Origin of the sequence: Actinacidiphila paucisporea, assembly GCF_900142575.1 — a bacterium.
Taxonomy (GTDB): Bacteria; Actinomycetota; Actinomycetes; order Streptomycetales; family Streptomycetaceae; genus Actinacidiphila; species Actinacidiphila paucisporea.
Genome location: NZ_FRBI01000001.1, coordinates 344,900 through 459,312, shown reverse-complemented (window position 1 = coordinate 459,312; position 114,413 = coordinate 344,900). Strand labels below are relative to the sequence as shown.

Genomic DNA, 114,413 nt, shown 5'->3' with positions numbered 1-114,413 from the left:
GCTGCTTCATCTGGCCCTTGGTGATCTGGTTGCGGAAGTCCGCGAAGGTGCCGGTCGGGGCGCCGACGCAGGCCTTGTTGTCACCCAGGACCTGGTTGATGCTGTTGCAGACCGCGTCGACCCAGTCCTTGTGCGGCGAGTCGGCGTTGTAGCCGAGCGTCATGTGACCGCCGGGCAGGCCGCCGCCGTCCTGGATCAGCTGCTTCGCCTTGACCGGGTCGTACTTGACCGCGTCGCCGGCGAGGGTGGCGCTGTAGCCGCCGGCCGCGCCCAGCACCGGGGAGGTGAGGTCGGTGGCCGGGGTGCGGGTGCCCTGGAAGATCTTGTCGGTGATCGTCTTGCGGTCGATCGCCATCGAGATGCCCTGGCGCACCTTCTCCATGCCCGGCTTGCTCCACGCCGGGTCGTACATCGGGAAGGAGAAGGTCTGGATGATGCCGGCCGGCTGGTTCAGGTAACGGCCGTTGAGGTCGCTCTTGACGTGCGGCAGGTCGGCCGGCGGAACGGTGTCCAGGACGTCCAGCTGACCGGACTGCAGGTCGGCGTACGCGGTGTCGTCGCTGGTGTAGACCTTGAGCAGCACGCCCTTGTTCTTCGGCTTGCTCGGGCCCGTGTAGTTCGGGTTCGGGACCAGCTTCATGCTGGTGCCCTTGGTGTACGACGCGATCATGTACGGGCCGTCGCCGATCGGCTTGGCCAGGTACGCCGCGTGGTTGTCGAAGAACTCCTTGGGCAGCGGCGCGAAGGCCTTGTAGCCCAGGCGGTCCGGCCACGTGGAGAACTTCTGGGCCAGCTTGACCGTGAAGGTGTGGTCGTCCACGACCTTCAGACCGGACATGGTCTTCGAGGTCGGCTTGGCGCCCGGGTCGTCCGACGGGTGGACGGCCTTGTAGCCGTCGATGTCGGCGAAGAAGTAGGCGTTCAGCTGCTTGTTGGTAACCAGGGCACCGTAGTTCCAGGCGTCCACGAAGGAGCTGGAGGTGACCGGGGTGCCGTCCGAGAACTTCAGGTCCGGCTTGATCTTGATGGTGAAGTTCTGCTGGTCGGTCGTGGTGATCGAGTCAGCGGCCTCAAGGTTGGCCTTACCTGTCTTCGGGTCGTACTCCTTGAGGTTCATGAAGATCATGTCAAGGACCTTGCCGCCCTGCACCTCATTGGTGTTGGCGGGCTCGAGCGGGTTCTGGGGGTCCCCCCACCACGCTCGGACGATCCCGTCGCTCGATCCACTGCTGGCCTTGGCCTTGTCCTTGCTGCCCGAGTCGTCGCTCGAACTGCAGGCGGTCGCTGCGAGGGCGATCACGGCCGCACCTACGACCCACTTGGCGCTCTTGGCACCGCGCATGGGTTTGCCTCCTCAGGAGTCACTGTCGATACGTGAAAGGAAGGCCGGACGCTCACTGACACCCCTGACAGCGACTACGGCCTTCCTGTGCTCGTGAGTCGGCGCTCCCCATCAGCGCGTGACCCATTGACCCGAGCTTCAACTTCGTCCCACTATCGGGCACGTTTGAAGTCGGATCGACACAGGGACGGTCTCGCTTTGGTCACATCGACAGCGATCTTGTTCCAGAATCCGGACATTATGGAACGTAGACAGACACCGGCGAAATGGGCAGTGTGACCTATCTAACGGAGGTTGGTGTCCGAAAAGCGGACACCGAAAGGCCACGCGAAAGGGGCCCAGGCAGGCCTGGACCCCTCACCGTTCAGTTGGCGGTCAGCGAGCGTCAGCGCTTGGCGCGGGACGCGGCACGGCCCCGCTCCTTCTGGTCGAGGACCACCTTACGGATCCTGACCGTCTCCGGGGTGACTTCGATGCATTCATCGTCCCTGCAGAATTCCAAGGACTGTTCAAGGGAGAGCTTGCGCGGCGGCACCACGTTCTCGGTGTTGTCCGCGGACGCGGCGCGCATGTTGGTGAGCTTCTTCTCCTTGGTGATGTTCACGTCCATGTCGTCGGAACGCGAGTTCTCACCGATGATCATGCCCTCGTAGACCTCGGTGGTCGGCTCGACGAAGATCACGCCGCGCTCCTGGAGGTTGATCATCGCGAACGGCGTGACGACGCCGGAGCGGTCGGCGACGAGCGAGCCGTTGTTGCGGGTGCGCAGCTCGCCGAACCACGGCTCGTGGCCCTCGAAGAGGGAGTGCGCGATGCCGGTGCCGCGCGTCTGGGTCAGGAACTCGGTGCGGAAGCCGATCAGACCGCGGGACGGCACGATCCACTCCATCCGGATCCAGCCGGACCCGTGGTTGGTCATCGTCTCCATCCGGGCCTTGCGTGCCGCCATCAGCTGCGTGATGGCGCCCAGGTGCTCCTCGGGGGAGTCGATCGTCAGCCGCTCGATCGGCTCGTGGAGCTTGCCGTTGATCTCCTTGGTGACCACCTCGGGCTTGCCGACGGTCAGCTCGAAGCCCTCCCGGCGCATCGTCTCCACCAGGATGGCCAGCGCCAGCTCACCGCGGCCCTGCACCTCCCAGGTGTCGGGGCGCTCGGTCGGCAGCACCCGCAGGCTGACGTTGCCGATCAGCTCCCGGTCGAGGCGGTCCTTGACCTGGCGGGCGGTGACCTTGTGGCCCTTGCCGCCCTTGCCGACCAGCGGCGAGGTGTTCGTACCGATGGTCATCGAGATGGCCGGCTCGTCCACCGTGATCAGCGGCAGCGCGATCGGGTTCTCCGGGTCGGCCAGCGTCTCGCCGATCATGATCTCCGGGATGCCGGCGACCGCGCAGATGTCGCCCGGGCCCGCGCTCTCCGCGGGCTTGCGGGTCAGCGCCTCGGTCATCATCAGCTCGGTGATGCGGACGCTGGAGACGCTGCCGTCGCGCTTGATCCAGGCGACGGTCTGCCCCTTCTTCAGGTGGCCCTGCTCGACCCGCAGCAGCGCGATACGGCCGAGGAAGTTGTCCGCGTCCAGGTTGGTGACGTGCGCCTGGAGCGGGGCCTCCTCGTCGTAGGTCGGCGCCGGGACGGTGGACAGGATGGTGGAGAAGAACGGCTCCAGGCTGTCGCTGTCGGCCGGCACCGTGCCGTTGTCCGGCTTGGTCAGCGACGCGACACCGTCACGGGCGCAGGCGTAGACGATCGGGAACTCGATCTGGTCCTCGTCCGCGTCCAGGTCGAGGAAGAGGTCGTAGGTCTCGTTGACCACCTCGTCGATCCGCGAGTCGGGGCGGTCGGTCTTGTTGATGCACAGGATCACCGGCAGCCGGGCCGTGAGCGCCTTGCGCAGGACGAAGCGGGTCTGCGGCAGCGGGCCCTCGGAGGCGTCCACCAGCAGCACCACCGCGTCCACCATGGACAGGCCGCGCTCGACCTCACCGCCGAAGTCGGCGTGGCCGGGGGTGTCGATGATGTTGATGGTGACCGGGTCCCCGCCGTCCTTCGGGTGGTACTTCACGGCGGTGTTCTTCGCGAGAATGGTGATGCCCTTCTCGCGCTCCAGGTCGTTGGAGTCCATCATCCGGTCGTCCAGATGCTGGTGCGCGGCGAAGGCCCCGGCCTGCTTGAGCATGGCGTCGACGAGGGTCGTCTTGCCGTGGTCGACATGGGCGACAATGGCGACGTTACGAATATCGTGGCGCGTGGACATGCGGCGGCGCTTCTCCCGGAATCGTGGATGGCGTCGCGTTCCTCTTCGACGCGCTCGCCCGTGCCGGGCAGAAGTCACGCCGCGGCCGTTCCCCATGGTACGTGCCAGCACCCCCGGCCGCGCCCGAGCGAAGCGGCCGGGGGCCCCGCGGGGCCCCGCGGACCCCGGCGACGGCGGGGCCGGGGGGGTGGGACGATCTCTGCGTGTCCACGTCACCGGCCCTCCCGCAGGGCGAAACAGTGCCGCCGCTACCGGACGGCGTAGCCCGCGATCCCGCCGACTCCCCCGGCACGGCGCACACCGCCGGGCGGCGGGCGCTGCCGAACCTGCTGGTGGTCATGGCCACCGCGGCCCTCGGACTACTCAGCGCGGCCGGCGCGCTGCCCTTCACCGCCGCGGACCTCATGCGCTTCGCGCTCGGCATGGTCGTCGGCCTGAACATCTTCTTCCTGGGCTACCGGCTGCTCGGCCGGTTCTCCGGCCTCGCGGAGGTCTGGACGTCGATCGGCGTCGGCCGCCGGCTCGGCGGCACCGTGCGCCGCGGGCGGCTGCTCACCTTCCGGCTGCTGCCGCTGATCGTCGTCAACACCTGCCAGGTCGTCGTCGACCGGCCGGGGCTGCGCCGCCGCATGTGGTGGGGCACCGCGCTGACGCTGCTCGCCGAGGCGCTGTCCGGCGCCGCGCTGATCGCCGCCGGCGGGTCCGCCGCGGCGATCGGCTGGGGCGTCGCCGCGCTGACCGTGATGCTGGTGACGGTCCAGCCGGGCCGGGTCACCTCACCGGCCTGGCGGCTGCTGCGGCTGCCCTTCGGGCGGGAGGACCAGCGGCTGGCCGAATGGGTGCACGACCCGGCGAGCCTGGCCGCGGCCAGGGCGGCGACCGCCGGCCGGATCGACCTGGCGAGGGCCGCGCTCGACGCGGCCGAGCCGTCGGGCTCGGCGCGGCGGCAGGCGATGACCGCCGTCGTCGCCCTCGCGGAGGGCCGCTGCGATGACGCCGCCCGGACGGCTGCCGCCCTGCGGGAGCGGTCGGTGTCGCCGGAGCTGCGCAGGGGGGCGCTCCAGCTGTACGCCTCCGCGCTCGCCGACGGGATCGCGGCGGGGCACTGGAGTCGGGCCGACGCGCTGCCCGCGTTCTCCGCGGCGCTGGCCGCCCTGCGGGCGGAGTCGCCGGCCGCCGCCCTGCGCGGCACCGACCTGGCCGCGATGGAGGCGCTCTTCGGCGCCCGGCCGCGGGAGGCGGAGAAGCTGGCGTCGCTGGCGGTGGCCATGGCCCCGGACAACCTGAGCAGGGCCAGGGCCCTGCTCACCCTGGCCGCGGCCCACACCGTCGCCGGCCGCCCGGCCCTCGCCGGCCCGCTGCGTGCCGAGGCCGCCGCCCTGTCCCCGTCATTGCGCACCGTGCGCTGAGTCGCAGGGGGCGGCCCGGGGGGCGTTACTTGCGGAAGCCCATGTCCTCGTAGCGCGGGGTCTGGAAGCCGAAGGCCCCGGCGTTGGCGACGGTCGTCCGCAGGGCGACCACGGCCGGGCGCTGGTAGAGGGGGATCGAGCCGGCCGCGGCCCAGATGCGGGAGTCGGCCTGGGCGGTCAGGTCGCGGGCCGCGGAGGCGTTCAGCTCGCTGCCCGCGCGGTCGAGCAGCTGGTCGATCTGGTCGGTGCCGACCCGGGTGTAGTTCTGCGCGACGGTCAGCGAGCCGTCGGGGGCCGGCACGGGCTTGGCGTAGATAGGGGTCTCGTCCGTGGCGGGGTAGGCGCTGCCCGGCCAGGAGTAGAGCGCCAGGTCGAAGTCGCCGGCGGCGATGTGGTCCTGGAAGTAGCTCGCGCCGTCGACCTTGGTGATCTCGGTGCGGACGCCGATCGCGGACAGCATCCTGGCGATCCGCCCGCCGACGTCGTTCAGCGTCGGGGAGTCCGCGGGGAGCACGAACCGCAGGCTGAGCTGCTTGCCGCTCTTGGTGACCGCCCTGCTGGGCTCGACCACGGTCAGCGCGCCCGAGGCCGCGCTGCGGCCGGGTCCCGCCGCCTGGTCGCCGGCCTTGGCGGTGGACTGCTTCCAGCCCGCGTCGGCGAGCAGCGCCTGCGCCTGCTGGAGGCTGGCGGCGCCCAGCGCGGAGCTGTGGTCGGCGTAGCCGTCCTGCGAGGGCAGCACCAGGTGGTTGCCGAGGGGGACGGCGGGCAGGCCGAGCGGCTTGAGCACGGCGGTCGCGATGGCCTTGCGGTCGATCGCGCGGGCCACCGCGTGCCGTACCCGCTCGTCGGCCAGCGGCCCGGCGCTGCCGTTCAGCGCGAGCTGCGCGTAGGCGGCGTCCGGTGCCTTGCGCACCGCCAGGCCCCTGGTCCTCTTGACCGCTGCCAGCGCGCCCGGGTCGATGCCGGCCAGGTCGAGGGTGCCGGCGGCCAGCGCGGAGGTCCGCTTGGCCCGCGGCACCGCGGTCAGCACCAGCTGGTCGAGCTTGGCGGGCTGCCCCCACCAGGAGGGGTTGCGGACCAGGGTGACCGTGCCCGCCCTGGTGTCGACGCCCTTGACCGCGAAGGGCCCCGCGACGACGGGCAGCGCGGTGCGGGCGCCGTCGTTGAAGGCGTCGGGGCTGCCGGTGACGGACTTGGGGTAGAGCGGGCTGAACAGCGAGCGCCAGTCGGCGTAGGGCGTGCTGAAGGTGACCTCGACGTGCTGGGCGTCGGCGCCCTGCGCGACCGAGGCGATCCGGTCGTAGCCGGCGTTGCGCGAGGTCCAGAAGGCGGAGTTCCGGCCGCTGAGCGCGTTCCACTGGGCGGCGAAGTCGGCGGCGCCGACCGCCCGGCCGTCGCTCCATCTGGCCTTCGGGTTCAGCTGGTAGGTGACGACCTGGCGGGGCTCGCGGCCGGTGACGTCGGCCTTCTTCAGGTAGTCGGTGTCGGCGTGCGGCTTGCCGTGGGCGTCGAGGCGGAACATCGCCGGCAGGGTCGCGCCGGCGACGGTGGCGGTGTCGGCGTCCGCGTCGGCCTGGAAGGCGTTGAGGGTGCGCGGCACGTCGTCGGTGGCCCAGCGCAGGGTGCCGCCGTCGCGTACGCCCGCCCTGGCGACGGTGGCCACGTCGGTGCCCGCGGTGCCGGCGGCGTGGGTGCCGCCGCCGCCCGACGAGCAGGCGGTGAGGGTCAGCGTGGCGCCCGCGGTGAGCGCCGCGGTGAGCGCCAGGGCGGTACGCACCGCGCGCGCCCGCGGCGCCGGGGTGACAGCGGTCGGGTCCGCACTGCGGTTCATGTCGCTCCTCCGCGGCCCAGGCGGCCGGCCGGAGGCTCGGCGTACGCCGGGGACATACTTCATCTGGTCGGATGGGCCGTTTTACAGGTGTTCCGGTTAATCGCACCCTCACTCCAGACGACGCCACCGGCGGCGCGGCCCCGACCCGCCGACGCGCCCGGCGCACTCCACCCGTCCGGCCCACAGCCCTGCCGCGCCCGGCCGCGGCAGCGGTATTCCGTGCAGCCGTCTTCACAAGGCGCGGTGTGACGCGCGACACTCGCATCCGCAGCACCGCCCCGTACTGCATTCATCACGGCGGCAGATGGTGAGGACTTCACGTGTCCCTGCACGACGACCTGACGTCGGTCCAGCGCCGGCTCGACGACCTGATGCGCTGCGTGGCGCGGCTGGACGAGCACAGCGGCGACACCCTCGACATGCGCCGGGTGCGCAGCGCCGCGGCCCACCTGCGGGAGAGCCTCGCGCTGCTGCAGGACTCGGCGCCGGCCGCCGCGGGGACGCGGCAGGTCGAGATGGTCACCATCCCGGACGCGCCCTACGACCGCGGGCTGTGGGCGGACGCCGAGGACGAGGGGCTCGGCTCGCCGCACCGGCACGCGCCGTAGCCGCGCGCCCGTCGTACGCAGCGGCGTGCGACGGCCCGGTCGCGCGCCCCCGGTCCTTTCCCGTACGGAGTCCTCCTTGGCCACCGGAACCACCCCCACCACCCCCGCCGCCCGCGGTGTACTCGCACCCGGGCGGGCCGCGATCTCCGCCCCGCACCTGCGGACCGACCGGTGGTGGCTCTCACCGCTGGTCACCGCGACAGCCCTGACGATCTTCATCATCTACGCCACCTGGCGGGCCTTCGCGAACGGCGACTACTACTCGGCGCCCTACGTGTCGCCGCTGTACTCGCCCTGCCTGGCCTCGAACTGCACCGACATGAACGGCGGCGCCGACTGGCACCTGTTCGGCGCCTGGTGGGGCCTGTCCCCCGCGCTGCTGGTGCTGGTCTTCCCGCTGGGCTTCCGGCTGACCTGCTACTACTACCGCAAGGCCTACTACCGCGGCTTCTGGGCCTCGCCGCCGGCCTGCGCGGTCGCCGAGCCGCACGCGAAGTACACCGGCGAGACCCGGCTGCCGCTGATCCTGCAGAACGTCCACCGGTACTTCTTCTACCTGGCCCTCCCGGTGGCCGGCATCCTGACCTACGACGTGGTGCTCGCCTTCCGCGACGAGCACGGCGCCTGGGGCCACGCGGGGCTCGGCACCCTGGTCATGCTGGTGAACATCGCGCTGATCTGGGCGTACACCCTGTCCTGCCACTCCTGCCGGCACATCATCGGCGGCAAGCTCCGGCACTTCTCCGCCCACCCGGTGCGCTACCGGCTGTGGGGCTGGGTCGGCGCGCTCAACGGCCGCCACATGCTGCTCGCCTGGTCCTCGCTGATCAGCGTCGGGGTCGCCGACCTCTATGTGTACCTGGTGGCCAGCGGCGTATTCGACGATCCGAGGTTCTTCTGAGATGACACAAGTCGAACGGCACGCGTACGACGTGGTCGTGGTCGGCGCGGGCGGCGCGGGGCTGCGGGCCGCGATCGAGGCGCGGGAGCGGGGCATGCGCACCGCCGTGATCTGCAAGTCCCTCTTCGGCAAGGCCCACACGGTGATGGCCGAGGGAGGCATCGCGGCCAGCATGGGCAACGTCAACTCCCACGACAACTGGCAGGTGCACTTCCGCGACACCATGCGCGGCGGGAAGTTCCTCAACCAGTGGCGGATGGCCGAGCTGCACGCCAAGGAGGCCCCCGACCGGGTGTGGGAGCTGGAGACCTGGGGCGCCCTGTTCGACCGCACCGCGGACGGCCGGATCTCGCAGCGCAACTTCGGCGGCCACGAATACCCGCGGCTCGCGCACGTCGGCGACCGCACCGGCCTGGAGCTGATCCGCACCCTCCAGCAGAAGATCGTCTCGCTCCAGCAGGAGGACTTCGCCGAGACCGGCGACTACGAGGCCAAGCTGAAGGTCTTCCAGGAGTGCACCGTCACCCGGGTGCTGAAGGACGACGGCAAGGTCGCCGGGGTCTTCGGGTACGTCCGCGAGTCGGGCCGGCTGTTCGTGATCGACGCGCCCGCGGTGGTGCTGGCCACCGGCGGCATCGGCAAGTCCTTCAAGGTCACGTCGAACTCGTGGGAGTACACCGGCGACGGGCACGCGCTGGCGCTGCTGGCCGGGGCGCCGCTGATCAACATGGAGTTCATCCAGTTCCACCCCACCGGCATGGTCTGGCCGCCGTCGGTCAAGGGCATCCTGGTCACCGAGTCGGTGCGCGGCGACGGCGGGGTACTGCGCAACAGCGACGGCGAGCGGTTCATGTTCGGCTACGTCCCCGACGTCTTCAAGGAGAAGTACGCGCAGAGCGAGGAGGAGGCCGACGGCTGGTACACCGACCCGGACAACCACCGCCGCCCGCCCGAGCTGCTGCCCCGCGACGAGGTGGCCCGCGCGATCAACTCCGAGGTCAAGGCCGGCCGCGGCACCCCGCACGGCGGGGTCTACCTGGACGTCTCGACCCGGTTGCCCGCCGAGGAGATCAAGCGCCGGCTGCCGTCGATGCACCACCAGTTCAAGGAGCTGGCCGACGTCGACATCACCGCCGAGGCGATGGAGGTCGGCCCGACCTGCCATTACATGATGGGCGGCGTCGACGTGGAGCCGGACACCGCGGCGGCCCGCGGGGTGCCGGGGCTCTTCGCGGCCGGCGAGGTGGCCGGCGGCATGCACGGCTCCAACCGGCTCGGCGGCAACTCCCTTTCCGACCTGCTGGTCTTCGGCCGCAGGGCGGGGCTCTTCGCGGCCGAGTACGCCGCCGGGCTCGGCGAGCGGCGGCCCGCGGCGCCCGAGGCGCAGATCGACGAGGCCGCGGCGGAGGCGCTGCGGCCCTTCGGGGCGGCCGCGGACGGCGACGAGCCGGCGGAGAACCCGTACACCCTGCACCAGGAGCTGCAGCAGGTGATGAACGACCTGGTCGGCATCATCAGGCGCGGTCCGGAGATGGAGCAGGCGCTGGAGCGGCTCGACGCGCTGCGCGCCAGGTCGCGGCGGGCGGGGGTGGAGGGTCACCGGCAGTTCAACCCGGGCTGGCACCTGGCCATCGACCTGCGGAACATGCTGCTGGTCAGCGAGTGCGTGGCCCGGGCGGCGCTGGAGCGTACCGAGAGCCGCGGCGGCCACACCCGCGACGACCACCCGGGGATGGACCGCGGCTGGCGCAAGGTCAACCTGGTGTGCGAGCTGGCGGGCGAGGACCCGGGCGGCGAGGGGGAGCAGGCGCGGGTGGGGCTGCGGCAGCGCCCGATGGACCCGATCCGGGCCGATCTGCTGGCCCTCTTCGAGCGGGAAGAGCTGCTGAAATACCTGACGGACGAGGAGCTTGACCGGTGACCCACACAGCGCACTTCAAGGTCTGGCGGGGCGACACCGACGGCGGTGACCTGCGGGACTACGAGGTCGAGGTGAACGACGGCGAGGTCGTCCTCGACATCATCCACCGGTTGCAGGCCACCCAGGCCGCCGACCTCGCGGTCCGCTGGAACTGCAAGGCCGGCAAGTGCGGGTCGTGCAGCGCCGAGGTCAACGGGCGGCCGCGGCTGATGTGCATGACCCGCATGTCGGTCTTCGCGCCGGACGAGACGGTCACCGTCACCCCGCTGCGGGCCTTCCCGGTGATCCGCGACCTGGTCACGGACGTGTCCTTCAACTACGACAAGGCCCGGCAGGTCCCGGCCTTCGTCCCGCCGAAGGGCGTGCCGGCCGGCGAGTACCGCATGCAGCAGGTCGATGTGGAGCGCTCGCAGGAGTTCCGCAAGTGCATCGAGTGCTTCCTGTGCCAGGACACCTGCCATGTGGTCCGCGACCACGAGGAGAACAAGGCGGCCTTCGCCGGGCCGCGCTTCCTGATGCGGATCGCCGAGCTGGACATGCACCCGCTGGACGCCGCCGCCGACCAGGGCCTGGTAAGGGCCGCGTCCGCGCAGGAGGACCACGGGCTCGGCTACTGCAACATCACCAAGTGCTGCAGCGAGGTGTGCCCCGAGCACATCAAGATCACCGACAACGCGCTGATCCCGCTGAAGGAGCGGGCCATCGACCGCAAGTACGACCCGCTGGTGTGGCTGGGCAGCAAGATCAGGCGCCGCCAGGGGTAGGCCGGACCGTACGGCGGTACGCCCCGGGGGCCGCCACCCCCGGGGCGTACCGCCGTACCCGCCGGCCCCCGCGCTCCTCGCCGTACGAACCGGGCGCCGCGCCGTACGACCCGGCGCCGCGTATAAGTCGCGTACCGCACATCGCACACATAGCCTCCGATAACAGCCACGCGGTGGAGACGTGGCGCGGGCGAAGGGCGCGGGCGCATGAGGCGGCGAGTCCCACGGTGGTGCGCGGCGCTGGGCGCGCTCGGGCTCGCGCTGCTGCTCCCGCACCCGGGCCAGGCCAGCGCCGACGACCCGATCGCCCTGTCGCGCACCGGCCGGATCACCGACAGGGTCGACGCGCTCCAGGGCCGCACCTCCCAGGTCGCCACCGCCCTCGACCGGCTCCACGACACCCGCCACCTGCAGCTCTTCGTCGTGTACGTCAACGGCTTCTCCGGCCGCGGCCCGCAGGACTGGGCCAATGCCACGGCGACCAGGAACGGGCTCGGCCGGCAGGACATCCTGCTGGCCGTCGACACCCACGACCGGCGGTACGCGGTCTCCGCCGACCAGGACTCCGGCCTGACCCAGGCCCAGCTCGACCAGGTCGGCTCCACCGCCGTCGAACCCGCGCTGCGGCAGAACGACTGGGCCGGCGCGGCCGTCGGCGCCGCCAACGGCTACGACGCGGTCCTCGCCGGCCGCGCGGTCACCGCGCCCGCCATCACCCCGGGCACCGCGGACCCCGGCGGCGAACCCGCTGCCAGGAACGGCGCCGCCGACCTGTGGATCCCGGTCGTCGTGGTGGCCGCGGCCGGCCTGCTCGTCGTCTACGCGATCCGGCGCCGCCGCGGCGCCGCCACGGGCCGCCCCTCGGAAGGCGCCGGCACCGGACCGGCGCCTGGCGGGCGCGGCCGCCGCTACGCCCCGAAGCCGACACCGCTGCCCGAACTGGACGCGCAGGCCGGGCAGCTGCTGGTGGCCACCGACGACGCGGTGCGCACCAGCCGGGAGGACGTCGGCTTCGCGGCCGCCCAGTCGGGCGAGGCGGCGGCGCAGCCCTTCACCGAGGCGGTCGACTACGCCGAGGGCGAGCTGGCCGCGGCCTTCCGGCTGCGGCAGAAGCTGGACGACGCCGTCCCCGACGACGACGTGACCAGGCGGCAGCTGCTGGACGAGATCCTCTCCCGCTGCACCCAGGCCAACCGGCGGCTCGACGCGGAGTCCGAGGCATTCGACCGGCTGCGCGCGATGGAGGCCAACGCCCCGCAGCTCCTGGAGCAGGCCGAGGCCAGGGCCGCCGCCCTGCCGGGCCGGATCGCCGCGGCCGAGGCGGCGCTCAGGCCGCTGGCCGCGGCCTACGCCGACCCGGCCGTCGAGGCGGTCGCCGGGTACCCCGCCGAGGCCCGCGACCGGCTGGACTTCGCCCGCGCGGGCCTGGACCAGGCCCGCGCCGCGATCGGCACCGACCACGGCCGCGCCGCCGTCTTCGTCCGCGCGGCCGAGGGCGCCCTGGACCAGGCCACCACGCTGGCCGACTCGGTCACCCGCCGCGCCGACGAGTTGCACGCCGCCGAGACGGCGCTGCGCGCGGCCCTCACACAGACCGACGCGGACCTGGCGGAGGCCCGGGGGCTGCTGGGCGCGGACGGTACGGGCGGCGACGCGGTTCACGGCGGCGGGGGTTACGCCGGCGACGGGGGTCACGGCGGCGACCACGCCGACCTGCGCGGCCGGATCGCGCGGGCCGAGGCGGTGGTCGCCGCCGTGCGGGCGGAGCCGGCCAGCGGGCGGTCCGACCCGCTCGCGGGGCTGCGGCGGGTGGCGGAGGCGGGGGCGGCCCTGCACGAGGTGCTCGCCGGGGCGCGCGGGCAGGAGGCCGGCGGGCGGCGGGCCCGCGTACTGCTCGACCAGGCGCTGCTGGGGGCCCGCAGCGGGGCCGCGGCGGCCCGTGACGTGATCACCACCCACCGGGGCGCGATCGGCAGCCAGGCCCGTACCCGGCTGGCCGAGGCCGAACGCCGCCTCCGGCAGGCCGAGGACGCCGCCCCCGCCGACGCCTCGGCGGCCCTGGCCGACGCCCAGGACGCCGACCGGCTGGCCCGGGACGCCCAACGGCTGGCCCACGAGGACATCGGCTCCTTCGGGGCGGCCTCCTACGGCGGTCGCCGGGGCGGTCCCGGCATGGGCGGGATGGGCGGCGCGATGCTCGGCGGCATCATCCTCGGCGAGCTGTTCGGCAACGGACGCGGGGACAAGCGGAGTTACGGCAGCCTGGGCGGCACCCGCGGCCTGAAAGGCGACGGCGGCTTCGGCGGCGCGGGCCCCGGCAGCTTCGGCGGGACCCAGACCCGCGGCCGCATGGGGGGCGGCGGGCGCTTCTAGGGCCTGTCCGGATCTTCTACCGCGAGCGCGCGCGTTGCCGGGAGCCTTAGGCGAGGCTCCGGGGCAGAACGGGGCGCGCGACCCCGAAGCGGCCGCGGGCAGGCGACGCACGCCAAGGGGCAGTCCCCTCAAGGGCAGGGGACCGGCCACCCGTAGACGCCCCGTCAAGGGCGGGGAACCCGGCGGCTGTTGGTCAGAACATGCTGAGCAGCTCGTCCACCGTCGGGGTCGCGACGTGGGACTGCCGCCCGGGCAGGGCGAGTTCGAACCACACCGTCTTGCCGCGGTGCGTGCGCCTGCTGCCCCAGCTCTCGCTGAGCATCGTGACCAGTTGCAGCCCGCGGCCGCCCTCGTCGGTGTCGCGGGCACGGCGGCGGCGCGGCTGGACCAGGGCACTGTCCCACACCTCGCACACCAGCGTGCGGTCCAGCAGCAGGCGCAGCCTGATGTCGCCGTAGCCGTGCCGCAGCGCGTTGGTGACCAGCTCGCTGACCAGCAGTTCGGTGGTGTCGACCAGGTCGCCGAGGTCCCAGGCGAGCAGCTGCTCGCGGGCCAGCTCGCGGGCCCTTGCCACCGATGTGGGCTGCGGCTTGAGCGTCCAGTCGCCGACCTGGTCGGCGGGCAGGCCCTGGATACGGGCCATCAGCAGCGCGATGTCGTCCTCGCCGTGCGCGGTGTCCAGGGTGGCGAGCACGTGGTCGCAGATGTCCTCCAGCGGCCGCTCGGGCCCGTCCAGCGACAGCCGGAAGGCGTCGAGGCCCTCGTCCAGCGGCAGGCTGCGCGACTCGACCAGGCCGTCGGTGTAGAGCGCGAGCAGCGCCCCCTCGGGCAGCTCGACCTCGCTCTCCTCGAACGGCTCGCCGCCGACGCCCAGCGGGACTCCCCTGGGCAGTTCGAGCAGCAGCGGCGACTCGCCCGGCTCCACGACGACCGGCGGCAGATGGCCCGCGTTGGCGATGGCGCAGCGGCGGGTGACGGCGTCGTAGACGACGTAGACGCAGGTGGCCAGGTAGACCTCGGTGAGGTCGGACTCCTGCTCCTTCGCCCTACGGGTGCGGCCGGGGGTGGGGGCGCCCAGGCCCCGTACGACCTCGTCCAGGGCGCTGAGCACCTCGCCGGGCTCCAGGTCGAGCATCGCCAGCGTCCGCACGGCGGTGCGCAGTTCGCCCATCGCGACGGCGGCGCGCAGGCCGCGGCCCATGACGTCGCCGACGACCAGGGCGGTGCGGTGTCCGGGCAGTTCGATGACGTCGAACCAGTCGCCGCCGACCTCGGTCTCCATGCTGCCCGGCAGATAGCGGCAGGCGATGTCGAGGCCCGCGGCCTCCGGGTCGTCGGGCGGCAGCAGGCTGCGCTGGAGGATCAGCGCGCGTTCGTGCTCGCGGCGGTAGAGGCGGGCGTTGTCGATGAAGATGGCGGCCCGCGCGGCCAGTTCCTCGGCCAGCATGCGGTCGCGTTCGGTGAAGGGCTCGCTGCCCTTGGCGCGGGAGAACTGCACCAGGCCGAGGACCGTGTCGCGGGCGACCATCGGCACCACGAGGGTGGACTGCACCAGGGCGCCGCCCAGGTCCTGCCCGCCGTCGCCGTCGAGCACCTGCGGCTGCGCGGTGCGCAGCGCGCGGGCGCTGGCCGAGCTGAAGCGGTAGCGGTGGACCGAGCCGACGGAGACCGGGCCTTCGTCGGCCGACACGTCGTCGTCGTCGCCGGCCATCGCGACGGGCGCGTCGGACACGGAGCTGGCGAAGGCGACCCTGCGCAGCTCGCCGCTGCCGTCGGTGGCGCCGGCCAGCTCCTCGGCGCCGGACAGCAGCGCCTGGTAGAGGTCGACGGAGGCCAGGTCGCAAAAGTGCGGGACGGCCACGTCGAGCAGTTCGCGCGCGGTGGTCTCCAGGTCGAGCGAGGTGCCGATGCGCGCGCCCGCCTCGTTGAGCAGCGCCAGGTTGCGCCGGGCGTGCGCGGCCTCGCGCTCGGCGCGCTGGCGCCCGGTGACGTCCATCGCCAGGCCCGCGACGCCGATCGGGCGGCCCGAGGAGCTGTGCAGCCGGTAGAGGGAGATCGACCAGCGGCGCCTGGACGGGTCGCCGGGCACGGTGCCGACCAGGGGCATGTCGAGGACCGCCTCGCCGGTCTCCAGCACCTGGCGCAGGGCGGCGGTCAGCCGATCGGCCTCGACCCGGGACAGGAAGTCCTGCGGGCCGCGCCCGCGGTGCTCGTCGGCCGGGCGGCCGAAGACGGTGGCGAAGCGGTCGTTGACCCGGATCAGCCGCAGCTCGTTGTCGAACAGCACGAAGCCCATCGGCGACTGCCCGAAGACCGCCTGCGAGGCGGCCAGATCGGTCTCGATCTGCCGCAGCGTGGCCACGTCGACGGCGATGCACAGGGCGCCGCGGTCGGCCGGCATGACGTACACCTCGGCCAGGCCCTCGGCGCCCGACGCGTCGTTGTACGGGACGAGTCCGGTCCACTCGCGGCCGTTGAGGATGTCGGTGAGCCGCTCGTGGCCGCGGTCCTGCACATGCGGGGGCGCGAACGCGGCGATGGGGTCGCGGCCGACGGCGTCGGCGGCGGGGACCCCGAAGAATTCGGCGGCCCGTTCACTCCACTGCTCGATACGTCCGTCGGGGCCGAGCGAGAACGAGGCGACTCGTATGTAGTCGTAGATGGAGCCGGGCGGACTGGACTGCCAGACCGCGGTCTGTGCCGCCGCGTCCGGATCGTCTCCTGGCGGAACCGCCCCTGCTGGCATGTCGCTCACTCGCCCGACCCCTCCAGCTCAGCACACATGGACCGGTTGGAGCTGAGTATTCAGCATGCGGACCGTCCAGCACACGGTCTTGTCGATCACAGCATCATCTCGGCTCGTGGGGCACGGGGGCCCTCCCCTGGACACCTCGGTCGCACCTTTCGCTCTCGTCTCTTCGGAATACCCGGCACACGCCCCGCGAACCATTTCGGTGATCACAACGGGGGCGCTGTGGCGGCGGTCACGGGAGGGGTCGCCACACCTGTCACGGGAGTGCCGGTCAGAACCGTCACAGCAGTCCCAGTTCGAACCACACGGTCTTGCCGAGCGGCCCGTCACGGGTCCCCCATCGCCGCGACGCGCCCGCCACGAGCTGCAGCCCGCGGCCGCCCTCGTCCTCCGCGGTGGCGACCCGCTCGCGCGGCGGATCGGGCAGCGGGTCGGACACCTCCACCAGCAGCGACCTGCCGCGCGCCATGCGCACCCCGATGGGGCCGTGCGCATAGCGCAGGGAATTGGTGACCAGCTCGCTGACCAGCAGCACCGTCACGTCGGTCAGCTCCGGCAGGCCCCATTCCGCGAGCGCGTCGCGCACCCTGCGGCGGGCCAGCCGTACGGCGCTGGCCTCGGCGGGGAAGGTCCACGCGATGGTGGCTCCGCTCGGCAATGTACCCAGGCGGGCCATCAGCAGGGCCACGTCGTCGGGCTCGCGCCCGGGTTCCATGGTGGCGAGAACGTCGTCACAGGCGTCCTCCAGCGAGTCCAACGGGCGGCACAGGGTGGAGCGGAGCCGTTCGAGGCCGGTGTTGATGTCATGGCGGCGGGATTCGACCAGGCCGTCGGTGTAGAGCACCAGAACCGTGCCGTCGGGCACGTCCAGCTCGGTCGTCTCGAAGCGGACTCCCCCGACGCCCAGCGGCACTCCGGGCGGCAGGTCGAGCAGCCGCGCGGTGTGCCTGCCCGGCGCGTGGCCGGGTTCGATCAGCACCGGGGGCGGGTGCCCGGCCTGGGCGATGGCGCAGCGGCGGGTCGCGGGGTCGTAGACGGCGTAGACGGCGGTGGCCATCCAGCCGTCCGACTGGCTCTGCGCGAGGTCGTCGCCCAAGTCGCTGATGCGGCGCAGCAGCTCGTCGGGCGCCATGTCCAGGCCGGCGAGAGTGCGCACCGCGGTACGCAGCCGGCCCATGGTGGCCGCCGCGGCCAGACCGTGGCCCATGACGTCGCCGACGACGAAGCCGACCCGGCCGCCGGCCAGCGGCAGCACGTCGAACCAGTCGCCGCCGACCTCGGCGACGCTGCTGCCCGGCACGTAGCGGTAGGCCACGTCGACGCCCGGCGCGGCCGGCGTGGAGCGCGGCAGCAGGGAGCGCTGGAGCATCAGTGCGCCCTCGCGCTCGCGGACGTACAGCCGCGCGTTGTCCAGCGCCGCGCCCGCCCGGTCGGCCAACTCCATGCCCAGCGCCAGGTCCTCCTGGTCGAACGCCTCGCGGCCGGCCGCCCTGCTGGTGATGAGCAGCCCGAGCACCACCCCGTGCGCGCGCAGCGGCAGCACCAGCATCGACTCGACGCCGACGGCGAGGATCGCGCGCACCTTGGGGTCGCCGGGGAAGGTCAGGTTCGCCAGCTCCTCGCGCGAGGCGAGCAGCCGGGGCCGCCCGGTGGCCAGCACCTGCCCGAAGGGCGTCTTGCGGTCGAAGGACATCGCCTGCCCCGGCCTGATCATCCGCACGACGTCGGGGCTCCAGGTGATCGCCCCGACGCCGGTCTGCCGCAGCGGGGTGCTGTCGCTGTACGCGGCCGTGGGCAGCTCGCCGCCGTCGGACAGCTGGGAGTGCAGGACCACGCCCGAGTAGTCGCAGAAGGTCGGCACCAGGGAGGCGGCCAGCTCCTCGGCGTTGCGCCGCACGTCCAGCTGCCCGGCGATCCGCGAGCCCACGTCGTTGAGCAGCGCCAGCCGCCGCCGGCCCCGCTCGGCCTTGGCCGCGGCCTCCACCCGCTCGGTCACGTCGATCACGGTGGCGCTGATCCCCAGCACCCGGCCCGCGCGGTCCGACAGGCGGTGGTAGGACAGCGACCGGTGCCCGCGGCCGCCGGGCGCGGGCGAGACCAGGTCGATCACCGGCCGCCCGGTGACCAGCACGTCCCGCTGGAGCGCGGTCAGCGACTCCGCCGCCCTGACGTCGATCACCTCGGCGACGGTCCGGCCGAGGTGGTCGGCGACGGACACGCCGTTCATCCGGGCCAGGGCGTCGTTGACGCGGATGTAGCGCAGCTCGCGGTCGAAGATCGCCACGCCCAGCGGGGAGGCGTTGAAGAGCGAGTCGAGGGCCGCGAGGTCGTGCTCCAGGGTCCGCAGCCGGCTGGTCTCCACCATGGACGCCAGCACGAAGGGCCGCCCGTCCCCGTCCACCAGCAGCGACGCCCGCGCCTCGACCTGCACGGCGTGCCCGTCGCGGTGCCGCAGCGACAGGATGCCGTCCCAGCGCCCGTCGCGCAGCAGCTCCCCGAGGAGCTGCTCGGCCTGCGCGGCCGACTCCTCGCCGCCGGGGGTCTGGCCGCCCGGCCCGAACAGCCCGCCGACCCGCCGGCCCACGATGTGCTCCCCCGCCCACCCGAGCACCTCCTCCGCGAGTGGGCTCCACAGCAGGACCCGCCCCGAGGTGTCGAGCATGACCACCGCGACCCGCAGCGTGTCCATCAGCGAGCCGGCACCGGTGCCCGCGACGCCGGTGTCCTCACCGAGCTCGACCGGGCCGGGCAGCGGGGCCTGCGGACCCTCCTGGCCGATCCGGGGCGACGGCTCGGCAGGCGGGGTGTCGCCGCTGGCGGTCATGCCTCGCACCCCCGACCGGGTCGGGCCGGATCCACCGGCCACCTACAGGGATTCATCCCCTTTTACCCGATATTCCCTCATGCACCCGCTCCTCGCGTCCCCACCGCCGCCGCCAGGAGGAGGCGGACCGCCGGGGCCGCGGCACGCGTACGCGCCACCGCGAGGATCAGGACCCGTCGCCCAGCCTGGAGGCCACCCAGCGCACCGCGGGGCGGTCCTGGGGCAGCCAGTCGACGGTGTCGACCTCCGCCTGCCGCAGCCAGCGCAGCTCGTCGTGGTCCTGGAGGGGGCGCGGGCTGCCGGCCAGCAGCCGGGCCGTCCACACCTGGAGCACCAGCGTGCCGCCGGCCACCCGCCACTGCCCCGGCACCCTCTCCAGCGGCTCCGCCTCGACGCCCAGCTCCTCGCGCAGCTCGCGCACCAGCGCGCCGGGAGCGGTCTCGCCGGGCTCCAGCTTGCCGCCCGGCAGCTCCCAGCGCCCGGCGAGGGCGGCGGGCGCGGTGCGGCGGGCGGCGAGCAGCCGGCCGTCGGAGAGCAGGGCGGCGCCCACCACCAGCCGGGGAGGCGTCACGCCTGGGCCAGCCGGGGGGCGATGCGCTCGATGACGTAGCGGCGCTCCTCCGCGCCGCCCCGCTCCTGGTCGCGGTCCTGGCCGCAGCCGCCGAGCCGGTCGGCGATGCGCTCGGCCTCGGCCCGGGTGGCGTAGCGGCCGACGCGGTAGCGGTTGGCGCCGTCGTCCTGGCGTATGAGGACCCATACGAGGTCGGACGTCATGAAGTCATGCCCTTTCACTTGCACTGCCCGCGGGTGTGCCGGCAGCGGTCGCGTGCTCGGTGGTGGCCGTCTGCCCGGTGGCGGGGGCCGTGGACCCGATGGCGTCGAGGTGGGCGATGTTCGCGCGGTCCTCGGCGTCGCGGTCCTGCTCGGCGCCGGCCGCGAACCACGCGTCGAGGATCTCGGCGAGCAGCCCGCCGGACAGCGTACGCAGGCTGAGCGCCAGCGCGTTCGCGTCACTCCAGACCCGCGCTCCGCGCGCGGCGTACGCGTCGGCGCACAGGGCCGCGCGGACGCCGGGGACCTTGTTGGCCGCCATCGACGCGCCCGCGCCGGTCCAGCAGCAGACCACGGCCTGATCAGCGGCGCCGTGCGCGACGGCCCGCGCGGCAGCCTCCGCGCTCCAGGCCCAGTCGGCGCGGTCGCCGTCGCGGAGCGCGCCGAAGACCTCCACCGTGTGCCCGCGGCGGCGCAGGTCGTCGACGAGCTGGCGGGCCGGTGGCTCATCCATGTCCGAGGAAACGGCGATGCGCATATGCGCGACCCTACGCCGGAGGTTCACAGCGCGGGTACGCAATGACACGAAGAGGCACTGATCCGGCCAGCCGTTCGACCAGAAGTCGACCGGCCGTCAGCTCACCTGACGGGCAGGTGGTAGACCGCCCGGTATCTCTCCGCGGGGATGACGACGTCGGCGGTCTCCACCGGACGGCCGGAGGCGTAGTACGTGCGCCGGATCTCGATGACCAGGTGGCCGGGCACCCCGCCGAGCGCGGCGGTCTCGGCGGCCAGGCCCGGCCGGGCGCCGACCTCCTCGGCCATATGGTCCACCGTCACGTCGATGGCCGCCATCCTGGCCACCACGCCCTGCCCGCCGACCGGTCCCTCCTCGGGCAGCAGCACAGGCGTGCGCCCGGTGAGCGCCAGCGGCTCCCACGAGGTGGACAGCAGCGTCGGCTCGCCCTCGGTGCGGAAGAGGTAGTGGGTGCGCATCACCCGCTCCCCCGGCTCGATCCGCAGCCGCTCGGCCACGTCCAGCGTCGCCGCGTCCTGCACGCTGCGCGACTCCCAGGTGCCCTTGCTGCCCTCGTCGGCCTGCTCCTGCCGGTAGGGCGTGGACGGCCCCGCCGGACGGTAGCCGCTGCGCACGATCCGCCGGGGCAGCGGGCGCTCGCGGACGTACGTACCGGAGCCCGAGCGGCCCTCCACGAAGCCCTCCGCCATCAGCACCTTGCGCGCTTCGAGCGCGACGGTGTCCGAGACGCCGTATTCCGTGCGGATTCTGGCCTGCGACGGGAGCCGGGCGTGCGGGGGGAGCGTGCCGTCGAGGATCTTGCGGCGCAGATCGTCGGCCACGCGCAGATACGCAGGCTGCTCACCGAATGCCACGGGTTGCCCCTCCCAAGGGGTTGACTGTCCGCGACAGCTTCGCAACCCTGGGTACTCGACCGCAAGCCCACCCCCGAGCGTCACGCTCCGCTCACACCCCGGCCGCGCTCACACTCCGACGTTCGAGCCGCCGGAATCCCCGGAGTCGTCGGACCCGCCGGAGCCGCCGGAATCGCCCGAGCCGCCGGAGTCGCCGGCCTGGCTCCCACCGGTCTTCACCGAGCCGGTCACCCGGCCGCCGGGCGAGCCGAAGAAGCAGACCACCGACCGCTCGCTCTGGGCCCAGTTCTCAGCCGCGGGCAGGTAGAAGTACAGCTTGTCCGTCGACGGCGGCACCTTGCCGTCGAGATACGTGCGGGCGTATTTCACGCAGTTGCTCTGCGCGTCCTCGGTGACGTTGTCCACCCCGGGATACGGGTCGCCGGAGCCGGCCTGGATCTCGTAGACCGCGAAGGCCTCGGCGTCGTGCGCGTCGGCGCAGTCCACGACGTCCACCGTGCGGGAGCGCGTGTCGTTGTCGGTGCCGAAGTCGGACAGCTTCGCGTCGACCGTGTTGAAGCACTGGCCGGCCTTGAGGTCCACGACCTGGGTGTTGCCGTCGTCCAGCACGCCGGCCGCGGCGAGCGCGATGATCGCGGCGAGCCCGAGCGTCCACAGGCTGGAGAGGGTGATGCCGGCGACCGCCATGCCCTTGCCGCGCTCACCGCTCCGCTTGACCTGCTTGAGCCCCACCAGGCCGAAGATCAGGCCGAGGAAGGGTATGCAGGGCAGGATGCCGACGACCAGGGCGGCGATGGACATGCCGTTGGTGGTCCGCTCCCCTTGCGCGTACCAGCCCTGCCGGCCGGGGTAGCCGACGGAGCCGGCCGGCGGCGGATAGCCGTACGCGGGCTGCTGCGGCGCACCGGGGTACGGCGGGCCGTACGGTCCGGGGGCGGCGTAGGGGTTGTCCTGCGGGGGCTGCTGCGGCGGCTGCGTGTACGGGTTCGGCGGCTGCCCGTAGGACGGCTCCGCGTAGGTGGGCTCCGGATACTGCGGCTGTCCGTACGACGGCGGTCCCTGGTAAGGCGGCTGGCCAGGCTGCGGCACACCGTCGGGCGACGGCGGCGGCGGAGGCGGCGGGGGTATGTCCACGCGGGGAGTTTACGGTCCGCGCGAACACCCGCGGAGGCGGGCGGCAAGGCGGTGGCGGAACCGGGTCGCCGGGGTGAACGGCGGAACGGGTTACGCCGTTCCCCTTGACCGCTATTGGTCCAGACCAATACTTTCTGCGCCATGCGTCGAAGAATTCTCGGCCGTATGGCCGCCACGGCCGCCACACTCTCGCTGGTCGCCGTCCTGCCCGCCCTCACCGGCGGCAGCACCGCGCAGGCCCATGGCGGGCAGTCCCCCGCCGAATCCTCCTACAAGAGCGTCGGTTACTTCACCCAGTGGGGCATCTACGCCCGCAACTACCAGGTGAAGAACGTCCAGACCTCGGGCACCGCCGGCAAACTCACCCACCTCAACTACGCGTTCGCCAACATCGGCGCCGACGGCAAGTGCTTCGAGGCGAACGTCGCGGGCGAGGGCGACGCCTGGGCCGACTACCAGCGCCCGGTCGACGCCGCGACCTCCGTCGACGGCACCGCGGACACCGCGGAGCAGCCGCTGGCCGGCAACTTCAACCAGCTGCGCGAACTCAAGGCCAAGAACCCCAAGTTGAAGGTGCTGATCTCGATCGGCGGCTGGGGCTGGTCGACGCACTTCTCCGACGCGGCGCGAACTCCCGCCTCCCGCGCGGCACTCGTCTCCTCCTGCCTGGACATCTTCATCAAGGGCAACCTCCCGCTGCTCGACGGCAAGGGCGGCCCCGGCTCGGCGGCCGGCCTCTTCGACGGCATCGACATCGACTGGGAGTGGCCGGGCTCCTCCGGCGACACCGACACCGTCTACCGGCCCGAGGACAAGCAGGACTTCACCGCGCTGGCGGCGGAGTTCCGCAGGCAGCTGGACGACTACGGGCGGCACACCACCCACCGGCACTACGACCTCAGCGCCTTCCTGCCGGCCGCGCCGGCGAAGATCGACGCCGGGTTCGAGGTGAAGAAGATCTTCAAGTACCTGGACTTCGGCACCGTCCAGGGCTACGACTTCCACGGCCCCTACGAGTCCGGCACCAACCAGCAGTCCGCGCTGCGCGCGCCGCGCAACTCGCCGGTGCCGAACGACTTCAGCGACACCCAGGCGGTCGGCGACTGGCTGCACCGCGGCGCCCCGGCCTGCCGGCTCGTCCTCGGCGTGCCCTTCTACGGCCAGGGCTGGACCGGTGTCCCCGACGGCGGCACCGCCGGCCTCTTCCAGCCCTCCACCGGCCCGGCCCCGGCCACCTGGCAGGCCGGCAACGAGGACTACCACGCACTGAAGGCGCTGGCCGCCTCCGGCACGTACACGGTGCACCGCGACACCCGGAACGGCTTCGCCTGGCTCTACGACGGGACGAACTTCTGGACCTACGACGACCCGCAGGTGCTCGCGGCGAAGACGGCCTACATCCGCGATGCCCACCTGGGCGGCGCGATGGTCTGGTCGCTCGACGGTGACACCGCTGACGGCGAGTTGATCTCGGCGCTCCACCGCGGCCTCTCCTGACCGCTCGCACACCGGTGGCCCGGGTCCTGGGGACGTCCCCAGGACCCGGGCCACCGGTCGATCCGGCGCGCACCGGGGGCGCTTACGCGTCGAAGCCCGTCGCCCGCGTCCGCTTCTCCCAGCGGGTGACGTCGTCGCGGACCTGGTCGAGGTGGCCGAGGACCGCGTCGACGCCGTCCTCGCCGAGGGGCAGGCGCAGGGGCGTGGTGTCGGCCTCCAGGGCGGCCAGGATGAGGGCCGCGGCCTTGGCCGGGTCGCCCGGCTGCCTGCCGTCGACGCTCGCGGCCATCGCCCGGGTGCCGCCCACCGTGGCCTCGTAGTCGGGGAGTTCGGGGCTCAGGGTGGCCTTGCCCATCAGGGAGGTGCGGAAGGCGCCGGGCTCCACGATCAGCGTCCTGATGCCGAGCGGGTTCACCTCCGACGCCAGCGCCTCCGTCATGCCCTCCAGGGCGAATTTGGTGCCGCTGTAGGCGGAGAAGCCCGCGAAGGACATCTGGCCGCCCATGCTGCTCATCTGGACGATGGCCCCCGACCTGCGGGCCCGCATCGACGGCAGGACCGCCCGTACGAGCGCCGCCGGGCCGAAGACGTGGACCTCGAACAGCTCGCGCAGCTCCGCGTCGCCGGTCTCCTCGAAGGCACCCACGTGGCTGCGGCCCGCGTTGTTGACCAGGACGTCGATCCGGCCGTGCCGGGCGAGCACGTCGGCGACCGCCGTGTCGATCCCGGCGGTGTCGGTGACGTCGAGCGCCAGCGCCTCCACCTGGTCGGGATGCGCGGCGACGAGGTCGTCGAGGGCGGCGACCCGGCGCGCGGCGCCGACCACGACATCGCCCGCGGCCACCGCCGCCTCGGTGATCGCCCGCCCGAAACCGCTGTTCGCACCGGTGACCAGCCACACCTTGTTCATCGTCAGCTCCCGTTTCGCGTGTCCCGCTGTCCTGGTGTCCACCCTGCCGGGAATCCCGCTTGCCCGTCCAAGACCCGCCGTGATAGCCGATGGTTATGGACGTTCACGGTCGGGACCTGCGCTATTTCGTCGCCGTCGCCGAGGAGTTGCACTTCACCCGCGCGGCGGAGCGGCTCTTCGTGTCGCAGCCCGCGCTGAGCAAGCAGATCCGGGCGCTGGAAAGGCAGGTGGGCGCGGCGCTGTTCGACCGGGACCGGCAGGGCGTCGCGCTGACCGCGGTCGGTACGGCCCTGCTGCCGCACGCGCAGCGGGTGCTGGCCGAGTGGGACCGGGCGTGGGCGGCCGTCGGCAGCGCGAAGGCGGCGCAGGTCAGCACCCTGATGGTGGGGATGAGCACCAGCCCGGGCCGCGGCGGGCTGCTGCCCGCGGTCCGCTCGCGCTTCACCGCCGCGCACCCCGAGGCGATCCTGCGGCTGCGGCAGGTGAGCTGGGACGACCCCACGGCGGGGCTCGCGGACGGCACGAGCGACGTGGCGTACGTCTGGCTGCCGCTGCCCGACCAGGAGCGCTACGACGTGCTGGTGGTCGCCGAGGAGCCGCGGCTCGTCGCCCTCCCGGACCGGCACCCGCTCGCGGCCCGGGAGAGCGTGGACTTCGCCGACCTGCTGGACGAGCCCTTCCTGGCGCTGCCGGCCGCCGCGGGCCCGCTGCGGGACTACTGGCTGGCCACCGACGCCAGGGCGGGCCGCCCGGCGCGGATCGGCGCGGAGGTCGCCAGTACGGAGGAGACGTACGAGGCGCTGGTCGCGGGCCTCGGCGTGGTCCTGCTCGCGGCGGGCAACGCCCCGCTGATCACGCTGGGCGGCGTCACGACCCGGCTGGTGCGCGGCATCTCCCCGAGCCGATTCGCCCTGGCCTGGCACCGCGGCAGCGCGAACCCGCTCGTTCGCGCGTACGCCGGCGCCTGCCGCCACGCCCGCGCGGCGCGGACGTAGCGCCCGTCCCCCGCGCCCTGCCCCCGTCCCGGTCGTCAACCGGCCCCACCGTCAAGCGGTCCCGCCGTCTCGTGTCCCCCGCCGTCAACTGCTCCCGCCGGCGAGCCTGCTCTGCTCCTCCTCGACGATCCGCCGGGCCAGCGAGAGGTCGGAGACGTCGACGGCGTCGGGCGCCGCCTCCGCCACGTCGCTGCGGCGGGCGTACGCGTCGAACAGCCGCGACTTGTCCCGCAGGATCGCCAGCAGCCGCTCGTCCACGCCCGTCGTGCTGAGCAGCCGGTGCACCCGCACCGCGCGCACCTGCCCCATCCGGTGGGCGCGGGCCACCGCCTGGTGCTCGACGGTGGGTTTGACCTGCGGCTCGCACAGGATCACCACCGAGGCCGCCTGGAGGTTGAGCCCGACACCGCCCGCCTCGATCTGGGCGAGCAGCACCGCGTGGCCGCCCGACGCGGTGAAGTCGTCCACGAGTTGCTGCCGCCGGACCGGCGCCACCGATCCGGTGAGCGGCCCGAGCACGCCGGGGCCGAGGGCGTCCGCGACCGTGCCGAGCACGTCGCGGAAGTACGAGAAGACGACGACCTTCAGGCCGTCGGCCGCCGCGTCGGCGACGATCTCGCGCAACCGCCGCAGCTTCGCGGACTTCTCCCGGTCCGCGTAGCCGGCCCTGCGCATGGCCATGAAATTCCCCGCGAGCACCGCCGTGCGGTAGGCGTCCTGGTCGGTCGCGCTGAATTCCGTCCACTCGTCGGTGTGCACCAGCGCGGGCAGTTCCGCGAGCACGTCGTGCTGGTTGCGCCGCAGGTACGCCGGTGCCACCGCCCGCCGGAAGGCCTGCGACCCGGCCGCGCCCGCTCCCTCGGCGGCGCCCGGCCGCTCCAGCAGCCCGGGCTGCAGGTGCGCCACCAGGCTGCGGAATTCGGCCACCCGGTTCTCCATCGGGGTGCCCGTCATGAACAGCACCCGCTCGCAGCGCGCGGACCACTCGGCCACCGCGAGCGACCTCCTGGCCTCCGGGTTCTTCACGTAGTGCGCCTCGTCCACCACCAGCATGGCCACCCGCGGGCCGCCCTCGGGGGCGGCGAATCCGCGCAGGGCGTCGTAAGTGGTCACGCCCACACCGCCGTCGGCCCGCCACTGGGCGAAGGCGTCCCCCCGCTCGGGGCCGTGCAGCGGCACCGCCCGCAGCGTGCTGCGGGCGCCGATCTCCCGGGTCCAGTTGACCAGGACGCCCGCCGGGCACACCACCAGGAAGTGCGTGCCGCCCCGCGCGGCCAGGTGCGCCAGCGCGGCGATCGCCTGGATCGTCTTGCCGAGCCCCATCTCGTCGCCGAGCAGCACCCGGCGCTGCGCCAGCGCGAAGCGCGCGCCGAAGGCCTGGTAGCCGCGCAGCGACACCCGGCGGTGGGTGCCGTCGAGCGGCTGGGCGCGTACCCGCCCGACCACGTCGGCCGGCAGGAAGCCCTCGGCGGCGGCCACGTCGGGGGCGCCGCCCGACAGTTCGGCCAGCAGGCTGTAGTAGTCGGCCGACCGCACCTCGAAGTCGACCCACGCCTCGGCCTCGCCGGCCGGTTCGCGCAGCAGGTCGACGGACGCCTGCCCGAGCAGCAGCGGTGTCCCGCGCTTGTCCGCCCGCGCGCACAGGTCCGCCACCGCCTCGACCGCGGCCCGCGCCCGCTCCCGCCGCTCCCGGCCCGCGAACCACCGGCGCGGCCACCCGCCGGCCTCGGCTGCCCGCTCCAGCAGCGGGGCCAGCTCCGCCTCGGCCTGCCGGGCCGCCTCGACGGCCCTGTCCGCCTCGGGTCCGGCCACGGCGAGCCGGTGCAGTGCCACGACCAGTGCGGTGGTCCGCGGCTCGGGGTGCTCGACGTCGATGCGTACCGCCACCGTCTCGGCGACCGCCTCCGCGATCTGCCGGGCCGCCGCGTAGGCCTGGTCCGCCGTCTGCGGCCCGACGCCGGGGATCTGCCGCAGCCCGTACCGCCCGGCGTCCAGCACCTGCCGCACCGAGCCGAAGCCGGCCGCCTCGATCGCGCCGAGCCGCAACCGGCCCTGGGTGACGTCCTTCAGGCGGGCGGCCGGGATCGACTCCAGCTCACGGGCGGCCAGTTCGTCGACGATCGGGTCAAGTGCCGCGCGTACGGCGGCGACAGCGCGCTGGTGATCGTCGAGCAGCGCCCGCGCGGCGCCGAGCAGCCGCCGGCCGTCCGCCGTCACGTCCCGGGCCTTCCGCCCTCCCGCACCGCCCACTCCGACCCTCCGCCGGCCATCCTCGCACGCGCCCTGTCCGGGCCGTTCCGCATCGCGCGCACCGTCGGCCACGAGCGGCGACAACCGGCGGTTGTCAAAGCCGTCCAGAAGCTGTTGGACCGTGGCGCGGCCGACGGTATTGGCTGGTCACAGCCAGGACGCAGAGCAACAGCACAGCAGAAGGAGTTACGCCGTGACCACCGCGCCCCTCCCCCCGAAGGCCGTCGTCATCCGCTACGTCGAGGCCGTACGCGACGGCGACCTCGACGTCGTCCGCGACAGCTTCGCCCCCGACGCCACCTGGGACTACCCCGGCAGCCTGCCCATCTCGGGCGTATGGAAGGGCCGCGACGCCATCGTCGAGGACTTCCTCGGCGGCATGGGCGCCCGCCTGATGCCCGGCGCCCCCCTGGTCATCGCCCTGACCAACGTCGTCGCGGACGGCGAGCAGGTCGTCGCCGAGTGGACCTCGAACGGCACGACGGCGGCGGGGGCGGCCTACAGCAACCGCTGCCTCGGGGTCTTCGTCGTCCGCGACGGCCGGATCACCTCGATCCGCGAGTACGCCGACACGCACCACGTGGCCGAGGTGCTCTTCCCGGCCGGGAAGTGACCGGCCCTACGAGCGGCGGCGCGGCTTGCCGCCCTTCGCCGCCTTCTTGGCGGGCCCCGGCCTGCCCTGGGACCTCGGCTTGGGCTTGGGCTTGGCCTTCTGCTGCGGTTCGGGTTGCGCCTGGGCCGAGCGGCCGCGGGTGCTGTTGGGGGTGCGGCCGCGGACGATGCCGATGAAGTCGTCCACCTGGTCGGTGGTCGCCTCCTCCGGCCAGGACAGGGCCACCTGCGACTGCGGGGCGTCGGTCAGCGGGCGGTAGGTGAGGTCCCTGCGGTGGTGCAGGCGGGCCAGCGACTGCGGGACCGCCAGCAGGCCCACGCCGGCCGCCACCAGCTCGATCGCGTCGACCGTGGTGGCGGGGCGCTCGCGGGCCGGGGTGCCGGGCGGCCGCTCCCAGCCGAGGGTGTCGTCCAGCGGGTGCAGCACGACCTCGTCGGCCAGGTCCGCCGCTGACACCTCCTCCACGGCCGCCACCAGGTGGTCCTTGGGGGCCACGACCACCGTCGTCTCGGTGTAGAGCGGGATCGCGCTCAGGGCGGTCCGATCGACCGGCAGCCGTACGAAACCGGCGTCCGCGCCGCGGGCGCGCAACAGGTCGGCGGCTTCCGCGGCCGGCACCGGGAGGAGGTCGAGGGGGGTGCCGGGGAAGCGCTCGTGCCAGATCCGCACCCACTTGGCGGGCGTCACACCCGGTACGTAGGCGAGCCGGAAAGCGGGGGAATCTTGCGAGCCTGTCACCCCGCAAGGCTATCGGCGATGGTCGGGGGCGTCGCACGCGCTCGTTACCCTTGACGGTATGACGTCGCAGAAGACCACCCAGACGATGAAGCCCGCTACCGCGGCCAAGAAGCTGGGTGTGTACCTCCAGGCCACCCCCGCGGAATTCCAGGAGGGTGTCGTCTCCCGCAGCGAGCTGAACGCGCTGCAGGCCGACCCTCCCCAGTGGCTGCAGGACCTGCGGCGCGAAGGCCCGCACCCCCGCCCGGTCGTCGCGGCGCGGCTGGGCGTGTCCATCGCGGGGCTCGCCCGCGGCGGCGTCACCGAGGCGCTCACCACCGAGCAGATCGACGCGCTCAAGCGGGAGAGCCCCGAGTGGCTCCAGCGGGAGCGCGCCACCCAGGCCGAGGTCCGCAAGGAGGCCGTCCGCATCAAGGACAAGCAGGCCGAGCGCGCCGCCGACCAGTCCCGCTGACGGCCCACGCCGCGGCCTTCCCCGCGTCAGCCTTCCCCAGGCGGGCCGGGCGGCTGCCCCGGTGAGTGCTGTACGGCGGGCAGCCTCAGGGTGAGGACGTAGGAGACCACGACGGCCACGATCACCAACGGCATGACGGTGAGCCCCTCCTTGCCCAGGAGCAGCGTGGCCAGCAGCACCGAGACCAGGGGGAAGCGGAGCATCGCGACGGACATCGCGCCCACTCCCATGGCGAGCCCGGCGGTCACCCCGAGTCCGGGCAGGTGGGACAGCGCGATGCCGCCGGCGGCGCCGACGAACATGGCCGGGAAGATCGGGCCGCCGCGGAAGGCGGACATCGACGCGCAGTAGGCCACCGCCTTGCACGCGAGGAGCACCACCAGGGCACCGACCGAATACTGCGCGCTCGTGGCGAGGAGGGGGCCGAGCGCGCTCTGCCCCGAGTAGAGGACTCCCGAGGCCGCGTGGCCGGTCCACCGCGCGTAGAGCAGGGCGATCGCACCGACGGCGGCGCCGGCGAGCACCGTGGCCGGGAGGCGTCGCGGTACGACCAGCTTCAGCAGTCGCAGGGCGAGCCACCGGATCCCGGCGCCGAGCAGGGCCGCGGCCACCCCGATCAGCACGGCCCAGCCGAATGCGGCGGCGTCCGGTGCGGCGGCGTGGGGGACGTCCGGCAGGGCCAGCGAGTAGGTGCCCAGGCCCGTCCACGAGCCCATGCCGGTGAAGATGAGCGCGCCGATGCCGGAGGCGAGCAGGCCGGGCACAAGGACGACGCCGAGCATCGGGCCCCCCAGGCCCGACATCTCCATGAGCAGGAACGCGCCGAGCAGGGGCGAGCCGAGCAGGGTGCTGATCGCGGCGAAGCTCCCGGAGGAACCGACGACGGCGACCACCTGCGGCGGGAACCGCTTCCGGGTCAGTCGCAGGGCGGCCACCGCCAGCCCGCTGCCGACGGCGATGAGGGGCGCCTCCGGCCCGACGACCGCCCCGAGGCCGAGCGAGGCCAGCGCGGCGAGCGCCACCCCGGGCAGGTTCGCGGTCGGGGTCGGACCCGACGCCACGAAGCCGCGGGCCGGTTCGTGTCCGCCCTCGCCGGGGAGATACCGGATGATCGGCCCCACGAGGAGCCCGGCCACGGCGAGCAGGGGCACCGGCCACCAGTCCGGCGTGCCGTGGAAGCCCAGTGCCTTGGGCAGGTCGGTGTAGGTCAGCACATTGAGCTCGTGGACGAGCGCGAGGAAGCCGAAGGCCGTCACCGAGATCGGGACGCCGAGGACCGCCGCGATCAGCAGCAGCGCTGCGTATCCGCGGCTGCGGACGAGCGCGACCGGGTCCGGGGCGGCCGCCGGCGCCTTGTTCCCGGGCTCGGGGCCCGCGGTGGTCACCCGACCCTCCTGGAGGGCCGGCCGTCCTGGGCCGGAACGAGCAGGACCAAGGTGTCTCCCGGTTCGGGCGCGGGCGTGCTGCCCTCGGTGACCGGTACGAGGCGGTCACCGCTGCGGACGACGAACAGCAGGTCGCTGTCGGGGGGGATCGGGCGGTCGGCGCTACGTGCCACCACGGTGCCGCCGTCCCGGTGCCTGCGGGCGAGGTCGGGGCCCGTCAGCCGGGTGCCGAAAAGGATCTCGCCGCCGATGTACGGCGCCACCACGCCGTGGCTGCCGGCGGCCGCACCGACCCGGTGGACCGGTCCCTCCACGCCGCCGCGCAGGATCGCCGTCGCCAGGGCGTTGAAGTCGTCCTCGTCGGTGAGGAGGTACACCCCCGTGGTGCCTTCCAGCTCGGCGCCGCCGCCGGTCGCCGTGGCCGGCATCTCGCCGGCGGCCAGCTCGATTCCCGCCTGCCGGATGCGGTGGCGCTCCTGTTCGTGCCCGGCCCACATCAGGACCTCCATGCCGGTGGATTTCAGCGCCGAGCCGAGAGCGACGGCCCAGGGAGCGCCGCCGACCAGCAGCGGGCGCGAGCGGGACCGGCGTACGACTCCCAGCAGCCGGGTGACGACCCGGCGGTTGTGGCCTTTCAGCCTCCCCAGGTCCAGGCCGAGGCCCGCGTCGTAGAGGATCACCGCGACGGCGAGCGACACCAGCGGGGAGAAGGCCGCGCCGAGCAGCCGCTGCGGGTCGACGTCGCCGATCAGGGCGCCCGCGGCGAAGCCGACGGGAAGCAGGACGATGAGAGCCGGGATCCGCAGCCGGCCGGCCAGGAGCTGCGACCCGACGGCGAGGACGACGAGCAGGCCCGTGCCGATCAACACCTGGTCTGTGGTCACGGTGCACCCTTCGCGCGCAACAGGCGGTCGGCCTTCAGCCGCCGGTGGCGAACCCGGGGAAGAGCGTCATGCCGCCGTCGACGTAGAGGGTGGTGCCGACGACGTAGTCGAAAAGGTCGGAGGCCATCGCGACCACGGCGTCGGCGATGTCCTCCGGGTCGCCCACGCGGCCGTACGGGATCAGCTTGAGCAGGTCCGCCTCGGCCTGCGGGGTCTCCCAGGCGGCCCTGTTGATGGGGGTGCGGATCGCGCCGGGGGCGATCGCGTTCACCCGGACGCGGTGCGGTGCCAGCTCCTGGGCGAGGGTCTGCATCAGCATGCCCACACCGCCCTTGGAGGAGGCGTAGTTGACGTGGCCCGCCCAGGGGATGACCTGGTGGACCGAGCTCATGCAGATGATCTTCCCGGCGGCCCGGGACACCTCGGGGACGACACCGCGGCGCAGGAACTCCTTGGCGGCCTCGCGCGCGCACAGGAACTGCCCGGTGAGGTTGACGTCGATGACCTTCTGCCACTGGGCGAGGGACATGTCGGTGACCGCGGCGTCCCGTTGGAGGCCCGCGTTGGCCACCATGATGTCGAGGGTGCCGAACTCCCGGACGGCGCGGGCCACCATCGCCACGACCTGGTCCTCGTCGGACACGTCGGCCTCGTGGGCGTAGGCGCTGACCCCGAACGCCTCGATCCGCTCCACGACTTGCGCTGCCTGGTCGGCACCGGACACGTAGTTGACCACGACGTCGGCCCCGGCCCGGCCCAGGGCGATGGCGGTCGCCTTTCCGATACCGGAACTCGCCCCCGTCACCAGGGCTTTCTGCCCCCGGAGGAGCTGCACGCCCAGCGGTGCCCGATCTTCCTTGGCCTTTCCAGCCACCACGGTCCTCCTCGACCCTCGCACGACGGAGGTCCGGACGGCAGGCCCCGGCCGTCGCGTTCCACCGCCCAGACGAAAGCACCAAACCCCGCGCACGGCGGACCGGCTCGCCCGGCGGCCACGCTTCAGCCGGCCACGTCACCCGGACGGCTCACCGCGGGGCGATCTCGGCGATCAGGCCCTCGACGAGCACCTTGATCTCGTCACGGATCGGCCGTACCGCCTCGACGCCCTGCCCGGCGGGGTCGTCGAGCTTCCAGTCGAGGTACCGCTTGCCGGGGAAGACCGGGCAGGCGTCGCCGCAGCCCATGGTGATGCAGACGTCGGAGGCCTGGACGGCCTCGACGGTGAGGACCTTGGGGGTCTCGGCGGAGATGTCGACGCCGACCTCCTTCATGGCCTCGACAGCGGCGGGGTTGACGGCATCGCCGGGGGCTGAGCCGGCCGAGCGGACCTCGACGCGGTCGCCGGCCAGGTGGGTCAGCCAGGCGGCGGCCATCTGCGAGCGGCCGGCGTTGTGGACGCAGACGAACAGGACGGACGGCTTGCCGCCGGGGGTCTCGGGCATGAGGGCTCTCTCGTCTCGGGGGCGGCGCCAACCGGCAGCGGCACCGGCGGTCACTGGTATCAGTGGACAATGATGTGACAATATCAGCGCATGCTGACTTCAGTCGATGCTGATGTGATCCGGGTGCTGGGCGATCCGCTCCGGCTGCGGATCGTGACCCTCCTGGCCCGCGAGACGCTGTGCACGACGCACCTGGTCGAGGAGACCGGGGCCAAGCAGACCAACCTGTCCAACCACATGAAGGTGCTGCGGGAAGCCGGCCTGGTGGAGACCGAGCCCTGCGGCCGGTTCACCTACTACAGGCTCAAGGCCGAGGTCCTGGCCGGCCTGTCGGAGCAGTTCGCCGAGCTCGCCGCCTCCGCGGTCGCCGCCGGGCAGAACAAGAGGTCCTGCCCGTGACCTCCGCCGAACCGGCCACCGCCGCCACCGCGCCTGCCGCCGCCGCTTCCGCCGCGCCCGCCGCTGACGGCTCCGTGGTGGGACGGCTCTCCACCCTGGACCGCTACCTGGCCGTCTGGATCCTCGTCGCCATGGGCGCCGGCATCGGTCTGGGCCGGGTGATCCCCGGGCTGAACAGCGCCCTGGCGAAGGTCGAGATCGGCGGGGTCTCGTTGCCGATCGCCGTCGGACTGCTGGTGATGATGTATCCGGTGCTGGCCAAGGTCCGCTACGACCACCTGGACCGCGTCACCGGCGACCGCAGGCTGATGGTCTCGTCCCTGGTCGTCAACTGGCTCGTGGGGCCCGCGGTGATGTTCACCCTGGCGTGGGTCTTCCTGCCGGACCTGCCCGCCTACCGCACCGGCCTGATCATCGTCGGCCTGGCCCGCTGCATCGCCATGGTCATCATTTGGAACGACCTCGCCTGCGGCGACCGCGAGGCCGCCGCCGTACTGGTGGCGCTGAACTCCGTCTTCCAGGTCCTCGCCTTCAGCCTGCTGGGCTGGCTCTACCTCGACGGCCTGCCCCGGTGGCTGGGCCTGGGCGACGGACAGGGCCTGGACGTGCCGGTGTGGAAGATCGCTCTCAACGTCGCCGTCTTCCTCGGCGTGCCGCTGCTGGCCGGCTTCCTGACCCGCCGCGTCGGCGAGCGGACGATGGGCCGGGAGGCGTACGAGGCCGGGTTCCTGCCGAGGATCGGCCCGTGGGCGCTGTACGGGCTGCTGTTCACGATCGTCGTCCTCTTCGCCCTCCAGGGGAGGACGATCACCCGCCAGCCCGGCGACGTCGCCCGTATCGCCCTGCCGCTGCTCGCGTACTTCGCGCTCATGTTCTTCGGCACGTTCGCCCTCGGCAAGAGCCTCGGTCTGCCTTACGAGCGCACCGCCACGCTGGCCTTCACCGCGGCCGGCAACAACTTCGAGCTGGCCATCGCGGTCGCCATCGCGACCTTCGGCGTCACCTCAGGCCAGGCCCTGTCCGGCGTCGTCGGCCCCCTCATCGAGGTGCCGGTCCTCATCGGCCTGGTCCACGTCGCCCTCGCCTGGCGCAGGCGGTTCCCCGTCGGGCAGGCGGACCCGGGGCGGGCGTAGCGCGGCAGCCGACGCGGCAGGGACCTGCCGGTCGGATCGACCGGCAGGCCCCCCCGGACGGCTACTGACGTACGTCGAGCATGGCCGACATCCCGGCGACCACCGAGGGCGCCACCGTGTAGTAGACCCAGGTGCCGCGCCGTTCGGAGGTCAGCAGACCGGCCTCGCGGAGCTTCTTCAGGTGGTGGGAGACGGTCGGCTGGGACACGCCGACGTCCTGGATGTCGCACACGCACGCCTCGCCGCCCGGGTGCGAGGCGATCTTCGAGAACAGCCGCAGCCGCACCGGGTCCGACAGGGCCTTGAACATGCCGGCCATCTTCTCCGCGTCGGCCACCGACAGCTCACCCGCGGTGATCGGCGGACAGCACGGCACCGCCGGTTCGTCCCGGAGGACCGGCAGCTCGACCGTCCGTGAATTCGACATGCTTCTATGTTGACACCTGTCGATAGGTGAGGCAACCTTCGCGGTCCCGGCCGGCATCGAACAGGGCGCCATCGTCGCCGGCCACGTACCCGACCGGCGGGGACAGAGGGTGCCTCCGTCGTCAGCCATCTCGTGGCCCGGACTTCCCCGAGTCGCTACGGTTGAGCCATGACCGCACTGCCCGACTGGATGCGCCCGCCCCGCGCGGAAGGCTGGTTCGCGGACGACCTGGACCGCCTCCCGGAAGCGCCGCGCCACACCGAGCTGATCGACGGGGCCCTCGTATTCATGATGTCCCCACAGCGGTGGTGGCACGGCCATCTCGTCACGATGCTCACCGTGGCTCTCATGGAGCAGGCGCCGGCCGGCGTAAGAGTCGGGCGGGAGATGACCATCAAACTCGATCAACGCAATCGGCCCGAGCCGGATCTGCTGGTGACGACAGCCGACTTCGACGGTGACCGCACCTGGTTCGCACCGGATGAGGTACGACTCGCCGTCGAGGTGGTCTCTCCCGAGTCCGCCCACCGGGACCGCACGGTGAAGCTCCACAAATACGGGGAGGCCGGCATCCCGCACTACTGGCGCATCGAGGACGAGGGCGGAGCGCCCGTCGTCCACGTCTATGAGCTCGACGAGCCGACCGCCACCTACGTGCCCGTTGGCATCTTCAGGGACTCCCTCCACCGCCCGGTGCCCTTCGACATCAACCTCGACCTGCAGAAGCTCGCTCCGCCCGACCGCGGCTGAGTGACCACCCGGTCCGTACGGAGCAGACCCCGGTCGAGCTTCGGAGGCGCCCGCCGCCCGGGACGGCGCTTCGCCGCGTGGGCGACATGCCCTGGTGGCTCGGCTGGAGCGGACGGGGCCCTCAGGTGGTCGTCGGGGTGGTGAGCTGGCCGAGTCCGCTGGCGTCAGGGGAGATCCAGCTGCTCCAGTTGGTCACGTCGTAGTCGGCGTACCCGTTGTCCGCTGCGGCGGCGGGGCTGGCGGAGCCGGTGATGGTGACGGGGTCTCCCTGGCGGGCGAAGGCGTAGAACCACTTGGCGTTGGCCATCGACAGGTGGACGCAACCGTGCGAGCCGACGCTGTGGCCCGGCTGCGGGTCGCCGTCGGAGTAGTGCACGTACGTGCCGGAGGTCGTGAGTTCCACGGCGAACGGGTACTTGCCGTGGTAATAGTTCGGATCGCTCTTGCTGCAGGCGATGTGGACGCTGCACGAGTCCATGAGCACTTCACGGGACTTGCCTATGACGGCCATCGTCCCGGTCCACGAGGGGAACTTCGGGCTGCCGGCGTCGATCGGGAAAGTCTTGGTCACCGTGCCGTCGCGATACACCTTCATCAGGTGCTGGTCCGCGTAGACGTGCACCTCGTCGTCCGAGCCGACGGTGAAGGAGTGCAGGTAGGAGCGGATCCCGTAGCGTCCGTGCCCGTCGCCCACCCCGGTGAGTTCCGCGTCGAGGCTCACCTTCGTCCCGGAGGGCCAGTACGCCTTGGGGCGGAAGTCCACCCGCTGGGAACCGAACCAGTGCCAGGCCCCGGTCACCGGGGTCGAGGTGGTCAGTTTCAAGTGCTTCTCGATGTCCGCGCGGGCCGAGACGGCCACCGCCTTGCTGAAGGTGACGGAGATCGGCATCGCCACGCCCACGGTCGTACCGCTCTGGGGTTGGATGGTGTCGAGCAGCATCTTCGGCCGCTGAGGCGTCGTGGAACTCTTCGGCGACGGCGTCGACGCGGGACCGGAGCCGGCCTTCGTCCCGGCAGGACCGGCAGCCGATCCGGACCCGGCGGAGGACGACTTGCCACCGCAGCCGGACACACCCGCCGCTATCGCTGCCACCAGCGCGGCCACACTGATGATCTTGTTCGCTCGTATCACGGTGCTCCCCTACCCCTGTATGCGTGCCCTCCTACCCCACACGGACCTAGACATCGCCCGGGGCACTCCAGTTCCGCACCGGCCAGGGAAGTCCGACCTGCTCAGAGCGCATCGCCGACGGTGCTCCCGCGCGGGGGGCTCCCCCAGATTACCCACGCCGCGGCAGATCCCGGACTCCGCGTCCGTCAGGGCCGCCCGGCTGTCAGGGCCGCCACGCCCGTACGAGGTCCGCGGGCCCCCAGTGCGCGGCGAGCGGTGCGGCACGTCCGAGAAGGTCGTCAGTCGTCACGGTCCGAACCGGTGGATGCACCGAGCTGACGCCGCCCCGGCGCCACGGAGGCCGTGTCCGCGGGTCGGGCTAGGGTGTGCCGTTCCGAACGTCTTTTCGGTGTTCGAAGATTGTTCATGAGGGGGGAGTATGGGGATGAACCGCCTGAAGGCGGCCCTGGCGGCTGCGTCGGTGCTCGCCGCCACGCTGCTGCTGGGCACGGCCGGCACGGCGTCCGCGGACGTACCGATCGAGGACTACGGCAAGTACGTCACCATCGACGGCCCGCAGGGCCTGGAGGTCGGCGGTGACTGGGGGGTGTGGACGCTCCACGCCAAGAACCCGAACGGCGTCGCCGACAGCAAGGACCACCTGGTCTTCAACGCTTTCTCGAGCAGCGACGAGCAGCAGCTCCAGTTCCAGGTCCGGACCGGTACGGGCGGGGCGTGGACGGACCCGCAGGTCCAGTGGTCGCAGATGTCGTCGTGGGCGAACGACCCGCAGTACCTGGCGTCCATCGACGTCACCGGCGCCGCGCTCGATCTCGCCCCGCACGCCGACACCGTCTACCAGCTGCGTGCCCGGCGGCTGGCGACCGGGACGAAGACCGAGCCGTTCGAAACGGGTTTCAGCGCGTTCCTGACGCCGCAGCGGTCGCCGGACGGCCAGCCCGGCGCCTGGATCGCCCAAGCCGGCGTGAACGTCGCTCCACTGGGGCTGACCACGACCCTCCAGGACCTTCCGACCGCGATTCCCGCGGACGGGCGGGCCCGGCAGTTCACCGTCCACATGACCACCGCCAACCAGGCGGACTGGCACCTGGGGACGGCCAGTTTCTTCCTGTGGCAGGGGCAGGGCGTGGGGCGCGATCAAGGCCCGAGCACCTGCGACGCGGAACTCGACGTGCTCGACTCCGCAACCGGCACATGGCACCAGGTCGGCCTCGGAGTGGCCGGCGTCAACGCGTACACCGTCGACCTGGGGTGGGCCAAAGGCACGGCGTACGACCGCACCCTGACCGCCCGGATCACCCTTGGCGGCGGCTTCAAGGCCACCGGCGACGCGAGCATCGGCTTCGGCTACTACCCCGGCTCCGGGGAGACCGACTACTTCTGGGAGCAGCAGCCGCTCTCCACCAGCAACGTGTCAGGGGCGCCCGCATGCGCCGGCGCGCATCCCGGGGCGACCTTCCACGCCACCACCCCGACCCGCGTGCTGGACACCCGCAACGCGATCGGCGTGGCCACCCGGACGCCGGTGGCGCACGGCGGCACGCTGCGCCTGACGCTGCCCGCCGGCAAGCCCATCCCGGCCGGGGCGACCGCCGTCGTCCTCAACGTGACGGCCACCCAGCCCACGGCCTCCGGCGTCCTCACCGTCTACCCGGACGGCAAGCCGCGCCCCACCGCCTCCAACCTGAACTGGGCGCCCGGCCAGACGATCCCGAACCAGGTCGTCGTCCCGCTGGGCGCGGGCGGCAAGCTCGACCTGTACGACAACAGCGGCGGCACGGTGCACCTGATCGCCGACGTCACCGGGTACTACACCGGTGACACCTTCGGCGCGACGTTCAACCCGGTCAGCCCGGCCCGGCTGCTCGACACCCGCGCCGCGAACGGCGTGGCGACCACCACGGCCGTACCCGCGCACGGCACCGTCCACCTCCAGGTCGACGGGCGTGCGGGACTGCCCGAGAACGACGGCTACCCCGTCAGCGGAATCGGCGGGGGCGCCGTGGTGGACGCCGTGGTGCTGAACGTCACGGCAACCGCGCCGACCGCCTCGGGCGTGCTCACCGTCTACCCCGACGGCGACGACCGGCCGATCGCATCGAGCCTCAACTGGACCGCCGGAACGACGATCGCCAACCACGTGGTCGTGCCCGTGGGCGCTGACGGCAAGGTCGCCTTCTACAACAACAGTTCCGGCACCGTTCACCTCGTCGCGGACATCTCCGGCTACTACGCGACACACCCGTCGGGAGCGTACTTCCACCCGATCGCTCCCACCCGCCTGATGGACACCCGTACCACCGGCGCCGTCCCGGCCATGGGGACCCGGGAACTCGACCTCGCCGCCGGAACGGCCGTCCCCGCCAACGCCACCGGCACGGTCCTGAACGTCACCGTCACCCAGCCCAGGACCGGCGGCTTCGTGTCCGTCTACCCGCACGGCACCACCCTGCCGACAGCCTCCAACATCAACTGGAAGGCGGGGCAGACGATCCCCAACCTCGTCACCACCCGCCTGATCGACCGAAAGATCCTCTTCTTCAACCACAGCGCCGGCACAGCCCACTTCATCGCCGACGCAGCCGGCTATTTCACCAGCTAGGCCGGTGTGATCCGTCCGGTCGGCCGTCCGGGAACGTCCCGGACGGCCAACCGGCCGGCACCCGCCACACGTTGCAGCGGAACGCACGCGACAGCTCTCCCACCCCGCGACCGAGTCGGCAGATCAGGGCTTCAGTAACGCGGCATGTTCGGAATCGCCTTCTCCGCGAGCTCGATGAGCGCCTCCACCTTCGCCAAGTCGCCCGCAACCTCCTCCGGCATCACAGCGGGGGCCTCCGACGACCGGTACTCGACTTCGTTGCGCCGGGGCTCGCATGCGGTTGAAAGGACGCCGCATGGACCCGAGGGGCGGGTCGAGCTGCGCCCGCACGGCCTCATAGATGACGGTATGACCACCACGACTGGTCGCACGCAGCCCCTGGTTCTGCAATACCGCGGCCAGCGCTCTGCGCGCGGCGTCATAGGCCAGCGTGTACGCACCCTCCGGGTCTGTGGCCGCCAACTGCCGCGCGGAGCCGACATGGGTGCGCGCCCGAACCAGTTCCGCTTCGGCGGACTCCATGGAAGCGGGGACTCGTTCAAGTCCGCCGCCGGCGATGAGCGCGTCAACCGTCGACCGCCCCTGATTCCAGCGCGTCACTCCACCTCCACGTCAAGGTTCAGCTGTACCAGCGGACGTTCGCGAACGCTGGTGAGGAACGGATCGCCCGTAGGGGCCCCCCACGCCTCGACGGAGACCCGATGAACGTTGACTTCACGGCGCAAGCGCCGTGAAGCCTCCTCGGCCAGGTCGAAGAGCGCGTCGGCATCCGGGGCACCCACAACGAGGACATCCACATCAGCAGGCGGCAGCCCCGGCTCACCGTTGTACCTAGCGGCCCACGAGCCATGGATATAGGCGCGCTCCACGCCTTCGAGTCCGGCGAGCGCATCGGTGAGCACGGACACAGGGCCGAAGGAGACGGACATGAGCTCACTCAGCGGACGGTACAGCGGAGTATCCGTGCGGGCCTTGACGAGGCGACTGCGCCCCACGCGCCGATCGGTCAGGATGCCACCGCCGACCAACCGGTCAACCTCCCGCAGGACAGCGGTGGGCGTCACGCCGACCTCGGCCGCGAGCTCCGCGATGCTGTACTCGCGGTCCGGGTGCAGGAGCGCCAAGGCGAGGAGCTCGCCCTGCATACGAGACCGGAGGATGGGGAGCAGACTTGGTGACACTTTCATTGGACGCAGGATATCAAGCGCCCAGTGAAAGTAACACTCTGCGCCCGCCTAGTCACTCAAACACCCACGGGCACCTGTCGCAAAGCATCCTCGGGTCAACACCAAGTCAGCACGGGAATACAGGAGGGGCCGGACTCGCCAGAGCTCGACCCCTTCCGACCTGCACGCTTGCCGCACCTCACATAAAGCAACGAGGTGCCTGCACGTTGAAGCGGAACGTATCCGGGCCGGACCTGACCTGCGGCGGAGCGCCGATCATGGCCGTGACCAGGCGTTACGGCGTTGGCAGGCGTTTGCGTGTGCCGGTCGCTTTCGAGTGTCCTGCGGACCGTTTGCGGACTGCTTGTACGCACCCGTGCATGCCGGCCTGCCTCGCCTCGCCTGCGATCCCCGCTCACAGCGGCCAGGCGGCCAGCAGATCGCCGGGGCTGTAGGCCGCGTCGAGCCCCGGAGAGTCGACCCCGCTGCGCGAGACCGCCACGACCGCGACAGGTTCGTTGGTGAGGGCAGCCCGGTGTCGATGGAGGGCGGCCAGGTCGTGCCGGTCGAAGGGCGACTGCTCCAGCCACTTGATGGAGCCGACGAAGAGCAGCTCCTTGGCGATGGGGGCGCGGTCCGCCCCGACGATGTCGATCTCGACATCATTGGTACGGGTCCAGTAGCCACCGACCGCAGGAGCTGCGGGCAGCCGGTCGTCGGGCAGGATCCGGGCGATCGCCTCGCGGACGAGCGGCTCGACGGCCCGGCCGCGCCAACTCGTCCAGCTCTCCCTGATCCGCGCCAGGGTCAGATCGCCCCGCCCGCGCTCGATCTCCCCCATGTAGGGGCCCAGCAGGTGCAACCAGAATCGCAGGTAGGGATCGGTCACCCGGTAGCGGCGGTCCTTCGAGGGGCGCAGCGAAACGGGCAGCTCTGCTGCCACGATCCGCTTGTCCGTGAGCAACTCCAGCGCGCGCTGCAGCGGCGTGGCCCCGATTCCGCCGGCCGCGCGGGCGATATTGGTGAAGGTCCGCTCGCCACTGCCGATCGCCGTCAGCACCGCACGGGCTTGAGCCTGCGGCGGGAACTCGGCGGCAAGAGAGCGCTCTGCCGACACCAGCAGGGCGGAGACCGGATCGTCCAGCTCGTCGCCGAGGAAGTCCCACAGCCCCGCGCCATGCGGCCATTCCGCGCAGATCAGCGGCAGCCCACCGGTGACCAGCGCTGCGTCGAAGGCTTGCGCCGGATCCAACCCCAGCATCCGCCCCACGTCGGCGGGGTTCAGCGGCCCGAGCACCATCTCGCGGCCGCGCTGATGGAAGGGCCGACCATAGCTGTTCAGTGCCTCCATCATCGACAGATCCGAGCCGATGAGGACCAGCAGCACCGGCTTTGCCTCCAGTGCCCTGTCCCAGGCTCGCTGCAGCATCCCCTCGAAGGCGCCGTCGGCATCCATCAGGTAGGGCACCTCGTCGATGACCAGCACGCTCGCCCGGTCGGCGGGCAGCGCCGCCGCCAGCACATCGAACGCGGCGTCCCAGTTCTCGGGCCGTGCGGCGGCAACCAGGTGCGCCAATGGCAGCGTCGACGCCTGGGCGTCGCGGGCCAGCCGTGCCAGATCATCCCCAGGAGACGAACCGGTGGCCGCGTAGAACAAGAACGGGGCTCCGGAGCGCTCCACGAACCGCTCGACCAGCCGCGACTTTCCTACCCGCCGCCGTCCGCGCAACATCACACACCGCCCCGGCCGCTCGCCCCCGACCCGCGCGGCGACCTTCTGCAACTCGGTCGCCAGCGTGGCCAGCTCATGCTGGCGACCGACGAAATCCACCATGGACAGACCTCCGCACCTCAGCGCGCACTACTAACATACATGTCACGAACATCCATGTTAGCAACATAGGGCGCCGCCAACAGCTGCCGGACCGTCGCCAGCCGTCCATCGCGCCCTCGCACAGCCGGTTGCCCGGCAGGTAGGCGGCCTCACCAAGCGGCGATCCGCACCCAGGACGTCAGGTGCATCCGAAATTCTGCGGACCGCTGGGGACCGCACGGCAGCACAAGTCGCTTCCTCGCAGGTCAGGCCGCCTCCATGTAATCACTCACACGTTGAAGCGGAACTCCACCACGTCGCCGTCCTGCATCACGTAGTCCTTGCCCTCCATGCGGGCCTTGCCCTTGGCGCGGGCCTCGGCCACGGAGCCGGTGGCGACCAGGTCGGCGAAGGAGATGACCTCGGCCTTGATGAAGCCTTTTTGGAAGTCGGTGTGGATGACGCCGGCGGCCTCGGGGGCGGTGGCGCCGCGCTTGATGGTCCAGGCGCGGGATTCCTTCGGGCCGGCGGTGAGGTAGGTCTGGAGGCCGAGGGTCTCGAAGCCGACGCGGGCGAGGGTGGACAGGCCGGGTTCCTGCTGGCCGACGGACTGGAGGAGTTCGAGGGCTTCCGCGTCGTCCAGTTCGGCCAGGTCGCATTCGAGCTTGGCGTTGAGGAAGATCGCTTCGGCGGGGGCGACCAGGGCGCGCTGCTCGTCCTTGAAGGCCTCGTCGGTCAGCTCGTCCTCGTCGACGTTGAAGACGTAGAGGAAGGGCTTGGTGGTGAGCAGGTGCAGCTCGTGGAGGAGGGCGCCCTGTTCGGTGTCCTTGGTGATGCCGTGGGAGAAGAGGGTGTCGCCGGCGGCCAGGATGGCCTGGGCGGCCTCGGTGGCGGCCAGGACCGCGACCTTCTCCTTCTGGAGGCGGGCTTCCTTCGTCAGGCGCGGGATGGCCTTCTCGACGGACTGGAGGTCGGCGAGGATCAGCTCGGTGTTGATGGTCTCGATGTCGTCCTTGGGCGAGACCTTGCCGTCGACGTGGACGACGTTCTCGTCCTTGAAGGCCCGGATGACCTGGCAGATCGCGTCGGACTCGCGGATGTTCGCGAGGAACTTGTTGCCCAGGCCCTCGCCCACGGAGGCGCCGCGGACGATGCCGGCGATATCGACGAAGTCGACGGTGGCGGGCAGGACGCGGGCCGAGTGGAAGATGCCGGCGAGCGTGTCGAGGCGGGGGTCGGGGACGCCGACCACGCCGACGTTGGGCTCGATCGTGGCGAACGGGTAGTTGGCCGCGAGCACGTCGTTCTTGGTCAGGGCGTTGAAGAGCGTCGACTTGCCGACATTCGGCAGACCGACGATTCCGATGGTGAGCGACACGTGGCGACTTCCCGTAGCTTCCCGTAACGAGGCCGGCGTCCGCAGGCCGGATGCCGGCCGCCAGTCTACGGGGCCGGGGCGCGGCACCCGCCCCGCTTCGAACGCAGGCGCCCAGCCGGGCGAAATACCGGGTCGGCTGCACGTTTTCCCGGTGCGCGGCGCCTACTTTGAGTAGGTGGATCAACACAGTGCGCGACCGGGCGGTCCCGCCGCCCCGCCTCCGGCACCCGGCGGAGAGGCCGCGACGGGGGTCTACCGCCCGTCGGCGCCGCCCCCGCGCGCCGCGCCGGCCGCGCTGATCCGCCGGCTGCGTACGGTCCAGCGGCCCAGGGCGCGGCTGACCGGCCTGGGCACCGGCGTGCTGGTGACCGTGGTGACGGTGCTGGCCGGCACCGTCGACGCGATGCTCTTCGACGGGCCCGGCGTCTTCTTCGGCGTCGTCTTCGTCGCGGTGTGCGCGACCGCCGCGGTCTACGTGCGCCCGTACGACCTGGTGGCGGCCCCGGTGTCGGCGCCGATCGCCTTCGCGCTGGGGATCGGGCTGACCGCCGACAGCGGGGACGGCGGGCTGGTCGGGCGGCTGCTCGGACTCTTCACCGGGCTCGCGCTGATGACCGGGTGGCTCTACACCGGGACCGTGCTGGCCGCGCTGATCGTCGGGATCAGAGCTTTGCGGCTGCCATCGCAGCGCCGACGATCCCGGCGTTGTTCTGCAACTCGGCGGGGACGATCTGCGCGCTGATGCCGTGGCCCTGCAGGTAGGGCAGGAACTTGTCGGCCTTGCGGCTGATGCCGCCGCCCAGCACGAAGAGGTTCGGCGAGAACAGCATCTCGACGTGCGCCAGGTACTTGCGCAGCCGGTGCGCCCAGTGCTCCCAGCTCAGGTCCTCGTCCTCGCGGGCCTTGACCGACGCGCGCCGCTCCGCGTCGTGGCCGTGCAGCTCCAGGTGGCCCAGCTCGGTGTTGGGCAGCAGGCGGCCGTCGACGAAGACGGCGCTGCCTATGCCCGTACCGAGCGTCAGGACGATGACCGTGCCGCCGATGCCGCGCCCGGCACCGAAGGTCATCTCGGCGACGCCCGCCGCGTCCGCGTCGTTGAGCACCACCACGGGCAGCCCGAGGCGCTCGCCGATCGCCTTGCGGGCGTCCAGGCCTATCCAGCCGGCGTCCACGTTGGCCGCGGTCCTGGTGACGCCGTCCGCGACGACCCCGGGGAAGGTGACGCCGAGCGGCCCCGACCAGCCGAAGTGCGTGACGACCTCGTGGACGCCGTCGATCACCGCTTCCGGTGTCGCCGGGTGCGGGGTCAGCACTTTGTACCGCTCGTCGGACAGGTCGCCCTTGTCGAGGTCGACCGGGGCGCCCTTGATGCCCGTACCGCCGATGTCCACACCGAACACGTTCATGACCTCCAGGCTAGAGGCAGGCCCTTGGCCTCACCTCTCGTAGCTCCCCCCACGGGAGGCGCGGGATGACACCGCGGAAATTACCGCACCCTATGCCGATTCCCCCGCGGCGGCCTCCGCACGCAGGTCGCGGCGCAGTTCCTTGGGCAGCGAGAACTGGATGGACTCCTGGGCCGAGGTGACGACCTGGACATCCGCGAACCCGCGCACCGCCAGCCACTCCAGCACCTGGTCGACCAGGATCTCCGGGACCGACGCGCCCGAGGTGACGCCGACGGTGGCGACGCCCTCCAGCCATCCGTCCTCGCACTCGTCGGCGAAGTCCACCAGATACGACGCCCCGGCGCCGGACTGCAGGGCGACCTCGACCAGCCGGATGGCGTTGGAGGAGTTGCGGGAGCCGACGACGATGACCAGGTCGGCCTCGGCGGAGATCTGCTTGACCGCGACCTGGCGGTTCTGGGTGGCGTAGCAGATGTCGTCGCTGGGCGGGGAGAGCAGGTTGGGGAAGCGCTCCTTGAGCGCGTCGACCGTCTCCATGGTCTCGTCGACCGACAGCGTCGTCTGGGACAGCCACACGACCTTGGACTCGTCGCGCACGGCGAGGTCGGCGACGTCCTTGGGGCCGTCGACCAGGTGGGTGCGCTCGGGCGCCTCGCCCATCGTGCCGACGACCTCCTCGTGGCCCTCGTGGCCGATGAGCAGGATGTCGTAGTCCTCCTTGGCGTACCTGACGGCCTCCTTGTGGACCTTGGTCACCAGCGGGCACGTGGCGTCGATCGAGGCGAGTCGGCGCTGGCCGGCCTCCTCGTGGACGACCGGGGCGACGCCGTGCGCGGAGAAGATCACGATGGCGTTCTCCGGCACTTCGGCCGTCTCGTCGACGAAGACGGCGCCCTTCTTCTCCAGGGTCTGCACGACGTATTTGTTGTGCACGATCTGCTTGCGCACGTAGACCGGGGCGCCGTACTGCTCCAGCGCCTTCTCGACGGTGATCACCGCGCGGTCCACGCCTGCGCAGTACCCGCGGGGGGCGGCGAGCAGGACACGGCGGCTGGTTTCGGTCGTCATGCGGTCCATCGTACGGGGGTCGCCCGGCGCGTACGGGAGTGGTCGGGGGGCGTGTGGGGGCAGGGCGTTCACGAACTGGCGCCGATCAGGAACGTGTCCCCGCCGAGCTGTACGGGCTTGCCCGCGGCGGGCACCGAGACCACGTTCATGCTGAGGTAGCGGCTGCGGACGCCGGTCTGCACGCCGGTCACGTAGGCCGAGGTGTCCCCGCCGGGCGTCATCGTGCACAGGTCGGGACGGGTGGAGAAGTCCAGCATCACGAAATACGAGGTCGAGGCGACCAGCGCGCCGCCGTCCGCGGTCTTCAGCGCGTAGGTGTCGGGGAATTTCGTGTAGGGGGTGTCCCATTTGGTGCCGGCGGCCTCGTAGTCCGTACGCAGGCACTTCTTGTAGCGGCCCCAGTGGTCGTTCCTGGTCGTGTACGCCTTGACCGCGGCGCGCTTGACCTCGGAGTCGGCGAGCGCGGCGCCGGCCTTCTTGCCGCCGGAGGCGCGCAGGTCGCTGACCGCGGCGCCGAGGGCGGAGAGCTTGGTGGCGCCGACGGTCGCGTCGGGGGCGACGACCACGGGGGCGCCGTCCGGGCCCTTGGCCAGGGCGGGCAGCGTGCCCTTGTAGTCGTTGGCGACGACCATCTTCCAGCGGCCGCCGGACTGCTGCCGGAAGACCAGCAGCTGGAGGGTGTCGCCGGTGTGTGCGGTGGCCATGAACCACGAGCCGGTGGTGGGGATGAAGAACTGCCGCCGGGAGTAGGTGAAGGGCTCGAAGTAGCCCTTCTTCGCCATGGCCGAAAGCTTCGGGTACTGCTTGTAGACCGCGGAGTCCTCCTGGTACAGCGCGCCGCCCTCGACCGTGCCGAGCAGCGCCTTGTCCCGGGTCTTGTTGGCCGTGTTGTTGACCTTCTCGTAGCTGTCCAGGACGGCGGCGGCCGCCGCGGGCGTGATGATCGGGGCCGCGGCCGCGGTCTTCTCCGTGGTGGACGACGCGGCCGGCTTGTCCCCGCCGTCGCCACCGCCGTCCTTCCCGCCGCAGCCGGCGGCCAGCAGGCCGGCGGTCGCGAGGCCGACGGCTATGGTCACGATGCGCCTGTTCATGATCGTTCCCCCGAGGATTTCGTACGGGCGTCGTAGCTTGTACGACTGTAGTGCGGGTGGCCCGCCCGGCTGCTCCCGGGGGTGTCGGCGGCCGCCGGTAGGGTCGGGGGATGGCTCTCAGCACCTCGGCGGACACGCCGATCCCGGTCGGCGAGGTGTCCCGGCTGATCGGCGGATGGATCGACCGGCTCGGCGCGGTATGGGTCGAGGGGCAGATCACCCAGCTGTCCCGGCGGCCCGGCGCGGGCGTGGTCTTCCTGACGCTGCGCGACCCCTCCCACGACGTCTCGCTCAGCGTGACGTGCTTCCGCGGCGTCTTCGACCAGGTCGCGGACGTGGTCGGCGAGGGCGCGCGGGTGGTGATGCACGCCAAGCCGGAGTGGTACGGCCCGCGCGGCAGCCTGTCGCTGCGCGCGGTGGAGATCCGCCCGGTGGGCGTGGGCGAACTGCTGGTGCGGCTGGAGCGGCTGAAGAAGCAGCTGGCCGGCGAGGGGCTCTTCGCGCTGGACCGCAAGCGCCCGCTGCCCTTCCTGCCGCAGATGATCGGCCTGGTCACCGGGCGGGCGTCGGCGGCCGAGCGGGACGTACGGGAGAACGCCCGGCTGCGCTGGCCCGCGGTGCGCTTCGAGGTGCGCAATGTGCCGGTGCAGGGGGCGAGCGCGGTGCCGCGGGTCATCGAGGCGGTGCGGGAGCTGGACGCGCACCCGGAGGTCGACGTGATCATCGTGGCCCGGGGCGGCGGCAGCGTCGAGGACCTGCTGCCGTTCTCCGACGAGCAGCTGGTGCGTACGGTCGCGGGCTGCGCCACCCCGGTCGTCTCGGCGATCGGGCACGAGCCGGACTCGCCGCTGCTCGACCTGGTCGCCGACCTGCGCGCGTCCACCCCGACGGACGCCGCCAAGCGCGTCGTGCCCGATGTGCGCGAGGAGCTGGCCAAGGTGCGGCTGGTCAGCGACCGGGCGCTGCGGGTGATCCGCGGGCTGCTCGACCGGGAGGAGCGCGGCCTGGACGCTGCGCTGAGCCGGCCCTCGATGGCGGCGCCGCACCGGATGATCGACGAGCGGGCCGCGGAGGTGGCCGACCGCCTCGACCGGGGCCGCCGCTCGCTGCGGCACGCGCTGGACCGGGCGGACGCCGACCTGGCGCACACCCTGGCCCGGGTGGTGGCGCTGTCCCCGGCGGCCACGCTGCGGCGCGGCTACGCGGTGCTCCAGCGGGCGGACGGTGCCGCGGTGCGCGACCCGGCCGAGGTCACCGCGGGCGAGGAGCTGCGGGCGCGGGTGGCGGCCGGCGACTTCGCGGTACGGGTGGCGGCCGGCGACGGGGACGCCGCCGGGAGCTGAGCCCTGCCCGCGGGACGGCGGGCGGTACCCGGGCGGTACCCGGACGCCGGCCGCGCGGGCGGGTGAACCGGGCTGTCGGCGGCCGCCCCTAGGCTGGCTCCATGGCAGCAGACCAGGACACCACCACCGCCGCGCTGGGATACGAGCAGGCCCGCGACGAGCTGATCGACGTCGTCCGCCGGCTGGAGGCGGGCGGCGCCACGCTGGAGGAGTCGCTCGCCCTGTGGGAGCGCGGGGAAGAGCTGGCCAAGGTGTGCCGGCACTGGCTGGAGGGCGCGCGCAGGCGGCTGAACGCGGCGCTGGCGGCGGAGGACGAGACCTCGGACGAGGCGGACGGCGGCGAGGACGCGGCCGGCGCGGAGGCGTAGCAGGCCCTCTGGGTGAGCTAAACACCAGGTCAAACCCTTGACACGAGTGACCGGCGTCACAGTTGAATCCGGAATGGTTGAGATTTCACACAGGTTGGATGGGGTGTTCCAAGCGCGGGAGACCGCGCGAAGCTCCTTCCGACTCCCCCCAGAGGTATCCGATGACGCTCGTACTCGACCCCGCCGCCCAGGACCTCCTCTTCCGCGAGGCCCGCACCGCGAACACCTTCACCGCGGACCCGGTGACCGATGAGCAGCTCCAGGCGATCTACGACCTGGTCAAGTACGCCCCCACCGCCTTCAACCAGCAGCCGCTGCGGGTGGTCCTGGTCCGCTCCGCCGAGGGCCGCGAGCGCCTGGTGCAGCACATGGCCGAGGGCAACCGCCCGAAGACCTCCACCGCCCCGCTGGTGGCGATCCTCGCCGCGGACAACGAATTCCACGAGGAACTGCCCGCCCAGTTCCCGGCCTTCCCGCAGGCCAAGGATGCCTTCTTCGCCGAGCGCCCGGTGCGTGAGAAGTCCGCCGCGCTCAACGCGGCCCTCCAGGTCGGCTACTTCATCATCGGCGTGCGCGCGGCCGGCCTCGCCGCGGGCCCGATGACCGGCTTCGACGCCGACGGCATCAACAAGGAGTTCTTCGCGGACGGCGAGCACTCGGTGCTGGCCGTGGTCAACATCGGCAAGCCCGGCGCGGACGCCTGGTACCCGCGCAACCCGCGGCTGGCCTACGACCAGGTCGTCACGACCGTCTGAGCCCTCTCCCGCGCCCTACTGGCCGCCGCGCTCCCTGAGCGCGGCGGCCATCTGCGTGAGCTGGCTGTCCGGACCGGTGCCCAGCACGATCGTCGTCACGCCGGGCTCCTTGCGCACCAGCGCGGTGTAGCGCTTGCCGGTCCAGCGCTCCCAGACCTGCCCGCCGGCGCTGACCGTCCGCGTACCGTCCCGGTGCGCGCCCAGGGTCACCTCGGAGATGAAGGCGGCCGGGTCGCCGTTGCTCTGCTCGATGGCGACGTACTGCTGCTCGGGGTCCACGAAGCCGACGTGCCAGCTGACCTTGTGCGGGTCGGCCCCGTCGTACGTGACCGAGGTGGCCCGCCACCGGGCGCCGAGCCCCTCGGGTCCCGCGACCTTGAAGGGCGCGTCCCGCCGGGCCTGGCCCAACTCCACGGAATAGCCGACCGGCTTGACCGGGTCGGCCTTGGAGTTGTGCGGAATGAAGAGGTAGATGACGGCGACGACGGCGCTGAGTACCACCAGGGACAGGACCAGGTCCCGCACCGTCTTGTTGCCACGCTTGTCTGCTGCCACGCCCCTATCGTCCCCCATGCCCCGCCGTGCCCCTGCCGCCGGGTCCCCGTGCCGCGGGTCCGCGGGCGGTGGCGCGCGGCGGCAATGCGCTCATGTGACAAGCATCCTGCTCATATTCGCGGGAAACCGATAAGGTCGCAGCACCCTCATATCCGGCCGTCCTCGTACAGAAAGGTGCGCTGCGATGACCGAACAACACCTGCCCCCCGCGCTCGAAGTGAGCCCCGAGGCCCCCGACCGCAACCTGGCCCTGGAACTGGTCCGCGTCACCGAGGCCGCCGCGATGGCCGCCGGGCGGTGGGTCGGCCGCGGTGACAAGAACGGAGCGGACGGCGCCGCCGTCAAGGCGATGCGGACGCTGGTGCACACCGTGTCGATGAACGGCGTCGTGGTGATCGGCGAAGGCGAGAAGGACGAAGCGCCGATGCTCTTCAACGGCGAGCGGATCGGCGACGGCACAGGACCCGAGTGCGACGTCGCCGTCGACCCCGTCGACGGCACCACGCTGACGGCCAAGGGCATGCCCAACGCCGTCTCGGTGCTCGCGGTCGCCGACCGCGGCACGATGTTCGACCCGTCGGCCGTCTTCTACATGGACAAGCTGGTGGCCGGCCCCGAGGCGGCGGAATTCGTCGACATCACCGCGCCGCCCTCGGTGAACATCCGCCGGGTCGCCAAGGCCAAGGGCAACGCGCCGGAGGATGTCACGGTCGTGGTGCTCGACCGGCCCCGGCACGACGGCATCGTGCGGGAGATCAGGGAGACCGGTGCCCGGATCAAATTCATCGCCGACGGTGACGTGGCCGGCGCGATCATGGCGGTACGCGAAGGGACCGGCGTCGACCTGCTGCTCGGCATCGGGGGGACGCCGGAGGGCATCATCGCGGCCTGCGCGGTGACATGTCTGGGCGGCACGATCCAGGGCAGGCTGTGGCCGAAGGACGACGCGGAACGGCAGCGGGCACTGGACGCGGGGCACGACCTGGACAAGGTGCTGACGACCAAGGACCTGGTCAGCGGTGACAACGTCTTCTTCGTGGCGACCGGCGTCACCGACGGCGAACTGCTGCGCGGGGTGCGCTACCGGCGCGAGACGGCGACGACGTCGTCGCTGGTGATGCGGTCCAAGTCGGGCACCATCCGGCAGATCGACTCCGAGCACCGGCTGTCCAAGCTGCGGGCGTACAGCGCGATCGACTTCGACCGGGCGCGCTGACGGGACGCGGGCAGCCGCCCGCACGCCCGCGGACGCCACTGCGGACGGACCGGGGTCGGCGCCCGCGTCACCGCACGTCCTGCCCGGACCGGACCGCCCCGAGCGCGCGCCGGGCGGGCAGGATACGTGCGGTGCTGTGCCATGGGTGCCGCGGGTGTGCCGCGGTGTGCCGTGCCGTGGTGGTGTGCTGACGTGCCGTTGCCGCGGCTGGTGCCGCCGCCTTGCTCCGCTTCGCGGCCGCGGTCAGCCCGCGACGGCTATACCGGCCGCGGGGCGCTGCAGTTCGACCTCGCGGCGGCGCCTGCGGGCCAGCACGACCCGGCGCTCCGCCGCCGTCATGCCGCCCCATACGCCGTACGGCTCCGGCTGGAGCAGCGCGTGCTCGCGGCACTCCAGCATCACCGGGCAGCGGGCGCAGACCCGCTTGGCCGCCTCCTCCCGGGCCAGTCGAGCCGCGGTGGGCTCCTTCGACGGCGCGAAGAACAGCCCCGCCTCGTCGCTGCGGCATGCCGCCTCCGAGTGCCAGGGACCGCCCAAGTCACGGGGGTGACCTGGTGGAGTGGCGGGATCCATGACGGGCTCGATCGGTTGAAGCACGGGAAACTCCTGACGACGGCTCGTGGTGGGTGTGCCACGCTGGCCCGCGCCGACTGCTCCCCGTGCGCAGCGTGCGGCGGCGGCAGCGCGGCGGCGTGTCCCGTTCCCCTACCCGCTGTGCGCGACTTCATGCGCACCGTGTTCACGCCTGATCACACACCGATACCCCGCTGACCTGCACATGGCGTAAACACGCACCATACGTGGCGCACACACGCACCACCTCCCCCTCCCGCCCCAGCCACCCCGGCGGGTCAGCACCGGGTCGCACACGGGGGCGCGCCAAGGGGAGCGCGGGGAGCCGCGCGAGGGAGAGGGCCACCGGCGCCGGGGCGACCGCCGCGGCCGGTCCGGGGGCGACCCGGGACCCCTGCCGTGGAGACGGTGAGCCGCCCCGGCGGGCTACTTCTTCGTCCAGTCCTTGATCTTCTTGCCGCGCTTGGCCTTCGCCTCGACGCCGCCCCAGAAGGCCACTCCGTCGATGCGGACGACCGGGGCGCCGGGGTCGGTGGACTCGTAGGCCTTGACGTCGGAGCCGCCCATGATGCCGATCACGCCGCCGCCGCGCAGCGTCACGTTCTCCGGCAGCTTGATGCTGACGCCGCCCATCACGGCGGTGCAGTGGATGACCAGCTCCGGCGCGGTGAAGGTGGCCTCTGACAGGTCGATCTCGACGCCGCCCAGGATCGCCACCGCGGTGATCTTGTGCCCGACGCGCCAGCGGCCCTTGCGCTCGGCGCCGCCGAGGATGCCGACCAGGTTCGGGTTCTCGCCGCCGCCGTCGCCGGCATAGCCGCGGGCGGCGGGGGCCGCCGCGGCGGACGCCGTACGCCCCACCGGCAGGTCGCGGACCAGCGGCTCCAGCTCGCCCAGCGTCTTGGCCGCGTACACCCGGTCGAGCCGCTCGGAGTGCTCGGACGAGTCGAGCCGGCCCTCGGCCAGCGCCTCGCGCAGGATGTCGGCGATCCGGTCCCGGTCGGCGTCCGACGCGCGCAGGTCCGCCTCGGCGGCCGGCGCGGACGTGGCGGGCGGGGCCGCGACGGCCGTCTCCGCCGGGCGCTGCGCGGGCTCTACGGGCTGCTGCGCGGGCTTCTGGAGCTGCGATTCATCCACCGGACCACCGTAGACCGACGCGATAGATCGCGACTACCCCGAGACCGTCCGGAGCTGCCCCCCATCCGACCCCTAGGGGACGGCCGCCCCGGCGCGGCTCGGACCAAGGGGCGCCGGGGCGGTGAGCCGTACCTCACCACCCGACCGGCCTACGGACGCTCGTATGCTGGACAGGCTTCAGCGACGACGCAGCCGAGTGAGGAATGCCCCTTATGCCCGAGTTCGAATATACGGATCTGCTCCCTCTCGGCGAGGACACCACCGCGTACCGCCTGGTCACCTCCGAGGGAGTGAGCACCTTCGAGGCCGAGGGCCGCACCTTCCTCACCGTCGAGCCCGAGGCGCTGCGCCGGCTCGCCGCCGAGGCGATGCACGACATCTCGCACTACCTGCGCCCCACCCACCTCGCCCAGCTGCGCCGCATCCTGGACGACCCGCAGGCCAGCCCGAACGACCGCTTCGTGGCGCTCGACCTGCTCAAGAACGCCAACATCGCCGCGGCCGGCGTGCTGCCGATGTGCCAGGACACCGGCACCGCCATCGTCATGGGCAAGCGCGGCCAGCAGGTGCTCACCCGGGGCGGCGACGAGGAAGCGCTCTCCCGCGGCATCTTCGACGCCTACACGAAGCTCAACCTGCGCTACTCGCAGATGGCCCCGCTGACCATGTGGGACGAGAAGAACACCGGCTCGAACCTGCCCGCCCAGGTGGAGCTCTACGCCACCGACGGCGGCGCGTACAAGTTCCTCTTCATGGCCAAGGGCGGCGGCAGCGCCAACAAGTCCTTCCTCTACCAGGAGACCAAGGCCGTCCTGAACGAGGCCTCCATGATGACGTTCCTGGAGGCGAAGATCCGCTCGCTCGGCACGGCCGCCTGCCCGCCGTACCACCTGGCGATCGTGGTCGGCGGCACCAGCGCCGAGTTCGCCCTCAAGACCGCGAAGTACGCCTCCGCGCACTACCTGGACGAGCTGCCCGCCGAGGGCTCGCCTGCCGGGCACGGCTTCCGCGACAAGGAGCTGGAGCAGAAGGTCTTCGAGCTGACCCAGACCATCGGCATCGGGGCGCAGTTCGGCGGCAAGTACTTCTGCCACGACGTGCGGGTCGTCCGGCTCCCCCGGCACGGCGCGTCCTGCCCGGTGGCCATCGCCGTGTCCTGCTCCGCCGACCGGCAGGCGCTCGCGAAGATCACCGCCGAGGGCGTCTTCCTGGAGCAGCTGGAGACCGACCCGGCGCGCTTCCTGCCCGAGACCACCGACGAGCACCTCGACGAGGACGTCGTCCGTATCGACCTCAACCGCCCGATGGCCGAGATCCGGGCCGAGCTGACCAAATACCCGGTCAAGACCCGGCTCTCGCTGTCCGGACCGCTGGTCGTCGCCCGCGACATCGCCCACGCCAAGATCAAGGAGCGCCTCGACGCGGGCGAGGAGATGCCGCGGTACCTGCGCGACCACGCCGTCTACTACGCCGGCCCGGCCAAGACCCCCGAGGGCTACGCCTCCGGCTCCTTCGGCCCCACCACCGCGGGCCGGATGGACGCCTACGTCGAGCAGTTCCAGGCGGCGGGCGGCTCCCTGGTGATGCTCGCCAAGGGCAACAGGTCCCAGCAGGTCACCGACGCCTGCGCCGCCCACGGCGGCTTCTACCTCGGCTCGATCGGCGGCCCCGCCGCCCGCCTGGCCCAGGACTGCATCAAGAAGGTCGACGTCCTCGAATACGCCGAGCTGGGCATGGAGGCCGTCTGGCGCATCGAGGTCGAGGACTTCCCCGCCTTCGTCGTCGTCGACGACAAGGGCAACGACTTCTTCACCGACCCCTCCCCCGCCCCGACCTTCACCTCCATCCCGGTCCGCCCGGGCGCCTGACCGCCGCCCGCACTCCCCGCGGGGCACTGACGGAGGCTCAGCGCCCCCGGGTCGCCGTGGCGGCGGTCGACGGCTGACGGGGTGTCACCCCGGTCGGCGGGCGCCCGAATAGGGGCGTAAGGGGTGGGGAGGCGGCGGCGAGTTGCGCCCGGGGGAGGTTGGCCGGTATCCACAGCGGTGACGCTGGGGAAGGTGGTGCCATGGCCGGGCTGATGAGCGCCTGGAAGCGGTCTGCGGCCGGGCGGTTGTGGAAGCAGGCCACGCATATCGAGCTGATGCACCGTTCGATGGGTTTCGCGGCCCTGGGCTTCGTGACGCTCATGCCGCTGCTCGTGGTGGTCGCGGCCGCCACGCCGTGGGAGCACAGGCCCGGGTTCGCACAGTGGGTCGTGGACGGCATGGGTCTCGACGCGGACGGCTCGAACCGGGTGCGTACGCTCTTCGCCGCGCCCAGGAACGTGCTGAGCGCCACCAGCGCCTGGAGCCTGGCGTCGCTGGCCTACTTCGGGCTGACGTTCGTGGCGAGCGTCGAGACCGGCTACCGGAAGATCTGGGACCTGCCGTCGGGCCCGTGGCACCGGGACTACCGGCGGGCGGTGTGGCTCGCGGTGATGACGGCGTACCTGTTCGCCGAGTCGCAGAGCGCCGCGGCCATGGGCAGCGGCCCGGCCCGCTCCCTCGCGAGGATCACCCTGACCTTCGGCCTCGGTGTCCTCTTCTTCGCCTGGGGGCAGCATTTCCTGCTCTACGGCGCCGTGCGGGTGCGCACCGCGCTGCCGGGCGCGGTCCTGACCATGCTGGGGCTGGCCGGGCTGCGGGTCTTCTCGCACCTGTTCTTCGCCGGGCTGATGGTCAGCAACGGTGACGCGTACGGCCCGGTCGGCACCGTGCTGACGGTGGTGACCTGGCTGGTCGGGGTGGGCTTTGTGGTCTTCGGCGGCGCGCTGCTCGGCCGGCACGTGCGGGATGTGCGCATCCTGCGGCGGGGCGCCGAGATCCCGCGGCCGCGGCGCCAGGAGGGCTGGTACGACGAGCCCGAGGACGTCACGCCCGGGGTGCGGTGGCGCTCCGACGGCGCGGGCGGCGCGATCGACTGACGCGGCGCCGCCGCGACGGCGGGCCGTATGCCGTGGCGTAGGGACCGTGTAAGCCGTCCATACCTCCGATGACGGGCGGAACGGACGGCGGCACCCGGGAACACCCGGGGGGTTCGCGGGCACTGTTACAGGTATGAGTGACAGCGACGCGAACAGGGACGGCGGCTACCGCATCGAACACGACTCGATGGGTGAGGTGCGGGTGCCGGCCGGGGCGAAGTGGCGGGCGCAGACGCAGCGGGCGGTGCAGAACTTCCCGATCTCGGGGCGGCCGCTGGAGCGGGCGCACATCGAGGCGCTGGCCCGGATCAAGGCGGCGGCCGCCCGGGTCAACGGGGAGCTGGGGGTGCTGGACAAGGAGGTCGCCGGCGCGATCGAGGAGGCGGCCGAGGAGGTCGCTGCGGGGCGCTGGGACGACCACTTCCCGGTGGACGTCTTCCAGACCGGGTCCGGCACGTCCTCGAACATGAACGCGAACGAGGTCATCGCGACACTGGCGACCGAGCGGCTCGGCCGCCCCGTCCACCCCAACGACGACGTCAACGCCAGCCAGTCGTCCAACGACGTCTTCCCCTCCTCCGTGCACGTCGCGGCGACCGCGGCCGTCACCGGCGACCTGATCCCGGCGCTCGCCCATCTGGCGGAGGCGTTGGAGCGCAAGGCGGCGGAGTTCGCGACGGTGGTCAAGGCCGGGCGCACCCATCTGATGGACGCCACGCCGGTGACGCTGGGCCAGGAGTTCGGCGGCTACGCGGCCCAGATGCGGTACGGGATCGAGCGGCTGGAGGCGTCGCTGCCGCGGCTGGCGGAGCTGCCGCTCGGCGGTACGGCGGTCGGCACCGGCATCAACACCCCGCCCGGTTTCTCCGCCGCGGTGATCGCCGAGGTGGCGCGGGTGACGGGGCTGCCGCTGACCGAGGCGCGGGACCACTTCGAGGCGCAGGGCGCGCGGGACGGCCTGGTGGAGACCTCCGGTCAACTGCGGACCGTCGCGGTCGGGCTGACGAAGATCGCCAACGACCTGCGGTGGATGGCGTCGGGACCGCGTACCGGCCTCGCCGAGATCACGCTGCCCGACCTCCAGCCGGGCTCGTCGATCATGCCGGGCAAGGTCAACCCGGTGGTGCCCGAGGCGGCGCTGATGGTGGCGGCGCAGGTGATCGGGAACGACACGACGGTCACGGTGGCGGGCGCGGCGGGCAACTTCGAGCTGAACGTGATGCTGCCGGTGATCGCCCGCAACGTGCTGGAGTCGGTGCGGCTGCTGGCCAATGTCAGCCGGCTGCTCGCCGACCGTACGGTCGACGGGATCACCGCGAACGTCGAGCGGGCGCGCGAGTACGCGGAGTCCTCGCCGTCGGTCGTCACCCCGCTGAACAGGTACATCGGCTACGAGGAGGCCGCGAAGGTGGCGAAGCGGGCGCTGGCGGAGCACAAGACGATCCGGCAGGCGGTGATCGAGGGCGGTTATGTGGAGCGCGGGCTGCTGTCCGAAAAGCAACTGGATGACGCACTCGACGTGTTGCGTATGACCCGTCCGTAACGCGTGATCCGTAAGCTCTGTTCATGACAGCCCATACCGAGACGGGGACCGCGACCCCGGCAGGAGAACCGCAGGGGCGCTTCTGGACGCCCGGTGAGCAGGTGCTGTGGCGCTATCGCGGCAACGGTACGGACGCGGTGCACATCGCCCGCCCGGTGACCGTGGTGCGCGACGACCCGGAGGTGCTCGCGGTCTGGATGGCGCCCAACACGCCGGTGGTACGCCCGGTGATCGCGGACGGCACGCCGGTGCACCGCGAACCGCTGGCGACCCGCTACGTCAAGCCGCGGACCACCAGGGTGGAGAAATGGTGGGGAGCCGGCGTCCTGAAACTCGCCCGTCCGGGTGACCCCTGGTCGGTGTGGTTGTTCTGGGACCAGGAATGGCGGTTCCGCAGCTGGTACGTCAACCTGGAGGAGCCGCTGCGCCGCTGGTCGGGAGGGGTCGACTCGGAGGACCACTTCCTCGACATCTCGGTGCACCAGGACCGCAGCTGGCGCTGGCTGGACGAGGACGAGTTCGCCCAGGCGCAGGCCGACGGCCTGATGACGGCGGCGCTCGCGGCCCGCGTACGGCAGGCGGGACTGCGGGCGATCGGGGTGATCAGGGCCTGGGGGCCGCCCTTCAGCGACCACTGGCAGGACTGGCGACCCGACCCGCGCTGGCCGGTGCCGGCGCTGCCGGCCGACTGGGACCGCCCGGCGGACGGCTCCGATCCGCTGGCACATGACGGTGGCGAGCAGAGGTCGGATGACCCGTCGGACGGCCGTTTCGGGGTCCGGCCCGCAAGACGATCCGCCTGAACCCCTTGTTGCGCCCCTGACTGTCAACCGTAGGATCGGTCCGGCGGAGCATCGCACAAACGCCGGTCACGCCCTAGAGTTTGACGCCGCGTCACCGGCGGTCCCGGTTGCGCCGGGCGCGGGACGCCACGGCGCACGCACGGCCCCGCACGGCCCGCACCACGTCCGTATCCGACCGTCACGAGACGAAGAGCAGTCAGGGAGGCCCTGAGCAGTGGGAACCGGCGGCGACGAGCGCGAGGGAACGGCGCCGGACACTCCGGACGGCGCCGACGACCGGCTGTGGGGCCGGGCGGAGCAGGCCGCGGCCTTCGACGCCATCGGCGACCGGTACGACGAGGCCTTCCCGCACAAGGAGGGCCAGCTCGCGGCCGCCGAATGGCTCGCGGCCGCGGTGCCGCCGGGTTCCCGGGTGCTCGACCTCGGCTGCGGGACCGGGCTGCCGACCGCCGCGCAGCTGGCCGACGCGGGACTGCGGGTGGTCGGGGTGGACCTGTCCACCGGGATGGTCGGCCGGGCCAGGGCGAACGTGCCGAAGGCCGAGTTCGTGCAGGCCGACATCGCGGACCTGCCCGCCGGCGAGCCGCTGACCCGGGGCGGCTTCGCCGGGGTCACGGCCTTCTTCTCGCTGCTGATGCTGCGCCGCGCCGAGATCCCGACCACCCTGCGGGCCGTATACGACCTGCTGGAGCCGGGCGGGCTGCTGGCGCTGTCGATGGTCGAGGCGGATGTGGACGATGTGTCGATTCCGTTCCTCGGTCACACGATCCGGGTATCGGGTTATCTACGGGACGAACTGCGACAGGTCGTCACGGATGCGGGCTTCGAGGTGATCGAGGAGGATGCGTACGCGTACGCGCCCGCCAGTGCGGACGTGCCGCCGGAACTGCAGGTCTTCCTCCGCTGCCGACGCGGGTGAACGGCGGCACGCATCCGGGACGTATCCATCGGCGCACAGACGACCCCAGGCACGAACGCAGCTAGGAAAGCACGCACGACACAGACACCGAACAGGCCCGAGCCCGCCGCGGCCAGCGCGTGGCGCACACACGGATGGAAAGACTCGCGTGACCACGGACCCGCCCCGACCACCCAGGCACCCCGCCGCGCCTGCGCCGGACCCGCGTGGTGGCTACAGCCTGCCGGCGAAGCCGAAGAGCGAGCTGCCCGAGCCGCCGTCCGGCCCGCTCGGCACCCCCGTACTCCCCGGTGTGCCGCCGGACCCGCCGGAGCCGCCCTACCGGGCCGCGGCGCCGGACGCCGCGGGACTTCCCGACCACGACCGCCCGGAGCCGGACGGGGGCCCCGTGGGACAGAACCAGGGCGCGGCGCTGCCGCGCCGCGACCAGCGCCCCGGTGAGGAGTCGCTGACGGGCTTCGTCAGCACCCCGACCCGCGGCACCCCCATCGAAGCGGCCGGGCACCCGGCGGACGAGGAGTCGGCGGGGATGCGTATCCCGATGCCGGCGCAGACGGGCCCGGAGGCCGACCGGCTCCGCTACGTCGGCGCGGCCACCCGGCGGATCGCCCGCGGGGTGGACCTCGACGAGATCCTGCTCGGGCTGTGCCGCTCGGCGGTGCCGGCCTTCGCCGACGCGATCCTGGTCTATCTGCGCGAGCCGCTGCCGGTGGGCGACGAGCGCCCCTCGGGCCCGCTGCGGCTGCGGCTGCGCCGCTCCGACGGCGGCCTCGAAGGCCCGTCGGAGGCGGACGACGACGCGCCGGTCGGCGCCACCCCGCTGCTGCCCGCGCTGCTGCCGACGATGGAGCCGTCGTACGGCGGTACGGGCGACTCCATCGGCGTCCTGCTCGACGGGCCGCTGGCCGAGGTGCTGCGCGGGGTGCGCCCGGTCTTCGCCGACTCGATCAGGGCCGCCGACGCGCTGGCGGAGCTGCTCGGCCGCGGCGACGACCCGATCGGCCTGCCCACCGGGCGCCGGGCGCTGCTGGCCCCGCTGCGCGGCCGCCGCCGGGTGATCGGCGCGGCGGTCCTGCTGCGGCGGGCCGGCCGCGCGCCCTTCGAGTCCGACGACCTGCTGGTCGCCGCCCAGCTCGCCACGCACACCGCACTGGGCGTGGACAAAGCCGTCCTGTACGGCCGCGAGGCCTACATCGCGGACGCGCTCCAGCGCGAGATGCTGCCCGACTCGCTCCCGCAGCCCACCGGCGTCCAGCTGGCCAGCCGCTACCTGCCGGCCGCGGAGTCCGCGCGGGTCGGCGGCGACTGGTACGACGCGATCCCGCTGCCCGGCAGCCGGGTGGCGCTGGTCGTCGGCGACGTCATGGGCCACTCCATGACCTCGGCGGCGATCATGGGCCAGCTGCGCACCACGGTCCAGACGCTGGCCGGCCTGGACCTGGCGCCGCAGGAGGTGCTCTACCACCTCGACGAGCAGGCCCAGCGGCTCGGCCAGGACCGCATGGCGACCTGCGTCTACGCCGTCTACGACCCGATCGCGCACCGCCTGGTGGTGGCCAACGCGGGCCACCCGCCGCCCGTGCTGCTGCACGCGGACGGCCTCGCCGAGGTCCTCAGGGTGCCGCCGGGCGCCCCCATCGGCGTCGGCGGCGTGCCCTTCGAGGCCGTCGAGCTGCCCGCGCCCGCCGGGGCGACGCTGCTGCTCTACACCGACGGCCTGGTCGAGTCCCGCAGCCGCGACGTCTGGGGCGGTATCGAGCTGCTGCGGGAGCGGCTGCACGACGCGGCCTCGGTGGTCTCGCCGCCGCCGCTCGAACCGCTCTGCGACGAGGTGCTGGAGATCCTCGGCCCCGGCGACCGCGACGACGACATCGCGCTGCTCGCGGCCCGCTTCGACGGCATCGCGCCGAGCGACGTCGCCTACTGGTTCCTCGAGCCGCAGGCCCAGACCCCGGGCCGGGCCCGCCGCCTGGTCCGCCAGGCCCTGCGCCGCTGGGACCTGGAGGACCAGCTGGAGGCGGCCGAGCTGCTGGTCAGCGAGATCGTCACCAACGCGGTGCGGTACGCGGAGCGTCCGATCACACTGCGGCTGCTGCGTACGGACGTGCTCCGCTGCGAGGTGGGCGACGACGCCCCGCTGCTCCCCCGGATGCGCCACGCGGCACCCGAGGAGGAGGGCGGCCGCGGGCTCTACCTCGTCAACCGGATGGCCCAGCGGTGGGGTGCCACTCGCTTGGGCGCGGGCAAGGTCGTCTGGTTCGAGCTCCCCCTCTGACGCCGGGCGCGCGCTCTTCGCAAGGCAGCGCCTTACGGGGCGCGTCAGGCCTGCGGCCCGCTCCGTGGGGGCCGTCACCGGGCCGGGCGCTCTTCGCAAGGCAGCGCCTCAGGGGGGCACGCCCGGCTCCGTGTGGTCGGACCGAACGGCCCCTTTCGGCTGGCGGCGACCCGCGCCGGTGGTAGGCCGAGCGCTCCGTTCGCCCCGGCGGTTCGCCTGGGGTGCCCCCACGCGGCGCCTGAGGTGGTGGCGGTCCGTCGCCGGGTGACGGCCCGACCACCGCCCGCGCGCCGGGCGGAAACCAGCACGCACCCCTGAGGCGTACCGCCCGGCGCGCGGGCAAGGCGGCACGGTGTGACCGTGGAGACGTGAGCTGACCCCCGCCCCGCAGGGCCCGCAGGGACCGCAGCCCCGAGGCACGTGCTGACAGCCCCGTGCCCCGGGGCTGCATCGCGTCCGGCTGCGGTGCCGCCGCACGGGCAAAAATGTGCTATCACTATGATAGATCGATCGACCAGGAAGCAGGGGGAACAGCCATGCCGGAGCCGGCCGCACCGCAGCAACCGCCCAAGGGCGCCATCGACGCCGCGATACCCGAGATGCCCGCACCTCGGGTGCAGGAACGACGGGCGGCAGGGATGCCGGGGGTGCCCTTCCTGCTGATCGCACTGCTCGTCGTGCTCGGCGGCGTCGCGCTGATCATCGCGGGCGGGACCCGCGCCCAGGACCACCCCGGCGGGACGGCGGCGATCCTCATCGGGCTGGGCATCGCGGTCGTCGTCGCCGCGCTGCTGACGCTCTTCGGGCTCACCCAGGTCGCACCGGGGCAGGCGCGGGTGTGCCAGCTCTTCGGGCGCTACCAGGGGACCATCAGGCAGGACGGCCTGCGCTGGGTGAATCCGCTGACCAGCCGCCGCAAGATCTCCACCCGACTGCGGAACCACGAGACCGCCGTACTGAAGGTCAACGACGCCTACGGCAACCCGATCGAGCTGGCGGCCGTCGTGGTCTGGCAGGTCGCGGACACCGCGCAGGCGGCCTTCGAGGTGGACAACTTCGTCAAGTTCGTCGGCATCCAGACCGACACCGCCGTGCGGCACATCGCGACCAACTACCCCTACGACGCCCACGACGGCGAGTCCCTGTCACTGCGCGGCAATTCGGAGGACATCACCGAGCGGCTGTCCGCGGAGATCGCCGCCCGGGTCGACTCGGCCGGCGTGCGGATCATCGAGTCCCGTTTCACCCACCTGGCCTACGCGCCGGAGATCGCCTCGGCGATGCTCCAGCGGCAGCAGGCGGGCGCCATCGTGGCGGCGCGGCAGACCATCGTGGACGGCGCGGTGGGTATGGTCGAGTCGGCGCTGTCCAGGATCGCCGAACAGGGCATCGTCGAACTCGACGAGGAGCGCAAAGCGAGCATGGTGAGCAATCTGCTGGTGGTGCTCTGCGGTGACCGGGCCGCCCAGCCGGTACTCAACACGGGGACCCTCTACCAGTGACGGAGCGCCCGACGTGACGGAGCCCGGCGAGCCGGCCGACACCGGCGCCGACTCGGCCGACCGCGGTGCCCGTACGACCCGGGCGTCCCGCAAGCAGGTGCTGCTGCGGCTCGACCCCGCCGTCCACGACGCCCTGGCGACCTGGGCGGCCGGCGAGCTGCGCAGCACCAACGCGCAGATCGAGTTCCTGCTGCGGCGGGCGCTGGCCGACGCGGGCCGGCTGCCGCCTGCGGCCCGGCCCATCCCGCGCCGCGGCCGCCCGCCGAAAGCCGAACCGCCGCAGGCGGGCCCCTCCACCACCGCCTGACCGGCGGCGACTCCACCGCCTGACGTGCACAACTCCACTGCCTGACCTGCGGCGATCTCGCAGGTCAGGCATTATTCACCGCAGGTATACACGCGATGTATACCCATGGTGTAGTGTGCTCCGCATGTCAATCGGCCACACCCTGCTCGGACTCCTGGAGTCCGGCCCGCGCCACGGTTACGACCTCAAGCGCGCCTTCGACGAACGCTTCGGACACGACCGGCCGCTCGCCTACGGCCAGGTCTACTCGACGATGGCCAGGCTGCTGAAGAACGGCCTGGTCGAGGTCGACGGGATAGAGCCGGGCGGCGGTCCCGAGCGCAAGCGGTACGCCATCACCGACGCCGGTGTGACCGACGTGGAGAGCTGGCTCGCGCAGCCCGAGAAGCCCGAGCCGTACCTGCAGACGACCCTTTACACCAAGGTCGTCCTCGCCCTGCTGACCGGCCGCCCGGCGGCCGACCTGCTGGACAGCCAGCGTGCCGAGCACCTGCGGCTGATGCGCGAGCTGACCCGGCGCAAGTCCGGCGGCGATCTCGCCGACCAGCTGATCTGCGACCACGCGCTCTTCCACCTCGAAGCGGACCTGCGGTGGCTGGAACTGACCGCCGCCCGGCTCGACCAGCTCGCCGCGGAGGTGACCAGGTGACCGCCGCCCCCGAGCCGCTGCTCGTCGCGACCGACCTGCGCAAGGCCTACGGCCCGACCCCCGCGCTCGACGGCGCCGAACTGACCGTCCGCGCCGGTGAGGTGGTCGCCGTGATGGGCCCCTCCGGGTCCGGCAAGTCCACCCTGCTGCACTGCCTGGCCGGCATCGTCACCCCCGACTCCGGCGACGTGCGCTACCGCGGGCAGCAGATGTCGCTGATGTCCGACGGCGAGCGCAGCGCCCTGCGGCGTACGGACTTCGGCTTCGTCTTCCAGTTCGGCCAGTTGGTGCCCGAGCTGACCTGCCTGGAGAACGTGGCGATGCCGCTGCGGCTCGCCGGCCGCAGGCGCAAGGACGCCGAGGCGCTGGCCGCGACCTGGCTGGAGCGCCTCGAGGTCACCGACCTCGCGGGGAAGCGGCCCGGCGAGGTGTCCGGCGGGCAGGGCCAGCGGGTCGCGGTGGCCCGCGCCCTGGTCGGCGCGCCGCGGGTGGTCTTCGCCGACGAGCCGACCGGCGCGCTGGACTCGCTGAACGGCGAGCGGGTGATGCGGTTGCTGACCGACGCCGCGCACGACACCGGCGCCGCCGTCGTGCTGGTCACCCACGAGCCGCGGGTGGCCGCGTACTCGGACCGGGAGATCGTCGTGCGGGACGGGAAGTCGCGCGACATGGAGCGGGCGGCATGACGGCCCCGCACGAGCCCTTCGCCGGCTTCGACAGAACCAGGGCAGCCGGACCCGGCGGCGCCGGGTGGGCCGAGCCGGCTGCGGGCGTGCGCGCCTGGGTGCGCGACCTGCTGCTGGGCGCCCGCTTCGCCGCCGGCGGCGGCCGCGAGGGCTGGACCCGCACCGTGCTGACCGCGGTGGGCGTCGCGCTCGGCGTGGCGCTGCTGCTGCTCGCGTCCGCGGTGCCGGCGATGATGGACGCCAGGGACCAGCGGCGGGTGGCCCGCGACACCCTCTCGTCGGGTGAGGCGGTGCAGCCCGGGGCGAGCACCTTCCTGCTCGCCGAGACGAACACCACTTACCACGGCAAGGACATCACCGGCGTCCTGCTGCACCCGGAAGGACCCGCGGCCGAACCGCCGCCGGGACTCGCGGCCATGCCGCCGGCCGGGCGGATGGTCGTCTCGCCCGCGCTGAAGAAGCTGCTGGCATCCTCGCCGCTGCTGCGCGAACGCATCCCGTACGAGATCACCGGCACCATCGGCAAGGCCGGGCTGATGGGCCCCGCCGACCTCTACTACTACGCGGGCAGCGACCAGCTGGTCGCCTACGGCGCGGGACAGGCGGGCGGCAACGCCGAACGGGAGACGCGCTTCGGCGCCCACAGCAACTCCGAGGTCCTCGGGGCGGTCTTCAACCTGCTGCTGGTGATGGTCCTGGTGGTGCTGCTGCTGCCCGTCGCGGTCTTCGTCGCCACCGCGGTGCGCCTCGGCGGCGAGCGCAGGGACCGGCGGCTCGCCGCGCTGCGGCTGGTCGGCGCGGACATCCGGATGACCCGGCGGGTCGCAGCCGGCGAGGCCCTGTTCGGCGCGCTGTTCGGGCTGCTGCTCGGCGCGGCCTTCTTCCTGATCGCCCGGCAGTTCGCGTCCCACATCACCATCAGGGACATCTCCGCCTTCCCCTCCGACCTGACGCCGAGCCCGGCCCTGACCGTGCTGATCGCGGTCGCGGTGCCGGTCGCGGCGGTCGCGGTGACGATGCTCAGCCTGCGCGCCACGGTCATCGAACCGCTCGGCGTCTTCCGCCAGGGCGTGGGGCAGCGGCGGAAGCTGTGGTGGCGGCTGCTGGTCCCGGCTGCCGGACTCGCCCTGCTCATCCCGCTGTTCGGCAGCGTCCAGGGCGACGCGCGGACCAACCAGTACCAGATCGCGACTGGTACGGTCCTGCTGCTCGTCGGCGTGACCGCGGTGCTGCCGTGGCTGGTCGAGTCGGTGGTGGGACGGCTGCGTGGCGGCCCGGTCGCCTGGCAGCTCGCCACCCGGCGGCTCCAGCTGAACAGCAACGCCTCGGCCCGGATGGTCAGCGGCGTGACGGTGGCCGTCGCCGGCGCCATCGCCTTGCAGATGCTCTTCGGCGCGGTCAGCGCCGACTTCGTGTACGACACCGGGGCCGACCCGGCGCGCGCCCAGATACTGATCGCGGCCTCGACCACCTCCAGCGAGGAGACCGCGCACGACATCCGGCAGCTCGCCGGCACCAAGGGCGTACGCCAGGTCATCGGCTACCTGCAGTCCCAGGCCACCCAGCCCGACGCGGCCAGCCGTGGCGGCAGCGTCTCCGACAGCGCGTATCTGCCGGTGAACGTCGGGGACTGCGCGAGCCTGCGGGAGCTGGCCGCGATCGGCGCCGACTGCGAGCCGGGCAGCACGTTCCTGGTACCGCCGTCCCACGGCGTGGGCGTCGAGGAGTCGCTGCAGTACCTCGAACCGGGCCACCGGATCGATCTCAACGTCGGCTACGGCGACCGCTACAGCGGCACCCCCGTGCTGTGGACGATCCCGGCCGGCACGCGGACGGTGGCCGGCCGGGTCGACCCGAGCGGCAGCCGGGAGTGGGGAATCCTCGCCACCCCCGAGGCCATCGACAGCAACCGGCTGTTCGACGCGCGCTCGCAGATCATGGTCGCCGTGGACGACCGGGAGCCGGAAGCCGTCGAGTACGTGCGCAACACCGCGGCCGGCTTCGGCGTCACCACCTACACACGGTCGATCAGCGGCACGTCCGCCAAGGCGAGCTACACGCAGCTGCGCCGGGGCCTGTTCGCCGGTGCGACGCTCACGATGGTGCTGATCGGGGCCAGCCTGCTGGTGTCGATGCTGGAGCAGCTGCGGGACCGCAGGAAGCTGCTCGCGGTGCTGGTCGCCTTCGGCACGAAGCGCAGCGCGCTCGCGTGGTCGGTGCTGTGGCAGACCACGATCCCGGTCGTCCTCGGCCTCGTCCTGGCCTGCGCCGGAGGTGTCGGCCTGGGCGCCGCCCTGCTGGCCATGGTGGGCAGCCCCTTCCACATGGACTGGGGCGGTATGGCGACGATGGCCGCGATCGGCTCCGCCGTGGTCCTGGGGGTGACGCTGCTGAGCCTGCCGCCGCTGTGGCGGCTCATGCGCCCGGACGGCCTCCACACGGAGTAGCCGCCCCTCCGCGCCGGGCCGCGCCCCCGCGGGCGCGGCCTACGCGGGGTCGGCGGCGGGCTCCGGGTCGGCGGCAGGCGCCAGGTCGGAGGTGGCGGGGACCGGCTCCGGCTCGGGGGTGGCCGGGGCCGCGCTCGCGGCCGGCGTCATGGTCGGGGCTGGTTCCGGGTCGGGGGCGGGCTCAAGGGCGGGGACGGCTTCGAGGACGGGGAGCGGCGCCGCCGGTGCGAGGGCCTTCTCGCGGGAGTACGACCTGAGGTAGCCGACCACCGTGTTGCCGACCGCGACGAGCGGGACGGCGACCACCGCTCCCCCGATCCCAGCGACCAGCGACCCGGCCGCGACGGACAGGACCACCGCCAGCGGGTGGACGCGGACCGCCCGGCCGAGGATGAAGGGCTGCAGGATGTGGCCCTCGATCTGCTGGACGGCCAGGACCACGGCCAGGACCAGGACCGCGGTGAACGGACCTTCCGTGACCAGGGCCACCACGACCGCGATGAAGCCGGAGGCGACCGCGCCGACCAGGGGGACGAAGGACGACAGGAAGATGACGACGGCCAGCGGCACCGCCATCGGCACCCCGAGGAAGAAGATGCCGATGCCGATGCATATGGCGTCGATCAGGGCGACTATGACCGTGCCCCGCACATACAGGGTCAGTGTCCGCCAGGCCCTGGGGCCCGCCCCGGCGAGGCCTTCCCTGGCGGCCTCGGGGAACAGCCGCAGCACCCAGTTCCAGATGTTCGGGCCGTCGTAGAGCAGGAAGAGCGTGCTGAACATCGCCAGCAGTATGCCGGTGAGCAGTTCGACGATGACGGTGACGCCTTCGAGCCCGGCGTCGGTGAGCGCCTTGGTGTTGGAGCCGATGGCGTCACTGAGATTCTTCGCGACCTGGTTGATCTGGTCGTCGGTGACGTGGAAGGGGCTGTTCAGCAGCCACTTCTTGCCCTCGGCGATACCGTCCTGGAGGCTGCTGGACAGGTTGTCGATGTTGTCCATCACCTGCCAGACGACGAACCAGCCGACCAGGCCCATGACGACGAAGCCGCCGACGAAGACCATGGCGGTGGCGAGCCCGCGCGGCACGCCGATCCTCTTGAGCCGCGCGACGAACGGCTGCAGCAGTGCCGTTATCAACAGGGCCGCGACGAAGGCCAGCACCACCAGGCGCACCGCGCCGATGATCCGCATGAGCACCCAGACCGTGCCGGCCAGGATCAGCAGCCGCCAGCCGATCTCGGCGGCGACCCGCATGCTCCACGGGACCACCGTGCCCGGGTCCGCCTGCGGCGCGGCCCGCTGGGCGGGAACCGCCGCGACCGCCGGAACCGCCGCGACGGCCGCGACCGGCGGCTGCGCGGCGGCCGGGACGGGAGCGGCCGGGACGGGTGCGGGCGGCTCGGGCGCGGCGGCCCGCACCGGATCGGCCGCCGGTTCGCGGCCGACCGCCGCCGCGTGGGCTGCCTCTTCCCGCGCGGTGATCGCGGACTGCCGCTCCTCCAGCCGGCCGGCGAGGTTGGCCAGCCCCGCTGCGAGCGCGCTGCTCCAGTGGCGCGTGTCCGGCATCGCTCTCCCCCGCCCTGTGACCATCTTTTGGCACTGCTGTGCAGGACGACGTTACCCGGCGTCCGGGTTGCCTCGGCGAGGGCACCCGCACCCGGACGGGGGAACGGCAGCGGAAAACCCCCGGGCCACCGGCCTCGGGGGTTCTCACGACTTCCGCGTCACTACGTCGACCGGTTCGCCGCCGGTCTAGTAGTTGTGGTGGACCTGCCAGTACGCCCAGGCGTCACAGGGACTGCCGTAGCGGCTGTTCATGTAGTTGAGGCCCCACTTTATCTGCGTGGCCGGGTTGGTCCGCCAGTCGGAACCCGCGGATGCCATCTTGGAGCCGGGCAGTGCCTGGACCAGGCCGTACGCGCCCGAGGACTGGTTGGTGGCGTAGTAGTCCCAACCGCTCTCCCTCGTCACGATGTTGGAGAAGCAGGCGTACTGGCCGCTGCCCACGATCTGCTTGGCCATCGCCTTGACCTCGGCGACCGTGTAGGACGGCTGGAGCGGGAAGGTCGCCCGCGAGTCGCCGCGGCTGGCCGCCAGGGTCTTCTCGCGTGCCTTCGCCGCCGCTTCGTCCGCCGCCTTCTTCTTGGCTGCCGCGTCCTGCGCTGCCTGCTTGCGGGCGTCCTGCTCGGCGGCCTGCCGCGCTGTCGCGTCGGCCGCATCGGACTGCGCCATGACCTGGTCGGTCAACGACGCCTGCTGAACCTGCTGTCCAGCGGGAATGTCCGCGAGAAGGGTCGTCGTCCCGGCGGCTTCCACGGGCTCATGCGCTGTGCCCTGGTCTGCGCCTGACGCGACGCCCACGACGGCGCCCACAGTGGTGACCGCAGTGGCTGACGCCACCGCGAATCCCCGGACCGAGATCCGGCTCACACGGTTTCCTTCCGGCATCGCCCGCTTGGTGACCGCACGGACGAAATCGTGCCCCTGGCGCTGCCCCCTTCTCCGGTCCGCCGTACGGGCCGGTCGGTCACAGGGGTACTGACCCGGTGCGAAGCCGTTGCGGATTCGCGTACTGCTCGGGCGGCTCATGGCGGTCGATGTTGACTTGTGTGGAGCTGTTTCCCGTTCCCCGAGGGGACCAGGGGTGCCATGAGCGGGGCCTGACAGCCTCACACCCTGCCGTACGCGGACGCCGCGCGGCAATTTCCGGTTGAGTGGCAAAGGTCACATCGTGCGGTGCGCGTCGTTCCGGGGTAATCGGGAGCGGAAAACGTTAGGCTGCTGCGCCCTTCACGCCGGGCGCAGCAGCCTCAACTCACGTCATCGATGGGCAAATCGGGGCATCGTACAAAACGATCAGGCCCCGCCGTCCTCCAGCATCTCCGTCACGAGCGCGGCGATCGGGGAGCGTTCGGAACGGGTGAGCGTCACATGGGCGAACAGCGGATGGCCCTTGAGCTTCTCGACCACCGCGACCACGCCGTCGTACCGACCCACCCGGAGGTTGTCGCGCTGCGCCACGTCGTGGGTCAGCACCACGCGCGAGCCGGCGCCGATCCGGGAGAGCACCGTCAGCAGCACGTTGCGCTCCAGCGACTGGGCCTCGTCGACGATCACGAAGGCGTCGTGCAGCGAGCGGCCCCTGATGTGGGTCAGCGGCAGCACTTCGAGCATGCCGCGGGCCACCACCTCCTCGATGACCTCCTTGGAGGTGACCGCGGAGAGCGTGTCGAAGACGGCCTGAGCCCACGGGCTCATCTTCTCCGCCTCGCTGCCCGGCAGATAGCCCAGCTCCTGGCCGCCCACCGCGTACAGCGGCCGGAAGACCATCACCTTGCGGTGCTGGCGGCGCTCCAGGACCGCCTCCAGGCCCGCGCACAGCGCCAGCGCCGACTTGCCCGTGCCCGCCCTGCCGCCCATCGAGACGATGCCGACGTCCGGGTCGAGCAGCAGGTCGAGCGCGATGCGCTGCTCGGCGCTGCGGCCGTGGATGCCGAACGCCTCGCGGTCGCCGCGCACCAGCCGCACCCGGCCGTCCGCGGTGACCCTGCCCAGTGCCTTGCCGCGCTCCGACTGCAGCACCAGACCGGTGTGCACCGGCAGGTCGGCCGCCTCGGCGAGCGCGACGGTCTCCTGAGCGAACAGCGCGTCGACCTCCTCGGCGCCGACGACCAGCTCCTCCATGCCGGTCCAGCCCGAGGTGATCGCCAGCTCGGCCCGGTACTCCTCGGCCAGCAGGCCGACCGAGGACGCCTTCACCCGCAGCGGCAGGTCCTTGGAGACGACGGTCACGTCGTACCCCTCGGCCTGCAGATTGCGGGCGACGGCCAGGATGCGCGAGTCGTTGTCACCGAGCCGGAAGCCCGCGGGGAGCACCCCTGGGTCCGAGTGGTTCAGCTCGACCCTGAGCGTGCCGCCGAAGTCGCCGAGCGGGATCGGCGCGTCGAGCCTGCCGTACCTGATCCGGAACTCGTCGAGGAGCCGCAACGCCTGGCGGGCGAAGTAGCCCAGCTCCGGATGGTGGCGCTTGGCCTCCAACTCCGTCACCACGACGACCGGCAGCACGACCTCGTGCTCGTCGAAACGGGTGAAGGCGTTGGGGTCGGCGAGCAGCACGCTGGTGTCGAGTACGTACGTGCGCCGGTCGTGAACACGGCGATTCTTGCTGGTCACCACGTGTGGACGAACCCCCTCGGGGAGAGGTGAGGCTGCGGTCCGGCAACCGTGGGCCGGATGCCGGTCTGCCAGTGGTATGCCCGGGAAATCCGGTACCCATGCGAATGCATATGACAGTCATCCGACGGTCATGATCCGGTCACTGAACGCTCGCCTCCCGTGGGGTGGCGAGCGCACCGCGACACAGGTCACGGTAACTCCGCAGCCTGTGCCGTCCACAGCCCTTTTTGCCCAGGTCAGCGCCTGGCTACGCTCCGTAGCGGCGGTGCCTGGCCGCGTAGTCACGCAGCGCCCGCAGGAAGTCCACCTTGCGGAAGGCGGGCCAGAAGACCTCGCAGAAGTAATACTCGGAGTGCGCGCTCTGCCAGAGCATGAAGCCGGACAGCCGCTGCTCGCCTGAGGTGCGGATCACCAGGTCGGGGTCCGGCTGGCCGCGGGTGTAGAGGTGCTCCGAGATGTGCTCGACGTCCAGGATCTCGGCCAGGTCCTCGATGGACGTGCCGCGCCCGGCGTGCTCGTACAGCAGCGAGCGGACCGCGTCGGCGATCTCCTGCCGGCCGCCGTAGCCGACCGCCACGTTCACCAGCAGGCCGGTGACGTTGTGGGTGGCCTGCTCGGCCTCCTTGAGCACCGCCTGCGTCCTGTCGGGCAGCAGGTCCATCGTGCCCACGTGGTGCACCCGCCAGCGCCCGGTGGCGGCCAGCCCGGCCACCGCGTCCTCGATGATGCCGAGCAGCGGCACCAGCTCGCCGGAGGGCCTGTCGAAGTTGTCGGTGGACAGCAGCCACAGGGTGACCACCTCGACGCCGGTCTCCTCGCACCAGCCCAGCAGCTCGGAGATCTTGTCCGCCCCGGCCTGGTGCCCCTGCTCCGCGGTGCTGCTGGCAGCCTTCGCCCAGCGCCGGTTGCCGTCCAGGATCACACCGATGTGCTTCGGGCCCTGGGTCACGTCGAGGCGATGTTCCACTCTGCGGGAGTACAGCCCGTACACCAGCTCGCGCAGATTCATCGCGTACCAGCCCCTCCTGCGCTCGGTCGCCCGGGCGCCAGGGTACTGCCCGAAAGGCCGTCCGGACGAACCGGGTCGCGCGGCGGCCCGCCGCCCGGCGCGCCACGCGGGCGGATCGGCCGCCGCGTAGTAAGCGGTTCAACCGACCGTGATAGGGAGGAACCGTGAACATCAGAAACCTCTACCGCGCCGCCGAAGAGCGCTACGGCACCATGGAGTACCGCAGGACCGGCCGCAGCGGACTCAAGCTGCCCGCCGTCTCCCTGGGCCTGTGGCACAACTTCGGCGACGACCGCACGCTGGACTCGCAGCGCGCCATCCTGCGCCGCGCCTTCGACCTCGGCGTCACGCACTTCGACCTGGCCAACAACTACGGCCCGCCCTACGGCGCCGCCGAGGCCAACTTCGGCACCCTCTTCGCCCAGGACTTCCGCCCCTACCGCGACGAGCTGGTCATCTCCACCAAGGCCGGCTACGACATGTGGCCGGGCCCCTACGGCGAGTGGGGCTCCCGCAAGTACCTGCTGTCCTCGCTCGACCAGTCGCTGGGCCGGATGGGCCTGGACTACGTCGACATCTTCTACTCCCACCGCTACGACCCCGACACCCCGCTCGAGGAGACGATGGGCGCCCTCGCGTCCGCCGTCCAGCAGGGCAAGGCGCTCTACGTCGGCATCTCCTCCTACGGCCCCGAGCGCACCCGGGAGGCGGCCCGCATCCTGCGGGAGCTGGGCGTGCCCGCGCTCATCCACCAGCCGTCGTACTCGATGATCAACCGGTGGATCGAGGACGAGGGCCTGCTCGACGTCCTGGAGGAGGAGGGCATGGGCTGCATCGGCTTCGTGCCCCTGGCCCAGGGCCTGCTGACCGACCGCTACCTCGGCGGCATCCCCGAGGACTCGCGGGCCGCGCAGGGCAAGTCCCTGAACCCGGCACTGGTCAACGAGGAGACGATCACCCGCCTGCGGGCCCTCAACGCGCTGGCCGCCGACCGCGGGCAGTCCCTCGCGCAGCTCGCCCTCTCGTGGGTGCTGCGCGACCCCCGGGTCACCTCGGCGCTGATCGGCTCGTCGTCGGTGGCGCAGCTGGAAGCCAACGTCGCCGCCGTCGGGGCGCCGCCGCTGTCCGCCGAGGAGCTCGCCGAGATCGACCGCCAGTCCGTCGAGCCGCCCGGCGTCAACCTCTGGTCGGTCAGCAGCGAGGCGTAGTCCGCCGGCCGAGCGGCTCCCGGGCCGGCCTTCCCCGGCCGGTCCGGGACCGTCCCGGCCGGGGTCGGCGCGCCGCGCCGGCGGCCCGGCGGGCGGGTGAAGCTGCGGGCGGAGGCAGGCGCGGACGGCTTCAGGCCAGCAGGAGGGCCACCGCGCAGCCCGTGAGGATGAAGGGGCCGAAGGGCATGGGGGACTTGCGGGTGGCGCGGCCGGTGAGGAGGAGTGCCAGGCCGACCACCGCGCCCAGGGCGAAGGCGGCGAAGGTGCCGGTGATCACCGTGCCCCAGCCGTACCAGCCCAGCGCCAGCGCCGCGGTCGGGGCGAGTTTGACGTCGCCGAGGCCCATGCCCGCCGGGTTGACGAGGAAGAGCAGGGAGTAGAGGGCGCCGACGGCCGCGGCGGCGAGCAGGGCGCGGGTCCAGGAGCCCTGGTGGGCCGGGAGCAGCGCGGCTCCGCCGAGGAGGGTCGCGGTGAGCGCGAAGGCGGGGAGCGTGAGGACGTCGGGGAGCCGGAAGACCCGCAGGTCGACCCGGGCGAGGGTCAGCGCGACGGGCACCAGCAGCAGCCAGACGACGAGTTCGGGGTGCGGCCCGGTGGCCGCGGCGAGGGCGGCGCAGAGCAGGGCGCAGCCGATCGCGGGGAGCATCTCGCGGCGGTGACGCCACCCGGCGGTGCCGCAGCGGGCGCAGCGTTCGGTGCCGAGCCAGCCGCGCGGGCCCGGTGGCAGGGGGTGCCCGAACAGGCAGGTCGCGGACCGGGGTTCGCCGGGCGGGACCGCCAACCGGTGCGCGGCGCGCGGGAAAAGGTACCCGCTCACCGTTCCCCACACGGCGGCGGCCACGATCGGATAGACATGCACCGGCCGACCGTACATGCACGCCTGCGCGAAGGGAGCGGCCATGGGCCGACGTTGGCGGGACGGGGACCGCGTGCTGCGCACCCCGCGGGCCGAGGTGCCGCTGCGGGTCGCGGCGTCCTACCGCGCCAGGACGCGCGGGCTGCTCGGGCAGGACGGGGTGGAGGGCGCGCTGCTGCTGACCCCGGCGTCGAGCGTGCACACCGTACGGATGCGGTTCGCGATCGACGTGGCGTATCTGGACCGGCGGCTGCGGGTGCTCGCGGTCCGTACGATGCCGCCGGGCCGGGTCGGCCGGCCGCGGCTGCTGGCCCGGCACGTGCTGGAGGCGGAGGCCGGCGCGCTGGCCCGGTGGGGCGTGCGCCGGGGTGTACGACTGGAAGTGGACTGACCGTCCGCGATTCCTGCGATATGCCCGTTTCGTACGACTTGCAGGCTGTTCGCGGTGGCACCCGCCGCCGGGCTGCTGGTAGGCATGGCGGATGTTCTCCGCCACCACCTCCGACGAGACAGCACCGCACACCGCACTGCCCACCGACGACGTCCTGTGCCGATGGGCCGTCCAGGACCGTTCCGCCGCGCGGGTCTTCACGCGCGGCGCGGCCGTAGCGGTGGCCTCTCCCGCGCTGTGCGCGCGCGACCGCCTCGTGGTGACCGGGCCGGCCGGCGACGCGATACCCCTGGTGCGGGACGTCCTGGCGGAGGTCGGCCGCGGCTACCGCCTGTTCGGCGACCGCGGCCTGGTCGACTCCGTGGTCACGGCGCTGCCCGACCTGCGCCCCACCTCGGGCTTCGGCTGGATGGACCGTACGGGCTCGGTCGCCGTCCCGCCCGACGGCACCGCGGACTGGCTGCCGCCCGCCGCCGCGCCCGCCGTCACCTCGCTGCTCGACCGGGCCTTCCCCGACTCCTACGCCTACCCGGGCCGCCACGGCGCCGGTGACCGCTGGGCCGGCGTCCTGCCGCCGGACGGGTCGGGCGCGCCCCTCGCGGTCGCCGCACTGGCCTGGTGCGCTCCCGGCGTGGGCCTGCTCGCGGGCGTCGCCACCGCTCCGGCCGCCCGCGGCCGGGGCCTCGGCCGCCAGGTGTGCGCCTTCGTCCTGGCCGAGGCGCTGGCCGCGTACGGCACCGCCGCGCTCGTCGTGGACGACGGCAACACCCCGGCGCTGCGGCTCTACCGCTCGCTGGGCCTGACCTACCGCCCGCTGCGGGCGGCGTACTTCCCGCCTGCCTGAGCCGGGTCGGGAGCGGGCACGCTGGCACAAAAGACGGGCACAAAAAACGGGCCGGTTCGCAGGGGGGGAGAGCGAACCGGCCCGAGGGGGGGAGTTACACCGTACCGCGTCCGGGCGCGCAACCCGCACGTTACGCGGCAGGAGGAGTGAAAGTGATTTCCACCCGGCGGTTCTGCTGACGGCCGCTTTCGGTGGAATTGTCGGCAATCGGGTAATCCTCGCCGTAGCCCCGCACCTGGAAGGTGTGGGAAGCGTCACCGGCGCTGCTCAGCTCCGTCGCCAGAACCTGGTAGACCGCCTGCGCCCGCTGCTTCGAAAGGGCCGCCCCGTGCTCGCTGCTCCCCAGGTTGTCCGTGAACCCGAAGACACGAATGGGTGAGGTGACGTGCCGCGCGTTGATGTCCTCGGCGATCGCCCGGATCCGGGACGTCACGGACGGCGACAGCGTCGCGCTGTCCTTGGCGAACGCCACCTCGGACTGCAGCGCGTAGGTGACCGTCGTGTTCGACGTCTCCTGCCGCTGCTCCGGCTGGCTCGCCGCCACCGAGGACTCGTCCGTCACCGACACGATGTCCAGCACCTTGGGCGGCGCGAGCGTCGAGCCCTCGGGCAGCTTGAGGTTGGGCGACGCAGGGTCGATGCGGACCGGAGCGGTGGGGGACGGATTCCCGGCGCTCGGCGGCGGATTCCCGTCCGCCACCGCCTGCGGCGCGAGGGCCGTGCCGGCGGCGACCAGGACGACGGTGAGCGTGAGACTTGCGGCGGCCGCCGCGGGTTTCATCGCGGTCACCCCTCGGAGTCGGAGATGGTGATCTTGGCGGGGGGCATGGTGGGGAGCTCGAACTCCACCTGGGTGGTGGCGGAGGGCGGGGAGGGGAACTGGGCGAAGATCGGGCGCGTTTCCTCGGGCTGGATCAGCGTCAGGCCCATCGTGCAGAGGCACTTGCCGTCGGTGTCCCGCAGGACGTAATAGCGCTTCTTCCCCGCCTCGTCGACCAGGACGGCGCCGGCGACCGAGGGCCCGGACGGGATCAGCGCCGTCTCGGGGCCGCGCCAGGTGGTGGCGTTGAAAACCGAGTCGCCGTTGTTGGTCAGCGAGCCCTGGACGGTCACGAAGCCGTCCGCGTCGCGCACCGCCGAGTTGATGACGACCGTGATGCCCTGCTCTCCCTTGATCTGCGCCAGGATCTGCGTCGGCGTGACGCTCGGCGAGGCGTCGCCGCCGGCGGTGCTGCCGTCCTGCGTCGCGGACGCCGACGAGGAGGTCTTGCCGTCGGCCTTCTTGCCCCCTCCGCCACCTCCGCCCCCGCCGCATGCCGCGAGCGTGAGGGCGGCGACGGCCGCGACCGCCACCGTCGTCGTCCCCCTGTGCCGGATGCCCATCGCTCCCCGTACCTCGTTCCTCGGCCGAACGACCGTCAGCTGGTCAAGTGGACTGCGTAGAACATGGACAGGTCCAGTGTGAAACCGCCCGACGCGGGATCGACGATGATGCTCTTGCCGTCGCAGACGAACGTGAGTTTCCCGCCGTCGTTCTGCGGCGGATGGCTGTCGCACCGCGAGGTGACCTCCGCCGTCGCGTGGGCCGTGGCCTTGATGCCGTCCGCGCCGCGGACCACGGTCCTGCCGATGCCCGTCAGCGACTCGACGTCCACGGTGTAGCTTCCCGGGCCGCCGTTGGACGTGCAGCGCTTGGCCTGGGCACCGTTGTCGTTGGCGAACTCCCCGGCCTTGATGCAGGGCGTCACCTCGTCCACGCCCTGGAGCAGCCGGGCGAGGTCGCCGAGTTTGCCGAGGTCGCCGGCCTTGAGAGCGGCCAGCAGCGCGTCGTGCGCCTCGTCCCGGCTCTGCCGGGCAGCCGCCAGCGCGGCGGCGTCCGCCGCGGACTGGGCGGAGTTGTGTGCCACGGACGCCTGGCCGACGGCGAAGAAGGCGAAGGCGAGGAAGAACAGCGCGCTCATCGCGACGACGTAGAGCCCGACCGTCTGACCCGCGTCGTCAGCGGCCCGGACCGCCGCTACTTGCCACCGCCGCCCCCGCCACCACCGCCCTTGCCCCCGGAGATCCGGCCGATCGCGTCGAGAATGGCCTTCTGGACGGCGTCGCCGATGCCCGTCGTCGCCAGGATCCCGATGATCACCGCGATCACGACCGCGATCCCCAGGTACTCGAACGACGTCTGCCCGCGGTCCGCGGGGGACCTCAGCCGTGCTGCCGCGCGGTCCATTCGGTCGCGGAGCCAGACCTCGGCGGCGGTGTAGCGCTGGACTGCCCACCTGTTCATCGTGTTTCGCCCCATTCTTTGTCACCTGGGTGGCCGTGGGCTGCCCGTCGGGGTCGGGGGTGGTGGTCACGGCGCACCGCCTCTCGCTGGTGGTCGTCGGTTGTCGTCCGCAGCGGATCGGAACTGATTGCAGGTGCAAATATGGTTGCGAATGCAAAGGTACACCCGAACCTCGGGCATCCGCAGCCGGTTGTGCGCCAATCGCCGTACCGGCAAGTGGCGTGTACAGCATGCCTGTTGATCACGCTGTGTCGCACCCCGATCACCCGTTTCCGAAAACATCGCCGAAATGGATCTGCGAGCCGATGACGGTGCCCGTGATCAGCAGAAGCATGGTGGCGGGGACCAGCAGCACGGTGATGACGCCGGTGGCGCGGGGGACCATGCGGGCGGCCCGGCGGCGGGCGTTCTGCGCCTCGGTACGCCGCATGTCGGCGGCGATCTGCAGGAGGGTGCGGGCGATCGGGGCGCCCAGCTCCTCACCCTGCTGGAGAGCGGTGACGAACTGGCCGACCTGGTCGCTGCGGTTGCGCTTGCGGAGCTGGTCGAAGGCGTCACGGCGGCTGACGCCGACGTCCATCTGCCGCAGGGCCACCCGGATCTCGTCCGACCAGGGGCCGGTGTAGACCGAGTTGACGCGCTCCAGGGCCTGGCGGAAACCGAGGCCCGCGCTGACGACGACGGCGAGGACGTCGAGGAAGTCCGGCAGGGTGCGTTCGATGTCGTCACGGCGGCGGCGGACGGCGAGCCAGATGCCCAGGTCCGCCCAGCCCCAGCCGTAGGCCAGCAGCAGCAGCGCCAGGAACCAGCTGCCGCGGGTCAGCGCCAGCAGGGCGGCGAGACCGCCGAGGGCGCCGTAGACCGCCCGGCGGGCCGCGTAGCGCTCGACGGTCAGGCCGTGCGGATGGCCGGCGTGGTCGATCCTGGCCCTCATCTTCGCGATACGGGCCGGCCCCATCATCCGCAGCACCATCGGCGCCCAGCGGATGCCGAGCCGGTCGATGGCGTTGCCGGTACGGGTGGTGCGGGTGCCGCCGACCTCCAGGGCGAGGGCGAGGTCGTCGGGGAGCTTGGCGTCGGCGCGCAGCAGCCCGACCGCGTAGACCACGCCGACCGCGCAGGCGGCGATCGCCAGGCCGAGTCCGAGGCCGATGAGCGTCATATGCGGCTCCTCACAGCGCTGTTCGTCCCTCTCATACGTCGATCCGCGACATGCGGCGGATCAGCGCGAAGCCGAGCGCGTACAGCCCGAGCGAGATCAGCACGCAGATCCGGCCGATCGTGGAGCCGGTCATCGCGCTGAGCGAGCCCGGCATGATGCGGTCCAGCAGGAAGAGCGAGCCCAGGCCGATGACGGGGACCGCGTAGGCGGTGACGGTGACCTGGGACATCTGGGTACGGATCTCGCGGCGGGTCTCCTTGCGCTCCTCCAGGGTGACGGTGAGATTGCGCAGCGACTCCACGACCGAGCCGCCGGCCCGGCTGGACAGCACCAGCGTGGACACCAGCACGATCAACTCCCGGCTGGGCAACCGCTCCTGCAGCTCGCCGAGGGAGTCCTCGACGGAGTGGCCCACCGCCATGGCGTCGGCGACCTTCTTCAACTCCTCGCCCGCGGGCGCGTCCAGCTCCTCCGCCGCCATCGACACCGCCGTGCGCAGGGCGAGACCCGCCTGCGTGGCGTTGGCCAGCACACGCGCCAGGTCCGGGAGTTGGGCGATGAAGCGCTCGGTGCGGATGCGGCGGCGCCATTCCAGGAACGAGTACGCGACCCAGCCGGCGATCAGCGCGGCGATCGGGCCGAAGAACGGTGCGAGCAGCGCGGCGGCCGCCACCCACGACCCGAGCACCAGGCCGACCACGGCGGCGGTGAACTGCCCGGGGGTGAGGTTGGTGCCGGTGGCGGCGAGCCGGCCGGCCAGTCGGCGGCCCCACGCGTAGCGGCGTACCCGCCGGTCGAGCGCGGCGAAGGCGACCGGCGGGCCGCCGGGGTCGCCGGCCTCGATGGCGAGCCGCTCGACCAGCGCCATCCGGTCGGCCCGGCCGCCGCGCCACGCGTGCAGGCCCCAGACGGCCAGTACGAGGGCGAGCACGGTGGCGCCGAGCACCAGCAGCGGATACGGGCCGGTGGCGAAATTCCGCCCCGCGGCGGCGAGTTCGCGGGTCGCGGTGAGACGGTGCGGCGACAGGGCCGCCGTGGTCGCTCCGCCGGGGGGCAGCGTCATTTCGCCTCCCGGCTGTCGAGTTCGAGTTCGCTGGCGCCGATCCCGAAGGCGGCCGGGACGTGCTCGCCGGCGAGGTAGAGGCGCTCGCCGATCTCCCGCGGCACCGGCCGGTGTTCGTACCAGCCGCGGACGATGCGGTCGACGCCGAGCGGCTCGGCGCGGAAGCGGGTGGCCGAGGTCAGCCGGAAGGAGTCGCGGCCGCGGGAGGAGAGAACCGCGATCTCGGCGATGCGGCGGGTGCCGTCGATGTGGCGGTGCAGCTGGACCAGGACGTCGACGGCGCTGTTGATCTGGTCGCGCAGCGCCTCGAAGGGGATCTTCACCTCGCTCATCGACGCCAGCGTCTGCAGCCGCAGCACCGCGTCCTCCGCGGAGTTGGCGTGCACGGTGGCCAGCGAGCCGTCGTGACCGGTGGACATGGCCTGCAGCATGTCCAGCGTCTCGCCGCCGCGCACCTCGCCGACGATGATGCGGTCGGGCCGCATCCGCAGCGAGTTGCGCACCAGGTCCCTGATGGTGATCCGGCCCTCGCCCTCGACATTCGGCGGCCGGGACTCCAGCCGGATCACATGCTCCTGCTGGAGTTGGAGTTCGGCCGCGTCCTCGACGGTGATGATGCGCTCGCCGTCGGGGATGAGGCCGGACAGGGCGTTGAGCAGCGTCGTCTTGCCGGACCCCGTGCCGCCGCTGACGATGATGTTGCACTTCGCGCGCACGAACGAGGACAGCAGCAGCAGCATGTGCTCGTCCAGGGTGCCCAGGCCGATGAGTTCCTTGAGGGTGTAGGCCCGCGGGAAGCGGCGGATCGTGAGGGTGGGGCCGGTCAGCGACAGCGGCGGGATCACCACGTTGACCCGCTCCCCGGAGGGCAGACGGGCGTCGACCATCGGATTCGACTCGTCCACCCGGCGGTTGACGGTCGACACGATGCGCTCGATCGTCTGCAGCAGCTGCTCGGCCGAGGAGAAGCGGGCGGCGACGGGTTCGACCCGCCCGCCGCGCTCGACGTAGATGCGGTCGGGGCCGTTGACCATGATCTCGGTCACGGTGGGGTCCTCGAGCAGCGGCTCCAGGATGCCCAGGCCCAGCGCCTCGTCCACCACCCGCCGGATCAGCGCGGCCCGCTCCGCGGTGGACAGCACCGGGCCCTCACGGCTGATGATGTGCCCGAGCACCCGCTCCAGGCGCGACCTTCGCTCGGCGGCGGCCAGCGCCGACATCTCGGCGAGGTCGATCTCCTGGAGCAGCTTGGCCCGGTAGACGGCGACCAGGTGGCTCTCCTGCGTCTGCGGAGTCGCCTCGTCGGCGACGAGTCGTGCGCGCAGGCTCATGGGGTGTCCTCCCTCGGCATCGTCGCGGTGCGCGACACCGGGCCGAACAGCCGGATGCCCGGGATCACGGAGGGCACGCGCACCTCCGCTTTGGCGGTGTAGGCGTCGAGGGGGGCGTTCTGCCAGGTGATGGTCGCGGTCAGCCAGTTGCTGACGGCGCCCGCGCCGGCGTCCTGCCCGGCCTGCTTGCCCCCGTGCGGCGGCGGCAGCGCCGCGGTCCGCGCGGCGGTACGGGCTGCCGTGCCGGCTTGCTCGGCGCAATACGCCACGAGCCCGAGCTGAACGCCCGCCAACGCGATGAGCAGCAGGAACGGCAACATCCCGAGATACTCGAGCGAGGCCACCCCCCGATCCGCCCTGCGCCGAGCACCCCTCAGGGGCGCGAGGAACGGCGCCACCAGCCCACCACCAGCCGCACGCCGCCACCGGCCCACAGGGGCAACCCGGCCCGCACCGGGCCCCACGCCGGTGACCGGTTGAGCGCGCAGTTCCCCGCGCCCCCGGTGCGCACCCACCAGCGCAAGAGCACCCCTCAGGGGCGCGAGGAACGGCGCCACCAGCCCACCACGAGCCGCACGCCGCCACCGGCCGGAAGAGGCAACCCGGTCCGCACCGGACCACCGGCCGGTGACCGGGGGCGCAGAGGAGCGGGGCAGGGCCGCGGCCCTGGAGAGGGGGACCCGGGAGTGCGGGGGAACCCCGCCGGAGGCGGTGTTCATCGGTCGGGCCGTTCGTCGACGGTCTTGGCGTGGCCGTGGACGGGGAGCCAGAAGTTGATGACGCCGGGGAAGAGGACCGGGACATGCAGGGTCACGGTGGCCTCGACGGTGCCGTCGAAGTTGCTCTGGGCGTCGACCTTGGCGTCGCCCGACCACGCGCCGGGCAGGTCGCTGCGGGCGGCCTCGTCGCCCGCGGCCCGCGGGGAGTCGGACACGGCGGCGGCCCGCGCCGCCGCGTCGGCCGCGTCGCCGGCCAGGGTGAAGGTGTAGCCCGCCAGTACCGCCTGCCAGACCAGGATCAGGGTGACCAGGATGATCGGCGTCATCCCCAGCGTCTCCAGGGTGACCTGGCCGCGGTCGCCGCCGCCGCGGCGGGACTTCCTGGTGCGGGCCGCCGGCAGCGCCGCCCCGGTGACCAGGCCCAGCTCGCCCGCCAGGGACCAGATGCCGGCCTTGACGGTGGAGCGGGTGTCGAGGTCGTGCAGGCGGCCCGCGTCGATGACGGGCTGGAGTTCGCGGAAGGCGGCGGGGACGACCGAGGCCGCGATACGCGTGCCGGTGATGCGGCCGACCAGGCTCGGCTGGATCTCCGTTGAGCGGGTGTGGCGGTTGACGACCGTGGTCGTGTCCTGGGGTTTGCGTATCTGGAGGCGGTCCCACATGCGGACCATGCGCTTGGCGGCGCGGACCGCCACCACGTCGGGCGTGGTGACCAGGACCGCGGTGTCGGCGACCTCGACGGCGGCCGCGTTGGCACTGGTCATCTGGGTGCCGCAGTCGACGACGACGACTTCGTAGCGCTGCCGCAGGGCGGTCAGGACGAGGCGGGCGGCCCGGTCGGTGACGTCCTCGCCGCGCTCGCCGTCGGCGGGGGCGAGCAGCAGGGCGGGGCCCGACTCGTGGACGTACATGGCGTCCTGGAGGACGCGGGAGGAGACGTCCGCGATGTCGGCGAGGTCGGCGACCGAGCGGCGGAACTGCACGTCGAGGTAGGAGGCGACGTCGCCGCCCTGGAGGTCGAGGTCGACCAGGGCGGTGGAGCGGCCCGACGCGTGGGCGGCCAGGGCGAGGTGGATGGCGGTGACGGTGGTGCCGACGCCGCCCTTGGCCCCGGCGACGGCGACCAGGGTGCCGCCGGCGACCGCGGGCAGGGCGGCGCGCTGCGGGCCGAGGTGGCGGCGGACGCCGGCGGCCCAGGTGGCGGCGGCGTCGACGCGGGCGCCCAACTCGTCGTAGGACAGCGGGAGTCCGATGACGCCTCGGGCGCCGGAATTCATCGCGGCGGCCAGTGCGGCGGGGCCGGGGTCGCCGGTGAGCAGGACGACGCCGACCGCGGGGTAGCGCAGCGCGATGTCGCGGACCAGGTCGAGCGCGGGCATCGGGCCGATCGCCTCGTGGACGATGACGACTTCGGGCAGTTCGTCGAAGCCCGACTCGGCGGCGCCGGCCAGCAGTTCGAGCAGGCCGGTGGAGTCGTGCAGCGCGGGTGCCGGTTCCGCGCCGGGGAGTTGGCCGAGCAGGCCGGTAAGGGCGCGGGCGGCGTCGGCGTCGGAGGTGGCGGCGACGATGCGTACGGTCACGGGCGGCCGCCTCCCCTGCCGGCGGTGTCCCCGGACAGCGTGTAGGTGCGGCTGGTGTCCGGGGGTGCGGCGGTGTCGCCGGGGGCCACCAGGGCGAGACGTACGTGTTCGGCGAACGACTCGGCGTAGGCGACGCGTTGGGCGTCCTCGGCGCCCAGCGCGAAGGTGATGGGCACGCCCTCGGTGGACAGCCGCTGCGCGTCGGCGCTCTTGTCGAAGGCCTTGATCTCGCCGACGTCGATGACCTGGGCGCCGGCGACGATGATGCGCGAGAGGTCGGGGTCGGTGTCCTTGCGGCCGGCGAAGGTGGCGAAGATGTTGACCCGGGCGCCCGGGGTGATCTTGCCGGCGACGCCGGTCTCCGCGTCGATCATGATGGCGATCTCCATCTGGCCCGGCCGCAGTTCGGGCCGGGCGGCCACCATGTCGGTCTGCAGCAGCGAGCCCTTCTTGAGCGCCACCGCGGCGATCTTGCCCTGCACCTGCCCGAGGTCGCGGACCGCGGTGTCCGGCAGCCAGCGCGACGGGACCTGTATCCGCCGTATGTCGGCGCCGCCGATCTGCTGGTACGCGGCTATGTCGGTGGACAGTTCGTACGCCGTGACCTTCTCCCCGACCTGCGACCGCGCGTCGTTGACGACGGCGAGCACCCCGGCGAAGGCGGCGACCGCGCACACGGCGGAGACCACCAGGAGGACGGCACCACGGCGCTGACGTGAGTTCATGTGCGGGCGGACCTATCGCTTGTGGGGTTCGAGTTGGGGGCGGCGCGGGGTCTCCACGGAGCGGCCGCGGTGGTCGGCGGCGTGCTTGGCCGGGGCCTGCCGCTCCGCGAGCCGGGTGGCGCAGAACAGGCACTGGTCGCCGATGACTTCGAGCCCGCACCAGGTGCAGGTGTCGCGCCGCACGGAGGTGACGAGCTGGTAGAGCATGCCGACGTCGGCGATGTAGGCGGTGAACTCGACCAGTTTGGCGGTGCCCCACCAGCGGGCCGAGTCCGGCGGCAGCGGCACCTCGCGCAGGTGCTGGGAGTGCCAGGCGGCGGCCAGCGGGCCGGTGATCCAGCCGGGGTCGAGGCCCTTGCCGGCCACCGCGAGTTGCGTCTGGTAGCCGGGGCCCGGCGGGATCGCGGTCGGCTCGGCCTCGCCGAGGTAGGGCTCGGGGTGCGCGAGGACCGCGAAGTGCCGCCCGGGCACGAGGGACTTGACGTGGGTGCCGACGCCGACCGGCACCCGGTCGAGCTTGGCGACCGAGCCGAGCAGCGCGCCGGAGTGCAGGTAGTACGACAGCAGGCGGGCGGCGCCGGCGAGCACGCCGGGCCCGAGGTCGGTGCCGGCCAGCTGGCGCAGCTGCTCGCCGAGCAACGCCCTGGCCAGCGGCGGCAGGGTCAGCGGCACGATCGCCAACCGGTCGGCCTCCAGGGCGGATCGGACGGTGTGCAGGCGGCGGCGGACCGGGTCGTCGGGCTCGGGCGGGGCGAGCGCGACGACATGGCCGTGGGCGTCCAGCGCGGACGCGATCCGCGTCACGTGCTCCTCCAGCGGAAGCGCGAGGTCGTCCGTCGTGACCGTGATGACGTCCAGCATCCGGAACCTCCTCCTTTCCGCCGGTTCGGCCCTGCGGCCTGGCGATTTTCGCTCGTCAGCTTATCGATGTGTAGCGGATCGGGTGCGCAAAGTTGCGGATCGGCAATGGTGAACGGCGGCTGTCCGCAAGAGGTCTTGACAACCCAATTGGTCTGGACCAACTTTCTCCCTTACCGGGCCATCCCGGTAATCCCGAGGGCCTGCCCGGACTTCCCGGTCACCCGCACTCCCACCACCCCCCCCCACTCCTTGCCCCCAGGAGGCAGTCGTGGAACGTGCATCGCACGCGAATCGAGCCGGCAGGACACACCGCAGACCGACCGTCAGGCAGCGTACGGTCGCCGCACTGAGCGCGGCGGCGGTGATCGGCGCGGGCGTGGCCGTCGCCACCGTCGGCGACGCGAGTGCCGCGACCACCAACCTCGTCGCCAACCCCGGCTTCGAGAGCGGGCTCTCGAACTGGACCTGCACCGCGGGCAGCGGCGCCGCCGTCTCCAGCCCGGTGCACTCCGGGTCCGGGGCGCTCAAGGCCACCCCGTCGAGCAGCGACACCGGCCAGTGCTCGCAGACCGTCAGCGTGCAGCCCAACTCCCAGTACACGCTCAGCGCGTGGGTCCAGGGCTCCTACGTCTACATCGGCGCCACCGGCACCGGCGGCACCGACCCGTCGACCTGGACGCCGAGCGCGTCCTCCTACCAGCAGCTCAGCGTCAACTTCACCACCGGCGCCGGCACGCACTCGGTGACCGTCTACACGCACGGCTGGTACGCCCAGCCCGCGTACTTCGCCGACGACATCACCCTGACGGGCCCCGGCGGCTCCACCACCCCGCCCACCACGCCGCCGACCACCCCGCCCACCACTCCTCCGACGACCCCGCCGACCACTCCCCCGACCACCCCGCCCACGACGCCGCCGACCACCCCGCCGTCGGGAGGCCTGCCCAAGCACAAGGTCACCGGCTACTGGCAGAACTTCAACAACGGCGCCACCGTGCAGACCATCGCGCAGGTGCAGAGCCAGTACGACATCATCGCCGTGGCCTTCGCCGACGCGACGACCACGCCCGGCGCGGTGTCCTTCACGCTCGACCCGTCGCTCGGCTACAGCGTCGCGCAGTTCAAGGCCGACATCGCCGCCAAGCAGGCTGCGGGCAAGAAGGTGATCATCTCGGTCGGCGGGCAGAACGGCACGATCTCGATACGGGACTCGGCGTCGGCCACCAACTTCGCCAACAGCGTCTACTCGCTGATGCAGACGTACGGCTTCAACGGCGTCGACATCGACCTGGAGAACGGCATCGACTCCACCTACATGCCGCAGGCACTGCGGGCGCTGAGCGCCAAGGCCGGCTCGGGCCTGATCATCACGATGGCGCCGCAGACGATCGACATGCTGTCGGCGGGCAGTGATTACCTGGCCACCGCGCTGAAGGTCAAGGACATCCTGACCATCGTCAACACGCAGTATTACAACAGCGGTTCGATGAACGGCTGCGACGGCGGCGTCTACAGCCAGGGCTCGGTGGACTTCATCACCACGCTGGCCTGCACCGCGATCCAGGCCGGCCTGTCACCGTCCCAGGTCGGCATCGGCACCCCCGCCTCCACCAGCGCGGCCGGCTCCGGCTACGTCAGCCCGACCGTCGTCAACAACGCCCTGGACTGCCTCGCCAAGGGCACCGGCTGCGGCACCTTCCACCCGTCCACCACCTGGCCCGGCATCGGCGGCGCGATGACCTGGTCGACGAACTGGGACGCCTCCGCCGGGAACACCTGGTCCAACGGCGTCGGCCCGCACGTCCACGCCCTGCCGTAACCGGCGGTTCGCCCGGCAGGTCACGAGCCGTGCCCTGCCGGGCGAGCGAGTCCTCAGGGGCGTGTTCGCCCCACGGACAGCGCCCCGCGGAGATCAGGCCAGAACGGCCATCGCGTCGATCTCGACCAGGAGGCCGGCCGGGAGGCCCACGTAGACGGTGGTGCGGGCGGCCGGGGGCTCGGTGAGGGCGGCGAAGTACGCGTCGTAGAGCTCGTTGAACTCGGCGAAGTGCGCCGTGTCCGTCAGGTAGACGCGGACCATGACCGCGTCCTCCCAGGACGCGCCCCCGGCCTCCAGGACCGACTGGACGTTGGCGAGGGTCTGGAGGACCTGGGCGCGCAGGGTGGGGCCGGCCGGGGTCGGCGGACGGCCCTCGATGGCGGGCAGGAAGCCGACCTGGCCCGCGACCTGGAGGATCGCGCCCTTGCGCACGCCGTGCGAGAACCTCGCCGGGGGCGCGGTGTGGGTCGGCGGGGTGATCGCGGTCTTGGCGGTGGTCATCGGGTCGCGCCTTTCGTGACGGAAGGGGAGGCAGCAGCGGGGGCGGCGGCACGGGAGGACGGGCCGGCGACGCCGGACAGCTCGGCCCCGATCGCCTCGGCGGTCCGCAGGATCAGCGGCCGCAGCCGCAGCAACTCCTCGGCGGTGACGACCACGTTGGGCGCCGACACCGACATGGCCGCGCAGACCCGCCCGTCGGGGCCGTGCAGCGGGGCGCCGACGCAGTTGATGGACTCCTCGTGGCCGCCGAGGTCGCAGGCCCAGCCCTGGTCGCGTACCCGGGCCAGCTCGGCGAGGAAGGCGGCGGCGTCCGGCGTCGAACGCGGGGTGTAGCGCGGGTAGTCGAGGCCTTCGGCGACCGCCCGGCGCTCCGGCTCCGGCAGGTCGGCGAGCAGCAGTTTGGCGACGGCGGCGACCGTGATGGCGACCGGGCGGCCGATCCGGGAGTACATGCGGACCGGGTAGCGGCTCTCCACCTTGTCGATGTAGACGACCTCGCCCTGCTCGTAGACGGCCAAGTGCACGGTGTGGCCGGTGCGTTCGTTCAGTGCGGCCAGGTGCGGGTGGGCGATGCCGCGGATGTCCAGGGCCTCGACGGCCTGTTGGGCGAGGGCGAACAGCCGGGCGCCGAGCCGGTAGCGCTGGTCCTGCTGGCGGTAGACCAGGCCGTGGTCGTGCAGCGTACGCAGCAGCCGCAGCGCGGTGGACTTGTGCACGTCCAGCCGGGTGGCGACCTGTTCCAGGCTCGCGGGCCCCTCGGCGAGCAGCGGCAGGATGCTCAGCGCGCGGTCGACCGTCTGACTCACCGTCCCACCACCTCCTCGTCCCGGTCCCGGTCCTCGCCCCGGTCCGTCCAGCCGGGGCCGAGTCGCAGTCTGCCCCATGCGGTGTCGTCCAGCGCGGCAAGGGCGTCGGCGTGCGCGCGGGCGGGCGGCGGCGCGAGGTCGCCGGGGGCGGTCAGCGCGGCGGCGGCCAGCAGGTGGCCGTGCCGCAGCCGGTCGCGCGGCGGCAGCCCGCGCAGGGTCGCGGACAGGAAGCCGGCGGCGAAGGCGTCGCCCGCGCCCACGTGGGCGACCACGTCGACCGCCGGCGCCGGTACGTGCACCCGCTCGCCGCCGCTGAAGACGGTGGCGCCGCCCGCGCCCTGCTTGACCACGACGGTGGCCGGCTCTGGCAGCGCGGCGCGGATCGCGTCGGCGTCCGCCAGGCCCCAGGCGGCCTGGGCCTCGTCCTCGCCGACGAAGACCAGGTCGCAGCCGCGGGCGAGTTCGGCCAGCAGCCACGGGTCGGCGCCGTGCCACAGCGCGGGCCGGTGGTTGACGTCGAAGGACACCAGGGGGCGGCCCGGCTCGCGGTGGGTGAGCCGCCGCATCAGGGCCTTGCAGGTGGCCGACAGGGCGCAGGTGATCCCGGTCAGGTGCAGCACCCGCCCGGCCCACACGTCCCTGCGCTGCACCAGCGCGGGCGACAGCGCGGAGGCGGCGGAGCCTTTGCGGTAGTAGACGACCTCGGCGCGTCCCGGGGCCGCGTCCAGCGTGGTGGCGCGCTCGCCCGCCGTACGGAAGTAGACGCCGGTGGGCCGGTGCGGGTCGCGCTGGACCGCGCTGACGTCGACACCGGATCCGGCGATGGTCTCCACCAGGTGGTCGCCGAAGCCGTCGGCGCCGACCCGGCTGACCCAGCGGACGCTGTGGCCGGTACGGGCCAGGGTGCACGCGACGTTCGACTCGGCGCCGCCGATGGACCGGTGGAAGGCGGGGACGTCGGCCAGCCGCCCGGCGCTGCCCGGCACGAAGGTGACCATGGACTCCCCCAGGCATACGACGTCCACGCTCGGCGTCACGCTCATGCTCGCTCTCACTGGGGTAGGGCTGGGGGTACGGGTCCGCGGAACGGGCCTGCGGTCCGGGCCCGCGGTACAGGGTCCGCGCCGTTGACCAGGCACAGGCCCGGATGTTAGACAGCTCGAAACACGATACGCAATGGCCGTTGCATATTGTGCAACGTCTCGCGGGCTACGGAGGGTGCATGGACGTCGTCGCCGAACGGGTCGCCGCGCTGCGCGAGGAACGGATCGACCACCGTTTCAAGGGCCTGCCGCCGGACGCGGAAGGGCTCACCGTCGGCGAGCTCGCCGACCAGCGGCGCACCCTCGCCGACGGCGGTTTCACCACCCCGCTGCTCGTGCTGTCCGCCGCGGCCCTCGACCACAACCTCGCCGTGCTGGAAGGCTGGACCACCGAACACGGCCTCGCCTTCGCCCCGCACGGCAAGACGTCGATGGCCCCGCAGCTCTTCGCCCGCCAGCTCGAGCGCGGCGCCTGGGGCATCACCGTCGCCGTGCCCCACCAGCTACGCGTCTGCCGCGCCTTCGGCATCCCCCGGGTCTTCCTCGCCAACGAGCTCGTCGACCCGGCGGCGCTGCGCTGGCTCGCCGCGGAACTGGACGCCGACCCGGACTTCGCGTTCGTCTGCTACGTCGATTCGGTCCGCGGCGTCCAACTCATGAACGAGGTGCTGCTCGCCGCGGGGACCCGGCGGCGGGTCGACGTCGTCGTCGAACTCGGCGCCGGGCCCGGCGCGCGGACCGGGGCCCGTACGGAGGCGGACTGCGCCGCCGTGGCCGCCGCGGTCGGGGCGGCGGACCGGCTGCGGCTCGTCGGCGTGGCCGGTTACGAGGGCGAGGTGCCGGACGCCGATCCCGAGCGGGTACGGGCCTGGCTGCGGCGGCTGGTCGCGCTCGCGGCGGAGCTGGACCGGAGCGGCGCCTTCGCGGACGCGGAGCGGATCGTGATCAGCGCGGGGGGCTCGGCGTGGTTCGACGCGGTCGCGGACGTCTTCGGGGGCATCGGCGCGATGTCGGCGCCCGTGCTGCCGCTGCTGCGGTCCGGGGCCTACGTCACGCACGATGACGCGCACTATGCCCGGGTGACGCCCTTCACCCGGGTGCCTGGGCGCCTCGAACCGGCCTTCCGGCTCTGGGCGCAGGTCGTCTCCCGGCCGGCGCCGGGGCAGGCCTTCCTCAACGCGGGCAAGCGCGACGCGCCCTACGACCTCGGGCTCCCGACGCCGGTGGCCGTCCACTCCCCCGCCGGGCTCCGCCCCGCACCCCCCGAGCTGCGCGTCAGCGGCATCTCCGACCAGCACCTGTGGCTCTCCGTCCCGCCGGACGACGCCCTGGAGGTCGGCGACCTCGTCGCCCTGGGCCTCTCGCACCCCTGCACCACCTTCGACAAATGGCCGCTCATCCCCGTCGCCACCCCCGACGGCATCGTGACGGACTACGTCCGCACCTTCTTCTAGCCGTCCGCCGGAAAAGGACGGAAGGTCCCGGCAGCCGGGGAAGGGGCTGGTCGGGGGACGTAGGGTCACCGGCATGGGCTTGGACTTGGTGGTGCGGGGCGCCCGCGTCGTGGACGGCAGCGGGGCGCCCGGCTTCACGGGGGACGTCGCCGTCGCGGGCGGGCGGATCGTCGAGGTGCGCCGCGGCAGCGGCAGGGGCCTGACCGGCGGCCGGGTGATCGACGGGCGCGGGCTCGTGCTCGCGCCCGGCTTCATCGACATGCACGCGCACAGCGACCTGGCCCTGCTCACCGACCCGGCCCACGAGGCGAAGGCGGCGCAGGGCGTCACCCTGGAGGTCCTCGGCCAGGACGGCCTGTCGTACGCGCCCGCCGACGACCGCACCCTCGACACCCTGCGCACCCTCATCGCCGGGTGGAACGGCGACGGCTCGGGCGTGGTGTTCGACTGGCGCACGGTCGGGGAGTACCTGGACCGGCTGGACGCCGGCGTCGCCGTCAACGCGGCCTATCTCGTACCGCAGGGCACCGTCCGGATGATGGCGGTGGGCTGGGAGGACCGGCCGGCCTCGCCGGACGAGCTGCGGGAGATGAAGCGGCTGGTCGCCGAGGGCATGGCGCAGGGCGCGGTGGGGATGTCGTCGGGGCTGACCTACACCCCGGGGATGTACGCGCCGGACGCCGAGCTGACCGAGTTGTGCCGGGTGGTCGCCGACCACGGCGGCTACTACTGCCCGCACCACCGTTCGTACGGCGCCGGCGCCCTGCGGGCGTACGAGGAGATGATCGCGGTCGCCAGGAACGCCGGCTGCCCACTGCACCTGGCGCACGCCACGATGAACTTCGACGTCAACGCGGGCCGCGCCGCCGACCTGCTCGACGTGCTGGACAAGGCGCTGGCGGAGGGCGCCGACATCACGCTGGACAGCTACCCGTACACGGCCGGCTGCACGACGCTGGCCGCGCTGCTGCCCAGCTGGGCGGCGGTCGGCGGCCCCGAGGCGACGCTGGCCAGGCTGCGCGACGCGCCCACGGCCGAGCGCATCAGGCACGCCCTGGAGGTCGAGGGGTCGGACGGCAGCCACGGGGTGCCGATGGACTGGTCCACGATCGAGGTGTCGGGCACCGCGGACCCGGCTCTGGCCGACCGGGTCGGCACCCGCCTCGGCGGCTGGCCGGCGGCCCGCGCGCTGCTGCTGGCCGACCGGCTCGGGACGACGATCCTGCAGCACGTCGGCGACGAGCGGAACGTCCGTACGGTGATGCGGCACCGCACCCACACGGCCGGCTCCGACGGCATCCTGCACGGCGCGAAGCCGCACCCGCGGGCGTACGGCACCTTCCCGCACTACCTGGGCCACTACGTGCGCGAGCTCGGCGTCCTCACCCTGGAGGAGTGCGTCGCCCACCTGACCGGCCGCCCCGCCGCCCGCCTGCGCCTCTCCGACCGCGGCCTGATCCGCGAGGGCCACCGCGCCGACCTGGTCCTCTTCGACCCGGCGACCGTCGCGTCGGGCGCCACCTACGAGCGGCCGCGCCGCCTGCCGACCGGCATCCCGCACGTCCTGATCGACGGCCGCTTCGTCATCGAGGACGGCCGCCGCACGGACGTCCTGGCGGGACGGTCGGTACGCGGCGCGTCCTGCCCGCCCCGCCCCGACACGGCACCCCGACCGCCGCGGCGGGCCGCCTCCGGCGTCCCCCAGGTGGCGAAAAACACCGCGCGGCGGACGTAACGTGCCCGTAAGGTGACCGGCATGCAGGTGATCCAGTCCACGAAGCTCGCAAATGTCTGTTACGAGATCCGGGGTCCGGTTCTTGAGGAGGCGATGCGGCTGGAGGCGGCCGGACACCGCATCCTCAAGCTGAACACCGGGAATCCCGCCGGGTTCGGGTTCGAGTGCCCGCCCGAGATCCTTGAGGACATGCTGCGCACCCTGAAGGACGCGCACGGCTACGGCGATGCCAAGGGTCTGCTGTCGGCGCGGCGGGCGGTGATGCAGCACTACCAGACCAAGGGCATCCCGCTGGACGTCGAGGACATCTACCTCGGCAACGGCGTGTCCGAGCTGATCCAGATGTCGATGCAGGCGCTGCTCGACGACGGCGACGAGGTGCTGGTGCCCGCGCCGGACTATCCGCTGTGGACCGCGTCGGTCGCGCTGGCCGGCGGCACGGCGGTGCACTACCGGTGCGACGAGCAGGCCGACTGGATGCCGGACCTCGCCGACATCGAGCGCAAGGTGACCGACCGCACCAAGGCGATCGTCATCATCAACCCGAACAACCCGACCGGCGCGGTCTACGACGACGAGCTGCTGCGCGGGCTCACCGACATCGCCCGCCGCCACCGGCTCGTGGTCTGCTCCGACGAGATCTACGACAAGATCCTCTACGACGACACCACGCACACCCCGACCTCGGCGATCGCCCCCGACCTGCTCACCCTCACCTTCAACGGCCTGTCCAAGGCCTACCGGGTGGCGGGCTACCGCAGCGGGTGGATGGCGGTGTGCGGCCCCAAGACGCACGCGGGCAGCTACATCGAGGGCCTGACGATCCTGGCCAACATGCGGCTGTGCGCCAACATGCCGGCCCAGCACGCGATCGCCACCGCGCTCGGCGGCCACCAGTCGATCACCTCGCTGGTCCTGCCCGGCGGCCGCCTCGCGGCCCAGCGGGACGCCACGTACGCGGCTCTGACCGCGATCCCCGGCGTGACCTGCGTGAAGCCCAAGGGCGCGCTCTACGCCTTCCCGCGGCTCGACCCGCAGGTCTACAAGATCAAGGACGACCGCCAGATGGTCCTCGACCTGCTCAGGGCCGAGAAGATCATGATCGTCCACGGCACCGGCTTCAACTGGATCGAGCCCGACCACTTCCGCATCGTCACGCTCCCGCGCGCGGAGGACCTGACCGAGGCGATCGGCCGCATCGGCCGGTTCCTGGACAGCTACTCCCAGCCGTAGCGGCTTCGGCGTGAGCCGCGTCAGCCCACCACCGGCCGGTGGTGGGCTGAGCGCTCCGTTCTCCCCCCAGGGCCTCGCCCGGGGGTGCCCCCACGCGCCGCTGTGGGGCGCCGCCCTGCGCGGGGCTTAGGCGGGGCCCAGGCGGGCGACCAGGGACTCGTACTCGGCCCACAGCTCCGGCGGCGTGCGGTCGCCGAAGGTCTCCAGGTGGGCCGGGATCAGCCCGGCCTCCTCGCGCCAGGCCTGGGGGTCGACCGTCAGGAGCAGGTCGAGGGCGGCCGGGCTCAGGCCGAGGCCGTCCGTGTCGAGGGCGCCCGGCGCCGGCAGCGTGCCGATGGGGGTGCTGACCCCTTCCGCGGTGCCGTTCAGCCGGTCGACGATCCACTTCAGGACCCGGCTGTTCTCGCCGAAGCCGGGCCACACGAAGTGGCCGTCCGCGTCCTTGCGGAACCAGTTGACGTAGTAGATCTTCGGCAGTTTCGCCGGGTCGTGGGCCTTGCCCACCTCCAGCCAGTGCGCGAAGTAGTCGCCCATGTTGTAGCCGCAGAAGGGCAGCATCGCGAAGGGGTCGCGGCGCAGCTCGCCGACCTTGCCCTCGGCGGCGGCCGTCTTCTCGCTGGCGATGTTCGCGCCGAGGAAGACGCCGTGCTGCCAGTCGAAGGACTCGGTGACCAGCGGTACGGCGGTGGCGCGGCGGCCGCCGAAGAGGATCGCGGAGATCGGGACGCCGCGCGGGTCCTCCCACTCGGGGGCGATGATCGGGCACTGGTCGGCGGGGACGGTGAAGCGGGCGTTGGGGTGGGCGGCGGGCGTGCCGGACGCGGGGGTCCAGTCGTTGCCCTTCCAGTCGGTGAGGTGGGCCGGGGGCTCCTCGGTCATGCCCTCCCACCACACGTCGCCCTCGTCGGTGAGGGCGACGTTGGTGAAGATGGAGTTGGCGTACATCGTCTTCATGGCGTTGGCGTTGGTGTGCTCGCCGGTGCCGGGGGCGACGCCGAAGAACCCGGCCTCGGGGTTGATGGCGTACAGCCGGCCGTCCTCGCCGAAGCGCATCCAGGCGATGTCGTCGCCGATGGTCTCGACGGTCCAGCCGGAGACGGTGGGCTCCAGCATCGCCAGGTTGGTCTTGCCGCACGCGGAGGGGAAGGCGGCGGCGACGTATTTGGTCTCCCCCCGCGGCGGGGTGAGCTTGAGGATCAACATGTGCTCGGCGAGCCAGCCCTCGTCGCGGGCCATGACGGAGGCGATCCGCAGGGCGTAGCACTTCTTGCCCAGCAGGGCGTTGCCGCCGTAGCCGGAGCCGTAGGACCAGATCTCCCGGTCCTCGGGGAAGTGCGAGATGTACTTGGTGTCGCTGCACGGCCAGGGCACGTCGGCCTGGCCGTCGGCGAGCGGGGCGCCGACCGAGTGGACGGCCTTGACGAAGTCCCCGTCGGTGCCCAGCTCGTCCAGGACGGCGCTGCCCATCCGGGTCATCGTGCGCATGGACACGGCGACGTACGCGGAGTCGGTGATCTCCACGCCCATCGCGGACAGCGGTGAGCCGAGCGGCCCCATGCAGAACGGCACGACGTACATCGTCCGGCCGCGCATCGCCCCGCGGAAGAGCCCCGTCTCACCGGTGAAGACCTCCCGCATCTCGGCGGGGTCCTTCCAGTGGTTGGTGGGGCCCGCGTCGGCCTCGTCCGCCGAGCAGATGAACGTACGGTCCTCGACGCGCGCCACGTCGGAGGGGTCGGAGGCCGCGTGGTACGAGTTCGGTCGCAGGGTCGGGTCGAGCCTGGTGAAGGTGCCCTTCGCGACGAGTTCCGCCGCGAGCAGGTCGTACTCCGCCTGCGAGCCGTCGCACCAGACGACCTCGTCGGGCTGGGTGAGATCGGCGATCTCGCCGACCCATCGGATCAGTTCCTGGTGTTCGGTGGGAGCCGTATTAGCGCGCGCCACGATCGCTCCGTCCCGCCGGGTCCGCACAGACCGGCGTGAGAGTTGAGGGTTGGTTCGGCCCCTTGGGGGCTGCGGCCCGGACGCGTTCGTGGAGTGCTCATCCGGTACCGACCGCACTCATATGAGTGTGAGGCCGGTCGAACGAGTCTGTCCAGGGGAGCGGAAGTGAGCCCCGCCACGACCGGCACGACGGCACGCGCGGCCGAGCCACGCCCGGGCAACCTACGGTGGCGTAGGTAGGATTGACGCCATGAGCGCAGTCGACCACACTGCAGAAGTACCCTCCGACGTCGATGGTCTCGACCTGGCCGCACCGATAAAACCCAAGCTCAGAGGGTGGTTGCACGCGGGAATGTTCCCCGCGGTGCTCATTTCCGGGGTGGTGCTCACCGCCTTCGCGCAGAGCACCAGGGGACGCGTCGCGTGCGCGGTCTTCACGGTGTCGGCCTGCGCGCTGTTCGGCGTGAGCGCGCTTTACCACCGCGGCGACTGGGGTCCGCGCAGCGCCGGAATTTTGCGCCGGCTTGACCATGCGAACATCTTCCTGATCATCGCGGGCACCTACACACCGCTCGCGATACTGCTGCTGCCCGGTGGCACCTCCCACTTGCTGCTGTGGATGGTGTGGGCCGGGGCGCTGGCCGGTATCGCCTTTCGCGTCTGCTGGATCGGCGCTCCCCGGTGGCTGTACACACCCTGCTACATCGCGCTGGGCTGGGTCGCGGTCTTCTTCCTGCCGGACTTCCTGCGCACCGGCGGCGTCGCCGTCCTGGTCTGCGTGATCGTCGGCGGGCTGCTCTACAGCACGGGCGCGGCCGTCTACGGCTTCAAGCGGCCCAACCCGTCGCCGCGCTGGTTCGGCTTCCACGAGGTCTTCCACTCGCTCACGCTGGCCGCCTTCATCGTCCACTACATCGGCATCTCGCTGGTGGCCTACCAGCACCGATAGGCCGCCGCCCCCTCGACGCCACCTCGGCCCGCGCCCCCTCGGGGGTGCGGGCCTTCGTCATGCCCGCGACATGGCGCTTCACGATGCCCGGGATCCGGTTGGCAGGGAAGCACGCGCGAGCTACATTCTTTTGAGAGTCGCTATCAATTGACGCTCTCTCGCAGGAGATCTCGATGTCCGCTCCCTCAACCGCTCCCCCGCAGCCCGACCCCCGGCGCTGGCTCGCGCTCATCGCGCTGTGCCTGAGCATGCTCGTCCTCAGCTTCGACACCACGATCCTCAACGTCGCCCTGCCGACCATGGCGGGCAGCATCGGCGCCGGCACCGGCGACATGCAGTGGATCGTCGACTCGTACACCGTCGTCTTCGCCGCCGCGATGCTGCCCGCCGGCCTGCTCGGCGACCGCTTCGGGCGGCGCCGGATGCTGGTCGCCGGCCTCGCGGTCTTCCTCGTCGGCTCCGTCCTCGGCTCGCTCGTGGACAGCCCCGGCCCGGTCATCGCCGCCCGCACCGTCATGGGCCTGGGCGGCGCCTTCGTCATGCCGCTCGCCCTGTCGGTCATCCCGTCGCTGTTCGGCCCGGCCGAACGCCCCAAGGCGGTCGCGCTGGCCAGCACCGCCGTGGCCTTCGGCATGCCGCTCGGCCCGATCATCGGCGGCACCCTCCTCCAGCACTTCTGGTGGGGCTCGGTCTTCCTGGTCAACATCCCGCTCATCGCGCTGGCGGTCGCGGCCTGCTACGCCCTGCTGCCCGAGACCACCGACCCGGCCGCACCACGGGTCCGGGTGTCCAGCACCTTCTGCAGCGTCCTCGGCCTCGGCGCCCTGGTCTACGGCATCATCGAGGCGCCCAACCGCGGCTGGGGCGACCCGCTCGTCGTGGCCGTGCTCGCGGCCGGGGCGGTCCTGCTGGCCGCGCTCGTGCTGCGGGAGCGGACGGTCGAGCGGCCCATGCTCGACATGAGCCTGCTGCGGCAGCGCGCCTTCCTGGGGAACGCCGTCGCCGCCACCCTGGTCAGCTTCATCCTCACCGGCATGGTCTTCGTCCTGCCGTCGTACCTCCAGTCGACGCTGGGCTACGACGCCTTCGGCACCGGCCTGCGGCTGCTGCCGATGCTGGGCGGGCTGATGGTCGCCGCCCGGCTCAGCCCCTACCTGGCCGCCAGGTCCGGGCCGCGCCCGGTGATCGTCGCCGGCCTGCTGGCCCTGGCCGCGGGCGCCTTCCTCGGCGCCACCACCGCGAGCGGCGACGGGTACGGCGGCACCGCGCTGTGGCTGGCGATCGCCGGCGCCGGTCTCGGCCTGGTCGTCGTGCAGGCCATGAACAGCGCGCTCGGCGCCCTCCCCAGGGAGCGCGCCGGCAGCGGCTCCGGCCTGCTCCAGACGCTCCGGCAGACCGGCGCGGCCATCGGCGTCGCCATCCTCGGCAGCGTCCTGGCCGCCGGCTACACCGACCGCCTCGACACCGCCGGCCTGTCACCGGACGCCGCTCACACCGCCCGCGAGTCGGTCGTCGGCGCCCACGCCGTCGCCGCCCGGCTCGGCGACCGGGCCCTGGCCGCCTCCGCCGACACCTCGTATCTGCACGGCATGGACCTGGCGCTGGTCGCCTGCGGTGCCGCCTCGCTGGTCACCGCGCTGCTGCTGGCGGCCCTGCTGCCCAACCCGCGCCCGGACCGCCCGGCGGCCGCCGCCCCGGCCGCCCCCGCGGACGCGATGGCCGAGCAGCGGGCGGATGCCCGACAATGACGTCATGTCCCCTCGAACCCCCGACACCGGCTGCCCCCCGCGGGCGGGCCTGCGGGAACGCAAGAAGGTCCAGACCCGGCAGGCCATCCGCGCCGCCGCGTACCGGCTCTTCGCGGAGCACGGATACGACGCCACGCCGGTGGACCGGATCGCGGCGGAGGCGGATGTGTCGCCCAGCACGGTCTTCCGCTACTTCCCCACCAAGGAGGACATCGTCCTCACCGACGAGTACGACGACATGATGGCGGACATGCTGCGCGACCGCCCCGAGGGGGAGCCGCCGCTGGTCTCGCTGCGGATGGTCCTGCACGAGTCGCTGGGCGCGGTCCTGAACGACCCCGCCGAGCGGGCCGAGATGGTCCAGCGCGAGAAGCTCGTCCGCGACGTCCCGTCGATCCGGGCCCGCGCGCACGAGAGCATGTCCCTGACCGGGCGGCTGCTCGGCGGGATCATCGCGGCCCGCACGGGCCGCACCGCCGACGCGCTGGAAGTACGCGTCTTTACCGCGGCGGTCTTCTCGGTGATCCACGAGGCCACGATGTTCTGGGTCGAGAAGGCCCCCGACGAGGACCTCCTGGTCCTCATCGACCGCTCCCTGCGCATCCTCAACCGCGGCCTGGACGTCTGACGCGTCGGTGAGGGGCCCGGCGGGTCGCGGGGTCACCCCGGGGTGCGGAGCTGGCTGCGCAGGGCGCGCGGGTCGGAGGTGGGCGCGTCGCAGACGAAGTGGCGGCAGACGTACGCGGCGGCGCGGCCCGCGCGGGTGGGCCGCTGGTGGAGCAGCGGGAATTCCGTGGAGCCCTCCTCGCCCACGGCGACGACGGCGCCGGGCGCGCCGCCCAGCAGCGCAGTGCGGTGCAGCTCGGCCGTGAGCGGATCGCCGGTACCGCCGACCACGGCGACCTCGCGCGGCCCGTCGATCGCGGCCTCGGCGACGGCGAGGCCCCACCCGATGAAGCGCGGGGCCCGCCCCGCGAGGGCCCCGACGACGCCGAGCGCGCGCTCGGCGGCCGTGCGGTGCGGCTCGGCGCCGGTGTGGGCGGCGTACGACAGCAGCGCCCCGGCAGCGGCCGTCCACCCGGAGGGGGTGGCGTTGTCCGTGGGGTCCTGCGGCCGCCGGATGAGCGCCTCCGCGTCGTCCGCGGTGTCGTAGAGCGTGCCGTCGTCGGCGGTGAAGTGGTGCAGCACGGAGTCCAGCAGCAGCCCGGCGAAGTCCAGCCAGACGCCCTCGCCGGTGACCGAGGCGAGCGCGAGGAAGCCCTCGGCGACGTCGGCGTAGTCCTCCAGCACGCCGTCGTTGGCGCCGGCGACCCCGTCGCGCGAGGTCCGGGTGAGCCGCCCGCGCCCGTCGAGGTGGACCCGCACCAGCAGGTCGGCGGCGTCGACCGCGGCCTGCACCAGGTCGGTGCGGTCGAAGTAGGCACCGGTCTCGGCGAGCGCGGCGATGGCCAGGCCGTTCCACGCGGCGACGACCTTGTCGTCGCGGCCGGGCCGCGGCCGCCGGTCGCGGGCGGCGAGCAGCCGGTCCCTCACGGAGGTGACCCGTTCGGCGTCCACCACCCCGCCGCCCTGCGGCAGTTGCAGCACCGAGGCGCCCTCTTCGAAGGTGCCCTCCTGGGTGACCCCGAAGTAGTCGGCGGCGAACTCACCGTCGGCCTCGCCCAGTTCGGCGACGAGTTGGGCGGGTGTCCAGACGTAGTAGGCGCCTTCGGCGTGCGCGCCGGTGCCGTCGTCGCTGTCGGCGTCCAGCGCGGAGGCGAAGCCGCCCTCGTCGGTGGCGAGTTCGCTGACAAGGAAGTCGGCGGTCTCCAGCGCGACCCGGCGGGCCAGGTCGGATCCGGTGGCCCGCCACAGATGCGCGTAGACCCGGGTGAGCAGCGCGTTGTCGTACAGCATCTTCTCGAAGTGCGGTACGCACCAGTCGCGGTCGACGCTGTAGCGGGCGAAGCCGCCGCCGAGCTGGTCGTAGATGCCGCCGCGGGCCATCGCCTCGCAGGTGTCGCGGGCCATCTGGAGGGCGCCCTCGGCGCCGGTGCGGGCGTGGTGGCGGAGCAGGAACTCCAGCACCATGGACGGCGGGAATTTCGGCGCTCCCCCGAACCCGCCGCGCCGCGCGTCGTACTCCCGGGTGAGCCCGAGCAGCGCGGCGCCCATCTCGGCGTCACCCGGCGTGACGGCGGCACCGTACGCCGCGGCCCGGTCGGCGAGGTCGCGCACGATGCGCCCCGCGACGTCCCCGACCTCCTCGCGCCGGTCCCGCCACGCGGCGACGACCCCCTCCAGCACGTCCATGAACCCGGGCATCCCCTGCCGGGCCCGCGGCGGGAAGTACGTACCGAAGTAGAACGGCTCCCCGTCGGGCGTCAGGAACACCGTCATGGGCCAGCCGCCCTGCCCGGTCGCGGCCTGCACCGCCTCCATGTAGACGGCGTCGACGTCGGGCCGCTCCTCGCGGTCGACCTTGACGGAGACGAAGTGCTCGTTGAGATACGCCGCGATGGCCTCGTCCTCGAACGATTCGCCCGCCATGACATGGCACCAGTGGCAGGCGCTGTACCCGACGCTGAGCAGCACCGGCACCCCGCGCTTGCGGGCCTCCTCGAAGGCCTCCCGCCCCCAGGGCCACCAGTCCACCGGGTTGTCCGCATGCTGCAGCAGATAGGGCGAGGTCGCGTCACCGAGTCGGTTCACCCCGTCACCTTCTCACGCCCGCCGCGCCGGGTCCCGCCACGGCGCCGCCTGTACGCTGGTCACTCGTCCGGACAGCTGGTGTGTTCCCGGGAGGTGCGCGATGAGTGCCGAGACGGTCGCGCCTGCGTGGATGCACGAGCAGATCACCGCCGAGCAGTACGACGGCTGGTCCGCGGAGCAGTGCGCCGGTATCGAGGTCGTCGATGGGATCGTCGTCGTGAGCCCCAGCGCATCCATCCGGCACAACCGGCTGGCCCGCATCCTCGCCAACGCGCTGGACGCGGCGGGCGGCGCCCAGTGGAATGCCGACACCGACTTCGACGTCCGCCTCCAGGACGTACCGCTCACCAATCGCCGCCCTGACGTCGTCGTCTACCGCGCGGACACCATCGACGCCACCCCCACGCGCCCGGAGCACGTCCTGCTGGCCGTGGAGGTCGTCTCCCCCGGATCCGAGACCACCGACCGGACGGTGAAACTGCACCAGTACGCGGTGGCGGGCATCCCCTTCTACTGGCGCGTCGAACAGACCCCCACCGACGTCCCGGTCGTGTACGCCTACGTGCTCGACCCGGCGAGCGGCCGCTACCGCGACACCGACGTCTTCACCGGCGTGATCAAAGCGACCGCTCCCTTCGCCGTGGACGTCGACCTCACGTCCGTCCTCTGACCGGCAGCGCGACCCCGCGAGAAAAGCTTCGCCGCCGTGTCGATCCCGGCGTCTCCCGATCGACGCGTCGGTGAGGGCACAGTGAACGAGCCCTCGGACGAGATCGAACCGGACGGAAAGAGGACGCCACGATGCGCTACATGATGCTGCTGCGGCTCGACCCGGCGAAGGCCCCGACGGAGGGGCCCAGCGAGGAGTTGATGACCGAGATGGGCAAGCTTCTGGAGGACATGACCAAGGCGGGGGTGCTGCTGGACACCGGGGGGCTGCGGCCGACGGACGAGGGGACGGTGATCCGGCAGGTCGCGGGGAAGCAGACGGTGCTCGACGGGCCGTTCGCCGAGGCCAAGGAGGTCATCGGGGGGTACGCGCTCATCCAGGCCAAGTCGGTGGAGGAGGCGTCGCAGTGGGCGTCGCGCTTCCTGGCGATCCACGGGGACGAGTGGGAGATCACCGCGGAGGTCCGGCAGGTGGACGAGCCCGCGTAGGGCGTTCGGGGAGGGCCGGTGCGGGGCGGCCGCTTTGCGCGGGCGCCCCGCGGCTGCTGTGATGGGGGGTCGTGACAGCAGCCGACCGCGCAGGGACACCACCGCATGCCGAGCAGGACCGTGCGCGGCGGGCGGTGGAGGCCGTGTGGCGCATCGAGTCGCCGCGGCTGATCGCCGGGCTGACCCGGCTGGTGCTCGACATAGGCGTCGCCGAGGAGCTGGCGCAGGACGCGCTGGTCGCCGCGCTGGAGCAGTGGCCGCGCGACGGGGTGCCGCGCAACCCCGGCGCATGGCTGATGACCACCGCCAAGCGGCGCGGCATCGACCTGATCCGGCGCAACGAGACCCTCGCCCGGAAGGTGGCGCTGCTGGGCCACGAGCTGGAGACCGCCCAGGGGGCGGCCGCCTTCGAGGAGCCCGGGAGCGGCCCCGAGGGCGACATCGAGGACGACCTGCTGCGGCTGGTCTTCGTCGCGTGCCACCCGGTGCTGTCCAGGGAGGCCCGCCTCGCGCTGACGCTGCGACTGCTCGGCGGGCTGACGACGGACGAGGTCGCGCGGGCCTTCCTGGTGGCGGAGCCGACGGTCGCGCAGCGCATCGTCCGGGCCAAGCGCACCCTGGCGAAGGAGAAGGTGCCCTTCGAGGTGCCGCAGGGGGACGAGCTGGCCGGGCGGCTGGCGTCGGTGCTCGAAGTGGTCTACCTGATCTTCAACGAGGGCTACTCCGCGACCGCGGGTGACGACTGGATGCGGCCGGGCCTGTGCGAGGACGCGCTGCGGCTGGCCCGGGTGCTCCAGGGGCTGATGCCGGCCGAGCCGGAGGTGCACGGGCTGGCGGCGCTGCTGGAGGTTCAGGCCTCGCGGTCGGCGGCGCGGACGAAGGACGGCGTCCCGGTGACGCTGCTGGAGCAGGACCGCAGGCGCTGGGACCAGTTGCTGATCCGCCGCGGTTTCGCGGCGCTGGCCCGCGCGGACGCGGCGGCCAGGGCGCGCGGGGCGGCGCCGGGGCCGTACGCCCTGCAGGCCGCGATCGCCGCCTGCCACGCGCAGGCGGTACGGGCCGCGGACACCGACTGGGCGCGGATCGCCGGGCTGTACCGGGCGCTGGCCGCGACCGCGCCCTCGCCCGTGGTGGAGCTGAACCGGGCGGTCGCGGTCGGCATGGCGGAGGGGCCCGCGGCCGGTCTGGCCCTGGTCGACGCGCTGGCGGCGGGCGGCGCCCTGGAGGGCTACCACCTGCTGCCGAGCGTCCGCGGCGACCTGCTGGCCCGACTGGGGCGTACGGCGGAGGCGCGGGAGGAGTTCGTCCGGGCGGCCGGGCTGACCCGCAACGGGGCCGAGCGCGCGCTGCTGCTGGGGCGGGCGGCGGCGTCGGGCGGCTGACCGGGCGTACGGCCTGGCCGCCCGGGCACGCCCGGGCAGGCGTACGGTCCGCACACCGGGGCGCGAGGCGCAGAACCCTCGCCAACTGCGGTGTTCGGTAACAGACTTGGGACGGGATCGGACCGGTTCGCCACGCTTGACGCAGGGCGTGGACGGGCACGAAACCCATCCGACGACCTGTCGGGCGTCACCCGGGAGGACGATGTGCCGGAGTCACGAATCGCACTGCGGGAAGCCGATCGCGCCGCCGCCGACAGGCTGGTGGCGCGGCTGGTGGCCGAGCAGGGCCCCGCGGGCGGCGGGAACGCGCTGCTGCGGCAGGCGCGGGAGCGGTTCGACGAGATCAACGAGGCGGCCGCGGTCGAATACGCCGCCTACCAGCGCGCGTTGGAGGCCAGGGAGGCGCCCAGGCCCGCGCCCGGCGGTCCGCCGCAGGGGCGCGGCTCGGGCGCCGCGAGCGGTACGGCCGGCGGCCTGGTGGCCGGGGTGGCGGCCGCGGTCGCCTTCGGCGTCGACCTGGGGCAGGGGCTGTCCCCGGGGGCGTCACTGGTGACCGGTGCCGCGGTGGGCGCCGCCGGGGTCGCCACGCTGGGCGCCGCCGCGGCGAAGGGCCGGGCGGCCAGGAGGGCGGCCGGGCCCGAGCGCGGTGCGCCGGGCGGGGCCGAGCAGCTGCGGCTGCTGTGGCTGGCGGCGCTGGAGCGGCGCGGGGTGCGGCCCTTCCTGGAGGCCGCGGGCACGCCGCAGGCCGCGGAGCCGTCGGGGGTGAAACCGGCGCGGTCCCCGTCCGAGGTGCCGCGGCCGCGCCGCACCGGCGGCGACCGCAGCGCGGCGGCCCGCACCCGGGCGGTGCTGGAGCAGTCCTTCGGCCAGCTCCCCGAGGCCGACGGCTTCTTCACCGGCCGCACGACGGAGATGACGCAGATCTCGCAGGCGGTGCACCAGGCCCGCGCCGCCGTCGCCGTCCAGCCCACCGTGATCGTGCTGCACGGCCCGCCGGGCAGCGGGCGTACCGCGCTCGCGGTGCGCGCGGCGCGGGAGTTGAAGGACCAGTTCAGGGGCGCGTGCGTGGTGGACCTGCGCGGCGCGGGCGACGGCCGGGCCGCGCTGCCGGTACGGGACGCGCTGCTGCACCTGCTGAACCGGCTCGGGGCGCCCCGCGACCAGCTCCTTTTCAGGGAGCGGCAGGACCGCCAGGACCAGGGCCAGCACCTGCGCCGGCTCAGCGACCAGTACCAGCAGCACCTGGCCGGCGTACCGGTGGTGATCGTGCTTGACGACGCCACGGAGGCGGACCAGGTGAGCGCGCTGGTGCCCGAGCGCTCGGAGAGCCTGGTGCTGGTCACCGCGCGCGAGCCGCTGGCGCTGGACATGCCGGGCGCCCGGGTGCGCCACCTGGAGGTCGCCCCGCTGTCGCCGGCCGGCACGCAGGGGCTGCTCGGCCACCTGGCGCAGGCCGCGGGCCTGCCGGGGCCCGACCTCGCGCAGTCCGCACGGCTGCGGGACCTGTGCGCGGGCCTGCCGCTGGCGCTGCGGATCGCCGGTTCCGCGCTGGCCGACCACCACGGCCCGGCGCGGCTGGCCGAGGACATCGAGGTCTTCGGGCCCCGCGACCCGGTCGACCGGGTCCTGGCGCTGCGCTACCACGACCAGTCCGAGCCCAACCGCCGGCTGCTGCGCCGCCTCGCGCTGGCCGGCCGGGCGAGCTTCGGGGCCGCCGCGGCGGCCGCGCTGCTGGCCACCGACGACCAGGAGGCGGCCCGGCGGCTGTCGGAGCTGGCCGCGGCCGGGCTGGTGGACAACGTCCGCGGCAACCGCTACCGGCCGCACGACCTCGTACGGGCCTTCGCCGCCGAGCGGCTGCTCGACGAGGAGGACCCGGCCGAGCGGGCCGCGGCCCACGAGCGGCTGATCCGCTCCTACGCCGACCTGGCCAACACGGTGGTGCGGCTGGTGGAGGGCAAGACCTCGACCCGGGCGGGGCGCTTCGGGCAGCACGGATTCGCCTCCCTGGAAACGGCGCTGCGCTGGCTGGACGAGGAGTCCAGCTTCATCACGGCCGCGCTGCGCGAGACGGCGGGCGTCGACCGGACCGCGGTCCAGGCGCTGCTGGGCGCGCTGTGCGACTACTGCCTGCTGCGCGGCGACCTCTACCGGCTGGGAGAGATCAGCGAGATGGCGCAGGCCCAGCAGGCGCGGCAGCCCGGGTCCGGCCCGGACGAGGACCGTTCGGTGCTGGTGCGCTCGGTGCAGTGGCGTACCGGCATCGCGGCACGGCAGCTGGGCGAGCTGGACAAGTCCAGGTCCACGCTGAGCACGGTGGTGGACCTCTACTTCGAGGCGCAGCACCCGGCCGGCGCGGCCCGCGCGCTGGACAGCCTCGGCATCACTCTGCACCACCAGGGCAACCTGCGGGAGGCCGAGGTCAAGCTGCGGGAGGCGCTGGCGATCCAGGCGGCGCCCGAGCTGGAGGAGGACCGCGCCTGGACGATGCACGCGCTGGCCGCGGTGCTGCGCGACATGGGCCAGCTCGGCAGCGCCCTGGAGCTGCTCCAGCAGTCGCTGACGCTGCACCGGGCCAACGAGAGCGTGCAGGGCGAGGCGTGGGCCCATCTCCAGCTGGGCCAGGTGTATCTGCTGCTCGGCCGGCCCGACCAGGGCGAGGCGGAGCTGCGGGCGGCCGGCCAGTCGTACGCCCTGGCCCGCGACCCGCGCGGCACCGCCTGGACGATGACCCAGCTGGCCAGGGCCCGGCTGCTGCGCGGCGAGCCCCGCGAGGCGGCCCACGACCTGGACGAGGCGGTCCAGCGGCACCGGGCCAGCGAGGACGCCCGCGGTGAGGCGTGGACGCTGTACCACCTGGGGCAGGCGCTGGAGGAGTGCGGTGACACCGACGCGGCGCTGCGCACCCTGGAGCGGTCCCGCACGATGTTCTCCCGCATGCGGGACGTCTACGGGCTGGCCTGCGCCCGGCACCACTCGGCGCGGGTCACCCGTGACCAGCGCGCGGCCAGGACCGGCAATCTGCGCAACAGCGGCTTCGCCCGGCAGCTGCTCCAGGACGCCAGGCAGGACTTCCGCCGGATCGGCGTGGAGCACGGCGAGGCGTGGTCGTGCGTGGAGCTGGCGGTGATCGACGCGGGCAACGAGCGCCTGCTGGAGGCGCTGACCCTGCTGGACGAGGCCCACCAGCTCTTCACCGGCCTCGGCGACCGGCGGGGCCAGGACTGGGCGTCCTTCCTCCGCGCCACGGTGCTGCCGCTGGTCGCCCGGGACGAGGGCACCGGGCAGGCGCTGGCGGCCCTGCACGGCCTGGCCGCCCGCGACACCTACCCGGGCCGCGACCCGGACCTCGCGGAATACGCCGCCGCCTACGCCCTGCTCCTGGAACGCGGATCCGCCAACGCGGCGACGTCCTGGGAAGCCTGGCGCCTCGGCATGACGCCGGACCGCTCCGCCCGCATGGTCCTGGCCCTCCCTGCGTAGGGCCTGTCCGGCGGACCTTGCCGGGCCTGCGCAGGACGGCACCTTATGGGGGCGCGTGGGGGTGCCCCCACGCGCCCCCGGAGCGTGCCCTCTGCGAAGAGGACACCCCGGGAGCGGGGTTCAGGGCCGGGGGGCCTGGGGGTCGGAGGGGTGCGGCACCGCCGGAGTCTCCGGCTGCTCCTCGAAGTCGATCTTCTTCATCTGCTTGCCCATGTTCTTCATGAGCATCCACAGCCCGAAGGCGATGGCAGCGAATATCACGAATCCGAGGAGTCCCGGCGTCACCTTGTTGTTGTCCACCTCGGCGAGCGAGACCAGCGGGCCGCCGAGGGCGTGGGTTGCTGTCACGCCGCCCATTGTCCCTCAGGCCTCACGGACGCCCGCAAAGAGGTCGTCCTCGGGGAGCGAGACGTCCACCCGGCTCTTCGCCAGCTCGTAGTCCTCGGTCGGCCAGACCTCGCGCTGGAGGTCCATCGGGACCCGGAACCACCCGCCGTCCGGGTCGATCTGGGTGGCGTGCGCGAGCAGCGCCTTGTCGCGGATCTCGAAGAAGTCCGCGCACGGCACGTGGGTGGAGATGTTGCGGTCGGGGCGGGCGAACTCGTCCCAGCGCTTGAGCCACTCCGCGTAGGGGGACTCCAGGCAGCGGGCCTCCAGCGCCTCGTGCAGGGCGAGGGTGCGGGCCTTGTTGAAGCCCTGGTTGTAGTAGAGCTTGAGCGGCGTCCACGGCTCGCCGGCCTCCGGATAGCGCTCCGGGTCGCCGGCGGCCTCGAAGGCCACCATGCTGATCTTGTGGGTCATGATGTGGTCGGGGTGCGGGTAGCCGCCGTTCTCGTCGTAGGTGGTGATCACCTGCGGCTTGAACTCCCGGATCAGCTTCACCAGGGCGCCGGCGGCCTCGTCGACGTCCTGCAGTCCGAAGCAGCCCTCGGGCAGCGGGGGCAGCGGGTCGCCCTCGGGCAGCCCGGAGTCCACGAAGCCGAGCCAGGCCTGCTTGACGCCCAGGATCTCCCGGGCGAGGTCCATCTCCCTGGCCCGTACCTCGTGGATGTTCTCCTCGATGTAGGGGTCGCCCTGGAGTTTGGGGTTGAGCACCGAACCGCGCTCGCCGCCGGTGCAGGTGGCCACCAGTACGTCCACCCCTTCTGACACGTACTTGGCCATGGTGGCGGCACCCTTGCTCGACTCGTCGTCGGGGTGAGCGTGTACGGCCATCAGTCGAAGCTGCTCAGTCAAGGCTGGTGTCCTCAAAGTCCCGTTGGTTGCTGCTGCCGGTGTCCTGGAGCCCCCTCGGTGGGCGCAGGGGACAACGCCTTCTATAGTGACCGAGCGAGGGGGCGAATAATTCCGCGGTCAGTGAACGGGAGAAACGATCATGGCGGCTGTCCAGGCCGGTCCGCACGACTCCCCGCCCGCAGGCCGCTACGGCCCCGGCGCGGACGCCCGCGCCGACCGCAGGCTGAAGATCGCCGCCATCGTGGCAGGTGTCCTGGTCACGGCCGGTATCGGCTGGTACGGCTACGACTCCATGAGCGGTGACAGGGTCAGCGGCCAGGTCGTCGCCTTCCAGGCGGTCTCCGACCAGGCGCTGCAGATCCACCTGGAGGTCCACAAGGGCGCGGGCACCGTCGCGGTGTGCACGGTGCGCTCGGTGGGCGAGGACCACGCCGAGGTGGGACGCAAGGACGTACGCCTCGCGCAGCACGCCAAGCAGGTCGACACGGTCGTCACGGTACGCACCACGGCCCGCGGCCAGACGGGCGAGCTGGTCGGCTGCAGCACCGCTCCCCGCGACTGACACGCCCGACACCCGGCGCGTCCCGCCGCCGCGGCGGGGCACGAACATACCCGCTCCCGTCGCCCGCCGGTAATTGTTAGGCTCGTGGTTTCGTCCCGGCTACCGGTGGCAATGCAATTCTTCACGACAGTACCGACGAGGAGCACCTGTGACCCAGACCAGCGACAACGTCACCTGGCTCACCCAGGCGGCGTACGACCAGCTCAAGGCCGAGCTGGAGCATCTGTCTGGTCCTGCGCGCGCCGAGATCGTCGCAAAGATCGAGGAAGCCCGCCAGGAAGGCGATCTCAAGGAGAACGCCGGCTATCACGCGGCGCGTGAGGACCAGGGCAAGCTGGAGCTGCGCATCAGGCAGCTCAACCAGATCCTGGAGTCCGCGAAGGTCGGCGAGGCTCCGGCGGACGACGGCGTGGTCGCGCCCGGCATGGTGGTCACGATCGCCTTCGACGGCGACCCCGACGACACCACGACCTTCCTGCTCGGCTCCCGGGAGGGCATCTCCAGCGACCTGGAGACGTATTCGCCGCAGTCCCCGCTGGGCCGCGGTGTGGCCGGCAAGCGGACCGGCGACGACGCCACATACGAGCTGCCGAACGGCAAGAGCGCCTCGGTGAAGATCCTCGACGTCAAGCCGTACCAGGGCTGACCGGCGCGCGAGCGAGCCCCCGGCGGAGGACCGCCGGGGGCTCGCTGTCGTACGGGCCGGGCGCTACGCCGTCGCCGAGCGGTACTTGCGGACCGCCCAGGTGCGGAAGACCGCGATGATCAGCACCGACCAGGCCAGTGACGCCCATACCGGGTGCGCCATCGGCCAGGCGCCGGAGTGGACCACGCCCGGGTTGCCGAACAGCACGCGGGAGGCCTGGACCGTGGCGCTGAAGGGGTTCCACTCGGCCACGTGCCGCAGCCAGGCCGGCATGAACTGCGGCGACACGAAGGCGTTGGACACGAAGGTCACCGGGAACAGCCAGATCAGGCCGCCCGAGGTGGCCGCCTCGGGGGACCGCACCGACAGGCCGATCAGCGCGCCGATCCAGGAGAAGGCGTAGCCCAGCAGGAGCAGCAGCGCGAAGGCGCCGAACATCTTCGGGATGCCGTTGTGGATCCGCCAGCCGACCAGCAGGCCGACGCAGGCCAGCACGACGATCGTCAGCGCGGTCTGCACCGAGTCGGCGAGCGTACGGCCGGTGAGCACCGCGCCGCGGGACATCGGCAACGAGCGGAACCGGTCGATGAGGCCCTTGCTCATGTCGTCGGCGATGCCGGCGCCCGCGCCCGCGGTGGCGAAGGTGACCGTCTGCGCGAAGATGCCGGCCATCAGGAACTCGCGGTAGCTGTTGGCGTCGGAGGTGCCGCCGACGTTGACGGACCCGCCGAAGACGTAGCTGAAGAGCACCACGAACATGATCGGCTGGACGAGGCCGAAGATCACGACCTCGGGGATGCGCATCATCCGCCGCAGATTGCGCTTGGCGACCACCAGCGAGTCGTGCGCGGACTGGATCAGACCGCCGCGGGCCTTCGGCGCCAGGGTGAGCTGGGGTGGGGTGTCGGTCACGGCACTCACTTGACGGCCTCCTTGACGTCCGTGGTGTCCTTGGCGTCCTTGCCGGCACGGCCGGCCGCGTCGCCGCCGCCGGCGGCCTCGTCGTCGCCGCTGTCCGGCGTCTCGGCCGCATGGCCGGTGAGCGAGATGAAGACGTCGTCCAGGGTGGGGCGGCGCAGGCCGATGTCGTCGATCTCGATGCCGTCGGCGTCCAGGTCGCGGATGACCTCGGCCAGCAGCTTGGCACCACCGGTGACCGGGACGGTGATCTTGCGGGTGTGCTGCTCGATCTTGACGTCGCCCTTGCCGTGCGCGGCCATCGCGCGGGCCGCGTCCTCGATCCTGGACCGCTCGTGCACCACGACCTCGACGCGCTCGCCGCCGATCTGCGCCTTGAGCTGGTCGGAGGTGCCGTGGGCGATGACCTTGCCGTGGTCGACGACGCAGATGTCGTGCGCGAGGTGGTCGGCCTCGTCCAGATACTGGGTGGTGAGCAGCAGGGTGGTGCCGCCCGCGACCAGTTCCTGGATGACCTCCCACAGCTGCTGCCGGTTGCGCGGGTCGAGCCCGGTGGTGGGCTCGTCCATGAACATCACCGGCGGGCTGACCACCAGGGCCGCCGCGAGGTCGAGCCGGCGGCGCATACCACCGGAGTAGGTCTTGGAGATCCGGTTGGCGGCGTCGGTGAGGTTGAACCGCTCCAGCAGCTCGTCCGCGCGCCGGCGGGCGGCCTTGGGGCTGAGCTGGTACAGCTCGCCGACCATCTGGATGTTCTCCCGGCCGGTGAGGAACTCGTCCACGGCCGCGAACTGGCCCGAGAGGCCGATGTGCCTGCGGACCTCGTTCGGATGCTTGAGTACGTCGATGCCCGCGACGGTGGCCTTGCCGCTGTCCGGCTGGAGAAGTGTGGTCAGGACGCGGACGGCGGTGGTCTTCCCCGCCCCGTTGGGCCCGAGCAAACCGAGAACCGTGCCCTCCGGCACGTCAAGGTCCACTCCCCCCAGTGCCCTGACATCGCCGAAGGTCTTGACCAGACCTTCGGCATAGATGGCGCCCGGCATTTTTCGCTCCCGTCGGTTGCTTGCGCTGTGAGCTGTTACGGCTGTTGAGCTGTTACGGCTGTACGACCGGTCGGACGGCCGGAACTCATCGGCCGATGATGGCCGGATGCCCGGCGGTTTGCGAACGCTTTGCCGGGCACCCACGCGATATAGCGAGAATGTCAGACGCGATATATCGCGTCAACCCGGCGTCAGGCGATCACCACGTAACCGGCGTCCTCCAGCGCCGCGCCGACCGCGGCGCAGTGCTCGGGACCCTTCGTCTCCAGATGCAGCTCGACCTCCGCCTCGGTGAGCCCGAGGCGCGGATCGGTCCGCACATGACTGACGTCCAGGACGTTAGCGTCCACCACTGACAACACCCCGAGCAGCGTCGCCAGCGCCCCCGGACGGTCCGTCAGCCGCAGCCGGAGCGACAGGTAGCGGCCCGCCGCCGACATGCCGTGCCGCAGGATGCGCTGCATCAGCAGCGGGTCGACGTTGCCGCCCGACAGCAGCGCGACGACCGGCCCCTCGTACGCGTCGGGCGCCGCGAGCAGCGCCGCCACCGAACTGGCCCCGGCCGGCTCCACCACCAGCTTCGCCCGCTCCAGGCACAGCAGCAGCGCCGAGGAGAGCTGGTCCTCCGAGACCGTCACGACGTCGTCCAGCAGGTCCTTGATCAGCGCGAACGGCACGTCGCCGGGCCGGCCGACCATGATGCCGTCGGCCATGGTCGCCACCGAGCCCAGCGCGACCGGCCGCCCGGCCGCGAGCGAGGGCGGATACGCGGCCGCGCCCGCCGCCTGCACCCCCACCACCCGCACGTCGGGCCGCAGCGCCTTGACCGCGACCGCGATACCCGCCGCGAGCCCGCCGCCGCCGATACCGACCAGGATGGTCCGCACCTCGGGGCACTGCTCCAGGATCTCCAGGCCCACCGTGCCCTGCCCGGCGATGATGTCCGGGTGGTCGAAGGGGTGGATGAAGACCGCGCCGGTCTGCTCGGCGTAGGCGATGGCCGCCCGCAGCGTCTCGTCCACGACCGCGCCGTGCAGCCGGACCTCGGCGCCGTAGTCCCGGGTCGCGGCGACCTTCGGCAGCGGCGCGCCGACCGGCATGAAGACCGTCGAGCGCACCCCGAGCAGCGAGGCGGCGAGCGCCACGCCCTGCGCGTGGTTGCCGGCGCTGGCCGCCACCACGCCGGCCGCGCGCTCCTCGGGGCTGAGCCCGGCGATCCGCACGTAGGCGCCGCGGATCTTGAAGGAACCGGTGCGCTGCAGGTTCTCGCATTTGAGGTGCACAGGTGCCCCGACCAGCGACGACAGGTGCCTGCTGGTCTCCATCGCGGTCATCCGGGCCACACCGGAGAGCATTTTGTGGGCGCCGCGCACGTCGTCGAGGGTGATCGGGTGGGGCGCGGAAGGTGCCGGTCTGTCCATGCGACCAGTCTCGCAGTCCCGTCCCCGCGCCACGCCCGGGGCACCACCGGGGCACGGGTGCGCCGGTGCTGCCTCACGACCGGGTCAGGACCCGGTTGCGGTTTGTGCGTGCAGGGTCTCCGGGGCATCGGCTCCGCGTACTCTTCTCCCAACTTCCCGCCGTCCGATCGCCCTTCACAGGACCGACAGAACGCGAGCTTCAAGGTCATGTCCAAACCGACGGAGACCTCGTCAGAACTCCTCGAGCGCCTCCAGCACCAGGTGGCCCTTTTCGCCCGCCGCGCGGAACAGACCCGGCTCGGCGGTGTGGGCAGAGCCCGCAACTCGATGGACCGCGCCGCATATCTGCTGCTCAACCGGCTCGACCGGGAGGGACCGATGGGCGTCAAGGCGCTCGCGGAGGCCATGGGCATCGACTCCTCGACGGTCACCAGACAGGTCGCGCCGCTGGTCGACACCGGCCTGGTCAAGCGCACCTCGCACCCCGACGACGGCAGGGCCGTGGTGCTCGCGGTCTCGCCGCGCGGCCGCGGCCGGCTCGACGAGGTGCGCGACTCGCGCCGCCGGCTGATGGCCG

The 114,413-nt window shown here is 72.6% G+C and carries 100 protein-coding genes and 1 pseudogene (2 of these 101 running past the window's edge); 47 read left to right on the top strand and 54 right to left on the bottom strand.

What is annotated here, in order from left to right; translation table 11 throughout:
* A protein-coding gene (locus tag BUE44_RS02160) for a peptide ABC transporter substrate-binding protein (protein WP_073492980.1) crosses the window boundary here: on the bottom strand, positions 1–1,342 show its 5' portion. It extends 317 nt beyond the left edge of the window; only the first 1,342 of its 1,659 coding nucleotides appear in the window; the start codon lies at positions 1,340–1,342; the stop codon falls past the left edge of the window.
* A gap of 385 nt (positions 1,343–1,727) precedes the next feature.
* Positions 1,728–3,593, bottom strand: coding sequence for a translational GTPase TypA (gene typA, locus BUE44_RS02155; protein WP_073492978.1), 1,866 nt, complete (start codon positions 3,591–3,593; stop codon positions 1,728–1,730).
* A gap of 203 nt (positions 3,594–3,796) precedes the next feature.
* Here typA and BUE44_RS02150 point away from each other — a divergent pair, with 203 nt between their 5' ends.
* Positions 3,797–5,002, top strand: coding sequence for a hypothetical protein (locus BUE44_RS02150; protein ID WP_143172457.1), 1,206 nt, complete (start codon positions 3,797–3,799; stop codon positions 5,000–5,002).
* A gap of 25 nt (positions 5,003–5,027) precedes the next feature.
* Here BUE44_RS02150 and BUE44_RS02145 read toward each other — a convergent pair whose 3' ends face one another.
* The gene (locus BUE44_RS02145; RefSeq protein ID WP_073492974.1) at positions 5,028–6,833 is read right to left on the bottom strand and encodes an ABC transporter family substrate-binding protein; all 1,806 of its coding nucleotides are present in this window, start codon (positions 6,831–6,833) and stop codon (positions 5,028–5,030) included.
* Between the two features lie 320 nt (positions 6,834–7,153).
* Between BUE44_RS02145 and BUE44_RS02140 the strand changes: the two genes are divergently transcribed.
* The 5 genes from BUE44_RS02140 (at position 7,154) to BUE44_RS02120 (ending at position 13,400) form a co-directional block, all read left to right on the top strand.
* The gene (locus BUE44_RS02140; protein ID WP_073492972.1) at positions 7,154–7,441 is read left to right on the top strand and encodes a hypothetical protein; all 288 of its coding nucleotides are present in this window, start codon (positions 7,154–7,156) and stop codon (positions 7,439–7,441) included.
* A 76-nt stretch (positions 7,442–7,517) separates the two neighbouring features.
* Positions 7,518–8,342: a hypothetical protein gene (locus BUE44_RS02135; protein ID WP_073492968.1), complete on the top strand. Its 825-nt coding sequence runs from the start codon at positions 7,518–7,520 to the stop codon at positions 8,340–8,342.
* A gap of 1 nt (position 8,343) precedes the next feature.
* Positions 8,344–10,263: a fumarate reductase/succinate dehydrogenase flavoprotein subunit gene (locus BUE44_RS02130; RefSeq protein WP_073492966.1), complete on the top strand. Its 1,920-nt coding sequence runs from the start codon at positions 8,344–8,346 to the stop codon at positions 10,261–10,263.
* Entirely contained in the window at positions 10,260–11,027 is a 768-nt protein-coding gene (locus BUE44_RS02125; RefSeq protein ID WP_073492964.1) for a succinate dehydrogenase/fumarate reductase iron-sulfur subunit, read from the top strand. The genes BUE44_RS02130 and BUE44_RS02125 overlap by 4 nt, the downstream gene beginning before the upstream one ends.
* Before the next feature lie 207 nt (positions 11,028–11,234).
* Positions 11,235–13,400 carry a TPM domain-containing protein gene (locus BUE44_RS02120; protein ID WP_073492962.1) on the top strand — a complete coding sequence of 722 codons (2,166 nt, stop codon included), beginning with the start codon at positions 11,235–11,237 and terminating at the stop codon, positions 13,398–13,400.
* Positions 13,401–13,593: 193 nt separating this feature from the next.
* On the opposite strand, the gene BUE44_RS02115 is transcribed toward BUE44_RS02120, so the two are convergent.
* From BUE44_RS02115 to BUE44_RS02085, 7 genes are all read right to left on the bottom strand, one after another.
* Entirely contained in the window at positions 13,594–16,146 is a 2,553-nt protein-coding gene (locus BUE44_RS02115) for a SpoIIE family protein phosphatase (protein ID WP_073493421.1), read from the bottom strand.
* 286 nt (positions 16,147–16,432) lie between these two features.
* Positions 16,433–18,976: an ATP-binding SpoIIE family protein phosphatase gene (locus BUE44_RS02110; protein ID WP_079189400.1), complete on the bottom strand. Its 2,544-nt coding sequence runs from the start codon at positions 18,974–18,976 to the stop codon at positions 16,433–16,435.
* 166 nt (positions 18,977–19,142) lie between these two features.
* Positions 19,143–19,547, bottom strand: coding sequence for a (deoxy)nucleoside triphosphate pyrophosphohydrolase (locus BUE44_RS02105; RefSeq protein WP_073492960.1), 405 nt, complete (start codon positions 19,545–19,547; stop codon positions 19,143–19,145).
* Positions 19,544–19,750, bottom strand: coding sequence for a hypothetical protein (locus tag BUE44_RS38280; RefSeq protein WP_073492958.1), 207 nt, complete (start codon positions 19,748–19,750; stop codon positions 19,544–19,546). The genes BUE44_RS02105 and BUE44_RS38280 overlap by 4 nt, the downstream gene beginning before the upstream one ends.
* Before the next feature lie 4 nt (positions 19,751–19,754).
* Positions 19,755–20,285 carry an RpiB/LacA/LacB family sugar-phosphate isomerase gene (locus BUE44_RS02095; protein WP_079189398.1) on the bottom strand — a complete coding sequence of 177 codons (531 nt, stop codon included), beginning with the start codon at positions 20,283–20,285 and terminating at the stop codon, positions 19,755–19,757.
* Positions 20,286–20,386: 101 nt separating this feature from the next.
* Complete coding sequence (locus tag BUE44_RS02090) at positions 20,387–21,139, bottom strand: GntR family transcriptional regulator (RefSeq protein WP_073492956.1); 753 nt, start codon at positions 21,137–21,139, stop codon at positions 20,387–20,389.
* A gap of 108 nt (positions 21,140–21,247) precedes the next feature.
* Positions 21,248–22,273, bottom strand: a complete 1,026-nt coding sequence (locus tag BUE44_RS02085) for a DUF4190 domain-containing protein (protein WP_073492953.1) — start codon at positions 22,271–22,273, stop codon at positions 21,248–21,250.
* Between the two features lie 141 nt (positions 22,274–22,414).
* Between BUE44_RS02085 and BUE44_RS02080 the strand changes: the two genes are divergently transcribed.
* Positions 22,415–23,770 (top strand): glycoside hydrolase family 18 protein, encoded by a 1,356-nt coding sequence (locus BUE44_RS02080; RefSeq protein WP_073492951.1) that lies wholly within the window; start codon positions 22,415–22,417, stop codon positions 23,768–23,770.
* Between the two features lie 82 nt (positions 23,771–23,852).
* Here the strand turns inward: BUE44_RS02080 and BUE44_RS02075 are convergent, their stop codons facing one another.
* Entirely contained in the window at positions 23,853–24,680 is an 828-nt protein-coding gene (locus BUE44_RS02075) for an oxidoreductase (protein WP_073492949.1), read from the bottom strand.
* An 89-nt stretch (positions 24,681–24,769) separates the two neighbouring features.
* Between BUE44_RS02075 and BUE44_RS02070 the strand changes: the two genes are divergently transcribed.
* Entirely contained in the window at positions 24,770–25,675 is a 906-nt protein-coding gene (locus BUE44_RS02070) for a LysR family transcriptional regulator (RefSeq protein WP_073492947.1), read from the top strand.
* Positions 25,676–25,759: 84 nt separating this feature from the next.
* On the opposite strand, the gene BUE44_RS02065 is transcribed toward BUE44_RS02070, so the two are convergent.
* Complete coding sequence (locus tag BUE44_RS02065; protein WP_073492945.1) at positions 25,760–27,892, bottom strand: DEAD/DEAH box helicase; 2,133 nt, start codon at positions 27,890–27,892, stop codon at positions 25,760–25,762.
* Positions 27,893–28,118: 226 nt separating this feature from the next.
* Between BUE44_RS02065 and BUE44_RS02060 the strand changes: the two genes are divergently transcribed.
* The gene (locus tag BUE44_RS02060; protein WP_073492943.1) at positions 28,119–28,538 is read left to right on the top strand and encodes a nuclear transport factor 2 family protein; all 420 of its coding nucleotides are present in this window, start codon (positions 28,119–28,121) and stop codon (positions 28,536–28,538) included.
* A gap of 6 nt (positions 28,539–28,544) precedes the next feature.
* Here BUE44_RS02060 and BUE44_RS02055 read toward each other — a convergent pair whose 3' ends face one another.
* A complete protein-coding gene (locus tag BUE44_RS02055) occupies positions 28,545–29,276 on the bottom strand; it encodes a LysR substrate-binding domain-containing protein (RefSeq protein WP_073492940.1) in 732 nt (243 codons plus the stop codon).
* Between the two features lie 58 nt (positions 29,277–29,334).
* Here BUE44_RS02055 and BUE44_RS02050 point away from each other — a divergent pair, with 58 nt between their 5' ends.
* Entirely contained in the window at positions 29,335–29,730 is a 396-nt protein-coding gene (locus BUE44_RS02050) for a DUF5997 family protein (RefSeq protein WP_073492937.1), read from the top strand.
* 26 nt (positions 29,731–29,756) lie between these two features.
* On the opposite strand, the gene BUE44_RS02045 is transcribed toward BUE44_RS02050, so the two are convergent.
* The 4 genes from BUE44_RS02045 to BUE44_RS02030 form a co-directional block, all read right to left on the bottom strand.
* Positions 29,757–31,115, bottom strand: a complete 1,359-nt coding sequence (locus BUE44_RS02045; RefSeq protein ID WP_073492935.1) for a chloride channel protein — start codon at positions 31,113–31,115, stop codon at positions 29,757–29,759.
* Positions 31,112–31,999 (bottom strand): hypothetical protein, encoded by an 888-nt coding sequence (locus BUE44_RS02040; protein ID WP_073492933.1) that lies wholly within the window; start codon positions 31,997–31,999, stop codon positions 31,112–31,114. The genes BUE44_RS02045 and BUE44_RS02040 overlap by 4 nt, the downstream gene beginning before the upstream one ends.
* A 34-nt stretch (positions 32,000–32,033) precedes the next feature.
* Positions 32,034–32,873 (bottom strand): SDR family oxidoreductase, encoded by an 840-nt coding sequence (locus BUE44_RS02035; protein ID WP_073492931.1) that lies wholly within the window; start codon positions 32,871–32,873, stop codon positions 32,034–32,036.
* A 151-nt stretch (positions 32,874–33,024) separates the two neighbouring features.
* The gene (locus BUE44_RS02030) at positions 33,025–33,441 is read right to left on the bottom strand and encodes an arsenate reductase ArsC (protein WP_073492929.1); all 417 of its coding nucleotides are present in this window, start codon (positions 33,439–33,441) and stop codon (positions 33,025–33,027) included.
* 90 nt (positions 33,442–33,531) lie between these two features.
* On the opposite strand from BUE44_RS02030, the gene BUE44_RS02025 reads away from it, so the two are divergent.
* Positions 33,532–33,840, top strand: a complete 309-nt coding sequence (locus BUE44_RS02025; RefSeq protein ID WP_073492927.1) for an ArsR/SmtB family transcription factor — start codon at positions 33,532–33,534, stop codon at positions 33,838–33,840.
* Complete coding sequence (gene arsB, locus BUE44_RS02020) at positions 33,837–34,973, top strand: ACR3 family arsenite efflux transporter (RefSeq protein ID WP_073492924.1); 1,137 nt, start codon at positions 33,837–33,839, stop codon at positions 34,971–34,973. The genes BUE44_RS02025 and arsB overlap by 4 nt, the downstream gene beginning before the upstream one ends.
* Before the next feature lie 61 nt (positions 34,974–35,034).
* On the opposite strand, the gene BUE44_RS02015 is transcribed toward arsB, so the two are convergent.
* Positions 35,035–35,400, bottom strand: coding sequence for an ArsR/SmtB family transcription factor (locus BUE44_RS02015; RefSeq protein WP_073492922.1), 366 nt, complete (start codon positions 35,398–35,400; stop codon positions 35,035–35,037).
* 168 nt (positions 35,401–35,568) lie between these two features.
* On the opposite strand from BUE44_RS02015, the gene BUE44_RS02010 reads away from it, so the two are divergent.
* Positions 35,569–36,150 carry a Uma2 family endonuclease gene (locus BUE44_RS02010; RefSeq protein ID WP_073492920.1) on the top strand — a complete coding sequence of 194 codons (582 nt, stop codon included), beginning with the start codon at positions 35,569–35,571 and terminating at the stop codon, positions 36,148–36,150.
* Between the two features lie 121 nt (positions 36,151–36,271).
* Here the strand turns inward: BUE44_RS02010 and BUE44_RS02005 are convergent, their stop codons facing one another.
* Positions 36,272–37,282 carry a L,D-transpeptidase gene (locus BUE44_RS02005; RefSeq protein WP_073492918.1) on the bottom strand — a complete coding sequence of 337 codons (1,011 nt, stop codon included), beginning with the start codon at positions 37,280–37,282 and terminating at the stop codon, positions 36,272–36,274.
* A 424-nt stretch (positions 37,283–37,706) separates the two neighbouring features.
* Between BUE44_RS02005 and BUE44_RS02000 the strand changes: the two genes are divergently transcribed.
* On the top strand, positions 37,707–39,884 hold the full coding sequence (locus BUE44_RS02000) for a hypothetical protein (protein WP_143172456.1): 2,178 nt from the start codon (positions 37,707–37,709) through the stop codon (positions 39,882–39,884).
* A gap of 596 nt (positions 39,885–40,480) precedes the next feature.
* On the opposite strand, the gene BUE44_RS01990 is transcribed toward BUE44_RS02000, so the two are convergent.
* The 3 genes from BUE44_RS01990 to ychF all read right to left on the bottom strand — a co-directional run bounded on the left by BUE44_RS01990 (position 40,481) and on the right by ychF (position 44,241).
* Positions 40,481–41,029, bottom strand: a complete 549-nt coding sequence (locus BUE44_RS01990) for a winged helix-turn-helix domain-containing protein (RefSeq protein ID WP_235001862.1) — start codon at positions 41,027–41,029, stop codon at positions 40,481–40,483.
* A 436-nt stretch (positions 41,030–41,465) separates the two neighbouring features.
* Complete coding sequence (locus BUE44_RS01985) at positions 41,466–42,884, bottom strand: ATP-binding protein (RefSeq protein ID WP_073492911.1); 1,419 nt, start codon at positions 42,882–42,884, stop codon at positions 41,466–41,468.
* A gap of 268 nt (positions 42,885–43,152) precedes the next feature.
* Entirely contained in the window at positions 43,153–44,241 is a 1,089-nt protein-coding gene (gene ychF / locus BUE44_RS01980) for a redox-regulated ATPase YchF (RefSeq protein ID WP_073492909.1), read from the bottom strand.
* Positions 44,242–44,416: 175 nt separating this feature from the next.
* Here ychF and BUE44_RS36990 point away from each other — a divergent pair, with 175 nt between their 5' ends.
* Positions 44,417–44,983 carry a DUF6542 domain-containing protein gene (locus tag BUE44_RS36990; protein WP_073492907.1) on the top strand — a complete coding sequence of 189 codons (567 nt, stop codon included), beginning with the start codon at positions 44,417–44,419 and terminating at the stop codon, positions 44,981–44,983.
* On the opposite strand, the gene ppgK is transcribed toward BUE44_RS36990, so the two are convergent.
* From ppgK to BUE44_RS01960, 3 genes are all read right to left on the bottom strand, one after another.
* Positions 44,904–45,647 carry a polyphosphate--glucose phosphotransferase gene (ppgK, locus tag BUE44_RS01970; protein WP_073492904.1) on the bottom strand — a complete coding sequence of 248 codons (744 nt, stop codon included), beginning with the start codon at positions 45,645–45,647 and terminating at the stop codon, positions 44,904–44,906. The genes BUE44_RS36990 and ppgK overlap by 80 nt on opposite strands.
* 90 nt (positions 45,648–45,737) lie before the next feature.
* Entirely contained in the window at positions 45,738–46,727 is a 990-nt protein-coding gene (locus BUE44_RS01965; RefSeq protein WP_073492902.1) for a 4-hydroxy-3-methylbut-2-enyl diphosphate reductase, read from the bottom strand.
* A 59-nt stretch (positions 46,728–46,786) separates the two neighbouring features.
* The gene (locus BUE44_RS01960; RefSeq protein WP_073492899.1) at positions 46,787–47,809 is read right to left on the bottom strand and encodes a hypothetical protein; all 1,023 of its coding nucleotides are present in this window, start codon (positions 47,807–47,809) and stop codon (positions 46,787–46,789) included.
* Positions 47,810–47,919: 110 nt separating this feature from the next.
* On the opposite strand from BUE44_RS01960, the gene xseA reads away from it, so the two are divergent.
* The 3 genes from xseA to BUE44_RS01945 all read left to right on the top strand — a co-directional run bounded on the left by xseA (position 47,920) and on the right by BUE44_RS01945 (position 50,275).
* Positions 47,920–49,152 carry an exodeoxyribonuclease VII large subunit gene (xseA, locus tag BUE44_RS01955; RefSeq protein ID WP_073492897.1) on the top strand — a complete coding sequence of 411 codons (1,233 nt, stop codon included), beginning with the start codon at positions 47,920–47,922 and terminating at the stop codon, positions 49,150–49,152.
* A 101-nt stretch (positions 49,153–49,253) separates the two neighbouring features.
* A complete protein-coding gene (locus BUE44_RS01950; RefSeq protein ID WP_073492895.1) occupies positions 49,254–49,520 on the top strand; it encodes an exodeoxyribonuclease VII small subunit in 267 nt (88 codons plus the stop codon).
* Positions 49,521–49,681: 161 nt separating this feature from the next.
* Complete coding sequence (locus BUE44_RS01945; protein ID WP_073492893.1) at positions 49,682–50,275, top strand: malonic semialdehyde reductase; 594 nt, start codon at positions 49,682–49,684, stop codon at positions 50,273–50,275.
* Between the two features lie 15 nt (positions 50,276–50,290).
* On the opposite strand, the gene BUE44_RS01940 is transcribed toward BUE44_RS01945, so the two are convergent.
* Complete coding sequence (locus tag BUE44_RS01940) at positions 50,291–50,830, bottom strand: DUF4245 domain-containing protein (protein ID WP_322939331.1); 540 nt, start codon at positions 50,828–50,830, stop codon at positions 50,291–50,293.
* Between the two features lie 184 nt (positions 50,831–51,014).
* Here BUE44_RS01940 and glpX point away from each other — a divergent pair, with 184 nt between their 5' ends.
* Positions 51,015–52,046 (top strand): class II fructose-bisphosphatase, encoded by a 1,032-nt coding sequence (gene glpX / locus BUE44_RS01935; RefSeq protein WP_073492889.1) that lies wholly within the window; start codon positions 51,015–51,017, stop codon positions 52,044–52,046.
* A 243-nt stretch (positions 52,047–52,289) separates the two neighbouring features.
* Here glpX and BUE44_RS01930 read toward each other — a convergent pair whose 3' ends face one another.
* On the bottom strand, positions 52,290–52,619 hold the full coding sequence (locus tag BUE44_RS01930; protein WP_235001883.1) for a WhiB family transcriptional regulator: 330 nt from the start codon (positions 52,617–52,619) through the stop codon (positions 52,290–52,292).
* 426 nt (positions 52,620–53,045) lie between these two features.
* The gene (locus BUE44_RS01925; protein ID WP_073492886.1) at positions 53,046–53,756 is read right to left on the bottom strand and encodes a DUF1707 SHOCT-like domain-containing protein; all 711 of its coding nucleotides are present in this window, start codon (positions 53,754–53,756) and stop codon (positions 53,046–53,048) included.
* Positions 53,757–53,968: 212 nt separating this feature from the next.
* Here BUE44_RS01925 and BUE44_RS01920 point away from each other — a divergent pair, with 212 nt between their 5' ends.
* From BUE44_RS01920 to BUE44_RS01870, 11 genes are all read left to right on the top strand, one after another.
* A complete protein-coding gene (locus tag BUE44_RS01920) occupies positions 53,969–55,624 on the top strand; it encodes a fumarate hydratase (RefSeq protein ID WP_073492884.1) in 1,656 nt (551 codons plus the stop codon).
* Positions 55,625–55,824: 200 nt separating this feature from the next.
* The gene (locus BUE44_RS01915; protein WP_073492882.1) at positions 55,825–56,721 is read left to right on the top strand and encodes a YhjD/YihY/BrkB family envelope integrity protein; all 897 of its coding nucleotides are present in this window, start codon (positions 55,825–55,827) and stop codon (positions 56,719–56,721) included.
* Positions 56,722–56,854: 133 nt separating this feature from the next.
* Positions 56,855–58,264, top strand: coding sequence for a class II fumarate hydratase (locus BUE44_RS01910; protein WP_073492880.1), 1,410 nt, complete (start codon positions 56,855–56,857; stop codon positions 58,262–58,264).
* Between the two features lie 23 nt (positions 58,265–58,287).
* Positions 58,288–59,067 carry a cytidylyl-2-hydroxypropylphosphonate hydrolase gene (fomD, locus tag BUE44_RS01905; protein WP_079189397.1) on the top strand — a complete coding sequence of 260 codons (780 nt, stop codon included), beginning with the start codon at positions 58,288–58,290 and terminating at the stop codon, positions 59,065–59,067.
* A 280-nt stretch (positions 59,068–59,347) separates the two neighbouring features.
* Positions 59,348–59,986 (top strand): class I SAM-dependent DNA methyltransferase, encoded by a 639-nt coding sequence (locus tag BUE44_RS01900; RefSeq protein WP_107415604.1) that lies wholly within the window; start codon positions 59,348–59,350, stop codon positions 59,984–59,986.
* Between the two features lie 148 nt (positions 59,987–60,134).
* Positions 60,135–62,261 (top strand): ATP-binding SpoIIE family protein phosphatase, encoded by a 2,127-nt coding sequence (locus BUE44_RS01895; RefSeq protein WP_073492875.1) that lies wholly within the window; start codon positions 60,135–60,137, stop codon positions 62,259–62,261.
* 536 nt (positions 62,262–62,797) lie between these two features.
* Complete coding sequence (locus tag BUE44_RS01890) at positions 62,798–63,763, top strand: SPFH domain-containing protein (RefSeq protein WP_073492873.1); 966 nt, start codon at positions 62,798–62,800, stop codon at positions 63,761–63,763.
* Positions 63,764–63,776: 13 nt separating this feature from the next.
* Positions 63,777–64,070 carry a hypothetical protein gene (locus BUE44_RS01885; protein ID WP_073492871.1) on the top strand — a complete coding sequence of 98 codons (294 nt, stop codon included), beginning with the start codon at positions 63,777–63,779 and terminating at the stop codon, positions 64,068–64,070.
* Positions 64,071–64,194: 124 nt separating this feature from the next.
* Positions 64,195–64,719 (top strand): PadR family transcriptional regulator, encoded by a 525-nt coding sequence (locus BUE44_RS01880; protein ID WP_073493417.1) that lies wholly within the window; start codon positions 64,195–64,197, stop codon positions 64,717–64,719.
* Positions 64,716–65,405 (top strand): ABC transporter ATP-binding protein, encoded by a 690-nt coding sequence (locus BUE44_RS01875; protein ID WP_073492869.1) that lies wholly within the window; start codon positions 64,716–64,718, stop codon positions 65,403–65,405. Before BUE44_RS01880 ends, BUE44_RS01875 begins: the two co-directional genes overlap by 4 nt.
* Positions 65,402–67,852 (top strand): ABC transporter permease, encoded by a 2,451-nt coding sequence (locus BUE44_RS01870; protein ID WP_079189396.1) that lies wholly within the window; start codon positions 65,402–65,404, stop codon positions 67,850–67,852. The genes BUE44_RS01875 and BUE44_RS01870 overlap by 4 nt, the downstream gene beginning before the upstream one ends.
* Positions 67,853–67,891: 39 nt before the next feature.
* Here the strand turns inward: BUE44_RS01870 and BUE44_RS01865 are convergent, their stop codons facing one another.
* From BUE44_RS01865 to BUE44_RS01850, 4 genes are all read right to left on the bottom strand, one after another.
* On the bottom strand, positions 67,892–69,421 hold the full coding sequence (locus BUE44_RS01865; protein WP_079189395.1) for an AI-2E family transporter: 1,530 nt from the start codon (positions 69,419–69,421) through the stop codon (positions 67,892–67,894).
* Positions 69,422–69,607: 186 nt separating this feature from the next.
* Entirely contained in the window at positions 69,608–70,303 is a 696-nt protein-coding gene (locus BUE44_RS01860) for an aggregation-promoting factor C-terminal-like domain-containing protein (protein ID WP_073492867.1), read from the bottom strand.
* 408 nt (positions 70,304–70,711) lie between these two features.
* Positions 70,712–72,031 (bottom strand): PhoH family protein, encoded by a 1,320-nt coding sequence (locus BUE44_RS01855; protein ID WP_073492865.1) that lies wholly within the window; start codon positions 72,029–72,031, stop codon positions 70,712–70,714.
* Positions 72,032–72,278: 247 nt separating this feature from the next.
* Positions 72,279–73,040, bottom strand: a complete 762-nt coding sequence (locus BUE44_RS01850; protein ID WP_073492863.1) for an isoprenyl transferase — start codon at positions 73,038–73,040, stop codon at positions 72,279–72,281.
* Positions 73,041–73,204: 164 nt separating this feature from the next.
* Here BUE44_RS01850 and mgrA point away from each other — a divergent pair, with 164 nt between their 5' ends.
* Positions 73,205–74,248: an L-glyceraldehyde 3-phosphate reductase gene (gene mgrA, locus BUE44_RS01845; protein WP_107415587.1), complete on the top strand. Its 1,044-nt coding sequence runs from the start codon at positions 73,205–73,207 to the stop codon at positions 74,246–74,248.
* 130 nt (positions 74,249–74,378) lie between these two features.
* Here mgrA and BUE44_RS01840 read toward each other — a convergent pair whose 3' ends face one another.
* Positions 74,379–75,149, bottom strand: coding sequence for a prepilin peptidase (locus BUE44_RS01840; protein WP_235001861.1), 771 nt, complete (start codon positions 75,147–75,149; stop codon positions 74,379–74,381).
* Here BUE44_RS01840 and BUE44_RS01835 point away from each other — a divergent pair.
* Both BUE44_RS01835 and BUE44_RS01830 read left to right on the top strand, forming a co-directional pair.
* Positions 75,148–75,495, top strand: coding sequence for a DUF192 domain-containing protein (locus tag BUE44_RS01835; protein WP_073492861.1), 348 nt, complete (start codon positions 75,148–75,150; stop codon positions 75,493–75,495). The genes BUE44_RS01840 and BUE44_RS01835 overlap by 2 nt on opposite strands.
* 91 nt (positions 75,496–75,586) lie before the next feature.
* Complete coding sequence (locus BUE44_RS01830) at positions 75,587–76,339, top strand: GNAT family N-acetyltransferase (protein WP_073492859.1); 753 nt, start codon at positions 75,587–75,589, stop codon at positions 76,337–76,339.
* A 130-nt stretch (positions 76,340–76,469) separates the two neighbouring features.
* Here the strand turns inward: BUE44_RS01830 and BUE44_RS01825 are convergent, their stop codons facing one another.
* The 11 genes and pseudogenes from BUE44_RS01825 to BUE44_RS01775 all read right to left on the bottom strand — a co-directional run bounded on the left by BUE44_RS01825 (position 76,470) and on the right by BUE44_RS01775 (position 86,064).
* Positions 76,470–77,120: an OmpA family protein gene (locus tag BUE44_RS01825; RefSeq protein ID WP_073492857.1), complete on the bottom strand. Its 651-nt coding sequence runs from the start codon at positions 77,118–77,120 to the stop codon at positions 76,470–76,472.
* Between the two features lie 5 nt (positions 77,121–77,125).
* On the bottom strand, positions 77,126–77,722 hold the full coding sequence (locus tag BUE44_RS01820) for a hypothetical protein (protein WP_073492855.1): 597 nt from the start codon (positions 77,720–77,722) through the stop codon (positions 77,126–77,128).
* Between the two features lie 35 nt (positions 77,723–77,757).
* Positions 77,758–78,318: pseudogene (locus tag BUE44_RS01815) on the bottom strand (pilus assembly protein TadG-related protein); the annotation flags it as partial.
* A 38-nt stretch (positions 78,319–78,356) separates the two neighbouring features.
* Positions 78,357–78,623 carry a hypothetical protein gene (locus tag BUE44_RS01810; protein WP_073492851.1) on the bottom strand — a complete coding sequence of 89 codons (267 nt, stop codon included), beginning with the start codon at positions 78,621–78,623 and terminating at the stop codon, positions 78,357–78,359.
* A gap of 262 nt (positions 78,624–78,885) precedes the next feature.
* Entirely contained in the window at positions 78,886–79,785 is a 900-nt protein-coding gene (locus BUE44_RS01805; protein ID WP_073492849.1) for a DUF5936 domain-containing protein, read from the bottom strand.
* A 31-nt stretch (positions 79,786–79,816) separates the two neighbouring features.
* Positions 79,817–80,848, bottom strand: coding sequence for a type II secretion system F family protein (locus BUE44_RS01800; RefSeq protein ID WP_079189394.1), 1,032 nt, complete (start codon positions 80,846–80,848; stop codon positions 79,817–79,819).
* Positions 80,845–82,179: a CpaF family protein gene (locus BUE44_RS01795; protein WP_073492847.1), complete on the bottom strand. Its 1,335-nt coding sequence runs from the start codon at positions 82,177–82,179 to the stop codon at positions 80,845–80,847. The genes BUE44_RS01800 and BUE44_RS01795 overlap by 4 nt, the downstream gene beginning before the upstream one ends.
* Positions 82,176–82,523: a TadE/TadG family type IV pilus assembly protein gene (locus BUE44_RS01790; RefSeq protein ID WP_073492845.1), complete on the bottom strand. Its 348-nt coding sequence runs from the start codon at positions 82,521–82,523 to the stop codon at positions 82,176–82,178. Before BUE44_RS01790 ends, BUE44_RS01795 begins: the two co-directional genes overlap by 4 nt.
* A gap of 371 nt (positions 82,524–82,894) precedes the next feature.
* Positions 82,895–84,478, bottom strand: coding sequence for an AAA family ATPase (locus BUE44_RS01785; RefSeq protein WP_073492842.1), 1,584 nt, complete (start codon positions 84,476–84,478; stop codon positions 82,895–82,897).
* Positions 84,475–85,203, bottom strand: a complete 729-nt coding sequence (gene cpaB, locus BUE44_RS01780) for a Flp pilus assembly protein CpaB (protein WP_073492840.1) — start codon at positions 85,201–85,203, stop codon at positions 84,475–84,477. Before cpaB ends, BUE44_RS01785 begins: the two co-directional genes overlap by 4 nt.
* A gap of 12 nt (positions 85,204–85,215) precedes the next feature.
* Positions 85,216–86,064, bottom strand: a complete 849-nt coding sequence (locus BUE44_RS01775; protein WP_200804303.1) for a hypothetical protein — start codon at positions 86,062–86,064, stop codon at positions 85,216–85,218.
* 268 nt (positions 86,065–86,332) lie between these two features.
* On the opposite strand from BUE44_RS01775, the gene BUE44_RS01770 reads away from it, so the two are divergent.
* The gene (locus BUE44_RS01770; RefSeq protein WP_073492838.1) at positions 86,333–87,883 is read left to right on the top strand and encodes a chitinase; all 1,551 of its coding nucleotides are present in this window, start codon (positions 86,333–86,335) and stop codon (positions 87,881–87,883) included.
* Between the two features lie 93 nt (positions 87,884–87,976).
* Here BUE44_RS01770 and BUE44_RS01765 read toward each other — a convergent pair whose 3' ends face one another.
* Genes BUE44_RS01765 through BUE44_RS01755 form a run of 3 tightly spaced genes read right to left on the bottom strand, consistent with a single transcriptional unit; the run spans position 87,977 to position 90,233 of the window.
* Positions 87,977–88,384 carry a RidA family protein gene (locus BUE44_RS01765; RefSeq protein ID WP_073492836.1) on the bottom strand — a complete coding sequence of 136 codons (408 nt, stop codon included), beginning with the start codon at positions 88,382–88,384 and terminating at the stop codon, positions 87,977–87,979.
* Positions 88,381–89,190 carry an IclR family transcriptional regulator gene (locus BUE44_RS01760; protein ID WP_073492834.1) on the bottom strand — a complete coding sequence of 270 codons (810 nt, stop codon included), beginning with the start codon at positions 89,188–89,190 and terminating at the stop codon, positions 88,381–88,383. Before BUE44_RS01760 ends, BUE44_RS01765 begins: the two co-directional genes overlap by 4 nt.
* The gene (locus tag BUE44_RS01755) at positions 89,187–90,233 is read right to left on the bottom strand and encodes a sugar kinase (protein WP_073492832.1); all 1,047 of its coding nucleotides are present in this window, start codon (positions 90,231–90,233) and stop codon (positions 89,187–89,189) included. Before BUE44_RS01755 ends, BUE44_RS01760 begins: the two co-directional genes overlap by 4 nt.
* A 179-nt stretch (positions 90,234–90,412) precedes the next feature.
* On the opposite strand from BUE44_RS01755, the gene BUE44_RS01750 reads away from it, so the two are divergent.
* The 3 genes from BUE44_RS01750 (at position 90,413) to BUE44_RS01740 (ending at position 94,655) form a co-directional block, all read left to right on the top strand.
* Entirely contained in the window at positions 90,413–91,687 is a 1,275-nt protein-coding gene (locus BUE44_RS01750; protein WP_073492829.1) for an alanine racemase, read from the top strand.
* Positions 91,688–91,766: 79 nt separating this feature from the next.
* Complete coding sequence (locus BUE44_RS01745; RefSeq protein ID WP_079189440.1) at positions 91,767–93,422, top strand: N-acyl-D-amino-acid deacylase family protein; 1,656 nt, start codon at positions 91,767–91,769, stop codon at positions 93,420–93,422.
* Between the two features lie 21 nt (positions 93,423–93,443).
* On the top strand, positions 93,444–94,655 hold the full coding sequence (locus tag BUE44_RS01740) for a pyridoxal phosphate-dependent aminotransferase (protein ID WP_073492827.1): 1,212 nt from the start codon (positions 93,444–93,446) through the stop codon (positions 94,653–94,655).
* 126 nt (positions 94,656–94,781) lie between these two features.
* Here the strand turns inward: BUE44_RS01740 and BUE44_RS01735 are convergent, their stop codons facing one another.
* Entirely contained in the window at positions 94,782–96,599 is a 1,818-nt protein-coding gene (locus BUE44_RS01735) for a phosphoenolpyruvate carboxykinase (GTP) (RefSeq protein ID WP_073492825.1), read from the bottom strand.
* 250 nt (positions 96,600–96,849) lie between these two features.
* Between BUE44_RS01735 and trhA the strand changes: the two genes are divergently transcribed.
* From trhA to BUE44_RS01720, 3 genes are all read left to right on the top strand, one after another.
* Positions 96,850–97,548 (top strand): PAQR family membrane homeostasis protein TrhA, encoded by a 699-nt coding sequence (trhA, locus tag BUE44_RS01730; RefSeq protein WP_073492823.1) that lies wholly within the window; start codon positions 96,850–96,852, stop codon positions 97,546–97,548.
* Between the two features lie 173 nt (positions 97,549–97,721).
* Entirely contained in the window at positions 97,722–99,296 is a 1,575-nt protein-coding gene (locus BUE44_RS01725; RefSeq protein ID WP_073492821.1) for an MFS transporter, read from the top strand.
* Between the two features lie 4 nt (positions 99,297–99,300).
* The gene (locus tag BUE44_RS01720) at positions 99,301–99,924 is read left to right on the top strand and encodes a TetR/AcrR family transcriptional regulator (protein WP_073493407.1); all 624 of its coding nucleotides are present in this window, start codon (positions 99,301–99,303) and stop codon (positions 99,922–99,924) included.
* A gap of 32 nt (positions 99,925–99,956) precedes the next feature.
* Here BUE44_RS01720 and BUE44_RS01715 read toward each other — a convergent pair whose 3' ends face one another.
* The gene (locus BUE44_RS01715; RefSeq protein WP_073492819.1) at positions 99,957–101,987 is read right to left on the bottom strand and encodes a thioredoxin domain-containing protein; all 2,031 of its coding nucleotides are present in this window, start codon (positions 101,985–101,987) and stop codon (positions 99,957–99,959) included.
* Positions 101,988–102,087: 100 nt separating this feature from the next.
* Here BUE44_RS01715 and BUE44_RS01710 point away from each other — a divergent pair, with 100 nt between their 5' ends.
* From BUE44_RS01710 to BUE44_RS01695, 4 genes are all read left to right on the top strand, one after another.
* Complete coding sequence (locus tag BUE44_RS01710; RefSeq protein WP_073492817.1) at positions 102,088–102,657, top strand: Uma2 family endonuclease; 570 nt, start codon at positions 102,088–102,090, stop codon at positions 102,655–102,657.
* 131 nt (positions 102,658–102,788) lie between these two features.
* Positions 102,789–103,145 (top strand): YciI family protein, encoded by a 357-nt coding sequence (locus BUE44_RS01705; protein WP_073492815.1) that lies wholly within the window; start codon positions 102,789–102,791, stop codon positions 103,143–103,145.
* Positions 103,146–103,216: 71 nt separating this feature from the next.
* A complete protein-coding gene (locus tag BUE44_RS01700) occupies positions 103,217–104,527 on the top strand; it encodes an RNA polymerase sigma factor (protein WP_073492813.1) in 1,311 nt (436 codons plus the stop codon).
* A gap of 204 nt (positions 104,528–104,731) precedes the next feature.
* Positions 104,732–108,010 (top strand): tetratricopeptide repeat protein, encoded by a 3,279-nt coding sequence (locus BUE44_RS01695; RefSeq protein WP_456049207.1) that lies wholly within the window; start codon positions 104,732–104,734, stop codon positions 108,008–108,010.
* 120 nt (positions 108,011–108,130) lie between these two features.
* Here BUE44_RS01695 and BUE44_RS01690 read toward each other — a convergent pair whose 3' ends face one another.
* On the bottom strand, positions 108,131–108,367 hold the full coding sequence (locus BUE44_RS01690) for a hypothetical protein (RefSeq protein WP_073492811.1): 237 nt from the start codon (positions 108,365–108,367) through the stop codon (positions 108,131–108,133).
* Positions 108,368–108,373: 6 nt separating this feature from the next.
* The gene (mca, locus tag BUE44_RS01685) at positions 108,374–109,246 is read right to left on the bottom strand and encodes a mycothiol conjugate amidase Mca (RefSeq protein ID WP_073492809.1); all 873 of its coding nucleotides are present in this window, start codon (positions 109,244–109,246) and stop codon (positions 108,374–108,376) included.
* Between the two features lie 139 nt (positions 109,247–109,385).
* Between mca and BUE44_RS01680 the strand changes: the two genes are divergently transcribed.
* Together BUE44_RS01680 and greA are read left to right on the top strand one after the other, a co-directional pair.
* Positions 109,386–109,808, top strand: a complete 423-nt coding sequence (locus BUE44_RS01680; protein ID WP_073492807.1) for a DUF4307 domain-containing protein — start codon at positions 109,386–109,388, stop codon at positions 109,806–109,808.
* Positions 109,809–109,956: 148 nt separating this feature from the next.
* Entirely contained in the window at positions 109,957–110,454 is a 498-nt protein-coding gene (gene greA, locus BUE44_RS01675; RefSeq protein ID WP_073492805.1) for a transcription elongation factor GreA, read from the top strand.
* Positions 110,455–110,517: 63 nt separating this feature from the next.
* Here the strand turns inward: greA and BUE44_RS01670 are convergent, their stop codons facing one another.
* From BUE44_RS01670 to ilvA, 3 genes are all read right to left on the bottom strand, one after another.
* Positions 110,518–111,375 carry an ABC transporter permease gene (locus BUE44_RS01670; RefSeq protein WP_073492803.1) on the bottom strand — a complete coding sequence of 286 codons (858 nt, stop codon included), beginning with the start codon at positions 111,373–111,375 and terminating at the stop codon, positions 110,518–110,520.
* Positions 111,372–112,415, bottom strand: a complete 1,044-nt coding sequence (locus BUE44_RS01665; protein ID WP_073492801.1) for an ATP-binding cassette domain-containing protein — start codon at positions 112,413–112,415, stop codon at positions 111,372–111,374. The genes BUE44_RS01670 and BUE44_RS01665 overlap by 4 nt, the downstream gene beginning before the upstream one ends.
* Before the next feature lie 191 nt (positions 112,416–112,606).
* A complete protein-coding gene (ilvA, locus tag BUE44_RS01660; RefSeq protein WP_073492799.1) occupies positions 112,607–113,836 on the bottom strand; it encodes a threonine ammonia-lyase in 1,230 nt (409 codons plus the stop codon).
* Between the two features lie 207 nt (positions 113,837–114,043).
* Between ilvA and BUE44_RS01655 the strand changes: the two genes are divergently transcribed.
* A protein-coding gene (locus BUE44_RS01655; protein WP_073492797.1) for a MarR family winged helix-turn-helix transcriptional regulator crosses the window boundary here: on the top strand, positions 114,044–114,413 show its 5' portion. Its footprint extends 188 nt past the window's final position; 370 of the gene's 558 nt are visible here — the first part of the coding sequence; its start codon is at positions 114,044–114,046; its stop codon lies off the right edge, out of view.

Bases quoted from the DNA above. Each gene is read 5' to 3' on its own strand.
- typA (WP_073492978.1), bottom strand. From the start codon at position 3,593: ATGTCCACGCGCCACGATATTCGTAACGTCGCCATTGTCGCCCATGTC.
- BUE44_RS02145 (WP_073492974.1), bottom strand. From the start codon at position 6,833: ATGAACCGCAGTGCGGACCCGACCGCTGTCACCCCGGCGCCGCGGGCG.
- BUE44_RS02130 (WP_073492966.1), top strand. From the start codon at position 8,344: ATGACACAAGTCGAACGGCACGCGTACGACGTGGTCGTGGTCGGCGCG.
- BUE44_RS02120 (WP_073492962.1), top strand. From the start codon at position 11,235: ATGAGGCGGCGAGTCCCACGGTGGTGCGCGGCGCTGGGCGCGCTCGGG.
- BUE44_RS02115 (WP_073493421.1), bottom strand. From the start codon at position 16,146: ATGCCAGCAGGGGCGGTTCCGCCAGGAGACGATCCGGACGCGGCGGCA.
- BUE44_RS02110 (WP_079189400.1), bottom strand. From the start codon at position 18,976: ATGACCGCCAGCGGCGACACCCCGCCTGCCGAGCCGTCGCCCCGGATC.
- BUE44_RS38280 (WP_073492958.1), bottom strand. From the start codon at position 19,750: ATGACGTCCGACCTCGTATGGGTCCTCATACGCCAGGACGACGGCGCC.
- BUE44_RS02095 (WP_079189398.1), bottom strand. From the start codon at position 20,285: ATGCGCATCGCCGTTTCCTCGGACATGGATGAGCCACCGGCCCGCCAG.
- BUE44_RS02080 (WP_073492951.1), top strand. From the start codon at position 22,415: ATGCGTCGAAGAATTCTCGGCCGTATGGCCGCCACGGCCGCCACACTC.
- BUE44_RS02075 (WP_073492949.1), bottom strand. From the start codon at position 24,680: ATGAACAAGGTGTGGCTGGTCACCGGTGCGAACAGCGGTTTCGGGCGG.
- BUE44_RS02070 (WP_073492947.1), top strand. From the start codon at position 24,770: ATGGTTATGGACGTTCACGGTCGGGACCTGCGCTATTTCGTCGCCGTC.
- BUE44_RS02050 (WP_073492937.1), top strand. From the start codon at position 29,335: ATGACGTCGCAGAAGACCACCCAGACGATGAAGCCCGCTACCGCGGCC.
- BUE44_RS02030 (WP_073492929.1), bottom strand. From the start codon at position 33,441: ATGCCCGAGACCCCCGGCGGCAAGCCGTCCGTCCTGTTCGTCTGCGTC.
- BUE44_RS02025 (WP_073492927.1), top strand. From the start codon at position 33,532: ATGCTGACTTCAGTCGATGCTGATGTGATCCGGGTGCTGGGCGATCCG.
- BUE44_RS02015 (WP_073492922.1), bottom strand. From the start codon at position 35,400: ATGTCGAATTCACGGACGGTCGAGCTGCCGGTCCTCCGGGACGAACCG.
- BUE44_RS02010 (WP_073492920.1), top strand. From the start codon at position 35,569: ATGACCGCACTGCCCGACTGGATGCGCCCGCCCCGCGCGGAAGGCTGG.
- BUE44_RS02000 (WP_143172456.1), top strand. From the start codon at position 37,707: ATGAACCGCCTGAAGGCGGCCCTGGCGGCTGCGTCGGTGCTCGCCGCC.
- BUE44_RS01990 (WP_235001862.1), bottom strand. From the start codon at position 41,029: ATGCAGGGCGAGCTCCTCGCCTTGGCGCTCCTGCACCCGGACCGCGAG.
- BUE44_RS01985 (WP_073492911.1), bottom strand. From the start codon at position 42,884: ATGGTGGATTTCGTCGGTCGCCAGCATGAGCTGGCCACGCTGGCGACC.
- ppgK (WP_073492904.1), bottom strand. From the start codon at position 45,647: ATGAACGTGTTCGGTGTGGACATCGGCGGTACGGGCATCAAGGGCGCC.
- BUE44_RS01965 (WP_073492902.1), bottom strand. From the start codon at position 46,727: ATGGACCGCATGACGACCGAAACCAGCCGCCGTGTCCTGCTCGCCGCC.
- BUE44_RS01960 (WP_073492899.1), bottom strand. From the start codon at position 47,809: ATGAACAGGCGCATCGTGACCATAGCCGTCGGCCTCGCGACCGCCGGC.
- xseA (WP_073492897.1), top strand. From the start codon at position 47,920: ATGGCTCTCAGCACCTCGGCGGACACGCCGATCCCGGTCGGCGAGGTG.
- BUE44_RS01950 (WP_073492895.1), top strand. From the start codon at position 49,254: ATGGCAGCAGACCAGGACACCACCACCGCCGCGCTGGGATACGAGCAG.
- BUE44_RS01945 (WP_073492893.1), top strand. From the start codon at position 49,682: ATGACGCTCGTACTCGACCCCGCCGCCCAGGACCTCCTCTTCCGCGAG.
- glpX (WP_073492889.1), top strand. From the start codon at position 51,015: ATGACCGAACAACACCTGCCCCCCGCGCTCGAAGTGAGCCCCGAGGCC.
- BUE44_RS01930 (WP_235001883.1), bottom strand. From the start codon at position 52,619: ATGGATCCCGCCACTCCACCAGGTCACCCCCGTGACTTGGGCGGTCCC.
- BUE44_RS01920 (WP_073492884.1), top strand. From the start codon at position 53,969: ATGCCCGAGTTCGAATATACGGATCTGCTCCCTCTCGGCGAGGACACC.
- BUE44_RS01915 (WP_073492882.1), top strand. From the start codon at position 55,825: ATGGCCGGGCTGATGAGCGCCTGGAAGCGGTCTGCGGCCGGGCGGTTG.
- BUE44_RS01910 (WP_073492880.1), top strand. From the start codon at position 56,855: ATGAGTGACAGCGACGCGAACAGGGACGGCGGCTACCGCATCGAACAC.
- fomD (WP_079189397.1), top strand. From the start codon at position 58,288: ATGACAGCCCATACCGAGACGGGGACCGCGACCCCGGCAGGAGAACCG.
- BUE44_RS01890 (WP_073492873.1), top strand. From the start codon at position 62,798: ATGCCGGAGCCGGCCGCACCGCAGCAACCGCCCAAGGGCGCCATCGAC.
- BUE44_RS01880 (WP_073493417.1), top strand. From the start codon at position 64,195: ATGTCAATCGGCCACACCCTGCTCGGACTCCTGGAGTCCGGCCCGCGC.
- BUE44_RS01870 (WP_079189396.1), top strand. From the start codon at position 65,402: ATGACGGCCCCGCACGAGCCCTTCGCCGGCTTCGACAGAACCAGGGCA.
- BUE44_RS01865 (WP_079189395.1), bottom strand. From the start codon at position 69,421: ATGCCGGACACGCGCCACTGGAGCAGCGCGCTCGCAGCGGGGCTGGCC.
- BUE44_RS01860 (WP_073492867.1), bottom strand. From the start codon at position 70,303: ATGCCGGAAGGAAACCGTGTGAGCCGGATCTCGGTCCGGGGATTCGCG.
- BUE44_RS01850 (WP_073492863.1), bottom strand. From the start codon at position 73,040: ATGAATCTGCGCGAGCTGGTGTACGGGCTGTACTCCCGCAGAGTGGAA.
- BUE44_RS01835 (WP_073492861.1), top strand. From the start codon at position 75,148: ATGGGCCGACGTTGGCGGGACGGGGACCGCGTGCTGCGCACCCCGCGG.
- BUE44_RS01840 (WP_235001861.1), bottom strand. From the start codon at position 75,149: ATGGCCGCTCCCTTCGCGCAGGCGTGCATGTACGGTCGGCCGGTGCAT.
- BUE44_RS01830 (WP_073492859.1), top strand. From the start codon at position 75,587: ATGTTCTCCGCCACCACCTCCGACGAGACAGCACCGCACACCGCACTG.
- BUE44_RS01825 (WP_073492857.1), bottom strand. From the start codon at position 77,120: ATGAAACCCGCGGCGGCCGCCGCAAGTCTCACGCTCACCGTCGTCCTG.
- BUE44_RS01820 (WP_073492855.1), bottom strand. From the start codon at position 77,722: ATGGGCATCCGGCACAGGGGGACGACGACGGTGGCGGTCGCGGCCGTC.
- BUE44_RS01810 (WP_073492851.1), bottom strand. From the start codon at position 78,623: ATGAACAGGTGGGCAGTCCAGCGCTACACCGCCGCCGAGGTCTGGCTC.
- BUE44_RS01805 (WP_073492849.1), bottom strand. From the start codon at position 79,785: ATGACGCTCATCGGCCTCGGACTCGGCCTGGCGATCGCCGCCTGCGCG.
- BUE44_RS01800 (WP_079189394.1), bottom strand. From the start codon at position 80,848: ATGACGCTGCCCCCCGGCGGAGCGACCACGGCGGCCCTGTCGCCGCAC.
- BUE44_RS01795 (WP_073492847.1), bottom strand. From the start codon at position 82,179: ATGAGCCTGCGCGCACGACTCGTCGCCGACGAGGCGACTCCGCAGACG.
- cpaB (WP_073492840.1), bottom strand. From the start codon at position 85,203: ATGAACTCACGTCAGCGCCGTGGTGCCGTCCTCCTGGTGGTCTCCGCC.
- BUE44_RS01775 (WP_200804303.1), bottom strand. From the start codon at position 86,064: ATGCTGGACGTCATCACGGTCACGACGGACGACCTCGCGCTTCCGCTG.
- BUE44_RS01765 (WP_073492836.1), bottom strand. From the start codon at position 88,384: ATGACCACCGCCAAGACCGCGATCACCCCGCCGACCCACACCGCGCCC.
- BUE44_RS01755 (WP_073492832.1), bottom strand. From the start codon at position 90,233: ATGAGCGTGACGCCGAGCGTGGACGTCGTATGCCTGGGGGAGTCCATG.
- BUE44_RS01750 (WP_073492829.1), top strand. From the start codon at position 90,413: ATGGACGTCGTCGCCGAACGGGTCGCCGCGCTGCGCGAGGAACGGATC.
- BUE44_RS01740 (WP_073492827.1), top strand. From the start codon at position 93,444: ATGCAGGTGATCCAGTCCACGAAGCTCGCAAATGTCTGTTACGAGATC.
- trhA (WP_073492823.1), top strand. From the start codon at position 96,850: ATGAGCGCAGTCGACCACACTGCAGAAGTACCCTCCGACGTCGATGGT.
- BUE44_RS01725 (WP_073492821.1), top strand. From the start codon at position 97,722: ATGTCCGCTCCCTCAACCGCTCCCCCGCAGCCCGACCCCCGGCGCTGG.
- BUE44_RS01720 (WP_073493407.1), top strand. From the start codon at position 99,301: ATGTCCCCTCGAACCCCCGACACCGGCTGCCCCCCGCGGGCGGGCCTG.
- BUE44_RS01710 (WP_073492817.1), top strand. From the start codon at position 102,088: ATGAGTGCCGAGACGGTCGCGCCTGCGTGGATGCACGAGCAGATCACC.
- BUE44_RS01705 (WP_073492815.1), top strand. From the start codon at position 102,789: ATGCGCTACATGATGCTGCTGCGGCTCGACCCGGCGAAGGCCCCGACG.
- BUE44_RS01690 (WP_073492811.1), bottom strand. From the start codon at position 108,367: ATGGGCGGCGTGACAGCAACCCACGCCCTCGGCGGCCCGCTGGTCTCG.
- BUE44_RS01680 (WP_073492807.1), top strand. From the start codon at position 109,386: ATGGCGGCTGTCCAGGCCGGTCCGCACGACTCCCCGCCCGCAGGCCGC.
- BUE44_RS01665 (WP_073492801.1), bottom strand. From the start codon at position 112,415: ATGCCGGGCGCCATCTATGCCGAAGGTCTGGTCAAGACCTTCGGCGAT.
- ilvA (WP_073492799.1), bottom strand. From the start codon at position 113,836: ATGGACAGACCGGCACCTTCCGCGCCCCACCCGATCACCCTCGACGAC.